General features: G+C 71.1%; 79 protein-coding genes (2 of these 79 cut by a window edge). 51 read left to right on the top strand and 28 right to left on the bottom strand.

Features of this window, described 5'->3' with window-relative positions:
* From JIX56_RS11575 to JIX56_RS11535, 9 genes are all read left to right on the top strand, one after another.
* A protein-coding gene (locus JIX56_RS11575; protein ID WP_257539894.1) for a response regulator crosses the window boundary here: on the top strand, positions 1–553 show its 3' portion. Its footprint begins 131 nt before the window's first position; the window shows 553 of its 684 coding nt (coding positions 132–684); the start codon falls outside the window, past its left edge; its stop codon occupies positions 551–553.
* A 185-nt stretch (positions 554–738) separates the two neighbouring features.
* Positions 739–3,471, top strand: coding sequence for an FtsK/SpoIIIE family DNA translocase (locus JIX56_RS11570; RefSeq protein ID WP_257539893.1), 2,733 nt, complete (start codon positions 739–741; stop codon positions 3,469–3,471).
* Between the two features lie 324 nt (positions 3,472–3,795).
* A complete protein-coding gene (locus JIX56_RS11565) occupies positions 3,796–4,656 on the top strand; it encodes a helix-turn-helix domain-containing protein (protein ID WP_257539891.1) in 861 nt (286 codons plus the stop codon).
* 120 nt (positions 4,657–4,776) lie between these two features.
* Positions 4,777–6,258 (top strand): 30S ribosomal protein S12 methylthiotransferase RimO, encoded by a 1,482-nt coding sequence (gene rimO, locus JIX56_RS11560; protein ID WP_257539889.1) that lies wholly within the window; start codon positions 4,777–4,779, stop codon positions 6,256–6,258.
* On the top strand, positions 6,255–6,986 hold the full coding sequence (pgsA, locus tag JIX56_RS11555) for a CDP-diacylglycerol--glycerol-3-phosphate 3-phosphatidyltransferase (protein WP_257539887.1): 732 nt from the start codon (positions 6,255–6,257) through the stop codon (positions 6,984–6,986). The genes rimO and pgsA overlap by 4 nt, the downstream gene beginning before the upstream one ends.
* Positions 6,983–7,528: a CinA family protein gene (locus JIX56_RS11550; RefSeq protein WP_257539885.1), complete on the top strand. Its 546-nt coding sequence runs from the start codon at positions 6,983–6,985 to the stop codon at positions 7,526–7,528. The genes pgsA and JIX56_RS11550 overlap by 4 nt, the downstream gene beginning before the upstream one ends.
* Positions 7,529–7,637: 109 nt before the next feature.
* A complete protein-coding gene (locus JIX56_RS11545) occupies positions 7,638–8,015 on the top strand; it encodes a helix-turn-helix domain-containing protein (RefSeq protein WP_037620346.1) in 378 nt (125 codons plus the stop codon).
* Between the two features lie 312 nt (positions 8,016–8,327).
* Complete coding sequence (locus JIX56_RS11540; protein WP_257550815.1) at positions 8,328–8,798, top strand: Dps family protein; 471 nt, start codon at positions 8,328–8,330, stop codon at positions 8,796–8,798.
* Between the two features lie 251 nt (positions 8,799–9,049).
* Positions 9,050–9,343, top strand: a complete 294-nt coding sequence (locus JIX56_RS11535; protein WP_257539883.1) for a hypothetical protein — start codon at positions 9,050–9,052, stop codon at positions 9,341–9,343.
* Here the strand turns inward: JIX56_RS11535 and JIX56_RS11530 are convergent.
* The 4 genes from JIX56_RS11530 to JIX56_RS11515 all read right to left on the bottom strand — a co-directional run bounded on the left by JIX56_RS11530 (position 9,291) and on the right by JIX56_RS11515 (position 17,231).
* The gene (locus JIX56_RS11530; protein ID WP_257539881.1) at positions 9,291–10,055 is read right to left on the bottom strand and encodes an SDR family NAD(P)-dependent oxidoreductase; all 765 of its coding nucleotides are present in this window, start codon (positions 10,053–10,055) and stop codon (positions 9,291–9,293) included. The genes JIX56_RS11535 and JIX56_RS11530 overlap by 53 nt on opposite strands.
* A gap of 32 nt (positions 10,056–10,087) precedes the next feature.
* Positions 10,088–10,942 (bottom strand): Fpg/Nei family DNA glycosylase, encoded by an 855-nt coding sequence (locus tag JIX56_RS11525; RefSeq protein WP_257539879.1) that lies wholly within the window; start codon positions 10,940–10,942, stop codon positions 10,088–10,090.
* Positions 10,943–11,087: 145 nt separating this feature from the next.
* A complete protein-coding gene (locus JIX56_RS11520) occupies positions 11,088–15,944 on the bottom strand; it encodes an ATP-dependent helicase (protein ID WP_257539877.1) in 4,857 nt (1,618 codons plus the stop codon).
* A gap of 342 nt (positions 15,945–16,286) precedes the next feature.
* Complete coding sequence (locus JIX56_RS11515; RefSeq protein WP_257539875.1) at positions 16,287–17,231, bottom strand: hypothetical protein; 945 nt, start codon at positions 17,229–17,231, stop codon at positions 16,287–16,289.
* Between the two features lie 79 nt (positions 17,232–17,310).
* On the opposite strand from JIX56_RS11515, the gene JIX56_RS11510 reads away from it, so the two are divergent.
* The 4 genes from JIX56_RS11510 (at position 17,311) to recX (ending at position 21,383) form a co-directional block, all read left to right on the top strand.
* Positions 17,311–17,505: a DUF3046 domain-containing protein gene (locus JIX56_RS11510; RefSeq protein ID WP_257539873.1), complete on the top strand. Its 195-nt coding sequence runs from the start codon at positions 17,311–17,313 to the stop codon at positions 17,503–17,505.
* 94 nt (positions 17,506–17,599) lie between these two features.
* The gene (locus JIX56_RS11505; protein ID WP_257539871.1) at positions 17,600–19,027 is read left to right on the top strand and encodes an AI-2E family transporter; all 1,428 of its coding nucleotides are present in this window, start codon (positions 17,600–17,602) and stop codon (positions 19,025–19,027) included.
* Positions 19,028–19,322: 295 nt separating this feature from the next.
* Positions 19,323–20,450, top strand: coding sequence for a recombinase RecA (gene recA / locus JIX56_RS11500; protein WP_257539870.1), 1,128 nt, complete (start codon positions 19,323–19,325; stop codon positions 20,448–20,450).
* Positions 20,451–20,453: 3 nt separating this feature from the next.
* Positions 20,454–21,383: a recombination regulator RecX gene (gene recX, locus JIX56_RS11495; protein WP_257539868.1), complete on the top strand. Its 930-nt coding sequence runs from the start codon at positions 20,454–20,456 to the stop codon at positions 21,381–21,383.
* Positions 21,384–21,476: 93 nt separating this feature from the next.
* Here recX and JIX56_RS11490 read toward each other — a convergent pair whose 3' ends face one another.
* The 7 genes from JIX56_RS11490 to JIX56_RS11465 all read right to left on the bottom strand — a co-directional run bounded on the left by JIX56_RS11490 (position 21,477) and on the right by JIX56_RS11465 (position 27,564).
* Positions 21,477–22,016, bottom strand: a complete 540-nt coding sequence (locus tag JIX56_RS11490; protein ID WP_257539866.1) for a cysteine dioxygenase — start codon at positions 22,014–22,016, stop codon at positions 21,477–21,479.
* 80 nt (positions 22,017–22,096) lie between these two features.
* A complete protein-coding gene (locus tag JIX56_RS47975; RefSeq protein WP_443032033.1) occupies positions 22,097–22,144 on the bottom strand; it encodes a hypothetical protein in 48 nt (15 codons plus the stop codon).
* Positions 22,145–22,274: 130 nt separating this feature from the next.
* Complete coding sequence (locus JIX56_RS11485) at positions 22,275–23,966, bottom strand: FAD-dependent monooxygenase (protein ID WP_257539864.1); 1,692 nt, start codon at positions 23,964–23,966, stop codon at positions 22,275–22,277.
* Between the two features lie 198 nt (positions 23,967–24,164).
* Positions 24,165–25,055 carry an amino acid ABC transporter permease gene (locus tag JIX56_RS11480; RefSeq protein WP_257539862.1) on the bottom strand — a complete coding sequence of 297 codons (891 nt, stop codon included), beginning with the start codon at positions 25,053–25,055 and terminating at the stop codon, positions 24,165–24,167.
* On the bottom strand, positions 25,052–25,729 hold the full coding sequence (locus JIX56_RS11475) for an amino acid ABC transporter permease (protein WP_257539860.1): 678 nt from the start codon (positions 25,727–25,729) through the stop codon (positions 25,052–25,054). Before JIX56_RS11475 ends, JIX56_RS11480 begins: the two co-directional genes overlap by 4 nt.
* Before the next feature lie 120 nt (positions 25,730–25,849).
* A complete protein-coding gene (locus tag JIX56_RS11470; RefSeq protein WP_257539858.1) occupies positions 25,850–26,704 on the bottom strand; it encodes a glutamate ABC transporter substrate-binding protein in 855 nt (284 codons plus the stop codon).
* 83 nt (positions 26,705–26,787) lie between these two features.
* The gene (locus JIX56_RS11465; RefSeq protein ID WP_257539857.1) at positions 26,788–27,564 is read right to left on the bottom strand and encodes an amino acid ABC transporter ATP-binding protein; all 777 of its coding nucleotides are present in this window, start codon (positions 27,562–27,564) and stop codon (positions 26,788–26,790) included.
* Positions 27,565–27,882: 318 nt separating this feature from the next.
* On the opposite strand from JIX56_RS11465, the gene JIX56_RS11460 reads away from it, so the two are divergent.
* Both JIX56_RS11460 and JIX56_RS11455 read left to right on the top strand, forming a co-directional pair.
* Positions 27,883–28,569 (top strand): response regulator transcription factor, encoded by a 687-nt coding sequence (locus tag JIX56_RS11460; RefSeq protein ID WP_257539855.1) that lies wholly within the window; start codon positions 27,883–27,885, stop codon positions 28,567–28,569.
* A 9-nt stretch (positions 28,570–28,578) separates the two neighbouring features.
* Positions 28,579–29,994, top strand: coding sequence for a sensor histidine kinase (locus JIX56_RS11455; RefSeq protein WP_257539853.1), 1,416 nt, complete (start codon positions 28,579–28,581; stop codon positions 29,992–29,994).
* Positions 29,995–30,058: 64 nt separating this feature from the next.
* Here the strand turns inward: JIX56_RS11455 and JIX56_RS11450 are convergent, their stop codons facing one another.
* The 5 genes from JIX56_RS11450 to JIX56_RS11430 all read right to left on the bottom strand — a co-directional run bounded on the left by JIX56_RS11450 (position 30,059) and on the right by JIX56_RS11430 (position 46,770).
* Entirely contained in the window at positions 30,059–31,057 is a 999-nt protein-coding gene (locus JIX56_RS11450) for a TAXI family TRAP transporter solute-binding subunit (RefSeq protein ID WP_257539851.1), read from the bottom strand.
* Positions 31,058–31,243: 186 nt separating this feature from the next.
* Positions 31,244–32,401 (bottom strand): peptidoglycan recognition protein family protein, encoded by a 1,158-nt coding sequence (locus JIX56_RS11445; protein WP_257539849.1) that lies wholly within the window; start codon positions 32,399–32,401, stop codon positions 31,244–31,246.
* A gap of 172 nt (positions 32,402–32,573) precedes the next feature.
* Positions 32,574–33,449: a hypothetical protein gene (locus tag JIX56_RS11440; RefSeq protein ID WP_257539847.1), complete on the bottom strand. Its 876-nt coding sequence runs from the start codon at positions 33,447–33,449 to the stop codon at positions 32,574–32,576.
* A 74-nt stretch (positions 33,450–33,523) separates the two neighbouring features.
* Positions 33,524–36,292, bottom strand: a complete 2,769-nt coding sequence (locus tag JIX56_RS11435; RefSeq protein WP_257539845.1) for a right-handed parallel beta-helix repeat-containing protein — start codon at positions 36,290–36,292, stop codon at positions 33,524–33,526.
* Positions 36,289–46,770 (bottom strand): scabin-related ADP-ribosyltransferase, encoded by a 10,482-nt coding sequence (locus JIX56_RS11430; RefSeq protein ID WP_257539843.1) that lies wholly within the window; start codon positions 46,768–46,770, stop codon positions 36,289–36,291. Before JIX56_RS11430 ends, JIX56_RS11435 begins: the two co-directional genes overlap by 4 nt.
* A gap of 301 nt (positions 46,771–47,071) precedes the next feature.
* Here JIX56_RS11430 and JIX56_RS11425 point away from each other — a divergent pair, with 301 nt between their 5' ends.
* From JIX56_RS11425 to JIX56_RS11395, 7 genes are all read left to right on the top strand, one after another.
* The gene (locus JIX56_RS11425; protein WP_257539841.1) at positions 47,072–49,330 is read left to right on the top strand and encodes a hypothetical protein; all 2,259 of its coding nucleotides are present in this window, start codon (positions 47,072–47,074) and stop codon (positions 49,328–49,330) included.
* 125 nt (positions 49,331–49,455) lie between these two features.
* Positions 49,456–49,755 carry a hypothetical protein gene (locus JIX56_RS11420; protein WP_257539839.1) on the top strand — a complete coding sequence of 100 codons (300 nt, stop codon included), beginning with the start codon at positions 49,456–49,458 and terminating at the stop codon, positions 49,753–49,755.
* 334 nt (positions 49,756–50,089) lie between these two features.
* Positions 50,090–50,677, top strand: coding sequence for a sigma-70 family RNA polymerase sigma factor (locus tag JIX56_RS11415; protein WP_257539838.1), 588 nt, complete (start codon positions 50,090–50,092; stop codon positions 50,675–50,677).
* A complete protein-coding gene (locus JIX56_RS11410) occupies positions 50,674–52,080 on the top strand; it encodes a hypothetical protein (protein WP_257539836.1) in 1,407 nt (468 codons plus the stop codon). The genes JIX56_RS11415 and JIX56_RS11410 overlap by 4 nt, the downstream gene beginning before the upstream one ends.
* A 259-nt stretch (positions 52,081–52,339) precedes the next feature.
* Positions 52,340–56,995 (top strand): FtsK/SpoIIIE domain-containing protein, encoded by a 4,656-nt coding sequence (locus JIX56_RS11405; RefSeq protein ID WP_257539834.1) that lies wholly within the window; start codon positions 52,340–52,342, stop codon positions 56,993–56,995.
* Between the two features lie 65 nt (positions 56,996–57,060).
* A complete protein-coding gene (gene miaB, locus JIX56_RS11400) occupies positions 57,061–58,587 on the top strand; it encodes a tRNA (N6-isopentenyl adenosine(37)-C2)-methylthiotransferase MiaB (RefSeq protein WP_257539832.1) in 1,527 nt (508 codons plus the stop codon).
* A 126-nt stretch (positions 58,588–58,713) separates the two neighbouring features.
* Entirely contained in the window at positions 58,714–59,424 is a 711-nt protein-coding gene (locus JIX56_RS11395; RefSeq protein WP_257539830.1) for a class III extradiol dioxygenase subunit B-like domain-containing protein, read from the top strand.
* Positions 59,425–59,515: 91 nt separating this feature from the next.
* Here JIX56_RS11395 and JIX56_RS11390 read toward each other — a convergent pair whose 3' ends face one another.
* Together JIX56_RS11390 and JIX56_RS11385 are read right to left on the bottom strand one after the other, a co-directional pair.
* Entirely contained in the window at positions 59,516–59,818 is a 303-nt protein-coding gene (locus JIX56_RS11390) for an antitoxin (protein WP_257539828.1), read from the bottom strand.
* Between the two features lie 23 nt (positions 59,819–59,841).
* A complete protein-coding gene (locus tag JIX56_RS11385) occupies positions 59,842–60,117 on the bottom strand; it encodes a hypothetical protein (protein WP_257539826.1) in 276 nt (91 codons plus the stop codon).
* Between the two features lie 181 nt (positions 60,118–60,298).
* Here JIX56_RS11385 and miaA point away from each other — a divergent pair, with 181 nt between their 5' ends.
* The 6 genes from miaA (at position 60,299) to hflX (ending at position 68,547) form a co-directional block, all read left to right on the top strand.
* A complete protein-coding gene (gene miaA / locus JIX56_RS11380) occupies positions 60,299–61,237 on the top strand; it encodes a tRNA (adenosine(37)-N6)-dimethylallyltransferase MiaA (protein WP_257539824.1) in 939 nt (312 codons plus the stop codon).
* A gap of 108 nt (positions 61,238–61,345) precedes the next feature.
* Entirely contained in the window at positions 61,346–61,870 is a 525-nt protein-coding gene (locus tag JIX56_RS11375; RefSeq protein WP_257539822.1) for a hypothetical protein, read from the top strand.
* A 48-nt stretch (positions 61,871–61,918) separates the two neighbouring features.
* Entirely contained in the window at positions 61,919–62,788 is an 870-nt protein-coding gene (dapF, locus tag JIX56_RS11370; RefSeq protein WP_257539820.1) for a diaminopimelate epimerase, read from the top strand.
* A 298-nt stretch (positions 62,789–63,086) separates the two neighbouring features.
* Positions 63,087–65,237, top strand: a complete 2,151-nt coding sequence (locus JIX56_RS11365; RefSeq protein ID WP_257539818.1) for a RelA/SpoT family protein — start codon at positions 63,087–63,089, stop codon at positions 65,235–65,237.
* Positions 65,238–65,388: 151 nt separating this feature from the next.
* Complete coding sequence (locus JIX56_RS11360; protein WP_257539817.1) at positions 65,389–66,870, top strand: M1 family metallopeptidase; 1,482 nt, start codon at positions 65,389–65,391, stop codon at positions 66,868–66,870.
* Positions 66,871–67,050: 180 nt separating this feature from the next.
* Positions 67,051–68,547 (top strand): GTPase HflX, encoded by a 1,497-nt coding sequence (gene hflX / locus JIX56_RS11355; RefSeq protein WP_257539816.1) that lies wholly within the window; start codon positions 67,051–67,053, stop codon positions 68,545–68,547.
* 212 nt (positions 68,548–68,759) lie between these two features.
* On the opposite strand, the gene JIX56_RS11350 is transcribed toward hflX, so the two are convergent.
* Genes JIX56_RS11350 through JIX56_RS11340 form a run of 3 tightly spaced genes read right to left on the bottom strand, consistent with a single transcriptional unit; the run spans position 68,760 to position 72,229 of the window.
* Complete coding sequence (locus tag JIX56_RS11350) at positions 68,760–69,893, bottom strand: hypothetical protein (RefSeq protein ID WP_257539814.1); 1,134 nt, start codon at positions 69,891–69,893, stop codon at positions 68,760–68,762.
* Between the two features lie 11 nt (positions 69,894–69,904).
* Complete coding sequence (locus JIX56_RS11345; RefSeq protein ID WP_257539812.1) at positions 69,905–70,819, bottom strand: hypothetical protein; 915 nt, start codon at positions 70,817–70,819, stop codon at positions 69,905–69,907.
* A gap of 45 nt (positions 70,820–70,864) precedes the next feature.
* Positions 70,865–72,229: a (5-formylfuran-3-yl)methyl phosphate synthase gene (locus tag JIX56_RS11340; protein WP_257539810.1), complete on the bottom strand. Its 1,365-nt coding sequence runs from the start codon at positions 72,227–72,229 to the stop codon at positions 70,865–70,867.
* A gap of 162 nt (positions 72,230–72,391) precedes the next feature.
* Between JIX56_RS11340 and JIX56_RS11335 the strand changes: the two genes are divergently transcribed.
* From JIX56_RS11335 to JIX56_RS11325, 3 genes are all read left to right on the top strand, one after another.
* Entirely contained in the window at positions 72,392–73,300 is a 909-nt protein-coding gene (locus JIX56_RS11335) for a LysR family transcriptional regulator (protein ID WP_257539808.1), read from the top strand.
* Between the two features lie 352 nt (positions 73,301–73,652).
* On the top strand, positions 73,653–74,798 hold the full coding sequence (locus JIX56_RS11330) for a Gfo/Idh/MocA family protein (RefSeq protein WP_257539806.1): 1,146 nt from the start codon (positions 73,653–73,655) through the stop codon (positions 74,796–74,798).
* Positions 74,791–76,062, top strand: a complete 1,272-nt coding sequence (locus JIX56_RS11325) for a DegT/DnrJ/EryC1/StrS family aminotransferase (protein WP_257539804.1) — start codon at positions 74,791–74,793, stop codon at positions 76,060–76,062. Before JIX56_RS11330 ends, JIX56_RS11325 begins: the two co-directional genes overlap by 8 nt.
* 40 nt (positions 76,063–76,102) lie before the next feature.
* On the opposite strand, the gene JIX56_RS11320 is transcribed toward JIX56_RS11325, so the two are convergent.
* On the bottom strand, positions 76,103–77,284 hold the full coding sequence (locus JIX56_RS11320; protein ID WP_257539802.1) for a trypsin-like serine peptidase: 1,182 nt from the start codon (positions 77,282–77,284) through the stop codon (positions 76,103–76,105).
* 242 nt (positions 77,285–77,526) lie between these two features.
* Complete coding sequence (locus JIX56_RS11315) at positions 77,527–78,756, bottom strand: trypsin-like serine peptidase (RefSeq protein ID WP_257539800.1); 1,230 nt, start codon at positions 78,754–78,756, stop codon at positions 77,527–77,529.
* A 444-nt stretch (positions 78,757–79,200) separates the two neighbouring features.
* Here JIX56_RS11315 and JIX56_RS11310 point away from each other — a divergent pair, with 444 nt between their 5' ends.
* The 4 genes from JIX56_RS11310 to JIX56_RS11295 all read left to right on the top strand — a co-directional run bounded on the left by JIX56_RS11310 (position 79,201) and on the right by JIX56_RS11295 (position 86,282).
* On the top strand, positions 79,201–80,694 hold the full coding sequence (locus JIX56_RS11310; protein ID WP_257539798.1) for a diaminobutyrate--2-oxoglutarate transaminase family protein: 1,494 nt from the start codon (positions 79,201–79,203) through the stop codon (positions 80,692–80,694).
* A 441-nt stretch (positions 80,695–81,135) separates the two neighbouring features.
* Positions 81,136–83,199 (top strand): IucA/IucC family protein, encoded by a 2,064-nt coding sequence (locus JIX56_RS11305; protein ID WP_257550814.1) that lies wholly within the window; start codon positions 81,136–81,138, stop codon positions 83,197–83,199.
* 103 nt (positions 83,200–83,302) lie between these two features.
* A complete protein-coding gene (locus JIX56_RS11300; protein ID WP_257539796.1) occupies positions 83,303–84,040 on the top strand; it encodes a GNAT family N-acetyltransferase in 738 nt (245 codons plus the stop codon).
* A gap of 250 nt (positions 84,041–84,290) precedes the next feature.
* Positions 84,291–86,282: an ATP-dependent DNA helicase gene (locus tag JIX56_RS11295; protein WP_257539794.1), complete on the top strand. Its 1,992-nt coding sequence runs from the start codon at positions 84,291–84,293 to the stop codon at positions 86,280–86,282.
* 163 nt (positions 86,283–86,445) lie between these two features.
* Here the strand turns inward: JIX56_RS11295 and lexA are convergent, their stop codons facing one another.
* Positions 86,446–87,222, bottom strand: coding sequence for a transcriptional repressor LexA (gene lexA / locus JIX56_RS11290; RefSeq protein WP_020114122.1), 777 nt, complete (start codon positions 87,220–87,222; stop codon positions 86,446–86,448).
* Between the two features lie 536 nt (positions 87,223–87,758).
* Here lexA and nrdR point away from each other — a divergent pair.
* Together nrdR and JIX56_RS11280 are read left to right on the top strand one after the other, a co-directional pair.
* Entirely contained in the window at positions 87,759–88,319 is a 561-nt protein-coding gene (nrdR, locus tag JIX56_RS11285; protein WP_257539792.1) for a transcriptional regulator NrdR, read from the top strand.
* A gap of 160 nt (positions 88,320–88,479) precedes the next feature.
* Positions 88,480–91,377, top strand: a complete 2,898-nt coding sequence (locus JIX56_RS11280) for a vitamin B12-dependent ribonucleotide reductase (RefSeq protein WP_257539790.1) — start codon at positions 88,480–88,482, stop codon at positions 91,375–91,377.
* 102 nt (positions 91,378–91,479) lie between these two features.
* Here JIX56_RS11280 and JIX56_RS11275 read toward each other — a convergent pair whose 3' ends face one another.
* Complete coding sequence (locus tag JIX56_RS11275) at positions 91,480–92,013, bottom strand: TerD family protein (protein ID WP_257539788.1); 534 nt, start codon at positions 92,011–92,013, stop codon at positions 91,480–91,482.
* A 154-nt stretch (positions 92,014–92,167) separates the two neighbouring features.
* Here JIX56_RS11275 and JIX56_RS11270 point away from each other — a divergent pair, with 154 nt between their 5' ends.
* The 4 genes from JIX56_RS11270 (at position 92,168) to JIX56_RS11255 (ending at position 96,440) form a co-directional block, all read left to right on the top strand.
* A complete protein-coding gene (locus JIX56_RS11270) occupies positions 92,168–92,773 on the top strand; it encodes a YdbC family protein (RefSeq protein WP_257539786.1) in 606 nt (201 codons plus the stop codon).
* Positions 92,774–92,977: 204 nt separating this feature from the next.
* Entirely contained in the window at positions 92,978–93,637 is a 660-nt protein-coding gene (locus JIX56_RS11265; protein WP_257539784.1) for a histidine phosphatase family protein, read from the top strand.
* A 12-nt stretch (positions 93,638–93,649) separates the two neighbouring features.
* Positions 93,650–94,552, top strand: a complete 903-nt coding sequence (locus JIX56_RS11260) for an ADP-ribosylglycohydrolase family protein (RefSeq protein WP_257539782.1) — start codon at positions 93,650–93,652, stop codon at positions 94,550–94,552.
* A 412-nt stretch (positions 94,553–94,964) separates the two neighbouring features.
* The gene (locus tag JIX56_RS11255) at positions 94,965–96,440 is read left to right on the top strand and encodes a DUF4153 domain-containing protein (protein ID WP_257550813.1); all 1,476 of its coding nucleotides are present in this window, start codon (positions 94,965–94,967) and stop codon (positions 96,438–96,440) included.
* Between the two features lie 74 nt (positions 96,441–96,514).
* Here the strand turns inward: JIX56_RS11255 and JIX56_RS11250 are convergent, their stop codons facing one another.
* The gene (locus tag JIX56_RS11250) at positions 96,515–98,065 is read right to left on the bottom strand and encodes an MFS transporter (protein ID WP_257539780.1); all 1,551 of its coding nucleotides are present in this window, start codon (positions 98,063–98,065) and stop codon (positions 96,515–96,517) included.
* Between the two features lie 171 nt (positions 98,066–98,236).
* Here JIX56_RS11250 and JIX56_RS11245 point away from each other — a divergent pair, with 171 nt between their 5' ends.
* From JIX56_RS11245 to JIX56_RS11235, 3 genes are all read left to right on the top strand, one after another.
* Positions 98,237–98,860 carry a TetR/AcrR family transcriptional regulator gene (locus JIX56_RS11245; protein ID WP_257539778.1) on the top strand — a complete coding sequence of 208 codons (624 nt, stop codon included), beginning with the start codon at positions 98,237–98,239 and terminating at the stop codon, positions 98,858–98,860.
* Positions 98,861–98,942: 82 nt separating this feature from the next.
* Complete coding sequence (locus JIX56_RS11240; protein WP_257539776.1) at positions 98,943–99,644, top strand: ribonuclease HII; 702 nt, start codon at positions 98,943–98,945, stop codon at positions 99,642–99,644.
* Between the two features lie 68 nt (positions 99,645–99,712).
* Complete coding sequence (locus tag JIX56_RS11235; RefSeq protein ID WP_257539774.1) at positions 99,713–100,318, top strand: hypothetical protein; 606 nt, start codon at positions 99,713–99,715, stop codon at positions 100,316–100,318.
* A 390-nt stretch (positions 100,319–100,708) separates the two neighbouring features.
* Here JIX56_RS11235 and JIX56_RS11230 read toward each other — a convergent pair whose 3' ends face one another.
* Both JIX56_RS11230 and JIX56_RS11225 read right to left on the bottom strand, forming a co-directional pair.
* On the bottom strand, positions 100,709–101,335 hold the full coding sequence (locus JIX56_RS11230) for a hypothetical protein (RefSeq protein WP_257539773.1): 627 nt from the start codon (positions 101,333–101,335) through the stop codon (positions 100,709–100,711).
* Between the two features lie 258 nt (positions 101,336–101,593).
* On the bottom strand, positions 101,594–103,774 hold the full coding sequence (locus tag JIX56_RS11225; protein WP_257539772.1) for a RecQ family ATP-dependent DNA helicase: 2,181 nt from the start codon (positions 103,772–103,774) through the stop codon (positions 101,594–101,596).
* A gap of 133 nt (positions 103,775–103,907) precedes the next feature.
* Between JIX56_RS11225 and JIX56_RS11220 the strand changes: the two genes are divergently transcribed.
* The 7 genes from JIX56_RS11220 to JIX56_RS11190 form a co-directional block, all read left to right on the top strand.
* Complete coding sequence (locus tag JIX56_RS11220) at positions 103,908–105,446, top strand: DUF4192 domain-containing protein (RefSeq protein ID WP_257539770.1); 1,539 nt, start codon at positions 103,908–103,910, stop codon at positions 105,444–105,446.
* A 380-nt stretch (positions 105,447–105,826) separates the two neighbouring features.
* A complete protein-coding gene (locus JIX56_RS11215; protein WP_257539768.1) occupies positions 105,827–108,043 on the top strand; it encodes a glycogen debranching N-terminal domain-containing protein in 2,217 nt (738 codons plus the stop codon).
* Between the two features lie 151 nt (positions 108,044–108,194).
* Positions 108,195–108,953, top strand: a complete 759-nt coding sequence (locus JIX56_RS11210; protein ID WP_005481548.1) for an NUDIX hydrolase — start codon at positions 108,195–108,197, stop codon at positions 108,951–108,953.
* Between the two features lie 83 nt (positions 108,954–109,036).
* Positions 109,037–111,202 carry an ABC transporter ATP-binding protein gene (locus JIX56_RS11205; RefSeq protein ID WP_257539766.1) on the top strand — a complete coding sequence of 722 codons (2,166 nt, stop codon included), beginning with the start codon at positions 109,037–109,039 and terminating at the stop codon, positions 111,200–111,202.
* A gap of 185 nt (positions 111,203–111,387) precedes the next feature.
* Positions 111,388–112,275: a FadR/GntR family transcriptional regulator gene (locus JIX56_RS11200; protein WP_257539764.1), complete on the top strand. Its 888-nt coding sequence runs from the start codon at positions 111,388–111,390 to the stop codon at positions 112,273–112,275.
* A gap of 685 nt (positions 112,276–112,960) precedes the next feature.
* On the top strand, positions 112,961–114,505 hold the full coding sequence (locus JIX56_RS11195) for an RNA polymerase sigma factor (protein ID WP_257539763.1): 1,545 nt from the start codon (positions 112,961–112,963) through the stop codon (positions 114,503–114,505).
* A 143-nt stretch (positions 114,506–114,648) separates the two neighbouring features.
* A protein-coding gene (locus JIX56_RS11190) for a S1 family peptidase (protein ID WP_257539761.1) crosses the window boundary here: on the top strand, positions 114,649–115,343 show its 5' portion. The gene runs 121 nt beyond the window's last position; the window shows 695 of its 816 coding nt (coding positions 1–695); it begins with the start codon at positions 114,649–114,651; its stop codon lies beyond the right edge, outside the window.

Below are 115,343 nucleotides of genomic sequence, written 5' to 3'. Positions count from 1 at the left end.
GTTGACGGATGACTTCGCGGTCATTCTGCTGGACGTCCAGATGCCGGGAATGGACGGTTTCGAAACGGCCGCGCACATTAAGCGGCGCGAACGGACCCGGGACATCCCGATCATTTTTCTCACCGCCATCAACCACGGACCGCACCACACGTTCCGTGGGTACGCGGCGGGTGCGGTCGACTACATCTCGAAGCCGTTCGACCCCTGGGTGCTGCGCGCCAAGGTCTCCGTCTTCGTCGAGCTGTATATGAAGAACTGCCAGCTCAGGGAGCAGGCGGCGCTGCTGCGGCTCCAGTTGGAGGGCGGCGGCAAGGGCGCGACGGGCGGCTCCAAGGAGCCCTCCGGCGGCATCCTCGCCGAACTCTCCGCGCGGCTCGCGGCCGTCGAGGAGCAAGCCGAAGCGCTCTCCAAACAGCTCGACGACGACTCCGCGGACGCCGCCGCGGTGGCCACCGCGGCCCATCTCGAACGCAAACTCACGGGCCTGCGCAGGGCGCTGGACGCGTTGGAGCCGGGCACGGGCGGACCTCCCTCGGTGCCGTCGCAGAACTGAGTACGTTCCTGAGCGCGGGCCGGGGTCACGCAAGTGGTCCGGGCCCGCGCCCAGTTGTGAGCGAGATCAGCCGGGCTGAGAGCCTGTCAGGCCGTGTCAGCTTCGGGCCTTCGAGCGCGCGACACGAACGGGTGAAGCAGTAGGCACACGTGTCGGCTGTGGCCTCCACCGGTAACCTCACACTCATGGCCTCACGTCAGTCCGCAGCGAAGAAGCCGCCCGCGAAGAAGGCGGCCGCTCCGACGAAGGCTCCGGCGAAGAAGGCCCCCGCGAAGAAAGCCGCCGCCAAGAAGGCACCCGCCAAGAAGGCGACGGCGAAGAAGACGGCCCCTCCGAAGCCGGCGCCCAATCCGACCTCAGGCGTGTACAGGCTCGTACGCGCCGTCTGGCTCGGTGCCGCGCACGCCGTCGGCGCCGTCTTCCGTGGCATAGGGCAGGGCGCGAAGAATCTCGACCCGGCGCACCGCAAGGACGGCGTCGCGCTGCTGCTGCTCGCCCTCGCCCTGATCGTCGCCGCCGGCACCTGGTCCAATCTGCGCGGCCCGGTGGGCGATCTCGTCGAGATGCTCGTGACCGGCGCCTTCGGCCGGCTCGACCTGCTCGTGCCGATACTGCTCGCGGTCATCGCCGTGCGGTTCATCCGGCACCCCGAGAAGCCCGAGGCCAACGGCCGTATCGTCATCGGCCTCTCCGCGCTCGTCATCGGTGTGCTCGGTCAGGTCCACCTCGCCTGCGGTTCGCCCGCCCGCAGCGCCGGCATGCAGGCGATAAGGGACGCAGGGGGGCTCATCGGCTGGAGCACGGCCACCCCGCTGACGTACATCATGGGCGAGGCCCTCGCCGTGGCGATGCTCGTGCTGCTCACGGTCTTCGGGCTGCTCGTGGTCACCGCGACGCCGGTGAACGCGATCCCGCAGCGGCTGCGGCTGCTCGGGCGGAAGCTGGGCATCGTCGCGGACGACGAGGACGACGACGAGTACGGCGAGGACGACGCGCGCTATGACGAGCAGTGGCGCGATACGCCGCCCCCGCGCCGCCGCAGGCGCGGCTCCGCCCCCGAACCGTACGACCCCGACAGCGCCGAGCAGGAGGCCTTCTCCCGGCGCCGCCCCCGTCGCTCCGCCGTGCGGCAGCCCGATCCGGACCGGCCGATGGACGCCGTGGACGTCGCCGCGGCCGCCGCTGCCGCGCTCGACGGGGCCGTGCTGCACGGGATGCCGCCCTCGCCCGTGGTCGCCGACCTCACCCAGGGCGTCAGCGTGGGGGACCGCGAGGAGACGACCCCTGTCCCGGCCGCGCGCAGCAAGCCGCCCCAGCAGGAAGCACCGGCCGCCAAGCCGCCCAAGGGGGCCAGGCAGGACGCCCTGGTGCCGGACCTCACCAAAGCCCCCGCCGCGCCCCGCGAGCTGCCGCCGCGCGCCGAACAGCTCCAGCTCTCCGGCGACATCACCTACGCCCTGCCCTCGCTCGACCTCCTGGAGCGGGGCGGCCCCGGCAAGACGCGCAGCGCCGCCAACGACGCCATAGTGGCCTCCCTCTCGAACGTCTTCTCCGAGTTCAAGGTCGACGCCTCCGTCACCGGCTTCACCCGCGGACCGACGGTCACGCGCTACGAGGTCGAGCTGGGTCCGGCGGTGAAGGTGGAGCGGATCACCGCGCTCACCAAGAACATCGCGTACGCCGTCGCCAGCCCGGACGTGCGGATCATCAGCCCGATCCCCGGCAAGTCGGCCGTCGGTATCGAGATCCCCAACACCGACCGCGAGATGGTCAACCTCGGTGACGTACTGCGCCTCGCGGACGCGGCCGAGGACGACCACCCGATGCTGGTGGCGCTCGGCAAGGACGTCGAGGGCGGCTACGTGATGGCCAATCTGGCGAAGATGCCGCATGTGCTCGTCGCAGGTGCGACCGGCTCGGGTAAATCGTCGTGCATCAACTGTCTGATCACCTCGGTCATGGTCCGCGCGACCCCCGAGGACGTCCGCATGGTCCTCGTCGACCCCAAGCGCGTAGAACTGACCGCGTACGAGGGCATCCCGCACCTCATCACGCCGATCATCACCAACCCCAAGCGGGCCGCCGAGGCGCTCCAGTGGGTCGTGCGTGAGATGGACCTGCGCTACGACGACCTGGCGGCGTTCGGCTACCGGCACATCGACGACTTCAACGAGGCCATCAGGAACGGCAAGGTGAAGCTGCCCGAGGGCAGCGAGCGAGAGCTCCAGCCGTACCCGTATCTGCTGGTGATCGTGGACGAGCTGGCCGACCTGATGATGGTCGCGCCGCGCGACGTCGAGGACGCGATCGTGCGTATCACGCAGCTCGCGCGCGCGGCCGGCATCCATCTGGTGCTCGCCACGCAGCGGCCGTCCGTGGACGTCGTCACGGGTCTGATCAAGGCGAACGTGCCCTCGAGGCTCGCCTTCGCCACCTCCTCCCTCGCCGACTCGCGCGTCATCCTCGACCAGCCCGGCGCCGAGAAGCTCATCGGCAAGGGCGACGGGCTCTTCCTGCCGATGGGGGCGAACAAGCCGACCCGTATGCAGGGCGCGTTCGTGACCGAGGACGAGGTCGCGGCGATCGTCCAGCACTGCAAGGACCAGATGGCGCCTGTCTTCCGGGACGACGTCACCGTGGGCACCAAGCAGAAGAAGGAGATCGACGAGGAGATCGGTGACGACCTCGACCTGCTGTGCCAGGCGGCCGAACTCGTCGTCTCCACCCAGTTCGGCTCGACCTCCATGCTCCAGCGCAAGCTGCGTGTCGGCTTCGCCAAGGCCGGGCGGCTGATGGACCTCATGGAGTCCCGGGGCATCGTGGGGCCGAGCGAGGGCTCCAAGGCACGTGACGTTCTCGTGAAACCCGACGAGCTGGACGGCGTGCTGGCAGTGATCCGGGGGGAGACTGAGGCGTAAGGGCCGCAGCAAGGATCTCGGAGGGGCGCGACAGGTGCGCACGACCGGTGAAAACCGGTTGTCCGACGGGCGGAACGCGGATGGGATTACGGCATCCGGGTATTCGAACGTGACCTACCCGTAAGGAAATGGCGAGCAACCGTTTCCCTTCGGTGTACGTCAAGTTGGAGGAGGGGAAAGCCTCATGCCCCACCGTCACCACTAGCAGGATGACCGGCCATTCTGATGGCGTACAAAGTCGCACCGCCCGGTTGCCCCACCCTTTCGTACCCCCCCTAGACTGAACTTCCAGCACAGGTGGCTACACGCTCGAAAGGCGCCCCCGTGTCCATCGGCAACTCCCCTGACGGCAACTTCCCCGAAGACGAGCGTCCGTTCGAAGACGACCGTGACGAACGCTTGGCGGAACGCCCCTCGATCGGCCGTGCCCTCCAGCAGGCACGTATCGCGGCCGGGCTGACCGTCGACGACGTCAGCAACGCCACCCGGGTCCGCATCGCCATCGTGCACGCGATCGAGCAGGACGACTTCGCCCCCTGTGGTGGCGACGTCTACGCGCGCGGTCACATCCGCACCCTCGCGCGCGCGGTGCGTATCGATCCCGTTCCGCTGCTCGCGCAGTTCGACGAAGCGCACGGCGGGCGGCCCGCGCCGACTCCGGCGGCTCCGCTGTTCGAGGCGGAGCGCATCCGTCCCGAGCGGCGCGGCCCCAACTGGACCGCCGCCATGGTCGCCGCGATCGTCGCGGTGATCGGCTTCGTCGGCTTCACCGCATTCGACGGCGGCGACGCCGACACCACACAGGTCGCCGAGGGCTCCACGCCGACCACCAGCAAGCCCGCCTCGCCCACGCCCAAGGCCGACAAGCCCGACGCCGACCCGAAGCCCGACCCGACCGACAGCGCCATCGCGGCCGCGCCCCGTGACAAGGTGACCGTCCAGGTCAGCGCCGCCGACGGCCGCAGCTGGATCTCCGCCAAGGACCACAGCGGCCGGCTCCTGTGGGACGGGCTCCTCAAGCAGGGCGAGACCAAGACCTTCCAGGACAGCTCCAAGATCGACCTCGTCCTCGGCGACGCCGGGGCCGTCCAGCTCTACGTCAACGGCAAGAAGATCGAGGACGACTTCCAGCCCGGCCAGGTCGAACGCCTGACGTACACGAAGGGCGACCCCGAGGTCGGATAGGCGGACCTCGCCGGGGTTACGCACAGGCGCCGCAAAGGGAAACGAACGTCGACGGGGTTGGCCAAGATCGGCCAACCCCGTCGACGTGGGCTGTCAGTGGGACGAAGTACTCTTGAGCCCATGCCTGAACGCCGTACCGTCGCACTCGTCACTCTTGGCTGCGCCCGTAACGAGGTGGACTCGGAGGAGCTCGCAGGCCGCTTGGAGGCGGACGGCTGGGAGCTCGTCGAGGACGCCGAGGAAGCGGACGTCGCGGTCGTCAACACCTGTGGCTTCGTCGAAGCCGCCAAGAAGGACTCCGTCGACGCCCTCCTGGAGGCCAACGACCTCAAGGGACACGGCAGAACCCAGGCCGTCGTCGCGGTCGGCTGCATGGCCGAGCGGTACGGCAAGGAGCTCGCCGAGGCGCTGCCCGAGGCCGACGGCGTGCTCGGCTTCGACGACTACGCGGACATCTCCGACCGCCTCCAGACCATCCTGAACGGCGGCATCCACGCCTCGCACACCCCCCGCGACCGGCGCAAGCTGCTGCCGATCAGCCCGGCCGAGCGCCAGGAGTCCGCGGCCGAGGTCGCTCTTCCGGGGCACGCCCCCGTCGATCTTCCGGAAGGCCTCGCTCCGGCTTCCGGGCCTCGCTCACCGCTGCGCCGCCGCCTGGACGGCTCCCCTGTCGCCTCCGTGAAGCTCGCCTCCGGCTGCGACCGCCGCTGCTCCTTCTGCGCCATTCCCTCCTTCCGCGGCTCCTTCATCTCGCGCCGTCCCTCGGACGTGCTGAACGAGACGCGGTGGCTGGCCGAGCAGGGCGTCAAGGAGGTCATGCTGGTCTCCGAGAACAACACCTCGTACGGCAAGGACCTGGGCGACATCCGGCTGCTGGAGTCCCTGCTGCCCGAGCTCGCCGAGGTCGACGGCATCGAGCGGGTGCGCGTGAGCTATCTCCAGCCCGCCGAGATGCGGCCCGGTCTCATCGACGTGCTCACCTCCACACCCAAGGTCGTGCCCTACTTCGACCTGTCCTTCCAGCACTCCGCCCCCGCCGTGCTGCGCTCGATGCGCCGCTTCGGCGACACCGACCGCTTCCTGGAGCTGCTCGACACCATCCGCGGCAAGGCACCCGAGGCCGGCGTGCGGTCCAACTTCATCGTGGGCTTCCCCGGCGAGACCGAGGACGACCTCGCGGAGCTGGAACGCTTCCTGAACGGCGCGAGACTGGACGCCATCGGCGTCTTCGGGTACTCCGACGAGGAGGGCACCGAGGCGGCGACGTACGAGAACAAGCTGGACGAGGACGTGGTCGCCGAGCGGCTCGCGCGTATCTCGCGGCTGGCCGAGGAGCTGGTCTCGCAGCGCGCCGAGGAGCGTGTCGGACAGACCGTGCGCGTGCTGGTCGAGTCGGTCGACGGGGACGAGGGCGCCTACGGCCGTGCCGCGCACCAGGCGCCCGAGACGGACGGCCAGGTGCTGTTCACGAGCGGCGAGGACTTGAGTGTCGGCCTTATGGTCGAGGCGAAGGTGGTCGGTACGGAAGGCGTCGACCTGGTGGCCGAGGTGCTTCCGGGCGCGCTCGGCTCCCTCGTGTGTACTGAGGAGGCGGCCAGATGACGGGAGCCCCGGCATCCGCGGCGGGCGGCACCTCCGGCGCCAAGGGCGCGACGAGCGCCTCCGGCGTTCCCGGCGCCCCGGGCGCTCCCGGCGGCCCGAAGTCCGTGCGTGGCGGGAAGCTGGGCGCTGTCGCCGTCAACCAGGCCAGCCTCTGGAACATCGCGAACATCCTGACCATGGTCCGTCTGGTTCTCGTACCGGGCTTCGTCGTGCTGATGCTCATGGACGGCGGGTACGACCCGGTCTGGCGGGCGTGGGCCTGGGCCGCCTTCGCCGTCGCCATGATCACCGACGTCTTCGACGGCCACCTGGCCCGGACGTACGACCTCGTCACCGACTTCGGGAAGATCGCCGATCCCATAGCCGACAAGGCGATCATGGGTGCGGCGCTGATCTGTCTGTCGTCCCTCGGTGATCTGCCCTGGTGGGTGACGGGAGTCATCCTCGGCCGGGAACTCGGGATCACGCTCCTGCGTTTCATCGTCATCCGGTACGGAGTCATCCCGGCGAGCCGCGGCGGCAAGCTGAAGACCCTCACACAGGGCGTGGCCGTCGGCATGTACGTCCTGGTGCTGGAGGGGCCGCTGGCCACCCTGAGGTGGTGGGTGATGGCCGGGGCGGTCGTCCTGACCGTCGTCACCGGACTCGACTATGTGAGACAGGCCATTGTGCTGCGCCGACAGGGAATCGCCGAGCGCGAGGCCGCGGCGGAGGGAGCGGAACGTTGACCTCCACGGCCGCCGACGTGCTGCGACTACTGACGGTGAGGGGTGAGACGCTCGCTGTCGCCGAGTCGCTGACCGGTGGTCTGGTCGCCGCCGCGATCACCGCGATCCCGGGGTCCTCCCAAGTTTTCCGGGGCTCCGTCACCCCGTACGCCACCGAGCTCAAGCACCAGTTGCTCGGTGTCGACGCCACCCTCCTGGACCAGCGCGGAGCGGTGGATCCGCAGGTCGCGGCCCAGATGGCGGACGGCGTGCGCAGGGTGCTCGGCGCCGACTGGGGAATTTCGACCACCGGAGTCGCAGGCCCGGAACCTCAGGACGGCCAGCCCGTCGGCACGGTCCACGTGGCCGTCGCCGGGCCCTCCGCGACGGTTTCCGGCGCATTCGGTGGCGGGAAAGTGTCGTCGTTGCGGTTGAACGGCGGCCGGACGGAAATCCGTAAGGAGAGTGTACGGAGCGTACTCGCACTGCTCCTTCAGGAGCTTGCGGGCGAACAGACCGGGAATGAGCGGGCACAGGATACGGAACAGAACGGGGGGACTTGATGTTTGCAGCCCTGAGTGAACACAACAGCGCTCCCCGCACGGCCGCAGCGCAAGGCGGTACGGTGGGGCGTGAAGGATGCGGCTACGCGGTCCGAGGAGGGAGCCACCGATGATTCTGCTCCGTCGCCTGCTGGGTGACGTGCTGCGTCGGCAGCGCCAGCGTCAGGGCCGTACTCTGCGCGAAGTCTCCTCGTCCGCCCGAGTCTCACTCGGCTATCTCTCCGAGGTGGAGCGGGGGCAGAAGGAGGCTTCCTCCGAGCTGCTCTCCGCCATTTGCGACGCGCTGGACGTACGGATGTCCGAGCTCATGCGGGAAGTGAGCGACGAGCTCGCCCTTGCCGAGCTGGCCCAGTCCGCAGCGGCCACCGAGCCGGTGCCAGCACCAGTGCGTCGACCCATGCTCAACTCCGTCTCGGTGACCGGTGTGCCGCCGGAACGGGTCACGATCAAGGCGCCCGCCGAAGCGGTGGACGTCGTCGCGGCGTGACGGCCGCATGTGCGTGAGGTTCGGCGTGCGCCGATGAAGTAGAAGCGAAGCGGGAGCCCCGGGCGGGGCCTCCAGGGAGACCTGGGGGTGCCGGCCGGGGCTTTTGTGTTGCCCGGGGGCGGAGGTGTGTGTCGGCTCGGGTGCTGGGGGGGGGCTCCCGTTTGCCGGGGTGGTGGTGTGCGGTCATGGTGGAGGGGCGGGCCGGGGGCATGCGTGCGATTCGTTCGTACGGCCGCGCAGGGTTGTACGGGCGCACGGGGTCGTACGGGCGCACAGGGTCGTACGGTCGTCTCAAGAAACCGGAGCGTGCTGATGTACGTGGTGAAGAGCCCGCTGTCCGAGGCCGATCTCAAGACCGTCTCCGAGGCGTTGCAAGGTGCCCTGGTCGATCTCGTCGACCTCTCCCTCGTGGCCAAGCAGATCCACTGGAACGTGGTCGGGCCGCGCTTCCGTTCCGTGCACCTTCAACTGGACGAGGTCGTCGACTCCGCCCGGCTGCACTCCGACACGGTCGCCGAACGCGCTTCCACCCTCGGTGTCTCGCCGGACGGGCGGGCCGGGACGGTGGCCGCGAGCAGCGGTATCGGCAAGGTCCCCGACGGCTGGGTCAAGGACGCGGACGCGGTGGGGACCCTGGTGGACGCGCTCGGCGCGGTGATCACCCGGATGCGGACGCGGGTGGAGAGCACCGCGGCGGCGGATCCGGTGAGCCAGGACATCTTCATCGGGATCACGGCGGATCTTGAGAAGCACCACTGGATGTTCCAAGCGGAGAACGGGTAGTGCCGCGCGGAGAACGGGTAGGCCGCGGCGGCCGCGTGTGGATGCCCGCGCGGTTGTCGGCCTCCCTTGACCGGTGGGTGCGGCGGGGGCGTGGGGAGGGCGGTGTGTGGCTGCGGGGCGCACCGGGTGCCCCGTGGACGCGGTCCTCGTGAGGGGGCCGTGCGTCCCTGTGCCGGTGGTGCGCCCTCTCCGGCCGTGACGAGAGCCGTCTAGCGTCGTTCTGGGGGCCCGGAGGCCTGGAGGTGGCGGCCATGCGAATAGTTCGCTGGGGGGCGGCTCTGGGACTCGGTGCGCTGTGGTGGTGGGGTGTGCTGCGACTCGCGCTGGTGCCGGATGCCGGCGCGGTGGAGGGGGCGGTCGCGGCCGGTGGGTGGGGGCTGAGTCTCCTGCCTGTGCACTGCGTGCCGAAGGGGCGGGCACTCGGGCGGTCGGGGGGCGCGTCAGGGGGCGCGGGGGGTGGGCCGGTGCGGGGGAGCGCGGTGGGGGCCGCGGTCACCAAGGCATGGCCACCCCGCCGTTCGGGCGGAGGATCTGGCCCGTGGTGAACGCCGACGCGTCGGAGGCGAGGTGCAGCACGGCATGCGCGATGTCGTCGGGCTCACCGACCCGGCCCAGCGGTGACAGCCGGGCCATGAAGGACTCCGTCCGCGCCTGTGCCTCGCTGTCGTGGCGGTCGGTCATGGGTGTACGGATCCAGCCCGGCGCCACCGCGTTGACGCGGATACCGTGCGGGCCGACCTCGGTCGCCAGGGTCTTCGTCAGCTGGACCACCGCAGCCTTGGTCACGCCGTAGCAGAGCAGCCCCGGACCGCCGGTGTCGACGGCGCCGGAGGCCATGGTGACGATGCTGCCCCGCGTGCCGGCGGCGATCATCCGGTGGGCCGCTTCCCGGCAGGCGTGGAGCACGCCCTTGAAGTTGACGTTCCACACCCGGTCGAGGTCCTCGTCCCGCGTCTCCAGCACCGGGCTGCTGTGCATGACCCCGGCGATCGCCGCCATCACATGGAGCTGCTCGCAGGCAGCCACCGCCTGCGCGAGCTGGGCGCGGTCGGTGACGTCGAGGTGGTGGGTGTGTGCGGTGCCGCTCCTGGCCTTGATGAGGGTCGCCGTCTCGTGCAGGCCCTGTGCGTCGCGGTCCGCGCAGTGGACGGTGGCGCCCGCCTCGGCGAGCAGCACGGCCGACGCGCGGCCGATACCGCTGCCGGCGCCGGTGACGAACGCGGTGCGGCCCGTGAGGTCGTACGCCGGGATGGGCATGAGTCGACGGTACGAGTGTTTCTGACGGTCCGTCAATTGACTGTGCGGCGTGGAGAGCGGGGGTTCGGGCGGGCTGCTCGGGGTGCGCCCGGTGCGGGGGTGGGGCCCGTCTGGCAGGTGGGGCACCAGTAGGTGGGGCGTTCACGGGAGCCGTCGCCCTGGTCGGCCGCGCGGATGGAGGTGTGGCAGCGCAGGCAGGGGCGGGGGGCTCGGCCGTACACGAAGAGGTCGTGGTGGCGGTGGCCCGTCGTGCTGCGGATCGGGCGGTCGCGGTTGGCTTCGAGGAGCTTCTTGGCGAGGGCGGGCAGCCGGGCGGCGCTGTCCTCGGGAAGGGCGCCGACGGGGAGCCAGGGGGTGACCCGGAGCAGGAAGCAGAGCTCGCTCTTGTAGACATTGCCGATACCGGCGAGGTTGCGCTGGTCCAGGAGGGCCTCGCCGAGGGGGCGGGCGGGGTCGCTCAGGAGGTTGGCGAGGGCCTGGTCGGGGTCCCAGTCCGGGCCGAGCAGGTCGGGGCCGAGGTGGCCGACGGCTCGGTGTTCGTCGGTGGTGCGGAGCAGCTCCAGCACGGGGAGGCGGTAGCCGACGGCCGTGCGGTCGACGGTGCCGAGGATCGCGCGGATCTGGTGCGCGGGGCCGCCGCTCCAGCGCTCGCCGCTGCGGTACACCTTCCAGGAACCGTCCATGCGCAGGTGGGAGTGGAGGGTCAGGCCGCCTTCGATGCGCGTGAGGAGGTGCTTGCCGCGGGGTGTTACGTCCAGGACGGTGCGGCCGGTGAGGTCTGCCGTGGCGTACTTCGGTACGCGTAGGTCGGAGCGGGACAGGACCTTGCCGGCGAGGGCGGTGTGGAGGCGTCTCGCCGTTTGCCAGACGGTGTCACCTTCGGGCATGGGTCAAGGGTGGCATGGGTCGGGGGCCGGGCGCCTGAGAGCCGGGGGGTTCGGTCGGATGGCGGGTGCGGGTCGTGGGTGGCTGGTCGCGCAGTTCACCGCGCCCCTGACGCGGCGCGGCTCTGCTGGGCCGGTTTCCCATGGCTCACGCTCGGATGCGTAGGCCGCGAGGGGTTGCGATGAAGCCCGCTTCTTCCAGGAGGGGGCCGTGGGGGGAGGTGAGGGCGGAGGTGCCGTTCACCCGTTCCACCGTGACCGTGCCGAGGGAGCCCGCGCGGGCCGCCGCGGCCAGGGCTTCGGCGGCCGGGCGGAGGCGGGGGTCGTCCATGGGCCTGCCGTCCGGGTCGGCGGGCCAGGCCAGCAGGGTCTTGCCGCCGCGCTCCATGTAGAGCGTCAGCTCGCCGTCGACCAGCACGACCAGGGAGCCCGCCTTGCGGCCCGGTTTGTGTCCGGCCTCGGTGGGCGGATCCGGCCAGGGGAGGGCGGCCCCATAGGCGTTCGCGGGGTCGGCGGCGGCCAGGACGACGGCTCGGGGGGAAGGGGTGGGGCGGGCGCGGTTCGGAGGGCCGCCTCGGCCGTACGGGCTGGTTCGGGTGGGGGAACCGCCCTGGTCGTATGTGCTGCCCTGGCTGTAGGGGGCGCCTTCGACGTACGGGTCGTGCTCGCCGTGGCTGCCGTCGGGGAAGTCGTCCCAGGGAGCCTGTGGCGGAGCCGAAGTCGAGTCGTGGCCGTTCGGGGTGGGGCTTGGCAGGGGCTCGTTTCGTTCGCGGGCGTTGGCCACTGCTCGTAGGCGGTCCACGGCGCCGTCCATCGCGAACTGGGCGGCGCCCAGGCCCTCGACCACATAGCCGCGGCGGGCCTGGCCGCTCTCCTCGAAGACGGAGAGGACGCGGTAGGTGGCGGAGAAGCCGCCTTCGACGCCCTCGGCGGCGACGGCGCCGCGGGTCACGACGCCGTGTCGGTCGAGGAGGGTGCGGGCCAGGGCGTGGGCGCGGACGGTGCGGTCTGACTCGTGGGCGGGGAGCAGAGACCAGCGGCCGGCGACCGTGGGCGGGCCCGTACGGGACTGGGGGCGTGCGGCGGCGGTGAGAGAGCCGTACCGGCCGCGCGGGATCGTGCGCTTGGCGCGGTGGGCGGTGGAGCCTGCCGTGCGGCCCGAGCCCAGCAGGGAGCGCATGGGGGCGAGTGTGTCGTTGGTGAGTCGGCCCGACCAGGCCAGGTCCCAGACGGCGTCGGCCAGTTGGGGATCGGTGACGTCCGGGTGGGTGGTCGCGCGGACCTGGTCGGCGATCTGGCGGAAGAACAGGCCGTAGCCCCCGGAGAGGGTGTCCAGGATCGACTGGTGGAGCGCTGTCAGTTCCAGGGGGTGCGGGGGCGGGAGGAGGAGCGGGGCCGTGTCCGCCAGGTACAGCGAGACCCAACCGTCCTTGCCGGGGAGGGCTCCGGCGCCCGCCCAGACGACTTCGCCGGCCGCGGTGAGTTCGTCGAGCATCGCGGGGGTGTAGTGGGCGACCCGGGAGGGCAGGACCAGCTTCTCCAGGGCGGAGGCGGGGACCGAAGCGCCCTGCAGCTGCTCGATCGCGCGCACCAGGCCGTCGATGCCGCGCAGCCCGTGGCCGCCGCCCACGTGCTGCCACTGCGGCAGGAACTGCGCGAGCGCAGCGGGCGGCACCGGCTCCAGCTCGTGCCGCAGGGCTGCCAGGGAACGGCGGCGCAGACGGCGCAGCACGGTCGCGTCGCACCACTCCTGGCCGATGCCCGCCGGGTGGAACTCGCCCTGTACGACACGGCCGTTCGCCGCCAGTCGATGGAGTGCCCCGTCCGTGACGGCCACGCCGAGGCCGAAGCGGGCGGCGGCCGTGGCCGAGGTGAACGGGCCGTGCGTGCGGGCGTACCGGGCGAGGAGGTCGCCGAGCGGGTCCTTGACCGGCTCGGTGAAGGCCTCCGGGACGCCGACCGGCAGGGCCGTACCGAGCGCGTCGCGCAGGCGGCCCGCGTCCTCGATCGCCGCCCAGTGGTCGGTGCCGGCGACCCGGACCCGGATGGCGCGGCGGGCCCCGGCCAGCTCCCGCGCCCACTGCGGCTCGGCGCCACGCTCGGCCAACTCGGCGTCCGTGAGCGGCCCGAGCAGGCGGAGCAGGTCGGCGACGCCTTCGGCGTCCTTGACGCGGCGGTCCTCGGTGAGCCATTGGAGCTCCCGCTCCAATTCGACCAGAACCTCGGCGTCGAGCAACTCCCGCAGCTCCGCCTGGCCCAGCAGCTCCGCGAGCAGCCGGGAGTCCAGCGACAGGGCGGCGGCGCGGCGCTCGGCGAGCGGGGAGTCGCCCTCGTACAGGAACTGGGCGACGTAGCCGAAGAGGAGGGAGCGGGCGAAGGGGGAGGGCTCCGGGGTGGTGACCTCGACGAGGCGGACCTTGCGGGACTCGATGTCGCCCATCAGCTCGGTGAGGCCCGGGACGTCGAAGACGTCCTGGAGGCATTCGCGGACCGCCTCCAGGACGATCGGGAACGAGCCGAACTCGCTGGCTACCTGGAGGAGTTGGGCCGCGCGCTGGCGCTGCTGCCACAGTGGTGTGCGCTTGCCGGGGTTGCGGCGGGGCAGCAGGAGCGCGCGGGCGGCGCACTCGCGGAAGCGGGACGCGAACAGCGCTGAGCCGCCCACCTGATCGGTGACGATCTGGTCGATCTCGCCCTTGTCGAAGGCGACGTCTGCCGCGCCGAGCGGGGCCTGCTCGGCGTCGTATTCCGTGCCCGCCTTCATGGGCTCCATGTCGAGCAGGTCCAGGCCCATCAGGTCGGCGTCGGGCAGACGCAGCACGATGCCGTCGTCGGCGTGCATGACCTGAGCGTCCATGCCGTAGCGCTCGGAGAGCTTCGCGCCGAGGGCGAGGGCCCAGGGGGCGTGGACCTGGGCGCCGAAGGGGGAGTGGACGACGACCCGCCAGTCGCCCAGCTCGTCGCGGAAGCGTTCGACGACGATCGTGCGGTCGTCGGGGACGTGGCCGCACGCCTCGCGCTGTTCGGCCAGGTAGGAGAGCACATTGTCCGCGGCCCAGGCGTCGAGTCCGGCGGTCACCAGACGCAGCCGGGCGTCCTCCTGGGACAGGGAGCCCACCTCGCGCAGGAACGCGCCGACCGCACGGCCCAGTTCGAGCGGGCGGCCGAGCTGGTCGCCCTTCCAGAAGGGCAGACGGCCCGGGACGCCCGGCGCCGGGGAGACGAGCACCCGGTCGCGCGTGATGTCCTCGATGCGCCAGGAGCTGGTGCCGAGGGTGAAGACGTCCCCGACCCGGGACTCGTACACCATCTCCTCGTCGAGCTCGCCGACCCGGCCGCCGCCCTTCTTGGGGTCGGCGCCCGCGAGGAAGACCCCGAAGAGGCCGCGGTCGGGGATCGTGCCCCCGGAGGTGACCGCGAGGCGCTGGGCGCCCGGTCGTCCCGTGATCGTGCCGGCGACCCGGTCCCACACCACGCGCGGGCGCAGCTCCGCGAACGCGTCGGACGGATAGCGGCCCGCGAGCATGTCCAGGACGGCCGTGAACGCGGACTCGGGAAGTGCGGCGAACGGGGCGGCGCGGCGGACGGTGGCGAGGAGATCGTCGAACTGCCAGGTGTCCATCGAGGTCATGGCGACGACCTGCTGCGCCAGCACGTCCAGGGGGTTGCCGGGGACCCTCAGTGACTCGATGGAGCCGCTGCGCATCCGCTCGGTGACCACGGCCGACTGGACCAGGTCGCCGCGGTACTTGGGGAAGACCACGCCCCTGGACACCGCGCCCACCTGGTGCCCCGCGCGGCCCACGCGCTGCAGGCCGGAGGCGACCGAGGGCGGCGACTCCACCTGGACGACGAGGTCCACCGCGCCCATGTCGATGCCCAGTTCGAGGCTGGAGGTGGCGACCACGGCCGGCAGCCGGCCCGCCTTCAGGTCCTCCTCGACCAAGGCGCGCTGCTCCTTGGAGACCGACCCGTGGTGGGCCCGGGCGAGAACCGGGGGCGCCCCCTGGGCCGCGCCGGAGCCGCCCATCAGCTCGGCCGGGGCGTGATGCTCGTCCAGGGGCTCACCGGTGGCCCGCTCGTACGCGATCTCGTTGAGCCGGTTGCACAGCCGCTCCGCGAGGCGACGGGAGTTGGCGAACACGATCGTGGAGCGGTGGGCCTGGACGAGGTCGGCGATGCGCTCCTCGACGTGCGGCCAGATCGACGGACGTTCCGCGCCCTCGTTGCCGTCGGCGACCGGGGAGCCGCCCAACTCGCCCAGATCCTCCACCGGCACGACCACCGAGAGGTCGAACTCCTTGCCGGACGGCGGCTGGACGATCTCCACCCTGCGGCGCGGCGAGAGGTAGCGCGCGACCTCGTCGACGGGACGCACCGTGGCGGACAGACCGATACGGCGCGCGGGCCTGGGCAGCAGCTCGTCCAGCCGCTCCAGGGAGAGCGCCAGGTGGGCGCCGCGCTTGGTGCCCGCGACCGCGTGCACCTCGTCCAGGATCACCGTCTCCACGCCCGTGAGCGCGTCGCGCGTGGCCGACGTCAGCATCAGGAACAGCGACTCGGGGGTGGTGATCAGGATGTCCGGCGGACGCGTGGACAGGGCCCGGCGCTCGGCGGGCGGGGTGTCGCCGGAGCGGATGCCCACCTTCACCTCGGGCTCGGGCAGGCCCAGGCGCACCGACTCGTGGCGGATGCCGGTCAGCGGACTGCGCAGGTTCCGCTCCACGTCCACCGCGAGGGCCTTCAGCGGTGACACGTACAGCACCCGGCAGCGCTTCCTCGGGTCGGCCGGGGGCGGGCTCGACGTCAGCTGGTCCAGCGCGGCGAGGAAGGCGGCCAGTGTCTTGCCGGAACCGGTCGGGGCGACCACCAGCACGTCCGAACCCTCGCCGATCGCCCGCCACGCCCCGGCCTGGGCCGCGGTGGGCGCGGAGAAGGCCCCCGTGAACCAGCCGCGGGTCGCGGGGGAGAAGCCGTCGAGGGCTCGATCTGCGGAGCTGACCATGCCCCCATCCTGCACCCGCCCACTGACAACGGCTCTGACCTGCGGAAACAGCGCCCCGGCGGGGCGAGGACGGGCGACCTGCGCCGATTCCGGCTGTGGTGCCGGTGCGGTGCCGTCGGGCTCGGGCTCTAGTGATCGGCCTGCTGGTCCCCGAGGGCGCCCTGGAACGGTCGTGCGTCCAGCGCCTCACCGCCCTGATGCCGGTGTTCCTGCCGGTACGGGCGCGGGCACCCTGCTTTGGGCGGCATGGTCTGGGCGGCATGGTCTGGGCGGCATGGTCTGGGCGGCATGGACTGGGCGGCACGCACGCGTGGCGGCGTTCTCGCCGAGCCGTGACCGCCCTCAGCCGATCGACCGCCCGTACGCCCGCAGCGTCCGCAGCGCCTCGATCGTCACGATGGGACGGCTCTCCATGGCGGTGCTCGGGGCCCACTGGCGCCAGCGGATCGGCCAACCGCCGTCCTCCGACTGCTCGTTCGCCAGGAAGTCGAGGGAGCGGGACATCTCCTCGTCGGTGAACCACGCGCGCGCGAGCGACTCCGGAGTGCGGGCGAAGTCGTGCGGGTAGTGGTGCTCGCCCGGTGCGTAACCGGCGGACACCGGGTAGTCGTTCGGCCGCTCCGGATCCAGCGTGGCGAGCCGGTGTTCGCGCACCAGGCGGCCGAGCCGGTCGGCGGCCGCCTGGGCGCGCGGACGGTCGGGCACGGATTCCAGGAAGGCCACCGCGGCGTGGACCTCGTAGGGGTGCGTTTTCTCCAGCGACTCGACCGCCTGCCAGCAGAAGTCGGTGGCCCGGAACAGCCACGCGTGCCACACCTGGTTGCGGTGCAGCAGCCCCACCACGGGCCCGGTGGCCAGCAGATCACTGGGCGGGTCGTCGACGATCGGCACGAACGGGGCCGCCGGATAGCCGCGCTGGCTGGGGTGCACGGCCGGAAGGGCGCCGTCCGGGGTCGACACCGAGGTCAGATAGCGGCACACGCGCTCCACCCGCTGCCCGCCGCAGCGTCCGATCGAGTCCAGGACACGCAGCGCGTGCCCGGTGTGCAGCGGCTGGCTCACCGGCCCGCGCAGATCGGGTTCGAGCGCGTGGCCGTACCCTTCGTCGGCGTTGCGGTAGGCGGACAGGGCGGTCTCCACCGCGTCGGCGCTCCCGTCCAGGAAGTGGTACGCGAAGCGGCGCTGCTCCAGCACGCGCGCGGTCAGCCAGACGAACTGCTCGGCGCGGGCGAGCGGGGTGGGCGCCGGGGACGACGAGGGGAGTGGGGATGCTCCGGTTTCGGCCATGGGTCCGACCGTAGGGCGGAAAGCGGTATCGGCAAGCCGTCCCGGCCAGGCCCACCCCCTGGGGCGGGATACTGGACTCATGCGGTTGACGGTCTTCTGGCAGCGGATGGCGGATCACTTCGGTGAGGGGTACGCCGACACCTTCGCGCGCGATCACGTGATGTCCGGTCTCGGCGAGCGCACGGTCCACCAGGCGCTGGACGCCGGCTGGGAGGCCAAGGACGTGTGGCGCGTGGTGTGCGCGACCATGGGTGTCCCGGCCGAAAACCGCTGAAAAGCCACGGACTTCACCAGGCGGCCGCCGGTCGTTGGACCGGAAGATCCGGGGGCGGCGACTGATTGTCGGTGGCGTGGGCGAGACTTGCTCCGTGGCCCCCACAGACGAGACCGCGCAGTTCGAGCCCAAGGCATCCCCGTTCGGCACGACACCGCCCACCCGGCCCCCGGCCGGCCCTGGCCCCGGTGCCGCGCCGAACGGCCGCATGCCCCGCTGGCTGCCGCGCGCGATGGTGCTGGCGCTCTCCCTCGTCGCCGTCTTCCAACTGGGCAGCTGGGCGTTCCACCAGCTCATCGGGCTACTGATCAACATCCTCATCGCGTTCTTCCTCGCGCTCGCGATCGAGCCCGCAGTGAGCTGGATGGCCTCCAAGGGCATGCGCAGGGGCTTCGCCACCTTCCTGGTCTTCGTGATCACGCTGGTCGGGGCCGCCGGGTTCGTCACCCTGCTCGGCTCGATGCTCGCCGGGCAGATCATCAAGATGGTCGAGGACTTCCCGGCGTACCTCGACTCCGTCATCAGATGGATCAACACGACCTTCCACACCGAGCTCAAGCGCGTCGACATCCAGGAGGGGCTGCTCCGCTCCGACTGGCTGCAGAAGTACGTGCAGAACAGCGCCACGGGCGTCCTCGACGTCTCCGCGCAGGTCCTCGGCGGCCTCTTCCAACTGCTGACGATCGCGCTGTTCTCGTTCTACTTCGCCGCCGACGGCCCACGGCTGCGGCGCGCGCTGTGCTCCGTTCTGCCGCCCGCCAGACAGGCCGAGGTCCTGCGCGCGTGGGAGATCGCCGTCGACAAGACCGGCGGCTATCTGTACTCACGCGGCCTGATGGCGCTGATCTCCGGCGCGGCGCACTACGTCCTGCTGGAGTACCTCGACGTGCCCTACGCGCCCGCGCTCGCGGTCTGGGTCGGTCTGGTCTCGCAGTTCATCCCCACCATCGGCACCTATCTCGCGGGTGCCCTGCCGATGCTGATCGCCTTCACGGTCAACCCCTGGTACGCGCTGTGGGTCCTCGTCTTCGTGGTCATCTACCAGCAGTTCGAGAACTACGTGCTGCAGCCCAAGCTGACCGCCAAGACCGTGGACATCCACCCGGCCGTCGCGTTCGGATCGGTCATCGCGGGCACCGCGATCCTCGGCGCCGTCGGCGCGCTCATCGCCATCCCCGCCATCGCCACCCTGCAGGCCTTCCTCGGGGCCTATGTGAAGCGGTACGACGTCACGGACGACCCCCGCGTGCACGGGCACCGCAGACGCGGCTCGGGCAACCTCCTCGCCCGCCTGCGGAAGCGGCCGCACCAGGCGCGGGAGGAGGACGTGAGCGACGGCGACGTGCTCACGCGCGTGCGCAAGCGGCTGGAGGAGAAGCTGGACCACAAGCGGGTCCCGAGGCAGTCGACGGACGATTCCGCGAACACGCGGCGGGGCGACGACACCCCGCCCAGGGAGGCGGAGGTCGAGGGCGGGCCCGGCCTCGACGACAGCGCACGGCCTGGGGACGGCACTCCGTAGGGCCGCTGTCGCCGTAGCTCTCCACCCGGTGGCGAGCGCCGGGGTTCGGCCGCCGTCTCCGCGTGAACCCACCCTTCCGGAAGTCCTCCGGGGCCGCGTGGTGCGCTTGACACTAAAATCGAACATCCATTCTTATGGAGGCTCCGGCGAGGGTCTCGGCGGGAGTTCGACAGGGTTTTCGTACAGAAGTGCCCGAGTTATCCACAGGCCGGGCGGACATCGGGGCCCATTGTCAGTGGCAGGCGTTAGCGTCTTTCACGTGAAGCGATCGACTCAAGCAAATCGGGTGGAACCCATGGCAGGAACCGACCGCGAGAAGGCGCTCGACGCCGCGCTCGCACAGATTGAACGACAGTTCGGCAAGGGCGCCGTGATGCGCCTCGGCGAGCGGCCGAACGAGCCCATCGAGGTCATCCCCACCGGGTCGACCGCACTCGACGTCGCCCTCGGCGTCGGCGGCCTGCCGCGCGGCCGAGTGGTGGAGGTGTACGGCCCGGAGTCCTCCGGCAAGACGACCCTGACCCTGCACGCGGTGGCGAACGCGCAGAAGGCCGGCGGCCAGGTGGCTTTCGTGGACGCCGAGCACGCACTCGACCCCGAGTACGCGAAGAAGCTCGGCGTCGACATCGACAACCTGATCCTGTCCCAGCCGGACAACGGCGAGCAGGCTCTCGAGATCGTGGACATGCTGGTCCGCTCCGGCGCCCTCGACCTCATCGTCATCGACTCCGTCGCCGCGCTCGTCCCGCGCGCGGAGATCGAGGGCGAGATGGGCGACAGCCACGTGGGTCTGCAGGCCCGCCTGATGAGCCAGGCCCTGCGGAAGATCACCAGCGCGCTCAACCAGTCCAAGACCACCGCGATCTTCATCAACCAGCTCCGCGAGAAGATCGGCGTGATGTTCGGCTCCCCGGAGACCACGACCGGTGGCCGCGCGCTGAAGTTCTACGCCTCGGTGCGACTCGACATCCGCCGCATCGAGACACTGAAGGACGGCACCGACGCGGTCGGCAACCGCACCCGCGTCAAGGTCGTCAAGAACAAGGTCGCGCCGCCCTTCAAGCAGGCCGAGTTCGACATCCTCTACGGGCAGGGCATCAGCCGCGAGGGCGGCCTGATCGACATGGGTGTGGAGAACGGCTTCGTCCGCAAGGCCGGCGCCTGGTACACGTACGAGGGCGACCAACTCGGCCAGGGCAAGGAGAACGCCCGCAACTTCCTGAAGGACAACCCCGACCTCGCCAACGAGATCGAGAAGAAGATCAAGGAGAAGCTGGGCGTCGGCGTCCGGCCCGAGGAGCCCACCGCGGAGCCGGGCACGGACGCGGCGGTCTCGGCCACGGCCACGGACGACGCCGCGAAGTCGGTGCCCGCCGCGGCTGCCAAGGCGCCCAGGACCAAGGCCGCGGCGGCGAAGAGCTAGTCCGTGACACGCAGAACGGACTGGGGCGAGTACGCATACCCCAGTGCCCCCGAGAGCCGGGGGCGCGGGGGTACCGGGGGAGCCGCCGCGGAGGGGTACGGATTCGGACCGTACGGCGACCCGCCGTCGCACGGCACGGACGGGCCTCGCGACGGTGAGTCCCACGACGGCGAGCCGTACGACGGTGACGGCACTGCCGGTCGGCGGGAGGACGGCTCGCGCTCCGCTGCGGGCTCGGCCGTCGGCACCCGTCGGCGCGACGGCGGTGTCTCGCGCGGCGCGGGCGGCGACGCGCGCGGCAGGCGCGGCGGCCGGGGCGGCCGGCGGCGTGGCTTCGGAGACTCGGGCGACGGCCCGGACGGCCCTGATGACGGGGGGCCGCAGGACGGGGGTTCGTCTTTCTCGTCGAGGGCCGAGAAAGGGGAGTCCTCAGGGGACCCGGCTGAGCGGGCGCGCGCGATCTGCCTGCGCCTGCTCACCGGGACCCCGCGCACCCGCAAGCAACTCGCGGACGCCCTGCACAAACGCGAGATCCCCGAGGACGTGGCGGACGAGGTGCTGTCACGGTTCGAGGAGGTCGGGCTGATCAACGACGGCGCGTTCGCGGACGCCTGGGTGGAGTCCCGGCATCACGGCCGGGGCCTGGCGCGGCGAGCTCTCGTCCAGGAGCTGCGCACCAAGGGCGTCGACTCGGCGCTGATCGACGAGGCCGTCTCCCAGCTCGACTCCGAGCAGGAGGAGACCACCGCACGAGAGCTCGTCGCCCGCAAGCTGCGCTCCACGCGAGGCCTCGACCGCGACAAACGCCTCCGCCGCCTCGCCGGCATGCTCGCCCGCAAGGGCTACCCCGAGGGCATGGCACTTCGGGTGGTCCGACAGGCGCTGGAGGAAGAGGGGGAGGACACGGAAGGGCTGGAGGACGCCGGGTACTGAGGGTCGGGCCGGGCCGGACGGCGCTGTCTCAGCGGCGCGTCACTCGCGAGCCCTGCTGCGCCCCAAGCCCTTCCGGCTGTTCGGGGCCTGCGCTTACTGCCAGTCCTCCGGGCGCTCGACATGCTCCAGACGCAGCACCTGTCCCGTACGGCTGTAGCGGCGGATGCGGGGCAGGGGCGGGTAGTAGGCGTGGACGGAGATCGCGTGCTCCTCGGCGGACTCGTTGAGCACCTCGTGCACGTGGTGGCGTCCGAAGGAGCGGCCCTTGCCGGCGGACAACTGCCGCTCGCGGTCGACGCCTTCGGTGAGTTCGAGGGTCTTCCAGCCGTCGGTGGGCAGCCGGGCGGCGAGCGAGTACTCCTTGAGTTCGCCCGCGGCGGTGACGAAGGCGCCCACCGAGTCGGCGTGGTCGTGCCAGCCGGTCCCGGTGCCGGGAGGCCAGCCGATGAGCCAGGCCTCGCTGCCACCGGGGCCTTCGAGCCGCACCCAGGTGCGGCCCTCGGGGTCGAGCGGGAGCGAGGCGATCAGCGCGGCGTCGGCGGCCGTCCGGCGCGCGAAGTCGAGCAGTTCCGCCTGAGTGGGGCCCGAGACGGCCGGCGCGGAGATGGAAGGAGCAGTGGGAGACACAGACACGGATACCGTCCTGAGGTGCGTTCGCGTGGGGGCGCGCGGTGGAACAGGGCCGGCGCGCGCAAGTGAAGGGGGAGGCGAATTCAGTAGGACGGACGACACACGCAGCCCGCATAGCGGACGAGGTCCATATGGACCCTCCGCCACAGGCGCGTAGAGGTGTCGATCACGGACCGGAGTACACCATGACAGAGCCGAGCGGTCAACTGACCGTCACTATGTGGACACACAGTGACGGTCGGCCCGGAGAATTCCGGCGTTTCAGTGCGAACTCGCGGCCGCGCCGGTGGTCTCGGCCTGTTGCTTCGCGCCACCCAGCGTCGTCTCCGCCGCCGCGTACAGCTCGGCCGGGCGTACGCCGGTCAGGGCGGTGACGAGGTGGCCGTCGGGGCGGATGAGGAGGACGGTGTGGGCGCCCGCACCTGGGTAGGCCTCGGCGACGAGTAGTTCGGCAGGGCGCGGAAGGGCGGCGACGGCGGCGGCGAGGCGGGGCATGAGGCCGGCGCTCATCCAGTGCTTGCGCTCCCACACGCCGGTGCCCGGTGCGACCAGCACCACCAGCAGCGCCCCGCGCCCCAGGCGGTCCCGCAGGGGTACGAAGGAGCCGTCCTCGGCGGTCACCTCCACATCGACGACCTGGGAGCCCCATGGTGTGTCAACAGGAGTCTCGGAGGCGGCGGGCGGAGGCATGAGCGGCGAGTCGGCGTACGCCCCCGGCGCACCCAGGGCCCCACGCCCCAAGTGGCCGTCCGCGAGCAGCGCGTCATGGCCCCGGGCCGAGCCGGGGACGTACGAGCGCAGGCCCTTGCCGCTGCGCAGCAGGGGGAGCACCTGGTCGGCGGCGCGCAGCCGGGCGGCGACGACCGCGCGCCGCTCCGCCTGGTAGCTGTCGAGCAGTGCCTCGTGCGGGCCGTGGTGCCAGGCCAGGGCCAGTTTCCAGGCGAGGTTGTCGGCGTCCCGCAGCCCCTCGTCGAGGCCTTGGGTGCCGAGCGCGCCGAGCAGATGCGCGGCGTCCCCGGCGAGGAAGACCCGGCCGACCCGCCACCGTCGGGCGAGCCGGTGGTGCACGGTGTGGACGCCGGTGTCCAGCAGGTCGTACGGCGGTGTGGAGCCGCCCGTCCAGCCGGCGAGGGTCTCGCGGACGCGGGCCACGAGGAGTTCGGGTGTGACCAGGTCCTTGCCCGGCGGCAGCAGCCAGTCGAGGCGCCAGACGCCCTCGTCGAGCGGTCGTGCGGTGACCTCGCCGCCGGACGGGCCCGATGTCCGCCACGGCGGCATCCGGTGCAGCAACGCTTCGCCTGGCCAGGGGAGTTCCGCGCGCAGCGCTGCCACGGCGTGCCGCTCCACCGCCGTACGGCCGGGGAAGCGGATGTCCTGGAGCTTGCGTACGGTCGAGCGCGGCCCGTCGCAGCCCACCAGGTAGCTCCCCCGCCACCAGGTGCTCTTGGGGCCGCGGGTGTGGGCCGTGACACCGGACGTCTCCTGCTCGATGGCGTCGAGCCGGCTCTCCACGGCGACCTTGACGAGCCGTTCACCGGCGATGGCGTCGCGCAGGGCGGCGGTCAGGACGTGCTGGGCGATGTGGAGCGGGGGGAGGTCCGCGGAGCCCTCGACGATGTCCTCGGGGCCGTTGCGGGCACCCCTTGAGCCTTCCCGGGGCGGGACCGCCTCGTCGTCGAAGTCGGTTTTTCCGAACCTGACCTGACGCATCACCTGCTTGCGCCGCATCGACCGCCATCCGGCCCAGCGGTAGCCGGCCTGCGTGAGCGGGACACCGGACAACCGTTCCAGCAGGGCGGCCGTGTCGTCGTGCAGGACGACCGTCCGCGCGAGCCGCTGCTCGTCCTTCCCCGGCCCTTCGTCCACGACCACGGACGGCACCTCCTGGCGCGCCAGAGCCAGGGCGAGCGTGAGCCCCACGGGCCCCGCTCCCACGATGATCACCGGGTCCACGGCGCGGCGCTCCCTGCCCGACGTGACATCCGGGCGGACGTGGGTGAACAGGAAGTTGGAGCAGGGTGCACGATCACAGAACGTATGCAACCCATTGCCGGTGCTTGCGTCAAGTGACGGAGGGCAGTGGCGATCATGCCACTGCCCTCCGAGGTACTGATTCGGGGACACCCTGGGCGGATGTCACCTGATCACCTGTCAGGTGCCGGCGCCGCCACCCGCGCCGGTCGCCGCAGTGCCGTCGACCGCCGCAGGGCCGAGCACCGCCCCGGTCGACTTCTTGCCCCGCCGCAGCCGCTGCTCCAGCCAGCTCGCGAAGCTGGTGATGAGGAAGTTCAGGACGATGTAGATGATCGCCACCACGATGAAGCTCGGGATGGGGTTGGCGTAGAACGCGGCCAGCGTCTGGCGGCCGTTGAGCAGCTCGGTGAACCCGATCATCACTCCGCCGAGTGCGGTGTCCTTCACGATGACCACGAGCTGGCTGACGATGGCCGGCAGCATCACGGTGACGGCCTGCGGCAGCAGGATGCTGCCCATCGTCTGGCCCTTGCGCAGGCCGATCGCCTGGGCGGCCTCTGTCTGGCCCTTGGGGAGGGCGAGGATGCCGGCGCGTACGACCTCGGCGAGCACCGAGGCGTTGTAGAGCACGAGGCCGGTGACGACCGCGTAGAGCGGCCGGTCCTCGGTGCTGACGTCCGTCGAGCGGGCGTAGAACTCGTTGGCGAACAGCATCAGCAGCAGGACGGGGATGGCCCGGAAGAACTCGACCACCGCACCGGCCGGGATACGGACCCACCGGTGGTCGGAGAGGCGCGCGATGCCGAAGAGCGCACCGAGCGGAAGGGCGATCACCATGGAGAGCGCCGCGGCCATGAGCGTGTCGGCGAGGCCGGGCAGCAGATACGTCGTCCAGGCCTCGGAAGTGGTGAACGGCTCCCAGAGCTTCCACTCCAGCTGGTTCTTGCCGTCCATCGCCCGCCAGAGCCACCACAGAAGGAGGGCCAGCAGAACGACGAAGACCACCGTGAGGATCACATTGCGCCGTTTGGCCCGGGCGCCGGGGGCGTCGTAGAGAACGGAACTCATCGCTTCACCGCCAGTCGCTTGCTCAGCCAACCGAGGATCAGGCCGGTGGGCAGGGTCAGAACCACGAACCCGAAGGCGAAGATCCCGCCGATGAGCAGCGTCTGTGCCTCCTTCTCGATCATGCCCTTCATGAGATAGGCGGCCTCCGCCACACCGATCGCGGCGGCCACGGTCGTGTTCTTCGTGAGCGCGATCAGTACGTTGGCCAGCGGGCCGATGACCGCGCGGAACGCCTGCGGAAGCACGATGATCCTGAGGACCTGGCTGAAGCTCAGCCCGATGGCACGGGCCGCCTCGGCCTGACCGACGGGGACGGTGTTGATGCCGGAGCGCAGTGCCTCGCAGACGAATGCCGCGGTGTAGGCCACGAAACCGAGAATGGCGAGCCGGAAGGCCTGGAGCTTGACGTCGCCACCCGCGCCCATCGACACCCGGAAGATGTCGGCGAGGCCGAGCGAGGTGAAGACGATGATGACGGTCAGCGGAATGTTCCGCACGACGTTCACATAGACGGCGCCGAAGCCGCGCATCAGGGGAACGGGGCTGACGCGCATGGCGGCCAGCAGGGTTCCCCAGACTAGTGAGCCGATGGCTGAGAAGACGGTGAGCTTGACCGTCATCCAGAACGCACCCAAAAAGCTTGGGTCGTCATAGTTTGAAAGGAAGTCGAACACTGTCTCCCGCGCTTCCGGGTGTGTGGCGTACGTGGCAGGCACACCGCGCCGCCGCCTCTACCGCGCCTTGCGGCGGGCGGCGGCGCGAATGCGAGGACCGCGCTGGTTGCGGATACCCGCTTACTTGACGATGTCGCCGATCTTCGGGGCGGGCTCGTTCTTGTACTCGGCCGGGCCGAAGTTCTCCTTGACCGCGGTCTCCCAGGCCTTGTCGCTGACCATCTTCTCCAGGGCGGCGTTGATCTTGTCCAGGGTCGCGGTGTCGCCCTTCTTGACGCCGATGCCGTAGTTCTCGTTGCTGAGCTTCAGGCCCGCGAGCTTGAACTGACCCTTGTAGTTCTCCTGGGAGGCGAAGCCCGCGAGGATCGAGTCGTCGGTGGTGACCGCGTCCACGGCGCCGCTCTGCAGACCGGCGATGCACTCGGAGTAGCCGCCGTACTCCTTCAACTGGGCCTTCGGCGCGATGTCCTTCTTGACGTTCTCCGCCGAGGTGGAACCGGTCACCGAGCAGAGGATCTTGCCGTTGAGGTCCGTGCCCTCGGCGATGTCCGAGTCCGCCTTGACCAGCAGGTCCTGGTGGGCCAGCAGGTACGGGCCGGCGAAGTCGACCAGCTTCGCGCGCTCGTCGTTGATCGAGTAGGTGGCCGCGATGAACTTGACGTCGCCGCGGGCCAGCGCGTTCTCGCGGTCGGCGCTCTTGGTCTCGACGAACTCGATCTGCTTGGGCTCGTAACCGAGTTCCTTGGCCACGTAGGTCGCCACGTCCACGTCGAAGCCGGAGAAGGTGCCGTCCGACTCCTTCAGGCCGAGACCGGGCTGGTCGTACTTGATGCCGATCTTGATCTTGTCGCCGCCGCTGCCGCCGGAGCCGGTGTCCGACCCGTTGTCGTCGCCGTTGTCACCGCCACACGCGGTGGCCGTCAGGGCGAGGACGAGCGCGGTGGCCGCCGCGGCGGAGACCTTGCGAAGCTTCATCGTGAACATCCTTTGACTGGTGAAGAGATGCGGACCGTCATGGTGGTGGGTGCCGTGGGGCGTGAGGGGCTTCGGCAGGGCCGTCAGTGGTGCAGGATCTTCGACAGGAAGTCCTTGGCCCGGTCGCTGCGGGGGTTGCTGAAGAACTGGTCCGGCACGGCCTCTTCGACGATGCGGCCGTCCGCCATGAACACCACCCGGTTGGCGGCCGAACGGGCGAAGCCCATCTCGTGGGTGACCACGACCATGGTCATGCCGTCCCGGGCGAGCTGCTGCATGACCTCCAGGACCTCGTTGATCATCTCGGGGTCCAGGGCCGAGGTCGGCTCGTCGAAGAGCATGACCTTGGGGTCCATGGCCAGCGCCCGCGCGATCGCGACACGCTGCTGCTGACCGCCCGAGAGCTGCGCGGGGTACTTGTCCGCCTGGGTGCCCACGCCGACCCGGTCCAGCAGGCTCCGGGCCTTCTCCTCGGCCTTCTTCTTGTCGGCCCTGCGGACCTTGAGCTGCCCCAGCATCACGTTCTCGAGCACGGTCTTGTGCGCGAAGAGATTGAACGACTGGAACACCATGCCGACATCGGCCCGCAGTCGTGCGAGCGCCTTGCCCTCGGCGGGCAGCGGCTTGCCGTCGATCAGGATGTCGCCGGAGTCGATCGACTCCAGCCGGTTGATGGTGCGGCACAGGGTGGACTTTCCGGACCCGGAAGGTCCGATCACCACGACGACCTCGCCCCTGGTGATCGTCAGATCGATGTCCTGGAGTACGTGCAACGCGCCGAAGTGCTTGTTGACGCTCTTCAGGACGACCAGGTCGTCGGCCGCGGGCACCGCGTCCTTGACCACCGAAACTTCGGTCATCGCTTTCTGGCTCCGTCCTCCTCGGTTTCGGAGGACAGTAGTGACCCGTGGCGACCAGCGTCATTACATCTGAGGGAAGTTTGAGCATAACGATCTGGTAGCCGGGCGGGCACTGCCCGTAGCGGGGCCTCGCGGGGCGTTTCGGCTGCGTAACGGAACCCGCGCGGAACCCGTACGGCCTTGACGGCGTCCTTACTCATCGGCGTGACTGCGAAGGGTCCACGCGCGCGTGCCCGAGAGGCGAATCCGCGTAAGGTGTGCCGCCCGGGACGCACACATGACCGAAACGCGAGACCGACCGCACCGGAAGGGGCCGGAATGAGGCTGCTCCTCGTCGAGGACGACAACCACGTCGCCGCCGCCCTGTCCGCGGTCCTGGCCCGGCACGGCTTCGACGTCACCCACGCCCGCAGCGGCGAGGAGGCGCTCCAGGCGCTCGTCCCGGAGGGGAACGGCTTCGGGGTCGTCCTGCTCGACCTCGGCCTGCCCGACCAGGACGGGTACGAGGTCTGCGGCAAGATCCGCAAGCGCACGAACACCCCGGTGATCATGGTGACGGCCCGCGCCGACGTACGGTCCCGGATCCACGGCCTGAACCTCGGCGCCGACGACTACGTGGTCAAGCCGTACGACACCGGGGAGCTGCTGGCCCGGATCCACGCCGTCGCCCGCCGCCGGGCCCCCGACGAGGCCGCGGCGCCCGGCGACAGCGGGCTGCGCCTCGGGTCCGTGCTCATCGAGCTGCCCACCCGGCAGGTCAGCGTGGACGGCTCGGTCGTCCAGCTGACCCGCAAGGAGTTCGATCTGCTCGCGCTGCTGGCCCAGCGGCCCGGGGTGGTGTTCCGCCGGGAACAGATCATCAGCGAGGTGTGGCGGACCAGCTGGGAAGGGACCGGGCGCACCCTCGAAGTGCATGTCGCGTCCCTGCGGTCCAAGCTGCGGATGCCCGCCCTGATCGAGACGGTGCGCGGGGTCGGCTACCGGCTGGTGGCCCCGACGCCGTAGCGTGCCCGCGTGCGCACTCGTCTTCTTCCGCTGCTCATCGTCCTGATGGCCGCCGTGCTGCTGGCACTCGGCATCCCCCTGGCGGTGAGCCTCGCGGCGGCGCGCCAACAGGAGGTGGTCGTCGACCGCATCGACGACACGGCACGCTTCGCGGCCCTCGCCCAGTTCGTCACCGAACGCCCGAGCGGATCGCGGGTGGACACCACCGACGGCCGCCGCGAGACCCTGCAGCGGGAGCTCGACCAGTACTACAGCGTGTACGGCATCAAGGCCGGCGTCTTCTACCGCGAGGACGATCAGGCACCCATGGCCAACGCTCCCTACGAGTGGGGGTTCCCCGTCGAGGGCGAGGGGCTCGCCGCCTTCGATGAAGCGCTGCTGGGGCGCCGTCCGCACGACCCGGCGCAGGTGTGGCCCTGGCAGCGCGGCGGCCGTCTCGTCGTCGCGTCCCCGGTCATCCACGACGGTGACGTCGTCGCCGCCGTCGTCACCGACTCGCCCACGGATCAGATGCGCTGGAAGATCCTGCGCGGCTGGCTGATCATCGGCGCGGGTGAGGCCGCCGCGATGCTCCTCGCCGTCGGCGCGGCGCTGCGCCTGACGGGGTGGGTCCTCAAGCCCGTCCGCGTCCTCGACGTCACGACCCACGCCATCGCCTCCGGACGGCTGAAGTCGCGGGTCGCGGTGGCCAGCGGCCCGCCGGAACTGAGACGTCTGGCACGCTCGTTCAACGAGATGGCCGACAACGTCGAGGACGTCCTGGAGCAGCAGCGTGCCTTCGTCGCCGACGCCTCGCACCAACTGCGCAACCCGCTGGCCGCGTTGCTGCTGCGCATCGACCTGCTCGCCCTCGAACTGCCCGACGGCAACGCGGAGATCGCCTCCGTCCGGACCGAGGGCAAGCGCCTCGCCTCGGTCCTCGACGATCTGCTCGACCTGGCGCTCGCCGAGCACGCGGATTCCGATCTGCGGCTGACCGACGTCGGCGAGCTGGCCGCCGAGCGCGTCGCGTCCTGGTCGCCGCTGGCCGACGACAAGGGCGTACGACTGGTCGGCAGTTGCCCGGCCACGACCGCCTGGGCCGACCCGGTCGCCCTGTCCAGCGCCCTGGACGCGGTGATCGACAACGCGCTGAAGTTCACGCCCGCCGGGGAGACCGTCGACGTGCGGGTCGCCGCGGACGGCGAGGTCTCCACGGTCGTCGTGACCGACGGTGGCCCCGGCCTCAGCGACGAGGAGCTGGAACGGGTGGGCGACCGTTTCTGGCGCAGCACCGCGCACCAGAACATCAAGGGCTCGGGCCTCGGGCTCTCCATCTCCCGGGCGCTGATAGCGGCGGGCGGCGGCTCCATCTCGTACGCCCACCACAAGCCGCACGGGCTGCGGGTGACGGTGACGGTGCCCAGGTCGCGTCCGCCGGTCTGAGAGGGGCCTTGCAGGGCTCAGGGTGCCTCGCCGGGCCGGGGGCACGGCTTCCCGCGTCGGCGGGCTACGGCTTCACCGACCGGTAGTACGCCCGGGCGCCCTGGTGAAGCCGCAGAGGGTCCGTGTAGATGGCGGTGCGCAGGTCGACCACCTGGGCGGCGTGGACGTGCTGGCCGATGTTGTCGCGGCTCTTGAGGACGACGCGGGTCAGCCACTCGGTGAGCCGCGGGTTCATGTCCTCGCGGGTGATGAGCAGGTTCGCCACGGTGAGGGTGGGCACGGAGTCCGTGAGGATGGCCGGGTAGGCGTCGGCGGGCATCACGGACGCCCGGTAGTGGCTGAAGACACCGCCCTGGTCGTGCAGCTTCGTCACCAGGTCGCTGCGGATCGGGACGAACCGGAACCCGTACTTCTCCTTCTCCGCGAGGTCGGTCAGCCCTTTCGTGGGCAGTCCGCCCGACCAGAAGAAGGCGTCGATCTTCCCGGTGCGCAGTGCGTCGGGACTCGTCCCGATGGTGTCCCGCCGCGCGTCGATGTCCTTGTCGATGTCCAGCCCGTCCGCCGCCAGCAGACGCTCCGCTATCAGCCGTACGCCGGAGCCCTCGGGCCCGACGGCCACCCGCTTGTCCTTCAGCTCCGCGACACTCGAGACGGTCGAGTCGGCGGGGACGACCAGCTGCACGTAGTCGTCGTACAGCCGGGCCACGCCGCGCAGCTTGTCGGCGCCGGGCTGGTCCTCGTCGATGTACGTCTGCACGGCGTCGGCCGCGGCGATGGCGAAGTCGGCCTGTCCGGTGGCCACCCGGCGGACGTTCGTCTGGGAGCCGTTGCTGGGCAGCAGCTGGACCCCCAGGCCCGGCATGTCCCCGGCGATCGCCTGACGCAGCCGGCTGCCGTACTCCTGGTAGACGCCCCGCTCGGCTCCCGTGGTCAGCGTGATCGTCCCGCTCGGGGGCTCCTCGCTCGGCCACAGCCACCACGCCAGCAGGGCGAGGACCACCAGCGAGGCCGCCGATCCCAGCAGCGCGCGACGCCCGCCGACGCGGGGGAGTACCTGGACCATGCGACGAGATCCTGCCAGGTCACCCGGCGGGCGGCCAGGGTCGGACCCATCCGGTGCGAGGCTGTGACCTCGGGAGCCGGTCGTCCCGCGGGCGCGGGTCGTGTGTGGTTGCTCGCGCAGTTCCCCGCGCCCCTGAAAAGCAGGGGCTGCGCCCCCTGTTTTTCATCGGCCCGCCAGGAGAGGTGCTCAGCGGCCGGTGGCCACCGCCGTGCGGAGGCGGTCCAGCTCCTGGTACATGACCTCGCCCGGGCACTCCGTTTCCATCCAGTCGCGGTGACCGCTGATCTCCGCGACCTCCTTCTGCGTGCCGTTGACCGGGTTCGTATACGTCACGCGGGCCTGCGGGTCGACGCCGTGCTGGCGCACCAGCACCTTCACCAGCCGGGTGAGCGAGTCGCGGGCGGCCTCCTTCGGGCCCTGCTCGGTGAAGGTGCCCAGCAGGGCGATGCCGAGGTTGCCGGAGTTGAAGCCGCCGACGTGGAAGGCGGTCACCACCTTGCCGTCGGCGTCGTGCGCGGGCAGGCCGTCGTCGCCGGAGTAGCGGCCCTCGTAGATGCGGCCCTCCTCGTCGATGAGGAAGTGGTAGCCGATGTCGCCCCAGTCGTTGGTGACGGCGTGCAGCTGGTAGATCGCGCGGACCGTGGCGGCCGGGTCCGGGTCGTCGTTGGTCATGGCCGTGTGGTGCACGGTGATGGTCTGGAACGGGTAGAACGCGGTCGGCGAGTTCTCCGTGCCGTCCGCCTTGAACCGCAGCGACTCGTCGGCGCCCCAGGCCGCCCGCGAGAGGTACTCGACGCCCCGGACGCGGGTGGGGTCGGACGGCACGGCCACCTTCCGGTCCGGGCCGTGCCGGGTGTCGAGCGCCAGCGAGCGCAGGCCGGTGGCCCCCTCGGGGGCCTTCAGCTCGTAGCCGGCGGCCTGGTCGGCCGTCAGCAGCACACCGCCGCCGTTGGCCATCGAGCAGCCGCCGTCGCCGAGCGACTGCCAGGCGCCCTGGCCGCCGTCGGCGTCCCGCAGCCGGATGCCGCCGCCGGTGGTCTCGTCGGTGCCACCCCAGCGGACGCCCAGGTAACCGATGGGGAAGGCCGCCTCGACGGGTGCCTCGCCGGTGGCGGCCGCGCTGCGGGTCTTCGGGAAGGTCTCGGTCGTCGTACCGGCCTTGGTGTCGTCGGTGCCGGTGCCGGTGCCGGTGCCGGTGCTCTCGGTGCCCGAGTCGCCGGTCGTGGCCATCACGGTCGGGGTGATCACGGCGCCGGCCGCGACGGCGCCGGCGGCGCCGATCACGGTACGGCGGGTCACCCGGGACTTGGCCCGGTGGGTGGGGGAGGTGGGGGGAACGCTCACGATGGGTCCTCAATCGCTCGGGGTGGTACTTGAAGACACAACGGAGCGTACGGAGTGGAGTCACTGCTTCCGACGGCGCCCCCTGGCGATGACGTAACGTCAAAGGCCCGTGACACAAAGGGACTTGAGGGTCAGGACCGTGCGGGACGGACAGGACTGTCGGGGCGGGTGCTCAGAAACGGCCGGAGACGGAGTTGTCGTCCGAGTCGGTGGCGACGGCGGTGACGGTGTAGAGGTCGCGGCCCGCGTCGCGCCCGCCCTGGTCGTGGTTGTACTGGACCTTGAAGACATAGGTCCCGGCGGCGAGGGTGACACCCGACTTCAGCGTGATGACGTACCCCAGTTGGTCGGCGGTGGAGTTCTGGCCCACGGCCACCTTGTCGCCCAGCGAGGTCCAGGTGCCGCTGCTCGACACGCCGCCGGTCTGGACGATGCGGACGACGACCTTGAGCGAGGTGAGCGGCTTGGTGGACTTGACGGTGACGGTGCTCTGGTCCCAGTAGTCGTTGGAGTCGGCGTCCACGCTCCCGTCGGCCCACAGGGGGTCGGCCGTCGACTGGGACTCGGTGTTCCGGGTGGTCGTGCTCTCCTTCTCCTGGGTGCCGGTCGAGCCGGAGGTTCCGCCGGTGGTGTCCGAGTCCGTGCCGGTGTCCGGCGGCGACTGTGCCGCCCCTCCCGTACCCGTTCCCGAGCCCGCTCCGCCGCTGACCGGGACGTAGACGACGTCGGGGTCGTCCTTGCCCTTGTCCTCCTGCTCCTTCGGTGACGGGACGCCCGCCGCCTTCTCGTTGCCGCCGGAGGAGGACTTCTCCTTGGCGGGCTCGTCGGCCGCCGTGGTCACCTTCTCGGAGGAACCGCTGTCCCAGTCGATGGCGGCCACGGCCGTGGCGGAGCCGGCGATGACCAGGACCGCGGCGGCGGAGCCTCCGACCGCGTTCCACACCCGGCGGCCGGGCAGGAAGCCCCGGAGCGGAGTGCGGGTCTTCCGGGCGAAGAGGTCGGCGAACTCGCCGTCTCTGTCGTCGCTGTGGGTGGGCGTGTGCGGCATGGGGGCGGTCCTTAGCAGGTTGTCGTGTCGTCCGTGCGAGAGGGCGCAGGTACGGGGGCGTGTGTGGAGGTGGCTCAAAGGCTCTGCGGGATGTCCTCGGGCTTGAGCGTCATCACCTCGGACTCCGAGGCGTCCGGCAGTTCGGCGATGCGGTAGGCCTGGCGTTCCGTCATGGCCTGGAAGAGCTGGCGCGCCGTACGGCCGTTGCCGAAACCCCGGTTCCTGGGCATCGTGTCGAAGCGCGCGGCCAGTGCCTCGCGGGCGTCCGGGGCGAGTTCGTACTGGTGCTGTGCGGCCTGGTGCTCGACGATGCTGACCAGCTCGGCGCTGCCGTAGTCCTCGAAGAGCAGGGTGCGGTTGAAGCGGGAGGCGAGGCCGGGGTTGGAGCGGACGAACACCTCCATCTCCTTGAGGTATCCGGCGACGATCACCACCACGTCGTCGCGGTGGTCCTCCATCAGCTTCAGCAGGGTGGCGATCGCCTCCTGGCCGAAGTCGTTGGAGCCGGCGTACTGGGTGAGGGAGTACGCCTCGTCGATGAACAGCACGCCGCCCCGGGCCTGTTGGAAGACGCGGGAGGTCTTCGGGCCGGTGTGGCCGACGTACTCGCCGACCAGGGCGGAGCGGTCGGCCTCGACCAGGTGGCCGCGCTCCAGCAGGCCGACGGCGGCCAGGATGCGGCCGTAGAGCCGGGCGACGGTGGTCTTGCCGGTGCCCGGGTTGCCGGTGAAGACGAGGTGGCGGCTGAGCGGGGGCGGGGCCAGGCCCATCTCCTCGCGGCGGCGCACCATCCGCATCAGCTTCACCAGGGACGAGACGTCCTGCTTGACGCGGTCCAGGCCGGCGAGTCCGTCGAGCTCGGCGAGCAGGTCCTCGATGGTGTCCTCGGGAGGAGCCTCGGTCTCGCGCGCGGTGGTCTGCGGGTCCCCGCCCGGGCTGCCGGCGGCCGCCAGGGACTGGTCCGCGCCGGTCGGCAGGGAGGGGTTCTTCACGTCCCGGGACAGGCAGTCGTCGAACACGGGCCGGGCGCCCTTCTCCAGCGCCACGTCCTCCTCGGTGTCCCGGACCAGGCAGCCGCGCAGCACGGGGGCGCCGCCGGCCGACACATGCAGCGCGGGGAAGGCCGTGCCGTCGCTGCCGGCCCCGGCGAAGACACAGTCCTCGAAGGTGCCGCGGGCCTTCTCGCCGACGAAGAGGCTGTTCTTGCCGGTCCGGGCCACCGTGACGGACTTGACCCGGGGCTCGGCCTGCGGGCCCACCACCAGGCCGGAGCCCGCGGCGTCCCGCACCGTACAGCCCTCGACGCTGGGCGCGGCGCGCTCGCCGATCACCAGGCCGGCCGTGCCGCTCCCGCTGATCCGGCAGTCCCGCAGCACCGGGGCCGTCCCCGTGCCGCAGGAGATCCCGGCCCGCTCGGCGTCCGTGACGTCGCACTCCTCCAGGACCACCGTCCCGGTCGACTCGGTGGTGATGCCGGCCCGGCCGCGCACCACGGAGAGGCCGCGCATCCGCGCCTCGGCCGCACTGTCGATCCGCACCCCGGACAGTCCGCAGTCCGTGATGCGGCCGCCCTCGACGGTGAGCCCGGCGCGGTCGGTGGCCCGGATCCCGTGCTCCGCCGTCGACGCGATACGGCACGCCGTCAGCGTCACCCGGGAGTCGTCGCAGGCGTGCACCGCGCTGAACGAGCACTCCGTCAGGTCGCCGGCGGTCATGCGGACCTCCGAACGGTCGCCCGCCAGCAGACCGTTGGCCCGGCTGCCGGTCACCGACGTGCCCTCGGCGGTCAGCCGGGCGGCACCCCGGGCCACCAGACCCGAGCCGTGCGCCCGGTCGACCTGGCAGTCCACCAGCTCCGCGCGGCTCTCGCCGTCCGCGCTCACACCGGGGCCCGAGCCGTCCCGCAGACGGCAGTCGAGCAGCAGGACGTCGCCGGTGCCGAAGACGGCGACCCCGTCCGTGCCGGTGCGCAGGATCTCGCAGCGGGCGAGCAGGACACCGCCGTCCGCACTGTCCCGGTTCTCCCGAACGTCGCGGCTTTCCTGAGTTCCCCGGCTCTCCCGAACGTCCCGGCTTTCCTGAGTTCCCCGGTTCTCCCGGCTCCCCGGACTCGCCGGTTCCTCGGGCCGCCGTGAGCTGCCCAGCACCCGCACCCCCTCGGCGGCCGTCTCCGTCACCCGGCAGTCCAGCGCGGCGACGGACGCCTCGTCCTCCACCAGCAGCCCGCTGCGGCCCGGCCCGGAGATCCGGCACTCGCGCAGCACCGCCCGGGCGGCGCCCCGTACACGGACACCGGAGCCGGTGACCCGCCGTACGGTCAACTCCGTGGCCTCGGCGGTCGCGCGGGAGCCGATGACGACTCCCGTGCCCTCGATGTCCTCGACGACGACCCGGGTCAGCCGTGCCGAGCCGGTGGTGTTGAGGTGCACGGCGGCCAGCTCGGCCCCCGAGACGCGGCAGTCCCTCAGCGTGAGCGAGGCGTCGCCGCCCGCCTCGACCCGGCCGCCGGAGATCCCGCAGGCGTCCAGTTCGAGGTCGCCGGAGCCGACCAGTACGACGGGCTGGGACGGGTCCTGGCCGGTCAGGGTGATGCCCTCGACGCGCACGCCCGGGGCGGCGACCTCCAGCGCCGGCCGGCCGGGGGACGCGGCCAGCAGCCGTACGGCGTGGTCCGGGCCGTCCTCCGGCAGCAGGCGCACCGCGCGGTCGAGGAGCAACTCCTCGACGTACTCGCCCGGAGCGATGTGGATCTCGTCGCCGTCATGGGCGGCGCGCACGGCCGAGGCGATGCTGCGGTGCGTGCCGCGGCCCTTGGGGGCGACCCGGTGCACGGTGGGGGTCATAGGGGTTCCCATCCCTCGGTGAGAGCGGCCGGGTCGGTGGCCGGTGGCTGTTGCTCAGGCGCCGCTGCGGGCGGCGCGGCCGTCATGCTGCCCGAGGACGGCGGGAACGCGCGGTCCGGGGTGATGTGGGCGCCCTGGTTGTTGATCCTGTAGTTGGTGACTCCCGCGGCCAGCGACTCGATGGCCTGCCATATCAGCTCGCCAGGGCCACCGCGGTGGAAGATCCGTGAGCCCCCGGTGGCGTGGAAGGTGTACCGGACCATTCCGCTGGTGATGCCGGTGAAGGCCGAACCCGCCGCACCCCAGGCACCCGCTTCGAGGGCGTCGAGTCCGGTGCGCTTCTGGCCGTTCACGCCGAACACCGCCGCGTTGACGGTGCTGTTGACGAAACCGGTGAGCACACCGACGCCCAGGCTGTTGAAGAAGTCGTACGAGCCGGAGCGCCAGCGGGTGGGGTTCTCGAACACCGACCATTCGCCCGCCCAGTCGTCCTTGGAGGCCAGGGGGTGGCGGTTCCAGTCCATGCCCTGGTCGAGGTTGGTCAGGCCGTACTTGAGATAGCCGAGGCGTGTGGTGTCGTAGAGCACGTTGACGCCGACGCGGATGCCGCCGCCGATGGCGCCGTTGAGCGCCGCCCGCTGGAGGGCCGTCGTCAGGTCGAACCGGGTGTTGCCCATGTCCGCGGTGATGGCCGACACGGCGAGGCTGGTGCCGAACTCGATCAGGTAGCCCATGGTGAAGTCGGTGAGGGCCTTGCGCACTTGATGGCGCCACATCGGCAGGGCGTGCGAGGAGCCGTCCTGGACACCCGTCCAGATCTCGTGGAACGGGTCGCGGAACTCACGGTTCAGGCCGCGGAATTCGTTGGTGTAGCCGCGGAAGTCCACCTCGCGTCCGATGAGACGCCAACTGCGATGTCCGTCCAGGCCCACCTCTCCGCCGGCCTTCGGCAGGCTGCTGATCTCCGGCAGCTTGGCGACGTCGAAGTTCGACCAGCGGCCGAAGGCGTCGGTGGCCCAGACCCGTCCGGTGATGGTGCGCTGGGCGACCAGCCTGCCGTCCTGGTACTCACGCCACTGGTTCCAGAGCGACTCCGACTCCCGGAAACGGCCCTCGACGCCCTCCACCGGATCACGGCGGCGGACGACCTTGCCCATGTCGAACTCCTGCCAGACCTCCCGGTTGACGGTGGCCGAGACATCCGGTTCGAAGTGGCGCGTGGACTGGGAGAGGAGATCGGACAAGGAGATCCGGCCGGTGTCCACGGGCGGTGCGACGACCGGCCGGTTCACCGTGTACGCGTACTCGCGGACCCGGCCGCCCTCGCGGTACCGCACGACGTCCGTGCCGATGTGATCGGTCCAACGGGCCCTGGCCAGGTCCTGGTAGGTGCGCACCCCCTTCGAGTCGACCGTCCCGTCGGCTTTGGTCTTCTGCCAGGTCCAGGTGGAGTCGGACTGCCGGGTGGCGTCGACCCAGACGGAGCCGTCGCCGGTGGCGTTGCGCTCCCGGATCGCGTCGCCCCGTCGGCCGTTCTCCAGCCGCTCGAAGTCGATGAACGAGTCGTCCCAGGTCCGGGAGTACAGCGAGCCCCGGTTCTGCTTGCGGATGCCCTCCGTCACCGCCCCGTCCGGGTCGGTGGCCTTCCAGGTCCAGGTGTCCTTGCGGGGGTCGCCGTGGGACTCGACATAGAGATCGTCCCAATGGTCGCGCCGGCCCGTGATCTGCAGCTGGGTGTTCTTGTCCACCCACACCCCGGAGACGTCGTCCGCGCCGATGCCGCGTGCCGGGTTCTCGCCGAGGTACTCGCGCACACCGGTGCCCTGCGAGCGCATCGACAGCACCTCGTTCCCGTCGGCGCCCCTGAACACGTCCTCGAAGCTGCCGTCGGCGGCGACATGGCGGGTGCCGGAGGTGCCGGTCTTCGTGTTCAGCCAGGGCAGTTCGTACGAGGCCGCGGAACCGTCCCACTTCGGCGCCGGGGCCCACTGCTTGGCATCGGTGAGGCTGCGGCCCACCTCGATGACATCGCCGTTCTCCAGCGTGCGGGTCTCCCGGACGACGCGGCCGAACCGGTCGATGTCCTGCCAGCTGTGGCCGCCGTGCGAGGCCAGGCGAACGCCGCGCAGCTCGGTGCCGTCGGCGGCGGTCTCCGTCCACTTGGACACCTGGAACATCGAGTCGCCGGTGACGAAGTTCCTGAAGAAGCCGTCGAACCGGCCGTGGCCCGCGCGCGGGTACCAGCCGGCCGCCGGCATGCGCTGGTCGGAGATCCGGGCGACATGCAGACTGCCGCCGTCCGCGAGCTGCGCGACCTCGTCGATGATCTCTTCGATGACGTCGATCGGCTTGTTGTTGGGGCCGACGGCGGAGTGCACCACGGGATTCACCCGCTGCCCCGCCGGGGCGGGCCCCGGCAGCACCGGGTGCTCCAGATACTGGCGGGAGCCGTGGTAGCCGTCCAGCGGCCATACGTCACCGCGCCGCTGGGCGACGGTCCGCTGCCCGGTGGCCGGGTCGAGGAAGGTGTCCTTGTAGCCGACCCGGGTCCACGTCCACTCGCGGGTGCCCGACAGCACCTCGGTGCCGCCCTTTTCGAACCGTGTCCAGGCCCACTCGCCCTTCGCGTTCTTCTCCACCCGGATCATGCCGCCGTCGAGGGCCTTCGTGTAGGTGCGCACATCGAGGACGTCCACCGGGGCCCAGCGGTAGGGGAGCGTGTCGTGGGCGGTCCTGCGGTCGCTGTCCCAGATCCGCTCACCCGACCGTGTCTTGGTCCCGGTCTTGTCGAACTCGGTCCAGCGGGCCCGGCCGAACCGGTCCAGATCGATCTGGAGGACATTGCCGTTGCCGAGGATCTCGCGTTCGAAGAGCGTCACGTCGCCCTCGCCGGTCAGCTTGAACTGGCCGGTGGCGGACTTCTCCACCTTGGCGGTGTCGTAGCGGCTGGTGAGCGGGTTGCCTGAGGAGTCGAGCCGTACGGCCTTGCCGGTGGCGTGGTCGATCTTCCAGTAGTCGCCGTTGACCTTTCCGCCCTTGATCCGTACGGCGACGGTCTCCTCCACCAGTGTGCCGGCCCGGTCGAAGACCGCCCGCTCCATCGGCTGGGCCGCTTTTCCGGTGGGGACCAGGGCGATCCGGCCGTTGTCCAGGACCTCGGCGCGCACGCCGGGCAGCGGGCCGCCGCCTGCCGTGTCCAGCACCTGCGGTACGCCGTCGGGGGCGCCGGCGTCGAAGCGGAGGACGCCCCGGTCGCCGGGCAGTCGTACGTCCTGGAGGACGTTCACGCCTTCGGGGCCGTAGTGCCAGCTCCTGGTGCCGGCCGCGTCGCTGACGGTGAAGCCGCCGCGCAGGTCACCAGGGGTGCCCGGGGCCAGGTCGGTGACGGTGAAGAGGTCGTCGGCGGGGCGTGTCCCCACGAGGTCGAAGGAGCTCGGCGTCCATGTGCTGTCGACGGTGCGGCCGGTCATTCCGAGCTTCAGCCCGTCCAGTTCGCCCGGGCCGCCGCGCAGGAACACCTCCTGGTGGACCAGTGCGCGGTTCGCGTCGAAGCCCAGTGTCACGTCCGAGGGGTTGTGGTGCACGGTGTAGCGGCTGCCGCCGGGGCCCCCGTGCGGTGTCGGCGTGACCGTGAAGTCGCCGATGACGCGGCCGGCGCCGCCGTGGAGCGCGGATTGGAGATGATCGTCGAGGCGCGTCGCCCGGGGCAGGTCGAGGTACGTGCCCAGGGTGGTGACGGCCTGCTGCCGCAGCGCCAGCCGGGTCTGTCCGGTCAGGTTCCGCAGCTGGTCGTGGAGCAGCTCCGGGGGCAGCCCGAACCGGTTCAGCGATGCGGTGGTGTCGTCGGCGAGCCGATGGACACCGGGCATGTCCAGCGACTGGACGACGTGGGAGTCGGGCTCCAGGAAATCCATGGCCCGTCCGAGGTCCGAGAGGTCGACCGGAGCGCCCTCGGGCGGCCTGCGGAGGCCCGACGCCTCGTCGAGCGTACGGTCGAAGATCCGCGCCAGATCGATGCCGTCCAGGGCGTCGTTCCCGGAGGTGAGCGGGACGCGTTCGCTCCCCCCGATGCCGTCACCGAGGTCGCCGAGGTCGTCGAGCCGGATCGGCGGCGTGTCGGGGGCTCCCTCGGTGAAGCGCAGGAACCCGGAGCCCTCCGGGTCCGGCAGGTCGCGGAAGGCGAGGCGGCCGGTGTGGTCGAAGTGGAAGCGGGAGCCGGTGACCGTGTCGGTGAGGGTGACGCCGCTGGGCAGGCGTGCGGCGAGCGGCCCGCTCGTCGGGGTGAACCGGACGGAGCCGGTGGCGCCGGCGGGGACCAGCACATCGATCATGACCCGCCCGGTTCCGTCCGCTCCGGGATCGACGCGCACGCTGAGCCGCAGCCCCTCCGGCAGCCCGTCGAACGCGAGAACGGTGTCCCGCCCGAGGAATCGGCCGTCCGGACCGAACGTGAACCGGGTGGTGCCCGTCGGATCGATGACGGCGAACCTGCCGCTGTCGTCGAGCAGTTCGACGGTGAAGTCCGACGCGCGCACCGGCCCCTGTCCGCCGGGGGTGCGGTCGGCCAGGTCCAGCCGGTACGAGCCCGGCGGTGTCGCGTCGGTCGCCGGAAGGCGCGTCAGCCGCAGGTCGAAGTCCGCCAGGTCGTCCACGCCGGACAGGGGCACGCTCAGTTCGTCGACGGACAGCGGGCGTCCGTCGGGGACCGGCCTGGTGAGGTCGCCGGGCCCGGCCATGCGGGACAGCGGTCCGTCCAGTGCCTGCCCGGGCTCACCGCCCAGCTGCCGGAGGTTGTCGAGGCGCGCCTGGAGGGCCGCCATGTCGGTGTCCGGCAGGTCGCCGAGTTCCGAGAACGAGTCGGTGCGCGGCGAGTCCGTGCCGAGGACGCGGTTCAGCTCGTCGGGGGACACGGGCCGTACGTCCTGGACCAGCCTGTTCCAGAGGTCGTCGACGAGCGCCCGTTCCTCCAGGCCGAGATCGCCGAACTCCGGGAGCGAGCTGATGGGCGGCGTGTCCGGCCCCGTGAGGCGGCTGAGTTCGTCCAGAGGTCTCGCCACGCCGCCCGCCTCGTCGAGCGTACGGCTGAAGATCTGCGCCATGTCGTCCAGCGCGAGGCCCGCGTCGCCCAGGTCGTCGAGGCGGATCGGCGGGGTGCCGGGCGCCGCGCCCTCAGTGAAGCGCAGGAAGCCGGAGCCGTCCCGTGCGGGCAGGTCCCGGACGGCCAGGCGGCCGCCGGCGTCGAAGTGGAAGCGGCTGCCGGTGACCGTGTCGGTCACGGTGAAGCCGTTCTGCAGTCGCCCGGCGAGCGAGCCGTCCATCGAGCCGAGCCGGAAGGAACCGGTGAGGTTCGCGGGGCCGGTCAGTTCGAACACCCTGGTCGTGGTCGTGCCCGCGCCCGGTGTGACCGTCACCTTGATCCCGAGGCCGGCCGGCCCGTCGAGGCCCGGCAGCGTGAGCGGCAGCTCCTGCTGACGCAGCAGACCGCCGGGTTCGAACCGCCACACCGCCGTGAGACCGTCCGTGCCCGGCATGGGCACCCGCACGGTCAGCTCGCTCAGCGCACCGCTCGCGTCCCGGACCGGCGTGACGGAGGCACCCGGCACGGGCACCCCGTCCCCGCCGACCACCGGCATCGGGTTGAGCGCGTCGTCGGTGAACCGCAGCGCGAAGTCGGTGCCGGACAGCGGCAGTTCCCGGTACTCCAGCTGCCCCAGGGCATCGAACTGCCAGCGCACACCGCCCTGCGGACCGGTGATGCCCAGCCCGCCGCCTTCCCGGACGGTCACCGTCACCTCCTCCAGCCGTACCGGACCACCCGGGGCGCCGAAGTCCACCACGTCGATCCGGAACGACGCCGGGGTGAGATCGGTCGCCGGGATCTCCGTGACCCGCAACCGCAGGTTCGTCAGCTCGTCCGCCCCGGACAGGGAGATCCCGTCGAACCGGGAGGGATTCACCGGCGTCGGGCCGCCGTCGGGCAGGGTCGCCCCGAGCCGGGCGTCGAGGCCGACGGGCTCCGGCATCAGGTTCGTACGCGGCAGGTCCACCAGCGGGAGACGGTTCGGCCCGGCCAGTTGGCCGAGCTCACCGAGGTTGTCGAGGGGCGTGAGGGGGCCCACGCTCGTCTCCGGCACCGCCGACCCGGACACGTCAAGCCGGGTCGGCGTCGCCCCGTCCGCCGGAACGTCCACCAACCGGCCGCCCCGGTCGAAGAGGAACCGCCCGCCGGTCGCCGTGTCGGTCACCGCGAACCCACCCGGCAGCCGCTGCGCCAGATCCCCGTCCAGCCGTACGACGGAGAAGGCGCCGTCGCCCAGGCCCGGCACCGTCAGCCGGTAGGCCGGTGCCGTCCCGCCGCCCGGCAGCTGGGTGAACGTCGTGGTGAGCCGGGCCCCGGTCAGCGGGCCGCCGGCGGGGCCGGACAGCGTCAGCTGCCCGGACAGCGGCGTACCGTCCAGGTCGAACCGCCCGACCCAGGCGCCGTCCAGCGACTGCACCCGCACACCGGTGACCACGTTCAGTGCGCCCCTGACCGGTTCGATCACCGTGCCGCCGGGCACCGGCAGTCCGTCCGTGCCGACCAGCCGGGGGAGTGCGCCCGGCCCCGGGGCGGCCTCGAACCGGAGGAAGCCGTCCGCGCCCGGGAGCCGTACGTCACGGAACTCGAGGACCTCGTCCGCGGTGAAGACCAGGCGTATGTCCCCGGCCCCGTCGGTCAGCGCGAACCCGCCGTCGTCCAGGGGCGTCCGCTGCCACTCCGCCCGTATGCCCGGCACGCCGCTGAACTGCTGCGGATCGAGCAGCACCGTCTCGCTGTGGGGCGCGGGCGCGTCGAAGCGGTCCAGCCGGAAGTCGTCCGACAGATGGCCGAGGTCCAGTTCCTCTCCCGCGTCGTCCAGGAAGCCGCGCCCGTCCAGGGAGCCGATGTCGTCGAAGGATCTGGCTCCGTCGAAGGAGTTGGCCCCGTCGAAGGATCTGGCTCCGTCGAAGGAGTTGGCCCCGTCGAAGGACCTGGCTCCGTCGAAGGAGTTGGTTCGGTCAAGGGAGTTGACCTCGTCCCAGCCCCTGGCCCCGCCCAGATCCAGCTGGTCCAGCAGCTTCAGCTGGTCGTCGACGGAGAGCCCCTGGAAGTCCAGCGCGCCGATGCCCGACGTGCCTTCCCCGGACACCCTGATGTCCGCCGCCAGCTCGGGCAGGGGGTTGCTGCCCTTGAAGTTGGGGTTCGGGATCCACTCGAGGAGGTTGTGTTGCGCGTCCATCCGGTACGCGCCGCGGATGAAGTCCGAGGCGATGCCGCCGGGGAAGGCGATCTCGTTGTCCGAGGCCCAGCCCGACGCCCTCCAGCCCTCCGGTCCCATGGAGCGTTCGAAGGTCCTGCCGACGTCGATCCCGCCGGAGGCCTCGATCTCGAACTTGAAGATGCCGTCCCAGAGGAGGTTCCTGTCGGTCGTGGCGCTCACGAACGCCGACGGCTGGCCGGTCCTGACCATGATGTCCAGGCTGGTCTCCAGGGGGTCGCGGACGGTGAACCCCTCGCTGAAGATCTGGTCCAGCCCGCGCCTGCCGCCGATGCGCCACAGCGTCTCGTCGGTCTCACGCCAGACCGGCGCCGGACTGATCGTCTGGATGTCGACGGAGCGGTCGGCGGCGAAGGCCAGCCGGTCCAGGTCCCCCGGCGAGGACAGGACCACCTCGTCGACACCCGTGCGCGGCGACGGCGGGAGGGAGACCGACCCCAGGTCGCCGAGGCCCGTGGGCCGGCCGTCCGCGCCGAATCCGGTGACGACGCCGTCGGGGGCGGTGACGGTGAATCCGCCGTCGACCGTCTGCACCCTCACGTCGGGGACGACCCCGGAGTCCGTCCTCAGGACCCATCTGACGGTCTGCCCCGGCTCCATGGTGATCCACTGCCCGGTGGGCCGCCCCAGGTCGTCCAGCAGCCGCAGTTCACCGGTCGGCAGGGTGGCCACCGGGCCGTCCAGACGGGTCGTCATCACCGTGATGTCCCGGCGGACCGTGTCCAGGTTCATCCCGAGCCGGTCGAAGTCGATACGGGCCTGGTTGAACTCCAGCTTCGCGGCGCTCACGTCCAGCTCGGCCCGGGCACGGCTCAGCGGTGGTACATCGGCCAGCTCGCTGATCTCGGTGAGCCTGCGCCCGGCGGTGTCCAGCTGGAACTGCGCCGACTGCGCACGGGCCCACGTCTGGAAGCGGTCGGCGGCGAGCTTGCCGGTCGCCCCGCCCGTGATGACGTCCCGCAGGGTCAGGGGCGTGAACGAGGGCGTCGTCGTGACCGGGTTGGAGACGAGGTCCGTCCTGACCGGACCCAGGCCGAGCAGCTCGCGTGCGCTGCGCGCGCCGTCGGTGGTGTCGGGGAGCAGCCGCGTGAGGTCGTCGAGCCGAATCCCCAGGTCGTCCAGACGGTCGGGGCCCGTCGTCGAGGTCAGGGTCGGGACCCGGGTGTCGGCGGGGCCCATCAGGCTGACGCTCACCCCGTCCTTCAGCTGGACACGAACGTCCACCGGGTCCGTCTTCCCGATGCGCAGCACCACGCCGTCCGGGGTGACGTTCACCAGGTCGATCTCGCCGTCGAGGATCTGCCGCAGCTGGGGCTCGCTCAGCCCGCCGAGCTTGCCGTCGAGGCTCAGGTCCGCCAGGTCCGTCAGGTCGTCGAGAGGCTTGAGCAGTCCGGCGTCGGTCCGCTCCAGGCCCGTCAGGGTGTCCAGGTCCCGCAGCTGATCGACCGCGTTGCGCGGTGGCAGCAGGGGGACGGGGGACCCGGGAGTGAGCGGTGCGCCGAGCTCGTCGAACATCGTGAGCGTGGTGCGCGGTCGTGGGGACATCAGGTCGTCGAACGGTCGGCCGGTCACCGGGTTCACCAGACCGAGTCGCTGCCCGACGGGGACGGTGCCGACGGGCAGTCCCACCGTGTCGAGGACGTCCAGATTGTTCAGCCCGACGCCCATGTCGTCGAGGCGGCCCGGCGTCCGGAGGGACCCCGGGCCGGTCAGGGAGCTGAAACCCGGTGTACGGGGTGCCGTGATCGACGACACCGTGATGTCGGCCAGTTCGTCGAGGGTGTCGTTGAACTCCGACGTTCCGGGAACGGCGAACCTGCCGGTGGCCGTGTCCCCCACCGGCCGCAGGTTGCCGGTCGGGTTCAGGGTCCTGCCGGTGAACTCCGCGAGGTTCCCGGCGAGGGAGCCCGTCCTGCTGAGCGGGCTGACGCTCCGCGACGTCCAGTGCAGGCCGCGCTCCAAGAAGCCCATGCGGAAGGCGCCCCCGTAGCCGAACCGGGCGATCTCCGAGTACCTCATCGGCAGGAGCGCGGACATCGTGAGCCGGCCCATGCTCATGACGGTGAAGACGCCCACCCGCATCGCCATGTTGCCGCCGACGAACGCGGTGGACTGGTGGAAGTCGCGGCTCAGCGCGGACCGGCCCCGCTGCCAGGTGCTGCGGGCGAATCCGCCCATGTACCGCAGGGTCGAGGCCAGCATGGCGGGTGTCCTGGAGAGGACCCGGGGCAGCGCCGACAGTCCGCTGAGGGCCCGGCCGCCGAGCCCGCCGAGCCCGCCGGCGAACCGCGCCAGGCCCTGGCCGGTCAGGGTGAGGAGGGCGCGGGGCGAGAGCAGCGTTCTGCCGCTGCGGAACAGCATCCGTCCGCTCGCGCTGAGGGCGCCGCCCAGGGCCTTCCCGCCCGACGAGAGCATCCGGGTCAGCCCGCCGATGGTGGTGAGGCCCTTGGTCGAGGGGAACAGGATCCCCAGGAAGGCGAGGCCCAGGCTGAGGGCGTTGCCGTTGCCCATGGCGTAGTCGACCAGGGCCTTGGCGAAGAGGATCGCGCCCAGCCCGAAGGCCACGAGACCCAGCGGGCCCGTCACGACGGCCGCGACGAGGGTGAGCACCAGCGTCACGATCTCCAGGACCTTGAAGAAGGTCGAGACGAACTTCTTCCAGAAGCTCTTCTTCGGCTTCTTGACGGGGCGTGACACCAGCCGGGCCGCCTCGTGCAGGGTGTCCTCGAGGATCTTCGCCTCGGCCTGGAGGGCGTCCTGCTCGGCGTCCACCTCATTGCGCGCTCTGGTCAGTTCCGGATCGTTCTCGGCCAGCGGCTGCCCGCCGACCCGCTCCAGCGCGGCGACCGTGTCCGCGGCGTTCTCCGCCCGGTCCTGTGAGTCCCCGAGAGCACGCGCGTACCGGGCCGTCGCGTCGGCCGCCATGTCGAAGGAGCGGTTGACGTTCTCCATGAACGTCTTGAGCTCCTGCTTGACGTAGGTGCGCAGGGCGTCGGCGGTCCGCCCCTCGAAGCCGCCGTCCTCGGCCTTCGTCAGCAGGGTGTCGAGGCCGCCACTGACCCGGCCGGCCAGATCGCTGAGGTCACGAAGCTCCTTGGTGATGCCCTCGACGACACCCGGGTCGCCCGTCACCGGATTGCCGGAGAACCCGACTCTGTTCCATTCGTCGGAGGTGGCCAAGGAGTCCTCCACGGTGTCCAGGACTTGGGGTCGCGCCGATGCGTCGGCGGGGGCGCCGCAGTACGGAAGGCAGACGTAGCGGGATGGGCGGAGAGTTCACGAAAGTGGCGCACGCCACAGTTTTCGCCGGTCAGCGGGCTGCGGCCGAAATCTCTTTGAACCGTTCGGACCCGAGTCCTCGTCTACAGGGCGTCCCGGCACCGACGGTCTGGGCGAGGCAGGACCGCTCCGCCACGGCCACCCAGGACACGGCTCGCCGAGGGCACGGCTTCCCGAAGACCCGATGAGAGGACGGAACGACATGGTTCGTGTTTCCTACGACTACGACCTGATGACCGTCCTCGCGCGCCACCTGTGGCACCTCCGGGACGAACTGGACATCGCCTCGCAGTCGGACAAGACGTTCGCCCCGGGCGACATCGGGCCGCGCCCGGAGACGGCCGAGGCGCTGGAGGATTTCTACGGCGCCTGGAAGAAGTCGTTCCGTGAGGGCTGGCAGGTCATGACCGACCTCGGGGACCTCCTCGACAAGGCGGGCAAGGCCTTCTACGACCAGGACGCCTCCCACGCCGCCGGCGCGGCCCAGCAGGTCACCGCCCAGGTCCGCGACGAGGCCACCCGGCACAACGAGATACGCAAGCAGAAGCTGAGCGGCAAGCTCCGCGCGGAGCAGGCCAGAAGGCTGGAGGCCCGCTACAAGACCCAGCAGGCACGCCTGAAGAAGGAACAGGACGCCCTGGTCGAGAAGCGGCGGAAGATCGACGAACAGACCGCGGCCCAGCAGAAGAGACAGGAAGAGCTGAACAAGGAGCAGGAGGAGCTCGCCAAGAAGCGGGAACCCCTGCTGAAGCAGCAGGACGAACTCCAGGCCAGACAGCAGCAGCTCTGGCAGGAGGAGAAGGATCTCCTCAAGCAGCGCGACGAGAAGCTCCAGGCCGAGCGGGACAAGCTGCAGAAGGAGTACGAGGCACTCCGCAAGGACCAGGAGCCTCTGCTGAAGCAGCAGGAGGAACTCCGGCTCAAGCAGCAGCAGCTCTGGGCGGACGAGAAGGCCCTCCGTGCGGAGCGGGACGCGGCCATGGAGAAGAAGGTCACCGCGCTCGAGCAGGAGCAGAAGGCCTACGACGGCAGGCAGGACGCCCTCCAGGAGAAGCAGGAAGCCCTCTGGAAGGAACGGGAAACACTGCTGGGCAAGGGCGGTGCCACCCAGGCCGAGCTCGACGCCTGGCAGCGGAAGCAGGACGCTCTCGACAAGGAGCGGGACGCCCTGTGGGAGTCCGAGGGCAAGGGGCTCGCCGCGCGATGGGATGCCCTGGAGCAGGAACAGCGCGAGCAGGAGAAGGCGTTCGCCCCGTTCCGTGAGCGGCAGAAGGAACTCGATGACGAGCGTGACGCGCTGAGCCGCGCCCAGGAGCCCCTCTCCGAGCGGCAGGACGGACTCCAGACCAGGCAGAAGGACCTCTGGGCCCTGGAGAAGTCCACCCAGAAGGAGGTCGAGGACGCCATGGCGAAGAAGCAGGACCGCCTGGACGCCGACCGCGCCGACCTCCAGACGCGGCTGGACCCCCTGGACCAGGAGTCGAAGGACCTGCAGGACCGCCAGAAGGAGTTGTGGGACGACCAGTCGGAGACCGACAAGGCGCAGACCGCGCTGACCGAGGAGGAGAAGCCCGTCCAGCAACGGGAGCAGGACCTCCAGGACCGCTTCGGCGAGGAGCAGGACAAGCTGCGCGACTGGGATCCGGATCGCGACGACGACGTCGGTCTGCGCAGGGGAATGCGCGGCCAGCTGGACGATCTGCCCGAGGAGGCCTTCGTCCCCAAGGGCTACACGATCGATGACGGCAACAGCACCACGACGGTGTCGTACCAGCTCGACGAGAACGGTGAGATCAAGGTCGACAAGGAGGGCAACCCCGTCGAGACGACGACCACCGTCACCAACAAGAACACGGGGCTGACCTACTCCGAGACCTACCGTCAGCTGCCGTCGGGTGACGGCGACTCCGTGACGACGACCCGGAGCTCCGACGGTTCCGTCACCAAGGTCTACACGGACGCCTCACCCGAAGGAGCGGCCGACGGGACGATGACGCGCTACGTCACCGACGAGACCGGCCGGGACACCCTCCAGATCTGGACCAAGCGGCCCGGTGAGGACTGGTCGTTGACGATGGACAAGGAGACCTACCTCAACTCCGACGCCGGCAGGGAGGACGTCCAGCAGCGCCTGGACAGGCCTCCCGCCTATCTCACGGTGGAGAAGCCGCTCGTCGACGGTGACGGCCGCCCGTCCGGCTCCTCCGCCCCCGGGGAGAGGACCGCGCTGGGGGACGGCGTCACGCGTACCGACTACACGGGCGCCGACGGTTCCGTCACGAAGGTCGTCACGAACGAGGTCACGGGCATCCGCTACGTGGCCGGCGCGAACAACGAGGTTCAGGAGATCTGGCAGCGGCGCGAGGACGGTTCCTGGTACCTGAAGGAGTCCGCCACCCAGCACGAGCGGTACAGCAACCTGCCTCCTCCTCTGGGGGAACTCGGCGAGAACTGGCGCTGACCCCCACCCGCGCGTGACTCCCCCCGCGCCCCCGAAGCTCCCTGCGCGCGTCCTGTGGCGCCGCCGGGTCCGTCGCGCACCGAACCGACCGGTGCGCGCCCAGGCAACAGAAAACGAGGTGCACCATGCCCAAGAACGTCATTGACGATGAGGAAATCGAAGCAACGGCGAAGAAGCTCGACTCCGCCGTCAGCGACACGCTGGTCCCCCAGCTGTCCTCGCTGCAGGCCGACGTCGAGAACCTCCTCCAGGGAGGCCTGCTGCTGACGGCGACCAGCCCGAAGATGCAGACGTCCTACGCGAACTTCAACAAGTCGCTGACCGAGGCTGTGAACAACATCACGCAGTTCTCCAAGCAGTTCCGGGACATCTGCAACGCCGTCAACAACCTGGACTCGCAGATCGCCGGCGGCATCCCCAGCTGAGCCCGTTCCACCCCCGAAACCGGGATGCCGACCCGGATTCCCCCTCCGTCGGCATCCCCTCCGCAGGGGCGCCGGTCCATCTCCCCCGGACCGGCGCCCCTGTTCGATTTTTCGGACAACTGATCGGTAATCTCAGGTTCCTCTCAACAACCCTTGAAAGCTGCCGAACGACTCATAGACTCCCTCATACGGAACCTCACGTTCCACCCACGAACCGTGAGGTCACCCCGGGTACCCGTGCTCAGCCCTGCCCAGCCCACGCCGCCGTCGCGGCGCACGACCGGACCGGCACAGAAGACTCACGCCGGCCCTGGGGGAATCTATGAGAACGTCCATGCCCAGACCCGTTCGGACGGGGAGAGCTCCCGCCTCCGGCGAAGCACCGCCCTCACCCTCCGGAGAAGCGGCACTCTCCGGTGACGGCTTCGTCCGCGGGCTCTACGAAGAACACCACGGTCCGCTTCTCCGCTATGTGTCCGGTCTGATACGCGGCGACCGGCAGCGTGCCGAGGACTTCGTCCAGGAGACCCTGGTACGCGCGTGGCTGAGCACCGCGGACCAGCCGCCGGGCTGGTCACCGTCCCGCGCCTGGCTGATGAGGGTGGCGCACAACCTGGTGATCGACTGGGCGCGGCGCGAGCGCCCGCACGCCGAGATCCAGCACGAACACACCTTGGAGCATCACGCCGAGACCGTGGACCCGATGAGCCAGGCAGAGGAGCGCCGCTTCCTGGTCCACGCCCTCTCCCGGCTCTCGCACCCCCACCGCGAGGTGCTCTTCTACGTCTACGTCCTCGGCTGCACCGGTCCCGACGCCGCCGACGCCCTGGGCATACCGCCGGGCACGGTGAAGTCCCGGACCCATCACGCGATACGGGAGCTGCGCCGTCGGCACCCGGAACACACGCAGGCGGCGGCATGACCACGCCCGCGGTGACGAGCCCCGGCCCGGCCACGTCCGCCCAGGCCGCCCCCGACTCGGCGTACGGATCGGTCCTCGCCCTGGGGAAGCCCAACGACTCCCTGCTCGCGGTCGTCATCGTGGCCGTGGTCGTCCTGCTGCTGCTCTTTCCGCTGCTCCGGCACGTGATTCGCAAACGGGGCGGCTGGCGGCGCTTCAGGCGTGGCGTCGGCCGTGAGCTGACCCTGACCCGGCGGGCGTTCGGTGAACCGCTGCGCACCTACCGGCGTCACCGTCGCGGCGTACGTGCCCTGGCCCGTCAGCTGTCCGACCCCCGAGGTGGCCTGCTCGTACGGCGGCTGCTGGACGCGGCCGCGGCGGCTCTGGCCGACGCGCCGGGGGCGGTGCCCCACGCCGTGCGGACGGAACCCGGGCTCGCGGCCGTACAGATCGCGGCCCGCCCGCTGCCCGAACCGCCCGCCCCCTGGGAGACGCCCGCCGAGCCCGGCCCGCAGCGCTGGGAGCTTCCTCTGGAGGAGGCGGACGGACTGTCGCAGGGCCGGCCTCGCACGGGTGCGCACCTGCGTCCGCTGCCGGTCGCCATCGGCATGGCGGACGACGCCTGTGTCCACCTCGATCTGGCCGCCGGACCACGGCTGATCACCGTCGAGGGCGACGCCGCCGCCCGGGGCCGACTGCTCCAGGCGCTGGCCGCACAGCTGGACCGGCCCGGCAGCGGGGCCTCGGTCACCGTCACGGACGGGGTTCATCCGCAGTACCGGGGGCAGCGGCTCGACGCCGTGCTGCGCGACCTGGAAGAGGCGGCCGAGGAGCACAGGGAGACCGAGGACGCCGGTGAGTTCGACGAGTCCGGGCGCGCCGCCACGACCGTGGTCGTCTGCGCCGCCCCCGGCCGGGAACAGGCCCGCCGGCTGAGCGCCCTCGCCGCCTCGGGCGCCGTCGTCTGCCTGATCGACGGCCGGGTGGCGGGGCACAGCTGGGCCCTGCGGGTCGACGGACGCGGCCGGGTGGTCGCGCCCGAGCTGGGGCTGGACGCGGACTCGGCTCCGCTGGGCGGAGCCGTCGCCGCCGCCGTCCGGGCGGACCGCCGTCGGCTGCGCCGCGAGTCGGCCCCGCGCCGGGGCACACCCACGCGGCAGCGGCCCCGCACCCGGGAACACCAGCCGCGGGAACTCGAGGAAGCCCTGCGACTCGAGGAAACCCTGCGACTCGAGGAGACCCAGACGCTTCCAGAGGAAACCCAGGCGCTCGAGGAAGCCGAGGTCCCCCGGGAGGAGCCGTCGAGGTCCCCCCTCCAGGCCCCGGTCCCCGCCCGGACCACCACCGGACCCGACCTGCTGGCCGAACCGGCCGCCGCCCGGGACCGCACCACCGCGGCCTCCTCCGGCACCCGAGAGGACTAGGGCCCTTCTGATGGATCTCCGCGGCGTCGCGACGCCCGGCACGCACTCTCGCCGCACGGCGTGAAGGGACAGGTGGCTCCGCCACATGACCCTCCACGCCGCGCGCCGCGCGCACGCACCGAACGCCGCTCCTTCCTCCACGGAGATCCATCAGAAGGGCCCTAACGCCCGTCGGCAGGGGCCCCGAGCCCCGCGACCGGCCCCGGCCCGCGACACCGCACCCGAACCGCCCACCCCCGAGCCACCCCCAAGGGGCGCCGTGAAACTCCTCATCACCACGGTCGCCGTCGGCGACGCCACCGGCCACCAGGACGTGCTGTTGAGCGCGTCCGGAAGCACCCCCGTCGAGGACGTCGCCGCACATCTGGCCCAGCTGCGCGCCGGTGACACCGACGAGACCGGAACCCCGCTCGCCGCACCGGGACCGGCCCCGGCCTGCTACCTCGGCGACGAGCCCCTCGCCCCGGGCACCCCGCTGGCCGCCACCCGTCTGATGGACGGCAGCGTCGTCGCCCTCGGCGCCCCGCAGCCGTCCCCGGCCACCGCCTACGGCCCCGAACGCGACGCCATGCCGCAGCCGCACCGGACGGACCACTCACCGGTGGTCGAACTCCAGGTCGTGGGCGGCCCGGACGCCGGACGGGTGCACCCGCTCGGCCTCGGCACCCACGGCATCGGCCCGCTTGAGGACGCGGCCGTACCGCTCGAAGGCCGGGGCATGCCGGGCGAGGGCATCCGCGTGACCGTACGCCCGGACGGATCGGCCATCGTGGAGCTGCCCGAGGGCGGCCCGGCGCGGCTGTCCGTGCCGGAGCCGCCGGAGCACCGGGGCAGGCCCAACACCCCGTTGCTGCCGCTCGCGGAGCAGGACGAGGAAGACGCCGAGGACGCCGCGCCGGAGGGCGCCGCCGACGGCAGCGCGGAACTCCCCGACGGCTGGGTGCTCTGGCCCGTCGGCGCTGAGCTGTCCGTCGGTGAGTATCTGCTGCGGCTGGCCGAACCGACCTCCAGGGATGCCGCGGTGGTGCCGTCCGAGGGCGGCGGCGGTCTCGACTACAACCGGCCGCCGCGCATGCTGCCGCATCTGGCGCCCGAGCGGTTCCGGCTGCCCGGACCGCCCGATCCCCCCGGACGCAGACCGATCCCGCTGCTCGTGGCCCTCGCCCCGATGGTCTTCGGCGTCAGCATGATGTTCTTCCTGAACTCGTACTTCTATCTGATCTTCATGTTCCTTTCGCCGGTGCTGATAGCGGCGAACTACGTCAGCGGACGACGGCAGGCCCGCAAGGACTACGAGGAGAAGTCCAGCGTCTACCGGCAGCGCCGGGCCTCGCTGGAGGAGGACGTCCGGCAGAAGGTCGCCACCGAGCGGCGGCTGCGCACCGAGAGCGCGCCCGACCCGGCGGTGGCCGGACTGTGGGCGGTCGGTCCCGGCCGGCGGCTGTGGGAACGGCGTCGCGGCGACCCGGACCACATGGCCCTGCGCATCGGCACCGCCCCGCAGCCGTCCCTGCTCGGCATCGACGACACCGCCCGCGAGGACAACCACACCGCCGTCCACTGGACGATCCCGGACGCCCCCGTCGGCGTGGACCTCGTCGAGAGCGGCGTGGTGGGCCTGGCCGGAGCGGCCGGCCCCGTGCAGGCCCTGGCCCGCTGGATGACGGCCCAGGCCGCGGTCCTGCACACCCCGCGCGACCTGCGGATCGTCGTCCTCACCGACAAGGCCGCGCAGGACTCCTGGCACTGGGCGCGCTGGCTGCCCCACTCCCGCGACGGCCTGCCCGGCATCCGCGGCGGCGCCGTCACCCTGATCGGCAACGACCCGGAGACGGTCGCCAACCGCGTGGCCGAACTGGTCTCCACCCTGCGCACCCGCCAGCGGGCCGCCGAGTCCACCATGAGCAAGGCGCTGCTGAGCGAACCGGACGTCCTCGTGGTGATGGACGGCGCCCGCCGTCTGCGTGACGTACCCGGAGTGGTCTCGATCCTCAAGGAGGGCCCGGCCGTCCGGATCTTCCCGCTCTGCCTGGACCAGGAGGAACGGCTCCTGCCGGAGGAGTGCACCGCCGTGGTCCGCCACGAGAACCACCGGCTGACCCTGTGCCGCACCGGCCGGCCCGACATCACCGACATCCGCCCGGACCTGGTCGAACCCGAGTGGTGCGAACGCGTGGCCCGGGGCATCGCCCCGATCCGCGACGTCACCCCCGACGCCTCCGAGGGCCTGCCCACGAAGGTGGGACTGCTGGAACTCCTCGGCCTGCCCGAGCCGACCGCCGAGCAGATCGCGGCCCGCTGGGACCGGCGCCCGGCCTCCACCGGCGTCCTGCTGGGCGCCGGCTACGACGGCCCGGTCGCCTTCGACCTGGTCAAGGACGGCCCGCACGGCCTGGTGGCCGGCACCACCGGCTCCGGCAAGTCCGAACTCCTGCAGACCTTCGTGGCCACCCTCGCCGCGGTCAACCGGCCCGACGAACTCACCTTCGTCCTCGTCGACTACAAGGGCGGCAGCGCCTTCAAGGACTGCGTGGACCTGCCGCACACCCTCGGCATGGTCACCGACCTCGACAGCCACCTGGTGCAGCGCGCGCTCACCTCGCTGTCGGCCGAACTGACTCGCCGCGAGCACATCCTGGCCGAGGCCGGCGCCAAGGACCTGCCCGAGTACCAGGGCATGCGCCGCCGCAACCCCGACCTTCCGCCCGTGCCCCGGCTGGTGATCGTCATCGACGAGTTCGCCACCCTCTACCGCGAGATCCCGGACTTCATCCCCGGCCTGGTGAGCATCGCCCAGCGCGGCCGCTCCCTCGGCATCCACCTCGTCCTCGCCACCCAGCGCCCGGCCGGCGTGGTCAGCTCCGACATCCGGGCCAACACCAACCTGCGCATCGCGCTCCGGGTCACCGACGCCGCGGAGAGCATGGACGTCATCGACACCAAGGACGCCGTCAGCATCTCCCCGGCCACCCCCGGCCGCGCCCTCGCCCGCCTCGGCCACGGCACCGTCGTGCCCTTCCAGACCGCCTACGCCGGAACACTCCTGCCCGGCGCGAAGGCGTCCCCGGAGCCCCGGGAACAGCAGACCGTGGAGGAGGCCCGCGTCTGGGGCACCGAACTCCACTGGCAGCGCCTCGGCCGCGCCGCCGGACTCCCCGGCACGGCGGAATCGGACCAGGGCGGCGACCCGCAGGAGGACACGGCGGGCGACGATGTCGCCACCGACCTCAACGCCCTGGTGGCGGCGGTCTCCGAGGCCGCCGAACTCACCGGATGCGCCCCGCAGCCCAGCCCCTGGCTCCCGGCCCTCGACCAGCACCTCCTCATCGACGACCTGCCCCAGCCCGACGAAACCGGCGGCGCCCGCCTGGCCCCCGTCTCCTGGGGTCTGTCCGACCTGCCCGAGGCACAGGCCCAGCTGCCCGTCCGACTGGACTTCGCCGAATTCGGACACCTGTACGTCATCGGCATCCCGCGGTCCGGCCGCTCCCAGGTGCTCCGCACCATGGCCGGAGCCCTCGCCCAGGGCCACTCCAGCGCCGACGTCCACCTCTACGGCATCGACTTCGCCGGCGGCGCCCTCACCGCGCTGGGCGTGCTCCCGCACTGCGGCGCCGTCGTGCCCCGGGGCGACATCGAGCGCCTGGAGCGGCTGTTCGCCCGGCTCGACGGCGAACTGGAACGCCGCCAGGAACTCCTCACCGAGCGCCACGCCGGCAACCTCACCGAGCTCCGCGAGGCCGTCCGCTCCGGCACCCGGCCGCCGCACATCATGCTGTTCATCGACGGCTGGGACGCGCTGATCGAGGCTGTCGCCGACCACAACGGCGGCCGCCTGGTGGAACAACTCAACCGGCTCCTGCGCGAGGGCGCCGCCGCGGGCCTGCACGTCGTCGCCACCTCCGAACGCGCCCTGCTCTCCGGCCGGGCCACCGCCCTCAACGACAACAAGCTGCTGCTGCGCCTGAACGACAAGACCGACTACCACGCCGTCGGCAAGCGGGCGCGCGACGTCCCCGACCTCGTCCTCCCCGGCCGCGGCTTCACCTCGGACGGCGGCACCGAGATCCAGGTGGCGCTGCTCGCCCCCGGCGCCACCGGCCAGGAACAGGCCGAGGCGCTCCGCCGGATCGGCGCCGAGGCGACCCGCCGCGACGCCGGACTCCCGGCCGACCGCAGGCCGGCCCGTATCGGCACCCTGCCGGTGAAGGTCACGTTCACGGACGCGTACGAGAAGGTGGGGAAGGAGTTCCGCCGGCCGATGTGGGGCCTGCTGGGCCTCGGCGGCGACGACGTCTCCCCGGTGGGCGTGGACTTCGCGGACACCGCGCCGACCTTCTCGGTCGTCGGCCCGCCCGGCTCCGGCCGCAGCACCGCCCTGGCCGCCCTGGCCGTCTCCCTGCTCGCCTCCGGCACCCGCCTGGTCGTCCTCGCCCCACGCGAGTCGCCGCTGCGCACCCTCGGCAACCACCCCGGCGTACGGCTGATCACCGCGACCGAGCCCACGGTCGAGGAGTTCACGGAGGCCCTGGAGGCCGGCGGCGGACCCCGGGTCGTCATGGTGGACGACGCCGACCTGTTCGTCCTGCCGGACATCGACCAGAACCTGCGTTCCCTGGCCCAGTCCGGGAGGGACCACGGCATCGGCATCGTCATCGCCGCCACCGCGGAGACCATGACGGGCGCGATGGGCTGGCTCAGCGCCCTGAAACGGCACCGCAAGGGCGTCCTCCTCGGCCCGCAGAGCATCCTGGAGGGCGACTTCGTCGGCGCCCGCCTGGCCCACGCCCATCTGCGCGGCGGCCGCAAACCCGGCCGCGGCCTCACCGTCGACCCGCGTACGGGAGAACTGATCAACGTGCAGATCCCGGAGACCGTCCTCGACGGCGACGAGGGGATCGACACGACGGTCTGACCCCGGCCGGGAGACCGCAGCGCCTGGGGACGAGGACTTCCCGGGCGCTGCCTTAGGCTTACGGAGTGACCAACAGCAGCGACCGGAGTCAGGCAGTGGGCGTCAAGACATACGAAGTACGCACTTATGGATGTCAGATGAACGTCCACGACTCCGAACGCCTGTCCGGTCTCCTGGAGGAGGCCGGGTACGTGCGCGCACCCGAGGACGCCGGCGAGGGCAACGCCGACGTCGTCGTCTTCAACACCTGCGCCGTACGGGAGAACGCCGACAACCGCCTCTACGGCAACCTCGGCCGCCTCGCCCCGATGAAGACCGCCCGCCCCGGCATGCAGATCGCCGTCGGCGGCTGTCTGGCCCAGAAGGACCAGGACACCATCGTCAAGAAGGCGCCGTGGGTGGACGTCGTCTTCGGCACGCACAACATCGGCAAGCTGCCCGTCCTGCTGGAGCGCGCCCGCGTCCAGGACGAGGCCCAGGTCGAGATCGCCGAATCCCTCGAGGCCTTCCCCTCCACGCTGCCGACCCGCCGCGAGAGCGCCTACGCCGCCTGGGTCTCGATCTCCGTCGGCTGCAACAACACGTGCACGTTCTGCATCGTCCCGGCCCTGCGCGGCAAGGAGAAGGACCGCCGCACCGGCGACATCCTCGCCGAGATCGAGGCCCTGGTCGGCGAGGGCGTCTCCGAGATCACCCTGCTCGGCCAGAACGTGAACGCGTACGGCAGCGACATCGGCGACCGCGAGGCGTTCAGCAAGCTGCTGCGGGCCTGCGGAAGGATCGAGGGGCTGGAGCGCGTCCGCTTCACGTCTCCCCACCCCCGCGACTTCACCGACGACGTGATCGCGGCGATGGCCGAGACGCCGAACGTGATGCCGCAGCTGCACATGCCGCTCCAGTCCGGCTCGGACACCGTCCTGAAGGCCATGCGCCGCTCCTACCGCCAGGAGCGCTACCTGGGGATCATCGAGAAGGTCCGCGCCTCCATCCCGCACGCGGCCATCACCACCGACATCATCGTGGGCTTCCCCGGCGAGACCGAGGAGGACTTCGAGCAGACGATGCACGTGGTCCGCGAGGCCCGCTTCACCCAGGCCTTCACCTTCCAGTACTCCAAGCGCCCCGGAACCCCGGCGGCCACCATGGAGAACCAGATCCCCAAGCAGGTCGTCCAGGCCCGCTACGAGCGCCTCGTGGCCCTCCAGGAGGAGATCTCCTGGGAGGAGAACAAGAAGCAGGTCGGCCGCACCCTGGAGCTGATGGTCGCCGAGGGCGAGGGCCGCAAGGACGGCGCCACCCACCGCCTCTCCGGCCGCGCCCCCGACAACCGCCTGGTCCACTTCACCAAGCCCGACCAGGAAGTCCGCCCCGGCGACGTCGTGACCGTCGAGATCACGTACGCCGCCCCGCACCACCTCCTCGCCGAGGGCGCCGTCCTGGACGTGCGCCGCACGCGCGCGGGTGACGCCTGGGAGAAGCGGAACGCCGCGCCTGCGGAGAAGTCGAGCGGGGTGCTGCTCGGGCTGCCGAAGATCGGGGTACCGGAGCCGTTGCCGGTGGCGACGACGGGTGGCTGCGGCGCCGGGCACTAGCGGGTCGAGCTCGGTCGGCTCTGTGGTTCGCGGGCTGCGGGTGCGTGGCGGTTGTTCGCGTAGTTCCCCGCGCCCCTGACGGGGCGCGGCCGTCACCCCTCAGCCGCAGTGGTTACCCTGCGCCTCATGCTCGTAGCCGCTGCCGTATGCCCTTGCCCGCCGTTGCTCGTGCCCGAGGTCGCCGCGGGCGCGGCGCCCGAGCTGGACACGGCTCGTGACGCGTGCGCGGACGCGCTCGGGGTGCTCGCCGCCGCTCGGCCCGACCGGCTGGTGGTCGTGGGCGCCGCCGAACACGGTGGACCGTACCCGGAGGGCTCGCGCGGCTCCTTCCGGGGCTTCGGCGTGGACCTCGACGTCCGCTTGGGGTGCGGCGGCGGCACGGTGCCCCCGGAACCCCGGCTGCCCGCCTCCCTCGCCGTCGCCGCCTGGCTGCTCGACCGCAGCGACTGGGCCGACGCCCCCGTGGAAGGGCTCGGCGTGGAGGAACCGCTCGCCGTCGAGCGGTGTGTCCACATCGGACGGGACATCGCCGCGTCGGCCGCGCGGGTGGCCCTGCTGGTGATGGGCGACGGCAGCGCGTGCCGCACGCTCAAGGCCCCGGGGTATCTGGACGACCGCGCGGCCGGCTTCGACGCGGAGATCGCGCGCGCTCTCGCCACCGCGGACATCGCCGCCCTGAAGGCGCTGGACCCCGGGCTCGCACGCGAGCTGCAGGCCTCCGGCCGCGCCCCCTGGCAGATCCTGGCGGGCGCCGCCGAGGACGCCGGCCTGGGCGGCGGCTTGCTGTACGACGACGCGCCGTACGGAGTGGGCTATCTGGTGGCCGCCTGGTCGTAGACCGAACTCGGCGGGTGGGACACGACGGTCGGACACGGCGGACGGCCGGGAGCCGTTGTGGCTCCGCGGCCGTCCGCCGATGTGCAGGTGTTCAGGAAGCGGGAGGCGGCGGCGTGGAGTCACCGCCCGGAGGCTGACGCGTGGGGCCGCCACCCGTGTGCGGGGGCGTGATGCCGCCGTCGTCCTCCTTGTGCGCGAGTCGGTCCATGGCGTGCTTCGCCTTGCCCGTGCCCGACTGGATCTTGTCGCTGTACTTGCCCTTGGTCGTCTTGTCGACCGTCTGCGCGGCCTTGTCGAGACCGTGCTGGATCTTGCCCTCATGCTTCTGCGCGAGGTGCGAGACCTTGTCCTTGGCCGGGGAGAGTTTGGATTTCACGTTATCCAGCAGACCCATGGTTCACCTTCCCGCGCGGTCGGTTACTTGCGGGCGCCTTCACTGGCCTCGTTGTCGGCCGCCTTCTCGGCGGTCTGCTGCTTCGGGATCTCCACGTCGTCTGCCTCGTCGACACCCTCCGCCGCAGGCTCGGGCGACTCGGCCTCGTGGTCGGCCGCGGCTTCGGGCCGGTCGGCCTCCGTCGATCCTTTCGCCTCGTCCGACTCCTCAGCCTCGGTCTCGGCGGCCGGCGCGGACACCGTCACGGCGGCCTCGTCCGCGTCCTTCGCCTTGCGACGGAACAGTGAAAAAACGCCCATATCAACCTCAATGCTAATCATGCGGGTTAATTCCCGCGCTCTCCCGGAGCGTCCCATTGCGTCACCCGGGTCGCCGGTACTCGAATCCGGCGCTTCGAACTCGCAACACGCAACGACCCCGGCCCCCTCGCGTCACGTAGCTCGTTCGAGAAGAGGCCCCGACATTTGCGAGACTGGGGCGGTGAGTAGCGCAGTTCCCCCTCCGCGGGTCATCGCCGTCGTCGGACCGACCGCGGCCGGAAAGTCCGATCTGGGTGTCTTTCTGGCCCAGCGCCTCGGCGGCGAGGTCGTCAACGCCGATTCCATGCAGCTCTACCGGGGGATGGACATCGGCACCGCCAAGCTGACCCCCCGGGAGCGCGACGGAGTCCCGCACCACCTGCTGGACATCTGGGACGTCACGGTCACCGCCAGCGTCGCCGAGTACCAGCGGCTCGCCCGCGCGCGCATCGACGCCCTGCTCGCCGAGGGCCGCTGGCCGATCCTGGTGGGCGGCTCCGGGCTGTACGTCCGCGGGGCCGTCGACAACCTCGAGTTCCCCGGCACCGACCCCGACGTCCGCGCCCGCCTGGAGGAGGAGCTGATCCTGCGCGGCTCCGGCGCGCTGCACGCCCGGCTCGCCGCCGCCGACCCCGAGGCCGGGATCGCGATCCTGCCCAGCAACGGCCGCCGTATCGTCCGCGCCCTCGAAGTGATCGAGATCACCGGAAAGCCGTTCACGGCGAACCTGCCGGGCCATGACTCGATCTACGACACCGTCCAGATCGGCGTCGACGTGGCGCGCCCCGAACTCGACGAGCGCATCACCCGCCGCGTCGACCGCATGTGGGACGCCGGACTCGTCGACGAAGTGCGCGCACTCGAGGCGCAAGGGTTGCGCGAGGGGCGTACGGCGTCGCGTGCGCTCGGCTACCAGCAGGTCCTCGCCGCGCTCGCCGGGCAGTGCACCATGGACGAGGCGCGCGCCGAGACGGTACGTGCCACCAAGCGCTTCGCGCGCCGCCAGGATTCATGGTTCAGACGCGACCCGCGGGTGCATTGGCTCAAGGGGGGTCTCGCCGACCTGACGGAACTCCCGCAGCTCGCACTGACGTTGCTCGAACGACCGGTTACAGCCTGATCACGTCATGGCATCGGGTCGCCCCGGCGGTCATCCCGGCCTCCGGGGGCGTGCCATCATCGAGCTTCGATCGACCAAGTGGAGTCCGAGTTGGGAGGGCGCGTGGCGATGGAGGCCGGCCCTCGCGACACCGCACAAGGCGCGGAGCACAGCACCGCGGAGGACGCGGAGCAGCTGGTTACCGAGGGGTACGCACTGGACCCCGACGGCGATCCGCTGAGCCCGGACGGGCCCGACGACCAGACTCCCGGTGGCGTGAGCGACGACGGACCGGAACCGGACGAGATGTCCGGGCCGGAGGTCGAGGTCGAGCTGCGCCCCCAGCGCAGGCTGCGGCTCTGGCAGCTCGCGCCCATCGTGGGCCTCGCCGCGGTCGGCTCCCTGATGTTCGCCTTCCCGCTCGCCTTCGAGTTCGGTGACGGCGGCGCCGTGGTCGCCATGCTCGGTCTGCTGATCTGCGCCACCGCCGCCGGCTGGGGCATGATGGCCGCCCGCCGGGTCGGCTACACCTGGCCGGGCCTGCCCCAGCGGGGCTCCGGCCGCCGTCCGGACTGGCGGCTCGTCCTCGCGTACGCCCTGGTGCTCGCCGCGGTCGCCTTCCTGGCCGTGTGGCGGGTGGCCCGGCTCCGCTGAGGCCCGGTCCTCGGACGCGCTGTCGTACCCACGCCGTACGATCGAGGAATGAGCACGCGGATCGCCTTCCTCAAGGGGCACGGGACCGAGAACGACTTCGTGATCGTCCCGGACCCCGAGAACGTCATCGACCTCTCCCCGGCCACCGTCGCCGCCCTGTGCGACCGCCGCGCGGGCATCGGGGGCGACGGCGTGCTGCACGTCGTACGGTCCGCCGCGCACCCCGAGGCCAAGGAGCTGGCGGCCGAGGCGGAGTGGTTCATGGACTACCGCAACGGCGACGGGTCGATCGCCGAGATGTGCGGAAACGGCGTCCGGGTGTTCGCCCGCTACCTCCAGCACTCCGGTCGGGTCACCGAAGGCGATCTCGCCATCGCCACGCGCGGGGGCGTGAAGAGCGTCCACATCGCCAAGAACGGCGACATCACGGTCGGCATGGGCGGCGCGCGCCTGCCCGAAGGCGACGTCACGGTGAGCGTCGGCGAGCGCAGCTGGCCCGCGCGCAACGTGAACATGGGCAACCCGCACGCGGTCGCCTTCGTCGACGACCTCGCCGACGCCGGCGATCTGTACGCGCCGCCGCCCTTCAGCCCGGCCTCCGCCTACCCGGACGGGGTCAACGTCGAGTTCGTCGTCGACCGCGGCCCGCGCCACGTGGCGATGCGCGTCCACGAGCGCGGCTCCGGCGAGACCCGCTCCTGCGGCACCGGCGCGTGCGCCGTCGCCGTGGCCGCCGCCCGCCGCGACGGCGCCGACCCGGCCGTCACGGGAACCCCGGCGACGTACACCGTCGACGTGCCCGGCGGAACGCTCGTCATCACCGAACGGCCGGACGGCGAGATCGAGATGACCGGTCCCGCGGTGATCGTCGCCGAGGGCGAGATCGACGCCAAGTGGCTGGAAAACGCGGCGCGTTGAGGTGTGGTAGGGCTTGACATGGCGGCGTCCGGAGCGTGTGCGCCGAACGCATCCAAGTCAACGTGGCGTTCAGACGTACGAATCCATGGCGCGCCCCGGGTGGAGTGGCTCAAAACCGTAAACGTCGGAACCATCGCTCGAATGGGTGATCCGTTTCACGCTCGGCGAGAGGCGGTCGGACGGGCGTGATGGGCTCGGTAGCATCAAGCACCGGCACGGACGGGGGAACGACACGATCCCCTGAGCCGCCGCACGCCATGGGGCACCCGTCCGCCGGTCCACGCAGCCGGAGGTGCCCATGAGCGCGGAGGCCACGAACCCCGCCGTATCGCCCGCCCCTGCGCCGCCCACAACGAACCGCAGGAAGGGCCGACCCCGTATCGACCTGCGCCGTCTGGGCCGCGCCGCACTCCTGGGCCCGGCCACCCGCGACCGGTTGCCCGACGCGATCAGCCATCTCGCCGACGCGCACCGCGCCCACCATCCCGACGCCGACCTGGACCCGCTGCGCCGGGCGTACGTCCTCGCCGAGTCCTCGCACCGCGGTCAGATGCGCAAGAGCGGTGAGCCGTACATCACACACCCGCTCGCCGTGACACTGATCCTCGCCGAACTCGGCGCCGAGACAACGACGCTGACGGCCTCTCTGCTCCATGACACCGTCGAGGACACGGATGTGACCCTCGATCAGGTGCGCGAGGAGTTCGGCGAGGAGGTGCGCTATCTCGTCGACGGCGTCACCAAGTTGGAGAAGGTCGACTACGGCGCCGCCGCCGAGCCCGAGACCTTCCGCAAGATGCTCGTCGCCACCGGCAACGACGTCCGCGTGATGTCGATCAAACTCGCCGACCGGCTGCACAACATGCGCACCCTCGGCGTGATGCGCCCCGAGAAGCAGGAACGCATCGCCAAGGTCACCCGGGACGTGCTGATCCCGCTCGCCGAACGGCTCGGCGTCCAGGCGCTCAAGACCGAGCTGGAGGACCTCGTCTTCGCGATCCTCCACCCCGAGGAGTACGAGCACACACGCGCACTCATCGTCGACAACGCCGCGCGGGAGAACGACCCGCTCGCCGAGATCTCCGAAGAGGTGCGCGGCGTCCTGCGCGAGGCCGGCATCCAGGCCGAAGTCCTCATAAGGCCACGGCACTTCGTCTCCGTGCACCGGGTCTCCCGAAAACGCGGACAGCTGCGCGGCTCCGACTTCGGCCGGCTCCTGGTCCTCGTCAACGAGGACGCCGACTGCTACGCGGTCCTCGGCGAACTGCACACCTGCCTCACGCCCGTGGTCTCGGAGTTCAAGGACTTCATCGCCGTACCGAAGTTCAACCTCTACCAGTCGCTGCACACGGCCGTCGCCCGCGGCGACGGCCAGGTCGCCGAAGTCCTCATCCGTACGCACCAGATGCACAAGGTCGCCGAGGCCGGCGTCGTCGCGCTGGGCAATCCCTACGCCGCTCCCGCGGAGGAGCAGACCGACGGCGAGGGCGAGCGCGTCGACCCGACCCGCCCCGGCTGGCTCTCCCGGCTCCTCGACTGGCAGGAGGCGGCACCGGACGCGGACATGTTCTGGTCGACCCTGCGCGAGGACCTCGCCCAGGACCGCGAGATCACCGTCTTCCGGCCCGACGGGGGCACGTTGGGCCTTCCCGAGGGCGCCAGCTGCGTGGACGCCGCGTACGCACAGTACGGCGAGGACGCGCACGCCTGCATCGGCGCCCGCGTCAACGGCCGCCTGGCGACGCTGAGCACGGTCCTGAAGGACGGCGACACGGTCCAGCTCCTCATGGGCCAGGACCCCGCCTCCGAGCCCTCCAGAGAGTGGCTGGAGCACGCCCGCACGCCCGGCGCGCGCATCGCCATCCAGCGCTGGCTCGCCACCCACCCCTCGCCCGCCGCCGAGGAGCACGAGGAGCGTGACGGCGAACGCAAGGACGAGACCCCGGCCCCCCGCCCCGCCCACGACGAGGCCGCCGCCACCTCCGGCGCCGCGAACGCCGTGGTCGTCGTCGGCCGGCCCGAGGTGAGCGTCCGCCTCGCCGGCTGCTGTACGCCCGTACCGCCCGACGAGGTCACCGGATTCGCCGTCCGCGGGGGAGTGGTGACCGTGCACCGCGTCGAATGCGCCGCCGTGACGCGCATGAAGGGCCTGGGGCGCGCGGAGATCGATGTGCGCTGGGGCGACACCACGGAGTTCCGGGTCACCCTCGTCGCCGAGTCCTTCCAGCGGCCCCACCTCCTCGCCGATCTCACCGAGGCCATCGCCCTGGAGGGCGTCGCCATCGTCTCCGCCACCGTCGAGCCGCCGACCCAGCAGCGCGTCCGGCACACCTACACGCTGCAACTCCCGGACGCCGCCCACCTCCCGGCCCTGATGCGGGCCATGCGGAACGTGCCGGGCGTCTACGACGTGGGCCGGGCCCAGCACCAGGCGCCGGCCGCGCACTGATCCCGGCGGGCGGGCGTGCACCGGCGCCGGCGGGCGGGCGCAGACCGGCCCCGGCGGGTGGGGGCGGCTCGGCCGACGGCGGGCCGCTCGTTCGGGTGGGATCGCCGCGCGTCGTCACCGGGGAGCGGAGACGCGCTGGTAGCGGTGGTCCATGCCGCTCACCCCACGCCCCAGGAGCCGCCGCGTCCAGACGGCGCTGCTCGCCTCCGCCGTCTCCGTCTGCCTGATCGCCGCCGGCGCCCCCTCACCCGCCGTGCCCCTCGGCATCGGCGACCGGCTCTTCCCGCACCTCGGCAACCCGGGATACGACGTGCGGTCGTACGACCTCGACTTCACCTACCCCGGCAGCAACCGTCAGCCGCTCACGGCCGTCACCACGATCGACGCGCGAACCACCTCCCGCCTGGAACTGGTCAACCTTGACTTCTCGCACGGGAAAGTGCGTTCCGTCGAGGTCGACGGGGCACCCGCCGCCTTCACGAGCGCGGGCGAGGACCTGGTGATCACACCCCGGGAACCGCTCCCCGAGGACAGCCGGACACGCATCACCGTGCGGCACACCAGCAGCCCCGTGTACACGGGGGACGAGGAGGGCGGGTGGCTGCGGACCGCGGACGGGCTCGCGATGGCCAACCAGGCCGACGCGGCGCACGTGGTGTTCCCCTGCAACGACCACCCCTCCGACAAGGCGATGTTCACCGTCCGGGTCACCGTGCCCGACGGCTACACGGCCGTCTCCAACGGCGTCGCCGCCGGGACGGCCCGCGCCCCGGGCGGCACCACCTGGACGTACCGCACCGAGCACCCCATGGCCACCGAGCTGGCCCAGGTCTCCATCGGCCGCTCCGCCGTGCTGCACCGGGACGGCCCCGACGGCCTGCCCGTACGGGACGTGGTCCCGGCCAAGGACCGCGAGAAGCTCGAACCGTGGCTCAAGAAGACCCCCGCCCAGATCGAGTGGATGGAGGGCAAGGTCGGCCGGTACCCCTTCGAGACGTACGGCGTGCTGATCGCCGAGGCGCAGACCGGGTTCGAGCTGGAGACGCAGACCCTCTCCCTCTTCGAGAGGGAACTGTTCACACGGACCGAGTACCCCAAGTGGTACGTCGAGTCGATCATGGTGCACGAGCTGGCCCACCAGTGGTTCGGCAACAGCGTCAGCCCCCGCACCTGGTCCGACCTGTGGCTGAACGAGGGACACGCCACCTGGTACGAGGCCCTGTACGCCGAGGAGACCGCCGGCAGGTCCTTGGCGGCGCGCATGAAGGCCGCCTACGGCGCCTCCGACCGCTGGCGCGCCGCCGGGGGACCGCCGGCGGCGCCCAGGAAGCCCGAGGCCGGCCAGAAGATCGGCATCTTCAGGGCGAACGTCTACGACGGTGCCGCGCTCTTCCTGTACGCCCTGCGCGAGGAGATCGGCGGCCCCGCCTTCGCCCGGCTGCAGCGGACCTGGGTCGCCGTCCACCGGGACGGTGTCGCCTCGACCGCCGACTTCCAGGAACTCGCCTCCCGGATCGCCGGACGCGACCTGGGCGACTTCTTCCACGCCTGGCTGCATGAGGTGAAGACCCCGCCCATGCCGGGGCACCCGGACTGGGAGTCGGCTCCGGTGCGGGCGTCGGCGAAGCGGTAGGCGCCATCCACCCGGGCGTGGCCCCCGTGCGGGCGGGAATAACCCGGGTGACGAGACGGGGCGTGCCGTGCGACCATCTTCGAGTCGGCGGCGGGAATCTCCCGGGTGCCCCGGGCGTTGTCGCCAGTGACGGGTCGTGATCCGTCACCCCATCGGTATCCCCATCGACGTAAGGACCCAATGACCTCCTCTTCTTCCCCTTCCCAGGCCGCACAGAGCGCCTTCGCGCAGAACAACCCCGAAGGTCTTCGGGCCGATGCCCTGATGGAAGAGGACGTCGCCTGGAGCTTCGAGATCGACGGAGAGCGGGACGGCGACCAGTTCGACCGCTCCGAGCGCGCGGCTCTGCGCCGTGTCGCGGGCCTCTCCACCGAGCTCGAGGACGTCACCGAGGTCGAGTACCGCCAGCTCCGCCTGGAGCGCGTCGTACTCGTCGGTGTCTGGACCACGGGAACCGCGCGGGACGCGGAGAACTCGCTGGCCGAGCTGGCCGCCCTCGCGGAGACCGCTGGCGCGCTCGTGCTCGACGCGGTGTTCCAGCGCCGCGACAAGCCGGACGCGGCCACCTACATCGGCTCCGGCAAGGCCAACGAGCTGCGGGACATCGTCCTCGACGCGGGCGCGGACACCGTCATCTGCGACGGTGAGCTGAGCCCGGGCCAGCTCATCCACCTCGAAGACGTCGTCAAGGTCAAGGTCATCGACCGTACGGCCCTGATCCTCGACATCTTCGCCCAGCACGCCAAGTCCCGAGAGGGCAAGGCCCAGGTCGCGCTCGCGCAGATGCAGTACATGCTGCCGCGACTGCGAGGCTGGGGTCAGTCGCTCTCCCGGCAGATGGGCGGCGGCAAGGGCGGCGGCCTCGCCACCCGTGGTCCCGGTGAGACCAAGATCGAGACGGACCGTCGTCGGATCCGCGAGAAGATGGCGAAGATGCGCCGGGAGATCGCGGAGATGAAGACCGGCCGCGAGATCAAGCGTCAGGAGCGCCGCAGGAACAAGGTGCCTTCGGTCGCCATCGCCGGGTACACCAACGCCGGCAAGTCCTCGCTGCTCAACCGCCTCACCGGCGCGGGCGTCCTGGTCGAGAACGCGCTGTTCGCGACCCTCGACCCGACCGTGCGCCGGGCCGAGACCCCGAGCGGGCGGCTGTACACGCTGGCGGACACCGTCGGCTTCGTACGCCATCTGCCGCACCACCTCGTCGAGGCGTTCCGTTCCACGATGGAGGAGGTCGGCGACTCCGACCTGATCGTGCACGTGGTGGACGGTTCGCACCCGGCGCCGGAGGAGCAGCTGGCCGCCGTGCGCGAGGTCATCCGTGACGTGGGCGCGACCAACGTGCCCGAGATCGTGGTGATCAACAAGGCGGACGCGGCCGACCCGCTGGTGCTCCAGCGGCTGCTGCGGATCGAGACGCGCTCCATCGCGGTCTCGGCCCGCACCGGCCAGGGCATCGAGGAACTGCTCGCGCTGATCGACAACGAACTGCCGCGACCCTCGGTCGAGATCGAGGCCCTCGTGCCGTACACCCACGGCAAGCTCGTCGCCCGCGCCCACACCGAGGGCGAGGTGATCTCCGAGGAGCACACCCCGGAGGGCACCCTGCTCAAGGCCCGGGTGCACGAGGAACTGGCCGCGGACCTGGCACCGTACGTCCCGGCGGCGACGGCCTGACGGTCGGCTGATCCGCCTGGACGTCTGACGGTCGGCTGCTGATTCGCCCGGACGTCTGACGGCCGGCTGATCCGCCCGGACGTCTGACGGTCAGTTGCTGGTTCGCCCGGACGTCCCGAAGGCCCGCCCCCTCCGCCGAGGGGCGGGCCTTCGGTATGTGCGGGGGCACCGGCCGCTTGGTGCCCCCGCACACCCCCCGTCCGTCCCCCGCGCTACGCGGTCTTCTCCTTGACCTCGTAACCGGGGGAGGTCTCCAGCTCGCTCTCGGCCATCGAGCGGGCGCGTCCGCCGTAGTAGGCGGCGATCAGTTCACCGGGGCCGTAGGCGGGGTGCTCGGCGCGCGCCCTGTTGAGCCGGACGAGGATGTTCCACTCGTCGTGGCAGCCGAGGCTGTACGAGCCGCCCGCCCGCACGGTGTAGAAGCGGACGAACTCCTTGCGCCGGGCCTCCCACACCTGCGCGTCGTCCCGGTCGGTGAGATCCAGCGGACGGCGGGTGCCCTCCGGGCCGGGGACGGTGCCGAAATCGGTCCAGAAGTCGGGGTCGATGGCGTACTTGCGGGCGAAGTACGCCTCCACCGCCGCCACCAGCGCACCGCCGCCGCCCGAGTCCGCGCGGAAGAAGCCGTGCACGTCGTCGGGGCCGAGGAAGTAGAACGCGTCGAAGAGCCCGCCGAGCTGGAGCTTCTGGCGCGAAGGCCGACCGGGCGGGCCGGGCGGGTCCGTGAGGTAGTGGTCCTCGGCCAGGACCCGGGTCCACATGCGCATGTAGTCCCCGCCGGTCGGCCGCGCGGTCTCCATGAGCCTCTCCAGACTCAGCGGCCGGCCGGTCTCCCGGGCGAGTTCGACGATGTGCCGCGTGACCAGGCCGGTGCCCTCCTTCGACTCCAGCTGATACGCGGCCGGATTGACGACGAAGAACCGCTCGCCCCACTCGGACGCCAGCCGGCGGGCCACGAAGTTCGCGATCTCGGTGTTGGTCCGGAAGTGACCGCCGCCCCGCGAGCTGATCGGGCAGCTCAGATAGACGACGACACGGTCCTCGGCCTGGGCGCGGGCGATGTCCGACTGGATGAGGGCGACATGCTTCTCGAAGACGTCGAACCAGTCGCCCGTGTGCCACTCGAAGCGGATGGCCGGGCCGCCGGGGACCGGGAAACCGGTCTCGGTGGGTACGACCGCGGCGGTCGACCGGGCCGCTGCCCGGGCCGCGGCGGTCGGACTCGCGGCGGGCGCTCCAGCGACGGAGGCGGCCACGGCGGCCGGTCCGGTGGTGGGCGGGGCGTCGGCGGCCGGTCCGGCGATGGGCGGCGCCTCGGTGGTGGTCAGGGTCGGGTTCTCGGGCATGGTGTCCGTCCTCAACTTCCCCAGCCCGTCGGGCCGAGCAGGTTGTTGTTGCGTACCTTGATCCGGTCCGGGACCTCCGCGTTGTACACGGCGACGAAGTCCACGCCCAGCTCATCCTCGGCGCCCGTCTCGTCCATCACGCGCAGCACGGTGAACCAGGAGTTGAGCAGGCCGTCGAAGTGCACGATGCACCAGGTCAGTTCGACGGTCATCGCGTTGACCCAGGCCTCCAGATAGGCCTCCGTGCCGGTGCCCGGCACCTCGGCCAGCGGCCCCTTCGCGATGTTCTCCGCGGCCACACCCCGCAGGACCTCGCGCAGATCGGCGAACTGTCGGTCGGTGACCGAGTGCGGGTCCCGCTGGATCGCCTCCGCCAGCCGCAGACAGTGCTGCTGCGGCACGGTGTACAGGGGCTCGCTGATCCCCTCCCAGGTGAACGTCCGGTCCTCCCAGTCGGGGTGCCCCGCCGAGTCCACCAGCCGCAGCAGCATCTCCTCGGCGCGCGCCGTCCGCTGCGCCGGGTCCTCGTGGGGCAGCTGGGTGCTCAGTACGCCGAAGCCGATGTAGCTGTGGTGGGTGAGGGAGTACCGGCTGCGGTTGAGCAGGCTCACCAGGTTGATGACCAGCTCCTTGGTCACCCGGTCCACGAAGCCGCCCTGCGGGAACAGGACGCTCTCCCCGGCCGGGTCTCCGGGAGGCCGGGGTGCGGGCGCGTACCGCGGGGCGTCGAAGATGAACGAGTTGGCGTACTCGACCTCGGTGAGTGCGAGGCCGGGCAGCCACGCCATCGTCCGGAACAGGTTGCTGGGGATGCCCCAGTCCCGGATCGATCTGTCGAACTCGGTCCGAACCCGGGCCTCGGTCCGCCCGGCGGGCAACACGGGCAGGCGGGGGCCGGGGGCGGTGGGCGGGATCAGATCGGACATGGGGGTCACGCTCCTTGTCAGCTCTTGTCGGTCGTCCGCTGTCCGTCAGCCGAACGGCGTCAGCCGGCCGTACCGGTCCGCCCAGTGCCCGCTGAGCCCGGGGAAGCGGTCCAGCACTTCGCGCACGGCCTCCCCGGCGCGCGGCTTCATCTCCTGCGGCAGCCACAGGTAGCCGCCCTGCTCCGGCGGGACCAGTCCGCGGACCAGGCTCCGGACGATCACCCGGTCACGCCGGGAGTCCTCGCCCTCGCCCTCGCAGCGGTAGGGGTCCTGGGCCACGGCCGAGGCGGCGCCCCGGGTGGAGATCTGGTCGACCTCCGGGACGAGCCGCCAGAGCTGCTGGGCCTGACAGCTGGTGACGGAGCCGGCGAGGTTGGCCTCGATGCCGCGGTGGTGGCAGTAGTCGACGAAGAAGCGGATGTCGTCGAGGCCGAGGATGCCCCGTCGCTTCAGGCCGGTCGTCTCGTCGACGTCCAGGGAGTTGAAGTCGGTCATGCCGGGGCTGCGTTCGGTGGCGACGAGTCCGACCCGGGCGACCTTCAACAGGACGCTGGTGTCGAGCATCATCGCCCCCGCGCCGGCCCGGACGGTCGCGTCGACCATGCGGGCGATCGCCTCGCGGTCGGTGCGGCGGGCGGTGCGGTCCCCGGTGATGCCGTAACGGGCGTGCGGGAACAGCTCGTTGAGGGCGACGGTGGTGTGCCGGGTGCCCTCGGGGAGGACCCCGTGGTCGATCAGCGACTCCAGGTCCACCTGGCCCCGGTCGGTGAACAGGACGTTCCCGTTCTCGTCCCGCAGTGTCCCGGCCGCATACCCGGTGAGGTCGAATCCGTGCTCCGCCTCGGGCTCGCAGGGGTGGAACTCGCGCAGGCTCACCAGGGCCCGGCGGATCGCGGGCACCGAGCGGCGCTCCTCCCACAGATCGAGGTCCTGGGCAAACAGCACGGACATCACCTGGGTGTGCGAGAAACCCTCGGTGCGCCGCAGGGTCTGCACGCACTCGCCCAGCACATCCGTGAGCAGGCCGGTCTCCATGCCGTCGAGGCCCACCTTCACGATGCCGCAGGGGTGCACCCGGGTCCCCATGGACACCGCCACCCCGAGCGCGGCCTGGGAGGCCTTGCCGGCGATCTCGTACGCGGACTTCTGGATCGCCGCCCCGGTCCCGGAACGGTCGAAGAGCAGCTGGTCCTCGCCGATGTTGGTGGACAGCTGGACCTCGAGATCGCGCCGGAAGCCCAGGACCGCGTCGCTGATCGCCATGATCTGCTGCGGTTTGATGTTGCCGAGGGCGCTGCGCGGATCCTCGCTGTCGATGATTCTGCCGCCCCCGAGTACGGCCTCGCGGGCCTCTTGCGGATTGAAGACACTGACGAGCAGTTTGCGGTTCATCGCCCGGTCATCGGTCATGAGAAACCCCGGTATCGGATCGCGCGGACTCGCACTGATTTGCCATTTCCGGCCCATGCGCCGTGCGGCGCGGCGACCGGTTCATTCGCCGTCCTGACGGCCATTCGAATGTCGCAGTACGGGGCGCGCCGTGTCCAATAGATTCGTTGATAACCTCTGGGCATGGATGTGGATCTGCGCTTGCTGCGATCATTCGTCGCGGTCGCGGAAGAACTTCACTTCACCCGCGCCGCGCAGCGCCTGCACATTACGCAACCCGCGCTTTCCAAACAGATCGAGCAGCTGGAGCGGAGCCTCCGGCTGCCCTTGCTGAAGCGCTCCAGCCGTTCCGTGACCCTGACCGCCGCCGGCCGGGCGCTGCTGCCCGGGGTGCGCCGGATCCTGGCGGACTGGCAGGGCGTGCTAGGCGCGGCCCACGAGGCGGCGGCGACGGAGGAGCGGACGCTGCGGGTCGGCTTCATCGCCAACGCCGCCAGCGAACTCACCCCCCGGATCCTCGCCACCTTCGGCATGATCCGGCCGGACTGGCGCGTCGTGATGACCCAGGCGCCGTGGATCGACCCCACCGCCGGGCTGGCGGGGGGCGACGTGGATGTGGCCCTGGTGCGACTGCCGCTGCCGCAGGGGCCGTCGAGCATCCGTACGCAGGTGCTGCTGACGGAGGACCGCTGGGTCCTCATGGCGGCTGGGCACCCGCTGGCCGGGCAGGACGTGGTGCGCTTCGAACAGCTGCTGGACGAGCCGTTCGTCGCCGTGCCCGTGGAGAGCGGCGTCTGGCGCGACTTCTGGCTGGCGCTCGACCACCGCGACGGCCATCCCGTGATCATCGGCGCGGAGGTGAACACCACAGACGAGTGGATGGAGGCCATCGCCAACAACTTCGGGGTCTGCCTCACGGGCGCCTCCACCGCCCGCTTCTACCCCCGCCCCGGCGTGGTCTGCCGCCCGATCGACAAGATCACGCCCACGGAGGTCGCCGTGGCCTGGCGCGCGGCCGACAACCGCGAAGTGGTCGCCGACTTCGTCACGGCCTGCACGGAGACGGTCGCGGGGGCCGGGACCGAAGGCTGACGGTTGGCGCCTGACGGCTGACGCCTGACGCCTGAGGCCTGACGCCTGACGGCTGACGGCTGACGGCTGACGCCTGACGGCTGGCGGAGCGGGATCTCGGGCGGCGAACCCGGAATGCGTCAGTCCGTCGAATCGGCTCTCGAATTCACCCGCGAAATCACCTGGCGCGAATGGCGCCGAATGGTTTCTTCTCAGCCCCCGCCGACTCGACGTCAAACATTCCATCCAGGCATGCACGAATCTATTGGACGCTGTCGGTTCGGTGTTGCGAGCATTCGGGAGAAAAGACCAGCCTCCCGGCCGGCCGACGGGCCCATGGGCACCCGGCCGCCGCATCGCTGAAGGGTATTCCGTGGTGAATCTCCGCGCAGCCATTGTCGGCTGCGGACGTATCGCCGCCGCCGACCACGCCGCCGCCCATACCGCCGACCCCCGCGTGAACCTGGCCGTCGTGGTCGACCCCGACCACGACAGAGCGCGGGCCATGGCTCGCAGGTTCGGCGTACGCGAGGTCTTCACCTCCCTGGAGGAGATGCTCGCCACCACGGACGTGGACCTTGTCAGCGTCTGCGCCCCGCCCCACCTGCACGCCCCGCTCGCGGTCACCGCCCTCCAGGCCGGCTGCCACGTACTGTGCGAGCCGCCCGCCGCCACCAGCGCCGCCGATGTGACCCGTATGGCCGCCGTCGCCGCGGCCGAACGCCGCGTCCTGACCTTCGGCTTCCACCTTCGCCACCTCACCGAGGCACGCACCGCGCGCGGCATCGTCGACGCGGGCGAGATCGGCGAGATCCACGACGTCCAACTCACCGCGACGGCCCGCCGCGACACATTCGACCGGCCCCGGGCCGGTCGAGGTGACGGCCCCCTCACCGACATCGGCATCCACCTGCTCGACCTCGCCATGTGGCTCACCGGCTTTCCCGAGGCCGTCGAAACGCTCCGCGTCCCCCACGACCGGACCCTCGGCCGAGGACAGCGGCCGGAGGGCGAGGTCGGCCGAGCCGAGGAGAACCCCGCCCAAGTCGTGAAGCGGGCCTTCCGGCCTGCGCGGGGAACCTCCCGAGCCGAGGACACGGCCACCGGCCTCGTCCGCCACCGCGACGGCATGTCCCTGAGCATCACCACCTCGTACGCTGCCCGGTCGGCCCACGAGGAGACCGTCCGAGTACGGCTGCTCGGCGACAACGGAGACCTGGAGATCTCCCCGCTGCCGCCGTCCCACCCGAACCCGCTCGCGCCGGGCCACTCCCGGCCGGCCCCGCCCGGCAAGGCCTGGGACCAGCAACTCGCCCATCGGCGGCAGATCGCGGCGTTCGTCGACGCCTGCCTCGGCCGCGGCCCGGTGCCCGTCACCCCCGCCGAAGCCATCCACGTCCAGGAGATCGTCGACCGGCTCCACCGCTCGGCCCACGGCACCGTTCTCGAGCGGTCGGATCCCCGTGGGGCGGCCCCAGCCGCTGTCGACGACCTCGTCCAGGAGGCGAGCCGTGCCTGAGACCCCTCTCGCGCTCTTCGGCGGTGACCCGGTCGTCGCCGAACCGCCCCGCTGGCCGCAGCGCGGCCCCCAGGAAGCCCGCATGCTGCGCGAAGTCCTCGACGACGGCCAGTGGTCACTGCACGGCGGCACCCACGGCACGCGCTTCGAGTCCCGCTTCGCCGCACTCCAGGGCCTCGGCCACGTCCTGACCGTCAGCAACGGAACCGTCGCCCTCCAACTCGCCTGCGAGGCACTGGGTCTGGGCCCCGGCGACGAGGTGATCGTCCCCGGCCTCACCCGGCCGGGCGCGGCCGGCGCGGTCCTGGACGCCAACGCCGTACCCGTCCTGGTCGACGTGGACCCCGACACCTGGTGCCTCGACCCGGCCGCCGTGGAGGCCGCCATCACCGAGCGGACCCGAGCCGTCGTCGCCGTCCACCTCTACGGGACCATGCCCGACCTCACGGCCCTGGCCGCCCTCTCCGCCCGCTACTGCCTCGCACTGATCGAGGACTGCGCCCACGCGCACGGCGCCCGCTGGGAGCGGCACGGTGCCGGCTCGGTCGGCACACTGTCCTGCTTCAGCTTCCAGATGAGCAGGACCCTCACCGCGGGCGAGGGCGGCTGTGTGGCCACCGCCGATCCCCTGCTCGCGGGCCGCCTGGCCGGCCTGCGCGACTGCGGACGCGCACCGGTGGGCTCACCGCCCGGCTGGCGGCCCTTACAGGGCGGCAACCACCGGATGACGGAGTGGCAGGCGGCGATCCTGCTCGCCCAGTGCGACCGGTTCGCGGAACAACGCGAACGCCGGGAGACGGTCACCCGCCGCTGGCGCGAGGCGGCGCTCGCCCACGGCTTCCTGCGCCCCGCCCTCCTGCTCCCCCAGGTCGAGCGGCCACCCGGCTACGCCCTGGCCCTGTCGTACGTCCCCGACGCGGCCCTCCTGCGGGACATCCCCGTGACGACCGTCCGCGCCGCCCTCACCGCCGAACTCGGCGTCCCCGTCGAGGCCTGCTACCGCCCCTTGGACGACTCGCCCTCCTACCTGCCGCACAGCAAGCCCCGGCACCGTCTGAACCAGGAGTACTGGGAAGCCGTCGACCCCCGCCGGGCCCGACTCCCGCACTGCGCCCGCCTGTACGACTCCTCCGTGATCCTCCCGCACACCGCGATGCTCTGCCCCGGCGCCGAGGAACACCTGCCCCGCGCACTCGACCGACTGGCCCGCAACGCCGGTCACCTGCGCGACTGGGCCGCCGGACGGAGAAGGGCAGCCGCGTGAAACCCACCAGTGCTCACTGACCGCAGTACGTGGCCCTCGCTCACTGACCGCCGTACGAGGTACTCATCTCGCCGTACAACTCCTTGGCCCCGTCGCCCAATCGAGGTCCGGCGAGCCAGGTGTTGTCGGCCGGTCCGATCGACGTGTTCGACACGAGCCGGGGCTCGCTGCCGGCCATGCGGAACCAGCCGCCGCCGGACGAACCGCCGGTCATGGTGCAGCCGATGCGGTACATCGTCGGCAGGGACGGATCGAGGGAAAGCCGCCCGGGCTTGTCGATGCACCGGAACATGGTCAGACCGTTGTACGGGGGTGCGGCCGGATAGCCCCAGGCACCCATCGCGTCGACCTCCGACACGGACGGCGCGGAGAAGTCCACGTCCAGGGCCGCTCCGACGGTCTCCTCCAGGGACTTGTCGCCCGACTCCGGCTTCACATGCAGCACCGCGTAGTCGTACGCGGCTCCGGCGCCGCCCTCCTCGGAGCCGCCCGCGATCCACTCGTCCGAGGTCGCGGCCCAGTCCGCCCACCACTGGCCGAACGGGGCGATCTCCTCGGCGGCGGCGCCCGCGGCCAACTCCTCCTCGGACCTGCCCAGGTCGTTGTAGGCCGGGACGAAGACGATGTTGCGGTACCAGCCGCCCCCACTGCCCGCGTGCACACAGTGGCCGGCGGTCCACACGAGGTTGGACTTCCCCGGATGGTTCACGTCCGAGACGACCGTGCCCGAACAGACCATCGAGCCCTCGGGGGAGTCGAAGAAGATCTTCCCGACCGTACCGGCGTTCTCGTGGTACGGCGTCTTCTCCGCCGTGGCCTCGACCGGCGCCGGAACGGGGTCGCTGACGCCCTGGTCGGCGGAGGCGTCCTGTGCCGAGACGGTCTTCGCCGGATCCCCGGCCCCGCGCATCCGCTCCGCGTCCCACAGGCCCTCGATCACCGGATTGGCGAAGTCCTTCGCCTCACTCAGCCACTTGTCCTTGTCCCAGTCCTTCCAGCCGCCGTCCTTCCAGCCGTCGACGTCGATGCCGTGCTCCTTGAGCTTGTCGGCGAGGACGTCGGGAATGCCGTCACCGTCCCTGTCGGCGGTCCGGGACGCGGCGGAGCCGGGCTTGTCGCTCGCGCTGTCGTCGCCCGAGTCGCAGGAGGTCGCGGTCAGCGCGAGCGCCGCGACGAGTCCGGTGGCGGCCAGAAGGTGGTGCCGCCGCTGTGAGAAACGCATGGTTCTCGACCCCCGTCGGAACTATCCGTGTGTCCCGCCCACTATGCGGGGGCGCTGGGGGACGGACGGAGGGCGCGCGGCAAACAATTTGCACGCGCCGCCCGCCCTCGAGTCGTCCAGGCGCCGCCATCGAACGGCGGTCGTCCGGCGGTGGTCACTGGCTGTCCGGCGTCACCGATCCGCAGCCGTCACTGCCGGTGCGACGCCCACCGACCCCCGGTCGTCACTGCCTACGCGCGGCGTCACTGCGCGAACTTGTCGCTCACCGCCTGGTACACACCCTCGGCCTCCTTACCCAGGCGCGGACCGGCCAGCCAGCCGGCGCTCACCGGGCCGATGGAGGTGTTGGACACCAGTGCGGGCTCGCCGTTCGAACCGGTCGCCACCCAGCCACCGCCGGACGAACCACCGGTCATGGTGCAGCCGATGCGGTACATCGTCGGGTCGGACTCGACGAGCGAGAACCGCCCCGGCTTGTCCGCGCACTGGTACATCGTCTCGCCGTCGTACGGAGCCCCCGCCGGGTAGCCGGTCGCGGTGATGCTCTGCACCTGCGTCACGGCAGGCGCGTCGAAGTCCACCGGCAGCGCCGAACCGACCATCTCCTCCAGCGACTTGCCCCCGCTGTCCTCCTCCGGCGTCACATGGATCACCGCGAAGTCGTACGGCGCTCCGTCACCGCCCGTCTGGCCGCCCTGCTCGATCCACTGGTCCGAGGTCTGCGCCCAGTCACCCCACCAGACGCCGTACGGGGCGACCTGCTCCTTGGTGGCCGTCTGCAGCTCCGACGCCGACATCCCGCTGTCGTTGTACGAGGGCACGAAGGCGATGTTGCGGTACCAGCCGCCCGACTTGCCCGCGTGCACACAGTGCCCGGCGGTCCACACGAGGTTGGACTTGCCGGGGTTGGCCGGGTCCTGGACCACGGTCGCCGAGCAGACCATCGTGCCCTCGGGCGCGTCGAAGAACACCTTGCCCGCCTCGGGTGCGTTCTCGTGGTACTTCGTCGACACCGCCTCCGCCTCGACGGACTCCGGCGTCGGGTCGGTCACGCCCTGGTCGCCGGCGAGGTCGCTCTCGTCGACCTCCTTCTCCGGCTCCTCGGCGTCCCGCATCCGGTCCGGGTCCCACAGGTCCTCGATGATCGGGTTGACGTAGTCCTCGGCCTCGCGCAGCCAGTCGTCCTTGTCCCAGTTCTTCCAGGCCCCGCCCCGCCACTTGTCGAGGTCGATCCCGTGTTCCTTGAGCTTGTCCTTGATGTCGTCCGGGATCTGGATCTTGCCGTCGCCCGCGCTGTCGCTGCTCTGCGCGGACGCCGACGCATCGGCGTTCGCGGTGGTGTCGCCCGAGCCGCACGCGGTGGCGGTCAACGACAGAACCGTGGCGAGGCCGACCGCGGCCAGAACGGGGGAGGTCCTGCGGCGCGTGCTCCTCCCGCGACGGGCGGCGAAGGGCGGTCGTATGGGTCGCATGGTCTGAACTCCCCCTGGGGCGTAAGAGAACTCGTGCTGCCGAAGCGGATCGCGCACGGCCCTGTACCTCTGCTTCTTCGTACGTAGCAGTCGTACGCGCGGCTTGGTGAGAATCCGCCGAGCCGCATCCCTACTACGGAACGGCACCACACACTATGCGGTCGTTGTGGGGGACATCCGAGGGAACGGCAACGGTTTCGCTACGAGCTTTCTGATCTGCCAATACCTCCGGAGAGCTACCGATTTGACGTCCCCGCCGCGTCTCGGTGCCGACGATGCGGGCCATCGCCTGGGTGGGGGAGCGGGCGGATTCTTCCGTCACGGAACAGATCTTCGCCTGACCCGCTTCCCCGTGCGGGTCGCGTCGTTGGTACCTGCGGGGGACCCGCCGGTGCTCGGTGCCCCCTGCCAACTCGCCCCTGAGCAGCGGGAGGAAGTGCAGTCGTGGCGGTGACCGAGTCTGCGGTGGCGCCGGCGGGGTACGAGCCCGAGCGGACACCTCGTCCGGGACACGAGGACGAACGGGCGCGCACACAGAGGGAGCAGGGCGGAGCGCACACGGCGCCCGAGGGGAGCCCGCGGCGGCAGGCCGCGCGCGAGTCGGCGGCACGCACCTACGCGCGTGCTCTGCCCATCGTGCCCGTACGCGCACGCGGGCTGACCATCGAGGGCGCCGACGGCCACCGCTACCTCGACTGTCTGTCCGGCGCCGGCACCCTGGCCCTCGGCCACAACCATCCGGTCGTCCTCGAAGCGATCCGCAAGGTGCTCGACTCGGGCGCCCCACTGCACGCCCTCGACCTCGCCACCCCCGTCAAGGACGCCTTCACCGCCGAACTCCTCCGCACCCTTCCGCCCGGCCTCGCGGAACGCGCGCGCGTCCGGTTCTGCGGACCCGCCGACACGGACGCGGTCGAGGCCGCCTTCAAGCTGGTGCGGGCGGCGACGGGACGCACCGGAATGCTCGCCTTCGCCGGCGGCCGTCACAGCATGACCACCGAGACACTCCAAGCGTCCGGGGGCGCCCGCGATGTACGGGTGGCCCGTCTGCCCTTTCCCCAGAACTACCGCTGCCCGTTCGGCATCGGCGGCGAGCGCGGCGCCGAAATCGCCGCCCGCTGGACCGAGTCCGTCCTCGACGGCGCCAAGTCCGGCGAACCACTGCCCGCCGGCATGATCCTCGAACCCGTCCAGGGAGAGGACGGTGTCATCCCCGCTCCGGACGGCTGGCTGCGCCGTATGCGGGAGATCACCGCCGCGCGCTCGATCCCGCTGATCGCCGACGAGGTCCAGACAGGTGTGGGGCGCACGGGCCGCTTCTGGGCGGTCGAGCACAGCGGCGTCGTCCCCGATGTGATGATCCTGTCCAAGGCCATCGGCGGCAGTCTCCCGCTGGCCGTCGTGGTCTACCGCGACGACCTCGACGTCTGGCAACCCGGCGCCCACGCGGGCCCCGTCCGCGGCAACCAGCTCGCCATGGCCGCCGGCACCGCCACCCTCGCCCACGTCCGCGAGAACGGCCTCGCCGAACGCGCCGAAACCCTGGGTGCCCGCATGCTCACCCAACTGCGCTCCTTCACTGAGGAGTTCGCCTGCGTCGGCGATGTGCGGGGACGGGGCCTGATGATCGGCATCGAAATGGTCACCCCGGAGACACCTCCTCTTTCCGACGGCGCCGGCCCGCGCCCACCCGCCCCCTCCCTTGCCACCGCGGTCCAACGCGAAAGCCTCCGCCGCGGCCTGATCGTCGAACTCGGCGGCCGCCACGCCGGTGTCGTACGCCTCCTCCCACCCCTCACGATCACCGACGAACAGACGAACGCCGTACTCGACCGCCTGACGGACGCCATCGCCTCGGTGGCGGCGGCCACGGTGTCGCGGGGACTGGGAGTGGCGCCCGAGCGGGCCAAGGGGCCTGGGCGCATGCCGGGCGGATGACCATCGAGATGCCCCGAGGAGCCGACCGGAACGGCCAGCACCCCGTGCCCCAACCAGTCGCCCAGCCCCAGTGCCGACACACAGCGCCACCGCCCCACCCCCGTCCCGCACAAGCCCCCACGCCGTACGACCGCCCCAACCCGCGACTGCCCTCCCGCACGAGCAACCCCAGGAACCGCCGTGAAGCCGCCGCCTGCCCCTGAGGCCCACACTCACAATCACCAGACGGAAGCCCACACCCCACAGACCCCGCCCTCGCCCAGCGCCGAGCCACCGCCTTGCCAGGCCGACCTGGGGCCCGACCGGAACGCTTGGCGGCCCGATCAGGCTGAGTGGGGGCCCAGTCGATCCGAGCAGATTCCGTGCCCTGCCACGTCGGCCGCCAGCCCTGTCGCGCTCGCTCACAAGTCGACCGAGCCACTTCATGAGCGCGTCCAGTCGATCCCTCGCCAAGCCGACGAATCCCGGGCCACCGAGCCTCCGCCCCGCCGCGCCACGGACCCCCTGGACCACCCCGACCCGCACAGCGCGGCCCAAGCGGCAGCTGTCGAGAACCTGCTGCGCTGCTGGGTACGCGAACACAACCTCACCTCTCCCCACGACGGCATCCTCCACATCCCCCTCCCCACCACCGGCACGACACTCCTCGCACCGGTGCACTACTGGTCCCCGACCGGCTGGCACCGCTTCGGCCCGCCGTACCTAGCCGGCACCCCGGAGACCGCACCCTCTGTCGACGCGGTGACATTGGCGGCCCTGCTGGCCAGGGAGTCGCCCGCGCGAGCCCCGCAGGAGACAGGCCCCCACGAACCCCGACCCGGGCCAGGTGACCCGCTCGGCCGACTCGACCGGCCTGCCCAGCTCAACCAACTCGACCGGCCTGCCCAGCTCGACCGGCCTGCCCAGCTCGACCGGCCTGCCCAGCTCGACCGGCCGGACCAACTCGACCGGCCGGACCAGCTCGACTTGCTCGGCAGAGTCGCCGACTCGGCCCGCCGCGTCGCCGTCTTCATCGCCGAGCGCCGGGCCCATCCCGCCGACACCTCGGACCGTTTCCTCGCCGCCGAGCAGGCTCTCGTCCTCGGCCACCCGCTGCACCCCACCCCTAAGAGCCGGGAGGGGCTCTCCGAGGCCGAAGTGAGGCTCTACTCTCCGGAACTGCGTGGCTCCTTTCCCTTGCACTGGATGGCGATCGCACCGTCCGTCCTCTCGACCGACTCGGCATGGACCGAGCGCGGCCGTGTCATCCCAGCCGAACAGCTGACCGCACGACTGGCCGGCCAGGCACTGCCGCTGCCCGACGGGTACGCCGCCCTGCCCCTGCACCCCTGGCAGCTCCGTGAGGTCCGCCACCGGCGGACCGTCGCCGCCCTGCTCGACGCGGGACTACTCCGGGACCTGGGACCGCACGGCTTCCCCTGGCACCCCACCTCCTCTGTCCGTACCGTCCACCGCAGCGGCGCACCCGCGATGCTGAAGCTCTCGCTGGGCCTGCGCATCACCAACTCCCGTCGCGAGAACCTCCGTAAGGAACTCCATCGCGGTGTCGAAGTCCACCGCCTGCTGCGCACCGGCCTGGCCAAGCAGTGGCAGACGGCCCACCCCGGCTTCGACATCCTCCGCGACCCCGCCTGGCTGGCGGTCACCGCACCGGACGGCGACCCCGTACCCGGCCTGGACGTGGTGATCCGGCACAACCCGTTCGGCCCGGCGGACGACGTGTCCTGCGTCGCGGGACTCGTATCACCGAGGCCGTACGGCCATGGCGAGCCACAGGCAGGCCGCTCCGGTGAGCAGCAGGAGCCCCTCGACGACCCAATGTCGGAGCGTCTCGGCGATTCCCTTCGGCAGCACGGCGACTTCCCTTCCGACGACCGCCTCACCATGCGGTCGCGGCTCTTCGACATCGTCACGCGCCTCGCCGGGCGCACCGGCCGTCCTGGAGGCGCCGTCGCCGCCGAGTGGTTCCTGCGCTACCTGGAGCGGGTCGTGCGGCCCGTGCTGTGGCTGGACAGCGAGGCCGGGATCGCCCTCGAAGCACACCAGCAGAACACCCTCGTCCTGCTGGACCCCGACGGTTGGCCCATGGGCGGCCGGTACCGCGACAACCAGGGCTACTACTTCCGCGAGTCCCGCCGCGCGGACCTCGATACCCGGCTGCCCGGTATCGGCGAGCGCAGCGACACGTTCGTCTCCGACGAGGTCACCGACGAACGGTTCGCCTACTACCTCGGCATCAACAATGTGCTCGGCCTCATCGGCGCGTTCGGCTCCCAGCGCCTCGCTGACGAGCGACTCCTGCTCGCCGCCTTCCGCCGCTTCCTCACCGATGTGGCCACCGGCCCTGCCCGGCTGAACACGACACTGCCGACCCGGCTGCTCGACTCACCCGTCCTGCGCTGCAAGGCCAACCTGCTGACCCGCCTCCATGGCCTCGACGAACTCGTCGGCCCGGTGGACACCCAGTCCGTCTACGTCACCATCGCCAACCCCCTCCATCTCTGACCTGCCTTCCATTGCCCTGTTCGGCCCCCAACCGTCTCCGTGCCCCGACTCCCTTCAGTCCCGAGGAACATGACCCACCCGATCTCCTGAGAGGAGCGTCGCCGTGCCTCCCACCGACGCGAGCACCGACACCGGCACCGCCTCGACCTCGAGCAACGAGGACACGCTCGAACTGCGCCTGTCCGACGACTTCCTCGCGCTCCTGGCCGAGGACGGAGACTTGTGCGGCGGCAGGACCGAGGAGGGACAGGAGGCGCTCCCGGCCAACGGCGAGCTGCTCGACCACCTCGCCGACTGGGGGCCGGTCGTCACCCCGGCAGGCACCCTGCACCTCGTCCCCGTCCGCGTCGAACGGGAGCTCCCGCTGATCTCCCGCTGGATGAACGACGCCGCCGTGGCCTCCTACTGGAAGCTCGCGGGATCCGAGAGTGTGACCGCGGACCACCTCCGGACCCAGCTCGACGGTGACGGCCGCAGCGTGCCCTGCCTGGGGCTGCTGGACGGGACCCCGATGAGCTACTGGGAGATCTACCGGGCCGACCTCGACCCCATCGCCCGCCACTACCCCGCCCGCCCGCACGACACGGGAATCCACCTCCTCATCGGCCCCGTGGCCGATCGGGGGCGGGGTCTCGGCTCCACCCTGCTCCGCGCCGTCGCCGATCTCATCCTCGACAGAAGACCTTCCTGTGCCCGCGTCATCGCGGAACCCGACCTTCGCAACTTCCCCTCCGTCTCCGCTTTCCTCAGCGCCGGCTTTCGGTTCTCCGCCGAGGTCGACCTGCCCGACAAGCGGGCCGCCCTCATGGTGAGAGACCGACTCCTGCGCGATCTGATGTAGATCTGATGTGCATCTGCTGTGACGCCGTCATTTCTGGTACACCGCTCGCGCCGATCCGGTTCCCGATCGAGCCGACCCGATTTCCGGCCCACGAGAATCAGCCGTGCCCGTTGAGCCGTCCCGCTCCCCGGCCACCACACCCATCCCGCTGCCCCGTCGAAGAGAATCCGGTCTTGATCCCGCCGTTCACGCCCCACGCTTCCGCCTTGGTCACCCGTTTGTCAGTGGTGACCCGTAGGGTGGTCGCGCTATGACGAAGCCCTCACTCCACGAACTCCTGCACGCTGCCGTCACCGCTGTCGGCGGCATGGAGCGCCCCGGCCAGGTGACCATGGCCGAAGCCGTCGCGGAGGCGATCGACGACGGCTCCCATCTGCTGGTGCAGGCGGGCACCGGCACCGGAAAGTCGCTCGGCTACCTGGTGCCCGCCCTCGCGCAAGGGGAGCGGGTGGTCGTCGCGACGGCAACCCTGGCGCTGCAGCGGCAGCTCGTGGAGCGGGACCTGCCGAGGACGGTCGACGCGCTGCACCCGTTGCTGCGCCGGCGCCCCGAGTTCGCGATGCTCAAGGGCCGGTCGAACTACCTGTGCCTGCACCGCCTGAACGAAGGAATGCCGCAGGACGAGGAGGAAGGCCTCTTCGACCAGTTCGAGGCGGCCGCGCCCACCAGCAAGCTGGGCCAGGACCTGCTGCGGCTACGGGACTGGTCGCAGGAGACCGAGACCGGCGACCGGGACGACCTCACCCCTGGCGTGTCCGACCGTGCCTGGGCACAGATCTCCGTGTCGTCCAGGGAGTGCCTGGGCGCCACCAAGTGCGCGTACGGAGCCGAGTGCTTCGCCGAGATGGCCAGGGAGCGGGCCAAGCTCGCCGAGGTCGTCGTCACCAACCACGCGCTGCTCGCGATCGACGCCATCGAGGGCGCCCCGGTGCTCCCGCAGCACGAGGTGCTGATCGTGGACGAGGCCCACGAGCTGGTCTCACGCGTGACCGGTGTGGCGACCGGCGAGCTCACCCCGGGCCAGGTCAACCGCGCCGTGAAGCGGGCGGCGAAGCTCGTGAACGAGAAGGCCGCCGACCAGCTCCAGACCGCCGCCGAGGGCTTCGAGCGGCTCATGGAGCTGGCGCTGCCGGGCCGCCTGGAGGAGGTCCCGGAGGACCTGGCGTACGTCCTCATGGCGCTGCGCGACGCCGCCCGTACGGTGATCTCCGCGATCGGCAGCACCCGCGACAAGTCCGTCCAGGACGAGGACGCGGTCCGTAAGCAGGCGCTGGCCGCCGTGGAGAGCGTGCACGACGTGGCGGAGCGGATCACCAACGGTTCCGAGTGGGACGTCGTCTGGTACGAACGCCACGACCGCTTCGGTGCGTCCCTGCGCGTCGCCCCCATGTCCGTGTCGGGCCTCCTCAGGGAGAAGCTCTTCGCGGACCGTTCCGTCACCCTGACCTCGGCCACTCTCAAGCTGGGCGGCGATTTCAACGGCGTGGGGGCGTCGCTGGGCCTGGCACCGGAGGGCACCCAGGGGGACGACCTTCCGCAGTGGAAGGGTGTGGACGTCGGATCTCCGTTCGACTACCCCAGGCAGGGCATCCTCTACGTCGCCAAGCATCTGTCGCGTCCCGCGCGCGACGGCGACCGCACGGACATGCTGGACGAGCTCACGGAGCTGATCCAGGCGGCGGGCGGCCGTACGCTCGGCCTGTTCTCCTCGATGCGGGCCGCCCAGCTGGCGGCGGAGGAGCTGCGCGTCCGTATCCCCGAGTACCCGATCCTGCTGCAGGGCGAGGAGACGCTCGGCGAGCTGATCAAGGGCTTCGCGGCCGACCCGAAGACCTGTCTGTTCGGCACGCTGTCGCTCTGGCAGGGCGTCGACGTACCCGGGCCCAGCTGTCAGCTGGTCGTCATGGACAAGATCCCGTTCCCGCGCCCCGACGACCCTCTGATGAGCGCCCGCCAGAAGGCCGTCGAGGAGGCGGGCGGCAATGGCTTCATGGCCGTCGCGGCCACCCACGCCGCCCTGCTCATGGCCCAGGGCGCCGGCCGTCTCGTACGGGCGCAGGGGGACCGTGGCGTGGTCGCCGTACTGGACCAGCGGCTGGCGACCGCGCGGTACGGGAGCTATCTCAAGGCGTCACTGCCCGACTTCTGGTACACGACGGACCGTAACCAGGTCCGCAGGTCGCTCGCCGCGATCGACCAGGCGGCCAAGGACACGGCAACGGCGGAGAAGGCAGACGTGTGAAGAGTGGCCTGTCCCGATCGGGACAGGCCACTCTTCACACGTCTCAGGGTCCGAAGCGCTCCTCGCGCTCCTGGACAGCCCAGGGCCCCGGAACCGGCGCAGTGGATTCCGGGGCCCGGATCAGGGGCGGGGACAGACACGGGCGACCGTCCTCCGCTGGGTGTCAGACGCGGCGCAGGACTGCCACCACCTTGCCGAGAATGGTCGCGTCGTCACCCGGGATGGGCTCGTAGGCGGCGTTGTGCGGCAGCAGCCAGACGTGGCCGTCCTCTCGCTTGAAGCGCTTGACCGTGGCTTCGCCGTCCAGCATGGCGGCCACGATGTCGCCGTTCTCGGCGACGGGCTGACGGCGGACCGTCACCCAGTCGCCGTCGCAGATCGCGGCCTCGATCATCGAGTCACCCACGACCTTCAGGACGAACAGCTCGCCGTCGCCCACCAGCTGGCGGGGGAGCGGGAACACGTCCTCGACCGATTCCTCGGCGAGGATCGGGCCACCGGCGGCGATCCGGCCGACGAGCGGCACGTACGACGCGGCCGGCTTGCCCGCGGTGTCCGTGGGCTGCGCCGAGGACTGGTCGGAGCCGCGGACCTCGTACGCACGCGGGCGGTGCGGGTCGCGGCGCAGGAAGCCCTTGCGCTCCAGGGCCATCAGCTGGTGTGCCACGGAGGATGTGCTGGACAGGCCGACCGCCTGGCCGATCTCCCGCATCGACGGCGGGTATCCACGCCGCTGCACCGAGTCCCTGATCACCTCGATGACCCGGCGCTGCCGGTCGGTGAGCCCGGAGCTGTCCGCCCTGATACCTGGAGGTCGGCCGGGCAGGGCTCGCTTGGGCCCTTCATGGTTCGTGGCTTCGTTCATTGCATGCACCGGCTCGAGTCGGCTCTGGGAGCGGTCCTGGGCAGTGATGGTGGCACTGTCAGCGGTGGTGGTCACGTCGGCCCCTCTCGATGGTCTCCCGTGCAGCACAACGGTAGTTGCTTTCGAAAGGTTGCGCCAAACACACGTTCGAGTGAAAAACTCTGGATTGTCTGACGTGATCATGTGCCTGGGTGTAAGACGCGGGCCCGGCGGGCAAAAGTGCCGATTGCTGTACTCTTCACCGCCGGAGCGAAGGCCTTGTGGGCCGCTGTCGCCGCGCGGCCCAGTCTGCCACCCGGTGTCCCGTCAGCCGGGCACCGGCCCCTTTCTCCGTGGCGCCCCACCGTATCCCCGTCCGTTCCGCGACGGTACGGCTGCGCTCTGCGACGGCGTTCCCGTCTGGCACATGACATACATGCGCGACACGCGCGTCGTGGGTGGATTTACGTGCCAAGCCCTACATCTAGTGCTTGGATTGCAACAACAGCCCAGAAGTTGTGGTCCCCCGGGTCCTCGGGCTCTTGGTCATCCCCTATGCTTGGGGCTGCTTCCGCGGGGTTCAAGTGGCCCGTGGGGCCATTGGGCCGCGCTGTGTGAGGAGGGTTGGAGTTATGCACTGTCCCTTCTGCAGGCACCCCGACAGCCGCGTCGTCGACAGTCGTACGACGGACGACGGCACGTCGATCCGCAGGCGCCGCCAGTGTCCGGACTGCTCCCGTCGTTTCACGACGGTGGAGACGTGCTCGCTGATGGTGGTCAAGAGGTCCGGTGTGACGGAACCCTTCAGCCGTACCAAGGTCATCAATGGTGTCCGCAAGGCATGCCAGGGGCGGCCTGTCACCGAGGACGCGCTCGCCCAGCTCGGCCAACGGGTCGAGGAGGCGGTGCGTGCCACCGGAAGCGCCGAACTGACCACCCACGACGTGGGTCTGGCCATACTCGGCCCGTTGCAGGAGCTCGACCTCGTCGCCTACTTGCGGTTCGCCTCGGTCTACCGGGCGTTCGACTCGCTGGAGGACTTCGAGGCCGCCATCGCGGAACTCAGGGAGCAGCAGAAGCGCCCCGACGTGAACGACGAGGACGTCGAGATCACGGTCGAGGAGCGCCTGGAGAACGACCGCGGGTCCGGAGGGACTGCCCAGGTTCCCGTGCCCGCCAACGCCGCCGACTGATCGGCGGGCCGCACCGCCGGACCGATGGGACCGGACGATCGGCGGCGATCCAGACCTGTCGCGAACGGCTGTGTCAGCCGGGTCGCGGCACAAGACAGAACACCGTGTCACTGGAACAACGTGGCACTTCAGGGCGTTTTCGCCCGTACAGGGAGGCGGCATGACAGAGACGGCGAGCGGTCCGGCACGGAGTTCCCGCGCCAAGGGCACCAAGGCGAGCAAGGGCCTGCGTATCGAGCGCATCCACACGACCCCCGGCGTGCATCCGTACGACGAGGTGGAATGGGCGCGCCGTGATGTCGTCATGACCAACTGGCGCGACGGCTCGGTCAACTTCGAGCAGCGTGGCGTCGAGTTCCCCGAGTTCTGGTCGGTGAACGCGGTCAACATCGTCACCAGCAAGTACTTCCGCGGTGCCGTGGGCACTCCGCAGCGCGAGGTGAGCCTCAAGCAGCTCATCGACCGCATCGTGAAGACGTATCGGAAGGCCGGCGAGGACTACAAGTACTTCGCCTCGCCCGCCGACGCCGAGATCTTCGAGCACGAGCTGGCGTACGCCCTCCTGCACCAGATCTTCAGCTTCAACAGCCCTGTCTGGTTCAACGTGGGCACGCCGCAGCCCCAACAGGTCTCCGCCTGCTTCATCCTGGCCGTCGACGACTCCATGGAGTCGATCCTCGACTGGTACAAGGAAGAGGGCATGATCTTCAAGGGCGGCTCCGGCGCCGGCCTGAACCTCTCCCGTATCCGCTCCTCCAAGGAACTGCTCTCCTCCGGTGGCAACGCCTCCGGTCCGGTCTCCTTCATGCGCGGTGCCGACGCCTCCGCAGGAACGATCAAGTCGGGCGGTGCCACCCGCCGCGCCGCCAAGATGGTCGTCCTCGACGTGGACCACCCGGATGTCGAGGACTTCATCGCCACCAAGGTGAAGGAAGAGGAGAAGATCCGCGCCCTGCGCGACGCGGGCTTCGACATGGACCTGGGCGGCGACGACATCACGTCCGTCCAGTACCAGAACGCCAACAACTCGGTCCGTGTGAACGACGAGTTCATGACGGCCGTCGAGAACGGCACGGAGTTCGGTCTCCGCGCCCGTATGACCGGCGAGATCATCGAGAAGGTCGACGCCAAGGCGCTCTTCCGCAAGCTCGCCGAGGCCGCGTGGGCCTGCGCCGACCCGGGTATCCAGTACGACGGTGTGATCAACCGCTGGCACACCTGCCCCGAGTCCGGCCGCATCACCGCGTCGAACCCGTGCAGCGAGTACATGCACCTGGACAACACGTCCTGCAACCTGGCCTCGCTGAACCTGATGAAGTTCCTGAAGGACGACGGCAAGGGCAGCCAGTCCTTCGAGGTCGAGCGCTTCACGAAGGTCGTCGAGCTCGTCATCACCGCGATGGACATCTCCATCTGCTTCGCCGACTTCCCGACCCAGAAGATCGGTGAGAACACCCGCGCCTTCCGCCAGCTCGGCATCGGCTACGCCAACCTCGGCGCCCTGCTGATGGCGACCGGCCACGCGTACGACTCCGACGGCGGCCGCTCCCTCGCCGGCGCCATCACCTCCCTGATGACCGGCACGGCGTACAAGCGCTCCTCGGAACTGGCCGCGGTCGTCGGCCCCTACGACGGCTACGCCCGCAACGCCACCGCCCACAACCGCGTCATGAAGCAGCACTCCGACGCCAATGGCACGGCCGTCCGCATGGACGACCTGGACACCCCGGTGTGGGCCGCCGCCACCGAGGCCTGGCAGGACGTGCTCCGCCTCGGCGAGAAGAACGGCTTCCGCAACTCGCAGGCGTCCGTGCTCGCCCCGACCGGCACCATCGGCCTCGCCATGTCCTGCGACACCACCGGTGTCGAGCCGGACCTGGCGCTGGTCAAGTTCAAGAAGCTGGTCGGCGGCGGCTCGATGCAGATCGTCAACGGCACGGTCCCGCAGGCCCTGCGCCGCCTGGGCTACCAGGAGGAGCAGATCGAGGCGATCGTCGCCCACATCGCCGAGAACGGCAATGTGATCGACGCCCCGAGCCTCAAGCCGGAGCACTACGAGGTCTTCGACTGCGCCATGGGCGAGCGCGCCATCTCCCCGATGGGCCACGTCCGCATGATGGCCGCGATCCAGCCGTGGATCTCCGGCGCCATCTCCAAGACGGTCAACATGCCGGAGACGGCGACCGTCGAGGAGGTCGAGGAGATCTACTTCGAGGCCTGGAAGCTGGGCGTCAAGGCGCTCGCGATCTACCGCGACAACTGCAAGGTCGGCCAGCCGCTCTCCGCCAAGACCAAGGAGAAGGAGAAGGCGGAGATCACCGAGAAGGCCGAGGAGACGATCCGGACCGCGGTCGAGAAGGTCGTCGAGTACCGCCCGGTACGCAAGCGCCTCCCGAAGGGCCGGCCCGGCATCACCACGTCCTTCACCGTCGGCGGCGCCGAGGGCTACATGATCGCCAACTCCTACCCGGACGACGGCCTGGGCGAGGTCTTCCTGAAGATGTCCAAGCAGGGCTCGACCCTCGCGGGCATGATGGACGCCTTCTCGATCGCCGTCTCGGTGGGTCTGCAGTACGGCGTGCCGCTGGAGACGTACGTCTCGAAGTTCACGAACATGCGCTTCGAGCCGGCCGGTATGACGGACGACCCGGATGTGCGGATGGCGGCGTCGATCGTCGACTACATCTTCCGCCGTCTGGCGCTGGACTTCCTGCCCTTCGAGACGCGCTCCGCGCTCGGCATCCACTCCGCCGAGGAGCGTCAGCGTCACCTGGAGACCGGTTCGTACGAGCCGATCCTCGACGACGTGGAGGTGGACGTCGAGGGCCTCGCCCAGTCGGCGCCGCGCCAGTCCCTGAAGGCCGTCTCCACCCCGAAGGCCGACGACGAGGCGGCCAGGCCCGCCCCGAAGCAGGCCCACACCAGCGCCGAGCTGGTGGAGATGCAGCTGGGCATCCAGGCCGACGCCCCGCTGTGCTTCTCCTGCGGTACGAAGATGCAGCGGGCCGGCTCCTGCTACATCTGCGAGGGCTGCGGCTCGACGAGCGGCTGCAGCTGAACCCGAGCCCCTTCCGGGCGTGAAATGACAGATCGGTGCGGGGAGTCGCGAAACGCGGCTCCCCGCACCGCTGTCCCTTCGGCGGTGCCCTTCGGGCAGGGGTCAGGACTCGCGGGGGCCGCCCATGATGCGGACGAAGGTCGCCGGGTCCTCGTCGTAGCCCTGGATGCCCGGGTGGAAGGTCCACTCGCCGGTGGCGTCGCGGATGAACTCGGCGACGGTCGCGGCCGTGGAGCCGAGGACACTGCCGAAGTCGTCCTCGGCCAGGACGGTGTAGTCCTCACGGATGCGCAGGCCGGGCTTGTGGACGTTGACGAAGGTCTTCCGGCCGGATCCCTGCTGTATGGCCACACCGATGACCACCCGGCCGTACCGGCTGTCGAGGCGGTTCAGCTCGACCGTCATGACCTCGTCCCAGCCGAAGCCCTGGCCGTTCTTGCTGTCGCGGTTGAGGGTGATGGTGCCGTCGGGCGAGCGGCTGTCGAAGTGCACGACATAGGCGGGACTTCCGCTCGGATCGGCCGCCGGGTAGGTCGCCGCGATGATGTCGAGATCCGTGGGCGGCTGTCCGGCGGGGCTCGGGTCCCACTTCACCGCCACCTCGACCTTGCGGATGCCCTTGTTGAGGCCGTTCAACAGAACTCTCCTCCCCGTTCTCCTGTGCTTGCGGGCCGAACTGCCTGGCGGTCCAGGCCAGTTGCCCATCCTCGCATGTGCGCGGTGACGCTCGCCCGGGTGCAACCGGCCGGAGAGTGACCGGCGCCACGCTCCGTGGCCTTACCATGGCGCGGTGCTGGTCAAGTGGATTCGCTGCACCGTGGTGGACCGCCGCGGTTTCGAGCGGGGGCAGCGAAAGTGGGCGGGGCTTCTGGGGGAGCCGGGTTTCCGTGGACAGGGTGGGGGCTGGAGCCGTGCGCGACCCGGAGTGGCGCACATCTTCTCGTTCTGGGAGAGCCGGGCCTTCTACGACTCCTTCATGGCGCGCTCCCACGACCGGCTCGCCGCCTCGCAGTCGGGCACCTTCAAGGACATACAGGTCAAGCTCTTCGATCACCGCTTCGACGTGAAGACCGGTTTCGAGCCGCGCTTCACGGACTCCGATCTGGTGCGCGTGGCGCACTGCCGTGTCCACGAGGAGCGGGCCGAGCACTTCGCGCTGATGCAGGAGAAGGTCTGGAACCCGGCGATGGCCGGTTCTCCGGGTATGGTGCGGGGCCTGTTCGGTGAGGCGCCCGGCCACGAGTTCGTGATCCTCTCCATGTGGCAGTCGGCCGCCGAGCACGGCAAGTACCGAGTCGAACGCATCGAGCGCCTCGCCCTGCGGGCCCAGATCGAGGCCGACGTCGCCGCCCTGGCGGGCGATATTGTTGAACTGGAACCGAGCTGGACGGTTTGAGATCCGGACCTGCGGCAGTTTGGAATTCCAACCTTTATGGCCGGGGCCGTCTGGACGGTTTGAGATCTGGACCGACGAGCCGGGAGTGAGTCCGGAAACCAGACGTACGAATCGGGCCATCTGATGTGCGGGACTTGTGTGACGTACGCCGTAAGGCACCCGGACGAGTGCTCGATCCGCCGTCGCCCCCTTTAGGGTCTTGGCATGGCACGACCACGGCGCATCATCCTTGTCCGACACGGCGAGTCAACGGGCAATGTTGATGACACCGTGTACGAGCGCGAGCCCGACCACGCCCTGGCGCTCACCGATCTCGGCTGGCGGCAGGCGGAGGAGACCGGCAAACGGATCCGTGACGTCCTCGGTCGCGAGCGCGTCAGCGTCTACGTCTCCCCGTACCGCCGGACGCACGAGACGTTCCAGGCGTTTCATCTGGACCCCGAACAGGTGCGCGTGCGCGAGGAGCCCCGGCTGCGCGAGCAGGACTGGGGCAACTGGCAGGACCCCGACGACGTACGACTCCAGAAGGCCTACCGGGACGCGTACGGGCACTTCTTCTACCGCTTCGCGCAGGGTGAGTCCGGCGCCGACGTGTACGACCGGGTCGGCGGTTTCCTGGAGAGTCTGTTCCGCAGTTTCGAGGACCCGGACCATCCGCCGAACGTCCTGCTGGTCACCCATGGGCTCGCCATGCGGCTGTTCTGCATGCGGTGGTTCCACTGGACGGTGGCGGAGTTCGAGTCGCTGTCGAACCCCGGGAACGCCGAGATGCGGATGCTCGTTCTCGGAGACGACGGCCGGTACACGCTCGACAGGCCGTTCGGCCGCTGGCGTGATCCGGAATCGTATGGGGCCACCGGTTAGAGTGGCAGGGCGATGACCGCTGACTCCTCTTCCGATGGCCGCCTGGAGCGTGCCCTGGCCAGCCTGCGCGGACTCGCGGTGGGGGACGCGCTGGGCTCGCAGTACTTCGTGCCGGTGAACTACCCGCTGCTCAAGCGACGCGAGACCCCACCCGGCCCCTGGCAGTGGACCGATGACACCGAGATGGCCTGTTCCGTCGTGGCCGTCCTCGCGGCCCACCACCGGATCGACCAGGACGAACTCGCCCGCTCCTTCGCCGTGCACCACGACTTCGACCGGGGCTACGGCCCCGCGGTCAACCGCCTGTTGCGCCTGGTCCGCGAGGGCGGCGACTGGCGGGAACTTGCCTCCGCGCTCTTCAACGGCCAGGGATCCTGGGGCAACGGCGCGGCCATGCGCATCGCCCCGCTGGGCGCCTGGTACGCGGACGATCCCGAGCAGGCGACCCACCAGGCGGAGATCTCCGCCTACCCCACGCACCAGCACCGCGAGGCCGTCGTGGGCGCCATGGCCGTCGCGGCGGCCGCCGCCCTGGCGGCAGACCCGGCCGGACCGCCGAGTTCCGGGGCACTGCTCGACGGCGTCATCGCGCTGGTCCCGAAGAGCGCCGTCGGCGCGGGACTGCGGCGCGCCCGGGACATGCTCGACTACGCCGACGCGGACACCGTCGCCGCCGTACTGGGCTGCGGACGGCGTACGACGGCGCACGACACCGTGCCCTTCGCGCTCTGGTCGGCGGCACGCGCCCTCGGCGACTACGAGCAGGGCTTCTGGACGACGGCCCAGGTGGGCGGCGACGTCGACACGACCTGCGCGATCGTCGGGGGAGTGGTCGCCTCCGGGAAGTCCGGGGCCCCTCCTGAGGCGTGGGTGGGACAGACCGAGACGTTTCCGGACTGGATGCGGGTGGGATAGCCGGTCGAAGGGACGCGCTTCCCAGGCTCCCCCTGGCCCAATCGCCTCAACTGTCACAGGAGTGCCACAGTGCGCTCCTAGGTCGTCGAGGGTGCCTTCCTGCGGCATACCCTGTCCGCCACGCCGCCTGTTGATCATGACGAGACGCGGCGACGAGGTACCGGCCACGGGCCTCCTGCGGCAGCCAACACGCTGCGTACGGGGGTGGTGAGGGCCGGTCGGGGGAGGGGGTCCCATGTCCGACACACCGTCAACACCAACAGCACCGGAGCCCGAAGAGCCGGAGCCCAGGGCGCGGGCTTCGACCGATGAGGGCCGCTCGGGGGCGGCAGCGGCCACGGACGCCGTACCGGAGCGAAAGGCAGGAAGGCCCGAACGGATATCGGGCGGACCACCGCCTTCGGTGCCCGGCCTGATCGATTTCAGACCTGACGATCCCGCGCCGATTCGCACCGCGACCCTGTGGGCCGCCCTGGCCACCGGCGTGCTCAGCATGCTGCTGCTGGGCGAGGGACTGGCCGTCAACATAGTCGTCGTCGCCGTGCCCGCCACGCTCGCCGTGTACTTCGCCGGACGGAGGGCGGGGCGCCGCCCCCGCCCCTGGGCGCTCGTCTGGGGCGTCGGCGGGCTCGCCCTGCTGACCGTGCCCGCCCTGCGTGCCGCCGAGTGGCCCACGTTCTTCGCCGTCGTCACCGCCCTCGCGGCGGGCTCGCTCGCACTGCACGGCGGCCGTACCTGGCCCGCCGTCCTGCTCGGCCCGCTCGGTGTGTTCACCGCGCTGGTCACCGGCCCGGCCTGGGCCTGGCAGGGACTGCGCGAGCGGATCGGCGGCGACCGGGGCCGTCTGGCGCCGCTGCTGCGGGCGCTGGTCGTGGCCGCCGTCCTGCTCTTCGTCTTCGGAGCGCTGTTCGCCGGCGCCGACGCGGCCTTCGCGGACCTGCTCGGCGCTCTGGTGCCCGACATCTCCGTGTCCGACGGGCCCTGGCGGATCCTGCTCCTCGCGCTGGGGCTGTTCGGGACCCTCGCGGCGGCCCGTACGGCGGCCGCGCCCGCCCACTGGGACCGGGTCCAGGTGCCCGCCGGACGCGCCCGTGGGCGCGTCGAGTGGGCGCTCCCGCTGGTCGGGCTCGTGGCGCTCTTCGCCGTCTTCAACGCCGTCCAGCTCGCCGTGCTCTTCGGAGGCTACGACGCCGTCCTGCAGGAGACCGGCCAGACATACGCCCAGTACGCGCGCCAGGGGTTCTGGCAGCTGCTCATGGCCACGCTGCTCACCCTGTTGGTCATCGTGGTCGCCCTGCGCTGGGCCCCGCGCACTCGATCGAGTGACCGGACGCTCGTGCGGGGTGTCCTGGGAACCCTGTGCGCGCTGGCCCTCGTTGTCGTGGCATCCGCTGTGCGACGTATGGACATGTATGTGGAGGCCTATGGGCTGACGCGGCTGAGGATCTCGGTGCTGACCATGGAGCTCTGGCTCGGTCTGGTCATCGTGCTCATCATGGCTGCCGGGGTGTGGGGTGCCCGCTGGCTGCCCCGTGCCGTCGCGGCCGGCGCGGTCGCCGGAGTGCTCGCGTTCGGTCTCGTGTCGCCGGACGGGATGATCGCCGAGCGCAATGTCGAGCGGTATGAGACCACGGGCCGCTTCGACATCGAGTATGCGAGGGGGTTGTCCGCCGACGCCGTGCCCGCCCTGGACCGGCTGAAGGAGCCCATGCGGTCGTGCGCGCTGTGGGACATAGCCGCGGACCTGGAAGACCGGGCCAACAGCCCCTGGTACGCCACGAGCTGGGGAGAGGCCGAGGCCCGGCGCATCCTGGAGGAACGTCCGGTGTCGCCGGGAGCGAGCGGACCGGCGTGCGGAGTGCGCGAGGAGGAGGCGCTGTACCCCTGAGGAATCGCAGGGCGGCCGGACCCTGCCCCACCGCCTGTCTTCCGGGCGTGGTCCGGCCGTCCGCGGTCGCCCCGTCAGCCTCCGGCGGCGGGGCCGGCCGTACCGGAGAGGGCCTCCAGGTCGCTCTTGCGGACCCTGATCACCAATACGGCGGTGACGAGGGCGAGTACGGCCATCGCGACGGCCGGTATGAACGCCGTCGAGATGCCCTGGGCGAGCACTTCGTGACTCCAGGGGGCAGGCAGCTGCTGGGTCTTCGCGAACTCGGCCTTCTGTTCGTCCGTGGCCTGCGACATGAAGAGCCGCACCTGACTCTCCGCCTCGTCACGGCTGGCCGTACCGAAGACCGTGGTGAGGATGGACAGACCGAGCGAACCTCCCACCTGCTGTGTGACGTTGAGCAGACCGGACGCCGCGCCCGCCTCGTGCGGGGCGACCCCGGAGACCGCGGTCAGGGTGAGCGTCACGAAGTTCAGGCCCATGCCGAAGCCGAACAGCACCATCGGGCCCAGCACCCCGCCGACGTACGAGCTGTCGGGGTTGATGAAGGTCTGCCACGCCAGGCCGAGCACGACGATCGTCGAACCGGCCACCATGAACGGCTTGGGCCCGAGCACCGGCAGGAACCGCTGGGACAGACCGGCACCGGTGACGATCGCGACGGTCACCGGAAGGAAGGCCAGACCGGCCTCGATCGGCGTGTACTGCAGCACGTTCTGCACGAACAGCACGATGAAGAAGAACATCCCGAACATCGCCGCGGCCAGGCTCAGCATGATCACGTACGTGCCCGAGCGATTGCGGTCGGTGAACATCCTCAACGGTGTGATGGGCTCCTTGGCCCGCCTCTCGATGAAGCCGAACACCAGCAGCAGGATCACCGCCGCAGCGAAGGAACCGATGGTCAGGCTGTCGCGCCAGCCGTCCTCCGCCGCGCGGATGAACCCATAGACCAGCGAGGCCATACCGGCTGTCGAGGTGAGCGCGCCCGCGATGTCGAACCGCCCCGGGTGCCGCTCGGACTCGCTGATGTACATCGGCGTGAGCACGGCGATCAGCACACCGATGGGCACGTTGACGAACAGCACCCACCGCCAGTCGAGCCACTCGGTGAGCATGCCGCCCGCGAGCAGACCGATGGCGCCGCCACCGGCGGAGACCGCGGCGAAGACACCGAACGCCCGGTTCCGCTCGGGCCCTTCGGGGAATGTCGTGGTGATGAGTGCCAGCGAGGTGGGCGACGCGATCGCGCCACCGACGCCCTGGAGGGCGCGCGCCGCCAGCAACTGCCAGGGCTCCTGGGCGAATCCGCCGAGCAGCGAGGCGAGCGTGAAGACGAGAATTCCGGTCATGAACACACGGCGGCGGCCGAGGATGTCACCGGCCCGGCCGCCCAGGAGCAGCAGACCGCCGAAGGTCAGTGTGTAGGCGCTGACCACCCATGTCAGGTCGGTGGTGCTGAACTTGAGCGCGTCTTGAATGTGCGGGAGCGCGATGTTCACAATCGTCGCGTCGAGTACCACCATGAGTTGGCAGGCCGCGATGACGGTGAGTGCGATGCCGGGGCGCCCCTCCCGGCGGGCAGCTCCCGGCTTCTGATCCTGAATCAACGGAGAGGTTGTCACTATGGGTCCCCCACAAGTGCCTTAGTGAACGCTGGCGTTCACTGACGCGTCCACGGTAGTGAGTCCCCCTTAGTGAACGCAAGCGTTCACCAAAGTCGCCGCCATGGCCTGCGCCGCCCGTCCGCTTCCGCTTCTCGTATCCCCATCCCTCGGCTCAACGGAGAAACACAGATGGTCACTTCGCGCTGGACGGCCGCTCCCGCTCAGACGGCCTCCCCGCGTCGGCGCGGCGCCGTGCTCGAGCGCGCGATCCTCGATGCCGCGCTGGAGCAGCTCAGTACGGTCGGCTGGAGCGGTCTCACCATGGAGGGGGTCGCCGCGGGTGCCCAGACCGGCAAGGCGGCCGTCTACCGCCGCTGGCCCTCCAAGGAGGATCTCGTCGCGGACGCTCTCCAGGCCGGACTGCCTCGCTTCGAGGAGGCGCCCGACCGGGGCAGCGTGCGCGAGGATCTGCTGGAGCTGTGCCGGCAGGCGCGTGAGGCGATGTTCTCGCGCCCTGGGTTCGCGCTGCGTTCGGTGATTCACGAATGCGACACCATCCAGGCCGAGCGCTTCCATGGTGTGATCGTCGAGGGCGTCGTGGAGCCGACCGTCAAGCTCCTGCGGGAGGTCGTTGAGCGGGGAATTCGCCGGGGCGAGGTGCGGTCCGACGCGGCCAACGGCTATGTCTTCGACGCGATTCCGGCCATGATGATGTACCGCTCGAAGATGTGCGGCAGTGAATGGAGCGAGCGGGACATCGAGGAGATGATCGACCACTTGATGGTGCCGCTGCTGCGCCGACGGGACACCTGAGCCGGGTCTGCGGGGTGACTGAGGTTGCCCCGGGAAACCTGGGTGTCGTGTGGGGACGCGGGCGGCGTAGGCTAAGGGCGCCATGCCGTACGAACCACCTACTCACACCGTCGAGCGCTCCCTGCGCGCCACGACCGGAGCGAAGATCATTGCCGGTGTCGACGAGGTGGGGCGCGGAGCGTGGGCCGGCCCCGTCACCGTCTGCGCGGCGGTCACCGGACTGCGCCGACCGCCCGAGGGCCTCACCGACTCCAAGCTCCTGACGATCAAGCGACGCGAGACGCTCGCCGAGGAGCTGCTGAAGTGGGTGACGTCGCACGCCCTCGGTCACGCCTCTCCGGAGGAGATCGACGACCTGGGCATGACGGCCGCGCTGCGGCTGGCCGCCGTACGGGCTCTGGAGGCGCTTCCGGTGCGCCCCGACGCGGTCATCCTCGACGGCAAGCACGACTACCTCGGGTCGCCCTGGCGGGTGCGTACGGTGATCAAGGGCGACCAGTCCTGCGTCGCCGTGGCGGCGGCCTCGGTGATCGCCAAGGTTCAGCGCGACAAAATGATGGCCGAACTGGGTGTCGACCATGCAGACTTCGGTTTCGCGGCCAACGCCGGGTATCCGTCGCCTGTCCACAAGGCCGCGCTGGCGGAGCGGGGCCCCACCCCGTACCACCGGTTGTCGTGGGCGTATCTTGATGCGCTGCCCCAGTGGCGGCACCTCAAGAAGGCCCGTACCTGGGCGGACGGAAGCGTTCCGGAGATCGAGGGGCAACTCGGCTTCGATTTCTGACGGATTCGTTCGCACTCATGTGCCACCCGCCGACGCGAGTCGCATCGGCGTTTGATAAACATCAGCTCATGCCTCTCATTCCCGAGGAGCCTCAGATTCACGAGAGTGCCCAGGGCCCGCGTGCCACTCCGGCCAGCGGCCGGGTCGCGCCGACCCCCCGTCCCGTACCCGGTCCCCGTCCCGCGGCTCCGCCGCGGCCCGGTCGTCCGGGTCCTGCCCGGCCGGTGCCGGCCCAGCGCGCGGCGCACGCCGCGGCCAAGCCCGGGCCGTCCGCCCCTGCCGCCACCCCGCAGGTCCAGCTGATCCCGGCCTCGGCCGAGGGTGCGCTGGACGCCGCCGAGGAAGCCGTCGACCTGCTGCTGGATTCGGGCCGAGCCCCCGGCGACGTGCTGGTGATCACCACCGGCGAGTCGCATCCGTGGGCCGACCACGAGCTCTCCTTCGGCGAGGCCGCCTACTGGGCGCAGCATGACGCGGGCGACGACGTCTTCTACGCCGATGCGTCGGCCGTCGACCGGGCCGCGCCGCGTCCCGTGGTCGTGGTCGCCGTCAACGGCGGAACCGCTGCCGTCACCGCTGAGGCGCTGCCCAAGGCCCTCGGCCGGGCCCGGGCCCTGTTGATCGTGTGCGGCGACCCGCAGACGATCAACTCGGTGCTGGGCGCCGGAGTCTGAGCGACTGCGGACCTCGCCCCGGTCGGCCCGTCAGGGCTCACCGGGGGCCGTGCGTGCCCGGGGGCGACCAGGGCGTCATTGACGACCACACCCCGCGATGGGGCGCTTCGGCGTGCCTGCGGGGTGTTTCGGCATGTCAGGGGGCTCCGGGCGGGTGCCCATGGGCGACGGCGGGGCGTTTCGGCCGGGATCTGCGCGGCACTGACGCTTGTCGCATCGGATCCGGGCTGTTCGACCGCCGACTTAGGTCCTTGGGCCCGTGTTCGTCGAAGCAGGGATCGGTCTGGGCTCGCTACGCGCCGAGCGTCCCTGCTGGGCCTCCACCAGGCGGCAGTCGCGGACGTGCCCTTGGCCGCAGTCGGCAGCCGCAGCCGCCTGCGAGCAGGCGACTCAGCGTGCCGCGGCTCGGCGCAGTACCTCCGACGCGACGCCGCCGGTGCGTGGCATCGGCGGCGGTGCCAGGGCCGTGGCGAAGGGCTCCGCCGGTGAGTCCGCGTGGGGACGGCGGCCGCCGCGGCCCTCGCCGAGCACCTGCCAGCCGTCATGTGTCAGCGTGATGTACGCCCCGCAGCGCAGCCCGTGCAGTGTGCAGGCGTCCCGCAGCCCCCACATCCACGCCCCGTCCTCCTCGGTCCAACGCGCGTCGCCGTCACGGCAGTAGAGCAGCACGGCCGTACGGACCGGAGTGCGCCGACGCAGGTCGTGCGGAATGACCCGGCGCAACTGGGCGAGGAGCGCGTTGCGGAACATCCAGCCGTCGGCCGGGGCCGGACGCCGCACGAACGAGGCGCTCGCCGTCAGCCGCTCGTCCGGATCAAGGACGGCGATGACCGCCGTCGCGGGCCGGGGCTGATGCCGCGCGTGCAGCCCGCTGACAACCTCCCGGGGATTGCGCAGCAGCGGAATCCCGGCGGCTGCCCATTCCGCGGGCTCGAGCATCCGGTTGGCGGAAGCGGCGGACGGGTCGGCAGACGTCGACATGGAGGCCGCCGAGGACGGAGCGAATCCGAAGGTCACGATCCTCCCTTCGGCTACGCGCCCACACTGCGGGCGGGGGTCGGACTTGGGGGAGCGCACGCCGCAGCAAAAGCCCTACCGATTCACGGGTGGGCCGTACGGGGAGCGGACTCCAATTCTTCCTGGCGAACTTCGTTGCGGCAACGAGCAATTGGGGCCACTGGCGGTTTTGTGGCGATTCACCGCTTATATCCCTGCGCATAGGGCTCGTCGGCAACGCCCCGGTGGCACCGGGCTTACGTCCGGTCGACGGGTCGGTCATGCTCGGACGGCGAGAACGAGGGGCAACACCCCCTGTGCGCCCGCGCGCCGGAGTACGCGCGCGGCGACCGCGAGCGTCCAGCCGGTCTCGGTGGCGTCGTCGACGAGGAGCACGGGTCCGCCCGCCTCCTTGAGGGCGACGGACAGCTCGGGCGGCACGGTCAGAGCCCCGTCGAGCGCCTTGAGCCGTTGTGCGCTGTTGCTACGGGTGACCTGGGAAACCGCGCCGGTGTACGCCACCGATCCCAGCAGGGGCAGACGGCCGATCTCGGCGATCCTCGCGCCCAGGGAAGCGATCAGCTGCGGGCGGGAGCGGGACGCCATGGTGACGACACCGACCGGGCGGGGCTGGGCGTCGGCCTGCCCGGAGGCCCAGCCGCCGGGGCCCTTCGCCCAGTCGGTCAGCACGGCGACCACGGCATTCGCCACGTCGTCCGGAACCGGCGTGTCCGGGGCCTGGGCCGCGAGCATCGGCCGCAGCCGGTTGCCCCAGCCGATGTCCGAGAGCCGCCCCAACGCGCGCCCCGGCGCAGCCTGCTCACCGGCTGGAATGCGCCCCTTCAGATTGACCCCGACCGCGGGCAGCCCCGTCGGCCACATCTTGCGGGGCTCGACCTCGACACCTGCGCGCCCCAGCTCGCCGCGCGCCGCGTCCAGCGCCGCCGGGGAGACGGATTCCGTGAACCTGGGCTTGGTGCACGTGTCACAACGCCCGCACGGGGTGGCGTCCTCGTCGTCCAGTTGCCGTCGCAGGAACTCCATGCGGCAGCCCGGCGTCGTGACGTAGTCGCGCATGGCCTGCTGCTCGGCCGCACGCTGTTTGGCGACCCAGGCATAGCGCTCGGTGTCGTACGTCCAGGGAACGCCGGTGGAGATCCAGCCGCCCTGAACGCGTCGTACCGCACCGTCCACGTCGAGGACCTTGAGCATCGTCTCCAGCCGGGAGCGGCGGAGCTCCACCAGCGGTTCGAGCGCGGGGAGGGACAGCGGTCGCTCCGCGCCCGCGAGGACGTCCAGGGTGCGGCGGACCTGCTCCTCCGGAGGGAAGGCGACCGAGGCGAAGTACTCCCAGATCGCCTGGTCCTCCTTGCCGGGCAGCAGCAGCACCTCGGCGTGCTCGACACCACGACCGGCCCGGCCCACCTGCTGGTAGTAGGCGATGGGCGAGGACGGCGAGCCCAGGTGCACCACGAAGCCCAGGTCGGGCTTGTCGAAGCCCATGCCCAGAGCGGAGGTGGCGACCAGGGCCTTGACACGGTTGGCGAGCAGGTCCTCCTCGGCCTGCTGCCGGTCCGCGTTCTCCGTCTTCCCGGTGTACGACGTCACGGTGTGCCCGCACTGGCGCAGGAACGCGGTGACCTCCTCGGCGGCGGCCACGGTGAGCGTGTAGATGATGCCGGAGCCCGGCAGCTCGTCCAGGTGGTCGGCGAGCCAGGCCATCCGGTGGGCGGCGTCCGGCAGTTCGAGCACTCCGAGGCTCAGGCTCTCCCGGTCCAGTGGTCCGCGCAGAACCAGCGCGTCCGTGCCGCCGCCGGTACCCAGCTGCTCGGCCACGTCGGCCGTCACGCGCGCGTTGGCCGTCGCGGTGGTGGCCAGCACGGGAACCCCGGGCGGGAGGTCGGCCAGCATCGTGCGCAGTCGGCGGTAGTCGGGGCGGAAATCGTGCCCCCAGTCCGAGATGCAGTGCGCCTCGTCGACCACGAGCAGACCGGTCGCGGCCGCCAGCTCGGGCAGGACCTGGTCGCGGAAGTCCGGGTTGTTGAGCCGCTCGGGGCTGACCAGGAGCACGTCGACCGCGCCCGCGGTGACCTCCTGGCGGATCGTGTCCCACTCCTCCGTGTTCGATGAGTTGATGGTCCGCGCGTGGATTCCGGCGCGGGCGGCCGCCTCCACCTGGTTGCGCATGAGGGCGAGGAGCGGGGAGACGATGACGGTGGGCCCCGCGCCCCGCTCGCGCAGGAGCGCGGTCGCGACGAAGTACACCGCGGACTTGCCCCAGCCAGTGCGCTGCACCACCAGGGCTCTGCGTTTGTCGGCGACCAGTGCCTCGATGGCGTGCCACTGATCCTCGCGCAGCCGCGCCATGCCCGCCGGGGCACCGACGAGGCGGGTGAGCACGGTATCGGCGGCCGTACGCAGATCTTGGCGGTCCGTGGTGGGCAGGTCTTCGTCGCTCATGGCCCCATGCAACCCGATGCCTCGGACATCGCGCGAACGAGGAGGGCGAACTGTGGACAGTTTCTGACGTGATCATGGTCGGACTTATCCACAGGGCGAAGCGGAATTTCAAGATCCGCGAGATGGTCGCCGCATGACGAATCACAGCGAAGCAGCCGGGACCTCCGGCAACAGTGACATCGGCGGGCAGAACGGATGCGGGGGGAGCGGCGCCCCCTCCGCGTACCTGGGGCACGGCGCGGCCGCCGGACCTCCCGGCGAACAACAGGTCACCCTCCGCACACCGGCCGAGCTCGCCGACGCCTTGCCCTACCTGCTCGGATACCGCCCCGAGGACAGCATCGTCCTCGTCGCGCTGCACGACCGCGACGCCCGTGGACGGTTCGGCGGGCGCGCTCGGCTCGGCATCCCGGCCCAGACGGACGACTGGCCGTCCGTGGCCCAGCAGCTGGCACACGGCCTGGTGACCGGCAGCGAACGCCGAGGCGCCAAACCGGAGAGCATCGTCGCCTTCCTCTGCCAGGACCCGACGAGCCGTGAGTCGGCACGCGACGTCATGGAACGCCTGCGGCCACTGGCTCAGCTGCTGCGCAGGTCCTGCGGCAGCCTCGACGTCCCGGTGGTGGAGGCCCTGTGCATTTCCGACGGCCGCTTCTGGTCCTACTGCTGTCCAGGCAACGGGTGTTGCTCAGCCGACGGGGAAGCGATGGGGCTGCCGGGTACCTCAGTGCTGGCCGCCGCCGCGACCTACGCAGGCCTTCAAGTGCGCGGCACCCTGAAGGAGATGCGGGCCAGGATCCTGCCGTGGGAGACCGCGGCCGCGTTGCAGCAGGAGGTCGCTCTCGACGCTGCCCAGTCCGCCCTCATCCCGCGGATCCTGGACGCGGAGAGCCGGGCGGACGTGGCTGAGGAGACGCTCGCCGTGGCACAGCGTGTCATGGGGCGCTTGGCGGACACCCCGACTGTGTCCGGCAGGCTGGACGCGGACCTCCGCGACGACGAACTCGTCGGGCACGAAGACGCAGCCACCCTGATCCTCGGACTGCAGGACCGCGCCACCCGCGACCGCGCCGCCGAGTGGATGGAGGGCGACGAAGCCGGCCCGGCCCTCCGCCTCTGGCGTGCCCTGGCCCGGCGCTGTGTCGGCCCCTACGGCGAGCACGCCGCCGCCCCGCTCACTCTCGTGGGCTGGGTCGCCTGGTCCTCCGGCGACGAACTGGAGGCCCGCGAAGCCCTGGCCATGGCCCTCGCGGCAGACCCCGACTATCTCTTCGCCCGCCTCCTCCACCAGGCCTGCAATGAAGGCCTCGACCCCGAGTCCATTCGCCGTTGCCTGCGCGCGGAGCGCAGGGGACGCGACCTGACTACGGCCACTGCGGGCGCCGGCGCCGACAGCGAACCGAACCTCGCCGACCAGTCTCCCGGTGTGGAGTCGGCCACGGACCAGCCCTGCGTGGCCACCGGCTCCCGACGTCGGCGCAGGGCCCGCCCGGAAGGGAGCCCCGACGCCCGCGCCAGCAGGCGGTCCCCTGGCGCGACCCATGCCCGCCGCTCGCGTTCCGCCGACGGCGACTCACCCGCCCGTCGGCGGCAGGGGAAGGCAGACGGCGCGAGCGGCCGGGCACGGGTCCGCCGCGGTGGTGGGGCGCAAGCCACGGAGGGAAAGACGTGAGTGCACGGGGCCGGCTCAGGGCTCATGTGAACGTGTTGCCTCTGCTCTGTGCGCACCTGAGCGCGCTGTTCCACCTCTGGGTTCGCATGAGCGTGTCGCCCTCGCGCCGGTCTCACATCGACCCGCAGCGCCGATCCGGACACCATCCACCCGATCCCGATCCCGCCGCTCGCGGCTTCCCGATCACCCCGGTCACACCACCACGCCGCCATTCGGTCGGCTTCCCGGGGCGGAGGCGTGACCCGGAGCGGAGCCGTTCCGTTCACCTGTGTGGCGGTACCCGTGGCTTGGCCGCACCGCCGTATCACCCCGTCCCTCTCCGGCTCCCCACCTGGTGCCGAGCGCACCCCGCGCGCGCCGAACACAGAAGAAGCCGCCCCATGCCCCTGCCCTCCACGCCCGACGCCTACGACGACGTCCCGTACTTCCGCAGGTCCCCCCAGCCCTCCGCCCGAGCCCGTGGGGACGGCACCGGCGCTCCACGCACGGACCTCCGCGGTCCGACGCCCCGTCCAACGGGCTCACGCTCAGGCAGTCCGGGCGGCCCGGTCTCTCCCGCGACCGGCACGGGCGGCTCTCCGGGGCCGCCTCCCACAGGTACGGGAGGTCCTTCGGCCCCGCAGGCGCCGCCCGCTGCCCCGCGCCGCCCTGCGGAGCTGCCGCCGGCTCATGCCACGCTGATCTGTGTCGCCCTGCCGGGCCTCGCGATCTCGACGGAGCAGGGCCAGCTGACCGGCACCGGACTGGAGGGCTTCTACCGCGCGGGACGGCGCATGCTCTCGCGCTGCCAGGTGCGGGTGGCCGGACGGGAACCACTGGCCGTGCAGGCGCGGATGGTCACGGCCGACCGAGCCCGGTTCGTGGGGACGCTGCGCATGGCCGCGGACGCGGGGCCGGACCCGGACGTCATGGTCGAGCGCACGCGGTACGCGGACGGCACCGAGCGGATCACCCTGCACAGCACGGCTCGCCGTCCGCTGCGCGTGCCGGTCGAGGTGTCCCTGGGCACGGATCTCGCGGAACTGGGCGTCGTCGCCTCCGGCAGCGCCGGCCCGGAACTGCCCGCGAGTGTCCACGACTCCGGCCTCCGCTGGTCCTGCGCCAACGGGCACTCGACCGTGACCGCCCACCCTCCGCCCACCGATGCTCTGGCCTCTGCTGGACTGCTGCGCTGGGAGTTGGAACTACCACCCGGCGGCAGCCGGAGCGTGGAGCTGCGGGTGCGGCCGGACGGCGCGGGGCCCATCAGACCGGTGGGACGCGGCGCCACGAGCCCCCTCGCCCAGGTACAGGCCGCGGGCGACGACCCGGCGGCGCAGGTCCTGTTGCACACCTGCCTGGAGGACCTCGAGGCCCTGCTGCTGCGCGACCCGAAGAATCCCTCCGACACCCACCTCGCGGCGGGCGCGCCCTGGCGCTGCGGGATGGCTCCGGCCGACGCACTGGTCGCGGCCCGCATGACGCTGCCCCTCGGCACGCGCCTCGCCGCGGGCACCCTGCGCACCCTCGCCCGCACCCAGATCGCGGGCCCGGAGACACAGTCGGGCATGATCCCCGGCCCTCGCCGGGACGCGGGCCCGCATCTGCCACCGGGCTGCACCGGTACCGAGGCGACCCTGCTGTTCCCCGTGCTCCTCGCGGAGGCGCGGCGATGGGGACTCCCCGAGCAGGAGACCGAGGAGCTGCTGCCCGCCGCCGAGCGCTGCCTGCGGTGGCTGCTGGCCGCTGCCGCAAGCGGCACGTACCTGCCCGACCCGCGCCCCGGCGGCCCACTGCGCTGCGAGACCCAGGCACATGCCCACCGGGCCGCGCTGCTGGGCGCCGATCTCCTCGACACGTACGGCAGACCGGGCGGGGCCGAGTTGAGGGACTGGGCGAGCGAGCTGCGGACGCGGTTCGGGGCTGACTTCTGGGTCGAGGGCCGAGGGGGTGGCAGACCCGCGGCTGCCCGGACCCCGGACGGGCATCTCGTACCGCACCTGGGCGCCGGCGCCGCTCACCTCCTCGACACCGGGCTGCTCGGAGCGGGTGAGCAGGCCCCGGGACTTCTCGACAAGGTGCGAACAGAACAGCTCGCGCGACTGCTCGGCGGGCCCGCCATGGACTCGGGGTGGGGGCTGCGGAGCCTGGGTGCCAAGGAGGCGGCGTACAACCCGTTCGGCCATCGCAGTGGTGCCGTGCGTGTGCAGGATACGGCCGTCGCGGTCGCGGGGCTGGCGGCCGCCGGATACGAGAAGGAGGCGAGTTCGCTGCTGAGGGGGGTGCTGGCGGCGGCGGAGAGCTTCGGCCATCGGCTGCCCGAGATGTACGCGGGGGAGCAGCGCACGGCAGGGGGTGCCCCGTTGCCTCACCCGGCCGCCTGCAGACCGGCCGCGACGGCGGCGGCCGCTGGCGTCCTGTTGCTCACCACACTCGTCGGAATCCGCCCCGACGCTCCCGCTGGGACGGTGACGCTGCGGCCGGTGCGCAGTGCGCCGCTGGGCGAGATCGGTCTGACGGGACTGCGCGTCGCGGGCGCCCCGTTCGCCGTACGTGTCAGCCGGCTGGGGCTCGCCATGGTCGAGGAGGCGGCCGACGGGCTGCAGTTAGGAGTGTGACCTCGCGTGATGCGTGAGGGGACGATCGGCGGTGCTGAGCCCGGAGATCGGTGGTCGGTCCGTGAAGTCGATGTCGGACAGAAGTGGATCAAGTGGGGAAGCGACCGGCGAAGGGAGTGTTTATCGTCAGGCAGACGACTATGATCGCGGCATGCCCTACGACCCGTCGGACTACCCGCCCTTCGCTGTCACCGTGGACCTGGTCGTGCTGACCGTCCGTCGTCATGCGCTCTGCGCGCTGACGGTGCGGCGGGGCGAGCAGCCGTTCCAGGGGCGGTGGGCGCTGCCCGGCGGCTTCGTGCGGCCGGACGAGGACCTGTCGCAGGCCGCGGCGAGGGAGCTGGCCGAGGAGACCGGGCTGACCGCCCACGAACCGTCCGAGCCCGCGCAGGACAACGGAGCGCACCTGGAGCAGTTGGCGACCTACGGCGACCCCAAGCGCGACCCGCGGATGAGGGTCGTCAGCGTCGCCCACCTCGCCCTCGCCCCCGACCTGCCCGCACCCCGTCCGGGCGGCGATGCCAACAGTGCACGCTGGGCGCCCGTCGAGGAGTTGCTGGAGCAGGGCGGTTACGGGCGCGACGGCGAACCGGTGGCGCCGCTGGCCTTCGACCACGCGCAGATCCTCGCGGACGGGGTGGAGCGCGCCCGCTCCAAGATCGAGTACTCCTCGCTGGCCACGGCCTTCTGCCCGCCGGAGTTCACCGTCGGCGAGCTGCGGCGCGTCTACGAAGCGGTGTGGGGCGTGGCGCTGGATCCGCGCAACTTCCATCGCAAGGTGACGGGTACACCCGGCTTCCTGGTGCCCACCGGCGGCACCACCACACGGCAGGGCGGCCGTCCTGCCCAGTTGTTCCGCGCCGGCGGCGCCACCCTCCTCAACCCGCCGATGCTGCGCCCAGAGGTCTGACACCGCGAAGCCGGGGCCCGCGCGGCATCTTCGATGCCTCAAGGTGCCCGAAAAAACGGACATACCACGCTATCTTGCTTCAGGTGATCCAGGCCATCGGATTGACCAGCAATCCCCGCAAGGAGCTTCCGCCCGCCGTCGACGACGTGTCCTTCGAGGCGCACTCGGGCCGCGTCACCGCGCTCCTCGGCAATCCGGGAGCGGGCAAGTCGACAGTGCTGAAGCTCATGCTCGAACTCCAACACGGCCGCGGCATCACCTACTTCAGAGGCCGCCCCCTGCACCGCATCGCCCACCCCACGCGAGAAGTGGGGGTACTCCTCGGCGACGTGCCCGGCCACCCGGCCCGCACGGTCCGCGGTCATCTGCGCATGCTGTGCGCGGCCGCGGGGCTCCCCGCCCGGCGCGCCGACGAAGTCCTGGAGGTCGTGGGCCTGGTCAGCCTGCGCGAGGCACGGCTGAACACCCTCTCGCGGGGCATGGACCGCCGCCTCGGCCTCGCCTGCGCCCTGCTGGCCGACCCGCACACCCTCGTCCTGGACGAGCCCGCCGACGGGCTGTCCGTCCGCGAGGGCCGGTGGCTGCACGGGGTCATGCGTGCGCACGCCCACCAGGGCGGCACGGTCCTGTTCACCACCGACGACGCCAAGGAGGCCGCGCGGACCGCCGACCGGGTCCTCACCCTCGAACAGGGCAGGCTCGTCGCCGACCAGGAGGTCGCCGACTTCTCCCGCACCCGGCTCCGGCCCCGGGTCGCCATCCGCACCCCGCACGCCGCCCGGCTCGGGGCGCTGCTCACGAAGGAGGCCCGGACCGCACGGCGTTCCGTGGAGATCGTCCGAGAGGGGGGCAACCGGCTGTCGGTGTACGGCAGTACGTGCGCCGAGATCGGCGAGACCGCGTTCCGGCACGGCATCCTCGTACACCAACTGGCGGACGAGATCGGAGACATGGGACCCACGCCGTCGCTGATGCCGTCGCCCGCCGACGATGCCCCGGCATCGGCCGAGAGCGCTCATGGCTCGGCCCAGGCGGCTCAGGAGCCGGTCGAGAGGCATCAGGCGCCCGCTGACACGCCTCCGGCGGCCGTTGCCGGACCACGGACACCCGCTGACGACGCACCGGAGGTCAACACCGGGTCTGAGGCCGACCCCGAGTTCCGCGTCGGCCCCGGGCTTCACACCGACCCCGGGGTTGATGCCGAACCCGGGCTTCATGCCGACCCCGCGCCTCACCCCGCCTCCGAGCTCCACCCCGCCTCCGAGCTCCACGCCCACCCCGAGCTCCACGCCCACCCCGACCTTCACGTCGACACCGAGGTCCGCGCTCGCCCGGCGGCCCACGTCGACACCGAGGTCCGCGCTCGCCCGGCGGACCACGCCGACCCGGCGGCCCCTGCTCACGCCGTACCGCGCGCGGCACGGGCGTCCGATGAGGGTCCGCTGCCCGCGCTTCCGCCGCCCATCACCGTCCGCCCGGCACCGAGCCCGTTGCGTCCGCTGCGGTACGAGCTGCGTCGGGCGGGCGGAGTCGGGACGGCGTACGTCACCGCCGCAGCCGTACTCGTCACCTCCGCCCTCATGGCCGTCGTCCTGGCCACGATCGGGCACACCCCGCAGCCGCGGCTGCTGGCCGCCTGGCCGCGGGAACTTCCGCTGCCACCCGCCGCCATCGGCGCGGGGCTGCTCGGTGCGATCGCCTTCGGTGACGAGTTCCGCCACCCCGCCCTGGCCGCGGACCGCGGCACTGTCCCCCGTCGGCTGGGACTGCTTCTCGCGAAACTCCTCGTCGCGGCGGTCACAGCGCTGCTCCTGGCCTTCCTCACCGTCGGCTGCGACCTCGAAGTGCTCTATCTCGTCTACGGCTCGGAGCTCACCTCGGTTCCCGCCGACTGGCTCTCGCTCGGCGCGAGTTGGGTCGGTCTCGTCGTGGGGTGCGCGTGGGCGGGAGTGCTGGCGGCGGGGGTCTTCCGGTCCACGTCCGCGGGGCTCGCGGCCGTGGTCGCCGTGCCCCTCCTCGTCGTACCCGCGGTGCAGAAGGTGCTGGAGGGGCCGGCCGTGCGGAATGCGGCCGGGTTCCCGGTGCGGCTGCGTGAGCTCGTGCTGGTGCAGTGGCCGTTTGGCGGAGAACGCTATCTGGAGGCCGTGGCACGGGCGATCGCCCAACCCGTGGGCGGGGCACTGCTGTTGTCGCTGACCGCGCTGCTGGGCGCCTATGTGCTCACGAATCTGCGTGGCAGGGTCCGCTGATGATCGTCGTCATCCTTTCGTGCTCACCGTCCGTGCTCCCCCGTTGGCGCAATGCGCGCAACTCCTCGTAGAACGCCCATTTCTTTCCGATAAGGCGTCAATTGCGATGGGGTGAGCGATCACCCTTTCGTGTGCTTTTCACCAAAGACCTCAAGGGAGTTGGGAACGCAGCCGACAAAGGATGCGTGAGTACCCTTGCGCACACCATGATGACCGCCGCCCGCTCCGCCGAATCCGGCCTCGCAGGACCGGGCGAACTCGACCGCTACCCGTACGCAGAGTCCCCGGGTGTCGACCGCGTCGGCCTCCCCGCCTGGGACGGCGCGGACCCCGAGCTGGGGCGCGTCGGCCGCCGCGCAGCCGGGAGCCGCGGACGCGGGCTGCACGGCCAACTCGTCCAGCAGCTCGGCCAGATGATCGTCTCCGGCGACCTGGGCGCGGACCGCCCCCTCGTACCCGAGGAGATCGGCCAACGGTTCGAGGTCTCCCGGACCGTCGTCCGCGAATCCCTGCGTGTCCTGGAGGCGAAGGGCCTGGTCAGCGCCCGTCCCAACGTCGGCACGCGCGTACGGCCGGTCAGCGACTGGAACCTGCTCGACCCGGACATCATCGAATGGCGGGCCTTCGGCCCGCAGCGCGACAACCAGCGGCGAGAGCTCAGCGAGCTGCGCTGGACGATCGAGCCGCTCGCCGCCCGCCTCGCCGCCGGGCACGGCCGTGACGACGTACAGCAGCGCCTCGGCGACATGGTCGAGCTCATGGGTCACGCCATGGCACAGGGCGACCCGCTGACCTTCTCGCGTGCGGACGCCGAGTTCCACTCACTGCTTATCCAGCTCGCGGGCAACCGCATGCTGGAGCACCTCTCCGGGATCGTCTCGGCGGCCTTGCAGGTCTCCGGCAGCCCGGCCACCGGGTGTGACCGGCCGGGCGAGTCGACCCTGGTGCACCACGCCCGGATCGTCGAAGCCCTCGCCGCGGGCGACGGAGGGGCGGCCGAGGCGGCCATGCGTCAGCTGCTCACCGTCCACCCCGAGGTGGAGCGCGTGGTGCCCGCGCCGCGCGAGCACTGAGAGCGCTGAGTAGCGAGACAAGGGCGGCGCGGCCGGGATGCGAGTCCCGCCGCGGTATCGCTCGGCCGGCGAACCCGTGCCGCCGGACCCCATCGGATCCTCCCGGGATTCGGCGGGGTCCGGCGGCACGACGGACGGCGGGCGCCGTCCGGGGTGCGGCGGGACCGGCCCGGTTTGAAGGGCCGGTCCGTCTCGCCGATGTGATCCGTTTCGGCGGTGCGATTCGTCTCGGCGGTGCGATTCGCCTCGGCGGTGTGACCCGTCTCGCTGGAGTCGGTGGGACTCGGCGAGAGCGGTGACTCCCACGCGACAGGAGACCCCGGAGAGAACGGCGAATCTCGGTGAGGACGGTGATCCGCATTGAGGAGTTCGTTCGGGAATCGTCCGGGTACCCGCCCTAAGCAGTACCAGTTGTGGCCTTGATCGATTACCTCTGGCAGCATCTGACCGCTTTTGAGTGCTTACGGGGTGTGACTCGGGCCACGCAGATTGGGCGTAACGCTCGTGGGAACAGCGCGATGACCTAAGAGGTGACAGCCGCGGAGGGAATACGGACGCCGTTCACGGCGCTGTGCATCTTCCCGGCCCCCGCCCGCACCGTCGGCCCATTCCCAAGCCGGTGGTCGGCTCCTGTCCACAGTGGACGGGGCCGGAAGCCGTTTTCCAACGTTCCGAGAGGTTGTTCGTGTCGGCCAGCACATCCCGTACGCTCCCGCCGGAGATCGCCGAGTCCGTCTCTGTCATGGCGCTGATTGAGCGGGGAAAGGCTGAGGGGCAGATCGCCGGCGACGATGTGCGTCGGGCCTTCGAAGCTGACCAGATTCCGGCCACTCAGTGGAAGAACGTACTGCGCAGCCTCAACCAGATCCTCGAGGAAGAGGGTGTGACGCTGATGGTCAGTGCCGCGGAGCCCAAGCGCACCCGAAAGAGCGTCGCAGCGAAGAGTCCGGCCAAGCGCACCGCCACCAAGACGGTCGCGGCGAAGACGGTGACCACCAAGAAGGCCACTGCCACCGCCGCCCCCGCGGTGCCCGCGGCCGACGCCTCCGCCGAGGACGCCGCACCCGCCAAGAAGGCCGCCGCCAAGAAGGCGGTCGCCAAGAAGGCGGCCCCCGCCAAGAAGACCGTCGCCGCCAAGAAGACGGCGGCCAAGAAGACCACCGCCAAGAAGGACGACGCCGAGCTCGTCGACGAAGAGGTTCTCGAGGAGACCCCCGGCGGCAAGCCCGGCGAGGAGCCCGAGGGCACCGAGAATGCCGGCTTCGTGCTGTCCGACGACGACGAGGACGACGCGCCCGCCCAGCAGGTCGCCGCCGCCGGTGCCACCGCAGACCCGGTCAAGGACTACCTCAAGCAGATCGGCAAGGTCCCCCTGCTCAACGCCGAGCAGGAGGTCGAGCTCGCCAAGCGCATCGAGGCCGGTCTGTTCGCCGAGGACAAGCTGGCCAACGCCGACAAGCTCGCCCCCAAGCTCAAGCGCGAGCTGGAGATCATCGCCGAGGACGGCCGCCGCGCCAAGAACCACCTCCTGGAGGCCAACCTCCGTCTGGTGGTCTCCCTGGCCAAGCGCTACACCGGCCGCGGCATGCTCTTCCTGGACCTCATCCAGGAGGGCAACCTCGGTCTGATCCGCGCGGTCGAGAAGTTCGACTACACCAAGGGCTACAAGTTCTCCACGTACGCCACCTGGTGGATCCGTCAGGCGATCACCCGCGCGATGGCCGACCAGGCCCGCACCATCCGTATCCCGGTGCACATGGTCGAGGTCATCAACAAGCTCGCGCGTGTCCAGCGCCAGATGCTCCAGGACCTGGGCCGCGAGCCCACGCCGGAGGAGCTGGCCAAGGAGCTCGACATGACCCCCGAGAAGGTCATCGAGGTCCAGAAGTACGGCCGTGAGCCCATCTCGCTGCACACCCCCCTGGGCGAGGACGGCGACAGCGAGTTCGGTGACCTCATCGAGGACTCCGAGGCCGTCGTCCCGGCCGACGCGGTCAGCTTCACGCTCCTGCAGGAACAGCTGCACTCCGTCCTCGACACGCTCTCCGAGCGCGAGGCCGGCGTCGTCTCCATGCGCTTCGGTCTCACCGACGGTCAGCCGAAGACCCTCGACGAGATCGGCAAGGTGTACGGCGTCACGCGTGAGCGCATCCGTCAGATCGAGTCCAAGACGATGTCGAAGCTGCGTCACCCGTCCCGCTCGCAGGTCCTGCGCGACTACCTGGACTAGTAGCACGGCTTCGCCCGCGCGTCAGTCGTGAAGGCCCGGTTCCCTCGAAGGGAGCCGGGCCTTCGGCGCGTGCGCGGCATGCGGAAGCCGATCTGGTAGATCACTCTGGGTGTGCCATCCAAGTCCCAGAGTGAGGAGCGCGCATGCGTCGATCCTTCGCCCGACTGCTGGCCATCGCGGCCACCACGGCCGTCATACCGCTGGTATCACCGCCGCCGGCGACGGCCGAGGTCGTCATCGGCGGTCTTCCGGTCGAGATCTCCCAGGCCCCCTGGACGGTGGCGCTGTCCAGCCGTGACCGGTTCGGGGGTACGCGGGCCGGGCAGTTCTGCGGCGGTGTCGTGGTCGGCCGCTCGACGGTCCTGACCGCCGCCCACTGCCTCAGCGAAGACGTCCTGGGAGGGCCCCCGGAACGGATCCCCGATCTGAAGGTCATCACAGGCCGCGCCGAGCTCCAGTCGACCGAGGGCATCGAGGTCCCGGTGAGCGGCACCTGGGTCAACCCGGAGTACGACGCCTATACGAACGCCGGCGACTTCGCGGTGGTGACCCTCGCCTCACCGCTGCCCGAGAGCTCCGTCATCGGGTTGGCGGGGGCCGGTGACACGGCCTACGTGCCGGGCACGCCGGCCGCGGTCTACGGCTGGGGGGACACCACCGGCGCCGGCGACTACGCGCAGACTCTGCGGGCCGCGCCGGTGAAGGTGATGGCCGACGCCGTCTGTGAGAGGGCCTATCCGGGCAGTGCGGAAGGCAGATACCTGTCCGGCTCCATGGTGTGCGCCGGGGAGCAGAACGGCGGCCGGGACGCCTGCCAGGGGGACAGCGGAGGGCCGCT

Origin of the sequence: Streptomyces sp. CA-210063 (assembly GCF_024612015.1) — a bacterium.
In the GTDB taxonomy this organism is placed as follows: Bacteria; Actinomycetota; Actinomycetes; order Streptomycetales; family Streptomycetaceae; genus Streptomyces.
Note: the sequence above shows the minus strand (reverse complement) of the source record. Positions and strands in the feature narration are given on the sequence as shown.

What these genes read in the sequence shown, in the direction of transcription:
- JIX56_RS11360 (WP_257539817.1), top strand. Translation starts at nt 65,389, where the DNA reads ATGCCGCTCACCCCACGCCCCAGGAGCCGCCGCGTCCAGACGGCGCTG.
- JIX56_RS11280 (WP_257539790.1), top strand. Translation starts at nt 88,480, where the DNA reads ATGACAGAGACGGCGAGCGGTCCGGCACGGAGTTCCCGCGCCAAGGGC.
- JIX56_RS11470 (WP_257539858.1), bottom strand. Translation starts at nt 26,704, where the DNA reads ATGAAGCTTCGCAAGGTCTCCGCCGCGGCGGCCACCGCGCTCGTCCTC.
- JIX56_RS11245 (WP_257539778.1), top strand. Translation starts at nt 98,237, where the DNA reads ATGGTCACTTCGCGCTGGACGGCCGCTCCCGCTCAGACGGCCTCCCCG.
- JIX56_RS11540 (WP_257550815.1), top strand. Translation starts at nt 8,328, where the DNA reads ATGTACGTGGTGAAGAGCCCGCTGTCCGAGGCCGATCTCAAGACCGTC.
- dapF (WP_257539820.1), top strand. Translation starts at nt 61,919, where the DNA reads ATGAGCACGCGGATCGCCTTCCTCAAGGGGCACGGGACCGAGAACGAC.
- JIX56_RS11515 (WP_257539875.1), bottom strand. Translation starts at nt 17,231, where the DNA reads ATGGCCGAAACCGGAGCATCCCCACTCCCCTCGTCGTCCCCGGCGCCC.
- JIX56_RS11425 (WP_257539841.1), top strand. Translation starts at nt 47,072, where the DNA reads ATGGTTCGTGTTTCCTACGACTACGACCTGATGACCGTCCTCGCGCGC.
- JIX56_RS11225 (WP_257539772.1), bottom strand. Translation starts at nt 103,774, where the DNA reads ATGAGCGACGAAGACCTGCCCACCACGGACCGCCAAGATCTGCGTACG.
- JIX56_RS11480 (WP_257539862.1), bottom strand. Translation starts at nt 25,055, where the DNA reads ATGAGTTCCGTTCTCTACGACGCCCCCGGCGCCCGGGCCAAACGGCGC.
- JIX56_RS11395 (WP_257539830.1), top strand. Translation starts at nt 58,714, where the DNA reads ATGCTCGTAGCCGCTGCCGTATGCCCTTGCCCGCCGTTGCTCGTGCCC.
- JIX56_RS11415 (WP_257539838.1), top strand. Translation starts at nt 50,090, where the DNA reads ATGCCCAGACCCGTTCGGACGGGGAGAGCTCCCGCCTCCGGCGAAGCA.
- JIX56_RS11525 (WP_257539879.1), bottom strand. Translation starts at nt 10,942, where the DNA reads ATGCCCGAAGGTGACACCGTCTGGCAAACGGCGAGACGCCTCCACACC.
- JIX56_RS11260 (WP_257539782.1), top strand. Translation starts at nt 93,650, where the DNA reads ATGACCGCTGACTCCTCTTCCGATGGCCGCCTGGAGCGTGCCCTGGCC.
- hflX (WP_257539816.1), top strand. Translation starts at nt 67,051, where the DNA reads ATGACCTCCTCTTCTTCCCCTTCCCAGGCCGCACAGAGCGCCTTCGCG.
- JIX56_RS11320 (WP_257539802.1), bottom strand. Translation starts at nt 77,284, where the DNA reads ATGCGTTTCTCACAGCGGCGGCACCACCTTCTGGCCGCCACCGGACTC.
- JIX56_RS11350 (WP_257539814.1), bottom strand. Translation starts at nt 69,893, where the DNA reads ATGCCCGAGAACCCGACCCTGACCACCACCGAGGCGCCGCCCATCGCC.
- JIX56_RS11440 (WP_257539847.1), bottom strand. Translation starts at nt 33,449, where the DNA reads ATGCCGCACACGCCCACCCACAGCGACGACAGAGACGGCGAGTTCGCC.
- JIX56_RS11265 (WP_257539784.1), top strand. Translation starts at nt 92,978, where the DNA reads ATGGCACGACCACGGCGCATCATCCTTGTCCGACACGGCGAGTCAACG.
- JIX56_RS11465 (WP_257539857.1), bottom strand. Translation starts at nt 27,564, where the DNA reads ATGACCGAAGTTTCGGTGGTCAAGGACGCGGTGCCCGCGGCCGACGAC.
- JIX56_RS11315 (WP_257539800.1), bottom strand. Translation starts at nt 78,756, where the DNA reads ATGCGACCCATACGACCGCCCTTCGCCGCCCGTCGCGGGAGGAGCACG.
- JIX56_RS11510 (WP_257539873.1), top strand. Translation starts at nt 17,311, where the DNA reads ATGCGGTTGACGGTCTTCTGGCAGCGGATGGCGGATCACTTCGGTGAG.
- JIX56_RS11545 (WP_037620346.1), top strand. Translation starts at nt 7,638, where the DNA reads ATGATTCTGCTCCGTCGCCTGCTGGGTGACGTGCTGCGTCGGCAGCGC.
- JIX56_RS11220 (WP_257539770.1), top strand. Translation starts at nt 103,908, where the DNA reads ATGACGAATCACAGCGAAGCAGCCGGGACCTCCGGCAACAGTGACATC.
- JIX56_RS11420 (WP_257539839.1), top strand. Translation starts at nt 49,456, where the DNA reads ATGCCCAAGAACGTCATTGACGATGAGGAAATCGAAGCAACGGCGAAG.
- JIX56_RS11390 (WP_257539828.1), bottom strand. Translation starts at nt 59,818, where the DNA reads ATGGGTCTGCTGGATAACGTGAAATCCAAACTCTCCCCGGCCAAGGAC.
- JIX56_RS11365 (WP_257539818.1), top strand. Translation starts at nt 63,087, where the DNA reads ATGAGCGCGGAGGCCACGAACCCCGCCGTATCGCCCGCCCCTGCGCCG.
- nrdR (WP_257539792.1), top strand. Translation starts at nt 87,759, where the DNA reads ATGCACTGTCCCTTCTGCAGGCACCCCGACAGCCGCGTCGTCGACAGT.
- JIX56_RS11570 (WP_257539893.1), top strand. Translation starts at nt 739, where the DNA reads ATGGCCTCACGTCAGTCCGCAGCGAAGAAGCCGCCCGCGAAGAAGGCG.
- recA (WP_257539870.1), top strand. Translation starts at nt 19,323, where the DNA reads ATGGCAGGAACCGACCGCGAGAAGGCGCTCGACGCCGCGCTCGCACAG.
- JIX56_RS11435 (WP_257539845.1), bottom strand. Translation starts at nt 36,292, where the DNA reads ATGACCCCCACCGTGCACCGGGTCGCCCCCAAGGGCCGCGGCACGCAC.
- JIX56_RS11450 (WP_257539851.1), bottom strand. Translation starts at nt 31,057, where the DNA reads ATGGTCCAGGTACTCCCCCGCGTCGGCGGGCGTCGCGCGCTGCTGGGA.
- JIX56_RS11375 (WP_257539822.1), top strand. Translation starts at nt 61,346, where the DNA reads ATGGAGGCCGGCCCTCGCGACACCGCACAAGGCGCGGAGCACAGCACC.
- JIX56_RS11345 (WP_257539812.1), bottom strand. Translation starts at nt 70,819, where the DNA reads ATGTCCGATCTGATCCCGCCCACCGCCCCCGGCCCCCGCCTGCCCGTG.
- JIX56_RS11295 (WP_257539794.1), top strand. Translation starts at nt 84,291, where the DNA reads ATGACGAAGCCCTCACTCCACGAACTCCTGCACGCTGCCGTCACCGCT.
- JIX56_RS11460 (WP_257539855.1), top strand. Translation starts at nt 27,883, where the DNA reads ATGAGGCTGCTCCTCGTCGAGGACGACAACCACGTCGCCGCCGCCCTG.
- JIX56_RS11340 (WP_257539810.1), bottom strand. Translation starts at nt 72,229, where the DNA reads ATGACCGATGACCGGGCGATGAACCGCAAACTGCTCGTCAGTGTCTTC.
- JIX56_RS11240 (WP_257539776.1), top strand. Translation starts at nt 98,943, where the DNA reads ATGCCGTACGAACCACCTACTCACACCGTCGAGCGCTCCCTGCGCGCC.
- JIX56_RS11520 (WP_257539877.1), bottom strand. Translation starts at nt 15,944, where the DNA reads ATGGTCAGCTCCGCAGATCGAGCCCTCGACGGCTTCTCCCCCGCGACC.
- JIX56_RS11335 (WP_257539808.1), top strand. Translation starts at nt 72,392, where the DNA reads ATGGATGTGGATCTGCGCTTGCTGCGATCATTCGTCGCGGTCGCGGAA.
- JIX56_RS11535 (WP_257539883.1), top strand. Translation starts at nt 9,050, where the DNA reads ATGCGAATAGTTCGCTGGGGGGCGGCTCTGGGACTCGGTGCGCTGTGG.
- rimO (WP_257539889.1), top strand. Translation starts at nt 4,777, where the DNA reads ATGCCTGAACGCCGTACCGTCGCACTCGTCACTCTTGGCTGCGCCCGT.
- JIX56_RS11385 (WP_257539826.1), bottom strand. Translation starts at nt 60,117, where the DNA reads ATGGGCGTTTTTTCACTGTTCCGTCGCAAGGCGAAGGACGCGGACGAG.
- JIX56_RS11235 (WP_257539774.1), top strand. Translation starts at nt 99,713, where the DNA reads ATGCCTCTCATTCCCGAGGAGCCTCAGATTCACGAGAGTGCCCAGGGC.
- JIX56_RS11215 (WP_257539768.1), top strand. Translation starts at nt 105,827, where the DNA reads ATGCCCCTGCCCTCCACGCCCGACGCCTACGACGACGTCCCGTACTTC.
- JIX56_RS11530 (WP_257539881.1), bottom strand. Translation starts at nt 10,055, where the DNA reads ATGCCCATCCCGGCGTACGACCTCACGGGCCGCACCGCGTTCGTCACC.
- JIX56_RS11210 (WP_005481548.1), top strand. Translation starts at nt 108,195, where the DNA reads ATGCCCTACGACCCGTCGGACTACCCGCCCTTCGCTGTCACCGTGGAC.
- JIX56_RS11410 (WP_257539836.1), top strand. Translation starts at nt 50,674, where the DNA reads ATGACCACGCCCGCGGTGACGAGCCCCGGCCCGGCCACGTCCGCCCAG.
- pgsA (WP_257539887.1), top strand. Translation starts at nt 6,255, where the DNA reads ATGACGGGAGCCCCGGCATCCGCGGCGGGCGGCACCTCCGGCGCCAAG.